General features: G+C 53.9%; 101 protein-coding genes, 1 tRNA gene and 6 pseudogenes (1 of these 108 running past the window's edge). 47 read left to right on the top strand and 61 right to left on the bottom strand.

The window, feature by feature from the left end:
• Positions 1–221 precede the first annotated feature (221 nt).
• The 7 genes and pseudogenes from betI (at position 222) to IAI47_RS08625 (ending at position 6,867) form a co-directional block, all read left to right on the top strand.
• A complete protein-coding gene (gene betI, locus IAI47_RS08655; RefSeq protein WP_008925333.1) occupies positions 222–815 on the top strand; it encodes a transcriptional regulator BetI in 594 nt (197 codons plus the stop codon).
• A gap of 14 nt (positions 816–829) precedes the next feature.
• On the top strand, positions 830–2,302 hold the full coding sequence (gene betB, locus IAI47_RS08650; RefSeq protein WP_003852666.1) for a betaine-aldehyde dehydrogenase: 1,473 nt from the start codon (positions 830–832) through the stop codon (positions 2,300–2,302).
• A gap of 23 nt (positions 2,303–2,325) precedes the next feature.
• Complete coding sequence (betA, locus tag IAI47_RS08645; protein ID WP_003852665.1) at positions 2,326–4,008, top strand: choline dehydrogenase; 1,683 nt, start codon at positions 2,326–2,328, stop codon at positions 4,006–4,008.
• 434 nt (positions 4,009–4,442) lie between these two features.
• Positions 4,443–4,793: pseudogene (gene mdtJ, locus IAI47_RS08640) on the top strand (multidrug/spermidine efflux SMR transporter subunit MdtJ).
• On the top strand, positions 4,780–5,109 hold the full coding sequence (mdtI, locus tag IAI47_RS08635; RefSeq protein ID WP_008925335.1) for a multidrug/spermidine efflux SMR transporter subunit MdtI: 330 nt from the start codon (positions 4,780–4,782) through the stop codon (positions 5,107–5,109). The pseudogene mdtJ and the gene mdtI overlap by 14 nt, the downstream one beginning before the upstream one ends.
• 199 nt (positions 5,110–5,308) lie before the next feature.
• Entirely contained in the window at positions 5,309–6,451 is a 1,143-nt protein-coding gene (locus IAI47_RS08630) for an acyltransferase (protein WP_008925336.1), read from the top strand.
• Between the two features lie 230 nt (positions 6,452–6,681).
• Positions 6,682–6,867 carry a hypothetical protein gene (locus IAI47_RS08625; protein ID WP_008925337.1) on the top strand — a complete coding sequence of 62 codons (186 nt, stop codon included), beginning with the start codon at positions 6,682–6,684 and terminating at the stop codon, positions 6,865–6,867.
• A 426-nt stretch (positions 6,868–7,293) separates the two neighbouring features.
• Here the strand turns inward: IAI47_RS08625 and adhP are convergent, their stop codons facing one another.
• On the bottom strand, positions 7,294–8,316 hold the full coding sequence (gene adhP, locus IAI47_RS08620; RefSeq protein ID WP_003852659.1) for an alcohol dehydrogenase AdhP: 1,023 nt from the start codon (positions 8,314–8,316) through the stop codon (positions 7,294–7,296).
• A 1,476-nt stretch (positions 8,317–9,792) separates the two neighbouring features.
• Here adhP and IAI47_RS08615 point away from each other — a divergent pair.
• Positions 9,793–10,143, top strand: a pseudogene (locus tag IAI47_RS08615) (phage baseplate assembly protein V); the annotation flags it as partial.
• A complete protein-coding gene (locus IAI47_RS08610; protein ID WP_008925340.1) occupies positions 10,126–10,521 on the top strand; it encodes a tail fiber assembly protein in 396 nt (131 codons plus the stop codon). The pseudogene IAI47_RS08615 and the gene IAI47_RS08610, both read left to right, overlap by 18 nt.
• Positions 10,522–10,574: 53 nt before the next feature.
• Here the strand turns inward: IAI47_RS08610 and IAI47_RS08605 are convergent, their stop codons facing one another.
• Complete coding sequence (locus IAI47_RS08605) at positions 10,575–11,015, bottom strand: hypothetical protein (protein WP_008925341.1); 441 nt, start codon at positions 11,013–11,015, stop codon at positions 10,575–10,577.
• 336 nt (positions 11,016–11,351) lie between these two features.
• Here IAI47_RS08605 and IAI47_RS22175 point away from each other — a divergent pair, with 336 nt between their 5' ends.
• From IAI47_RS22175 to IAI47_RS08580, 5 genes and pseudogenes are all read left to right on the top strand, one after another.
• Entirely contained in the window at positions 11,352–11,525 is a 174-nt protein-coding gene (locus IAI47_RS22175; protein ID WP_071778541.1) for a TraR/DksA C4-type zinc finger protein, read from the top strand.
• Entirely contained in the window at positions 11,525–13,753 is a 2,229-nt protein-coding gene (locus IAI47_RS08595; protein WP_008925342.1) for a replication endonuclease, read from the top strand. The genes IAI47_RS22175 and IAI47_RS08595 overlap by 1 nt, the downstream gene beginning before the upstream one ends.
• A gap of 109 nt (positions 13,754–13,862) precedes the next feature.
• On the top strand, positions 13,863–14,039 hold the full coding sequence (locus IAI47_RS08590; RefSeq protein WP_008925343.1) for a hypothetical protein: 177 nt from the start codon (positions 13,863–13,865) through the stop codon (positions 14,037–14,039).
• A gap of 405 nt (positions 14,040–14,444) precedes the next feature.
• Positions 14,445–14,903: pseudogene (locus tag IAI47_RS22170) on the top strand (STM2901 family protein).
• Complete coding sequence (locus IAI47_RS08580; protein WP_003854584.1) at positions 14,897–15,196, top strand: DUF1493 family protein; 300 nt, start codon at positions 14,897–14,899, stop codon at positions 15,194–15,196. Before IAI47_RS22170 ends, IAI47_RS08580 begins: the two are co-directional and overlap by 7 nt.
• Positions 15,197–15,226: 30 nt before the next feature.
• Here IAI47_RS08580 and IAI47_RS08575 read toward each other — a convergent pair.
• Positions 15,227–16,123: pseudogene (locus IAI47_RS08575) on the bottom strand (phage portal protein).
• Between IAI47_RS08575 and IAI47_RS08570 the strand changes: the two are divergent.
• From IAI47_RS08570 to IAI47_RS08555, 4 genes and pseudogenes are all read left to right on the top strand, one after another.
• Positions 16,115–16,561 (top strand): annotated as a pseudogene (locus tag IAI47_RS08570) (baseplate J/gp47 family protein); the annotation flags it as partial. The pseudogenes IAI47_RS08575 and IAI47_RS08570 overlap by 9 nt on opposite strands.
• Positions 16,554–17,162, top strand: a complete 609-nt coding sequence (locus tag IAI47_RS08565) for a phage tail protein I (protein ID WP_008925347.1) — start codon at positions 16,554–16,556, stop codon at positions 17,160–17,162. The pseudogene IAI47_RS08570 and the gene IAI47_RS08565, both read left to right, overlap by 8 nt.
• Complete coding sequence (locus IAI47_RS08560; protein WP_008925348.1) at positions 17,159–18,391, top strand: phage tail protein; 1,233 nt, start codon at positions 17,159–17,161, stop codon at positions 18,389–18,391. Before IAI47_RS08565 ends, IAI47_RS08560 begins: the two co-directional genes overlap by 4 nt.
• Positions 18,391–18,783, top strand: a complete 393-nt coding sequence (locus tag IAI47_RS08555) for a tail fiber assembly protein (protein ID WP_008925349.1) — start codon at positions 18,391–18,393, stop codon at positions 18,781–18,783. Before IAI47_RS08560 ends, IAI47_RS08555 begins: the two co-directional genes overlap by 1 nt.
• Positions 18,784–18,837: 54 nt before the next feature.
• On the opposite strand, the gene IAI47_RS08550 is transcribed toward IAI47_RS08555, so the two are convergent.
• The 5 genes from IAI47_RS08550 to copC all read right to left on the bottom strand — a co-directional run bounded on the left by IAI47_RS08550 (position 18,838) and on the right by copC (position 22,332).
• Positions 18,838–19,278, bottom strand: coding sequence for a hypothetical protein (locus IAI47_RS08550; RefSeq protein ID WP_003854558.1), 441 nt, complete (start codon positions 19,276–19,278; stop codon positions 18,838–18,840).
• A gap of 17 nt (positions 19,279–19,295) precedes the next feature.
• Positions 19,296–19,829, bottom strand: coding sequence for a hypothetical protein (locus tag IAI47_RS08545; protein WP_008925350.1), 534 nt, complete (start codon positions 19,827–19,829; stop codon positions 19,296–19,298).
• A gap of 869 nt (positions 19,830–20,698) precedes the next feature.
• Complete coding sequence (locus IAI47_RS08540) at positions 20,699–21,046, bottom strand: YebY family protein (RefSeq protein WP_003849240.1); 348 nt, start codon at positions 21,044–21,046, stop codon at positions 20,699–20,701.
• A 28-nt stretch (positions 21,047–21,074) separates the two neighbouring features.
• Positions 21,075–21,950: a copper homeostasis membrane protein CopD gene (copD, locus tag IAI47_RS08535; RefSeq protein WP_008925351.1), complete on the bottom strand. Its 876-nt coding sequence runs from the start codon at positions 21,948–21,950 to the stop codon at positions 21,075–21,077.
• Positions 21,951–21,954: 4 nt separating this feature from the next.
• Positions 21,955–22,332, bottom strand: a complete 378-nt coding sequence (gene copC / locus IAI47_RS08530) for a copper homeostasis periplasmic binding protein CopC (protein WP_008925352.1) — start codon at positions 22,330–22,332, stop codon at positions 21,955–21,957.
• Positions 22,333–22,483: 151 nt separating this feature from the next.
• Between copC and IAI47_RS08525 the strand changes: the two genes are divergently transcribed.
• Together IAI47_RS08525 and exoX are read left to right on the top strand one after the other, a co-directional pair.
• The gene (locus tag IAI47_RS08525) at positions 22,484–22,717 is read left to right on the top strand and encodes a DNA polymerase III subunit theta (RefSeq protein WP_008925353.1); all 234 of its coding nucleotides are present in this window, start codon (positions 22,484–22,486) and stop codon (positions 22,715–22,717) included.
• Positions 22,714–23,385, top strand: coding sequence for an exodeoxyribonuclease X (gene exoX / locus IAI47_RS08520; RefSeq protein WP_008925354.1), 672 nt, complete (start codon positions 22,714–22,716; stop codon positions 23,383–23,385). The genes IAI47_RS08525 and exoX overlap by 4 nt, the downstream gene beginning before the upstream one ends.
• Here exoX and IAI47_RS08515 read toward each other — a convergent pair.
• Both IAI47_RS08515 and IAI47_RS08510 read right to left on the bottom strand, forming a co-directional pair.
• Positions 23,379–25,442, bottom strand: coding sequence for a prolyl oligopeptidase family serine peptidase (locus tag IAI47_RS08515; RefSeq protein ID WP_008925355.1), 2,064 nt, complete (start codon positions 25,440–25,442; stop codon positions 23,379–23,381). The two genes, exoX and IAI47_RS08515, sit on opposite strands and share 7 nt — an antisense overlap.
• 125 nt (positions 25,443–25,567) lie before the next feature.
• A complete protein-coding gene (locus IAI47_RS08510) occupies positions 25,568–26,224 on the bottom strand; it encodes a tellurite resistance TerB family protein (protein WP_008925356.1) in 657 nt (218 codons plus the stop codon).
• Between the two features lie 164 nt (positions 26,225–26,388).
• On the opposite strand from IAI47_RS08510, the gene purT reads away from it, so the two are divergent.
• Positions 26,389–27,567: a formate-dependent phosphoribosylglycinamide formyltransferase gene (purT, locus tag IAI47_RS08505; protein WP_008925357.1), complete on the top strand. Its 1,179-nt coding sequence runs from the start codon at positions 26,389–26,391 to the stop codon at positions 27,565–27,567.
• A 34-nt stretch (positions 27,568–27,601) separates the two neighbouring features.
• Here the strand turns inward: purT and IAI47_RS08500 are convergent, their stop codons facing one another.
• Positions 27,602–28,240, bottom strand: coding sequence for a bifunctional 4-hydroxy-2-oxoglutarate aldolase/2-dehydro-3-deoxy-phosphogluconate aldolase (locus IAI47_RS08500; RefSeq protein WP_008925358.1), 639 nt, complete (start codon positions 28,238–28,240; stop codon positions 27,602–27,604).
• 214 nt (positions 28,241–28,454) lie between these two features.
• Positions 28,455–29,930: a glucose-6-phosphate dehydrogenase gene (gene zwf / locus IAI47_RS08495; protein ID WP_003849222.1), complete on the bottom strand. Its 1,476-nt coding sequence runs from the start codon at positions 29,928–29,930 to the stop codon at positions 28,455–28,457.
• A 363-nt stretch (positions 29,931–30,293) separates the two neighbouring features.
• Here zwf and IAI47_RS08490 point away from each other — a divergent pair, with 363 nt between their 5' ends.
• The 3 genes from IAI47_RS08490 to IAI47_RS08480 all read left to right on the top strand — a co-directional run bounded on the left by IAI47_RS08490 (position 30,294) and on the right by IAI47_RS08480 (position 34,039).
• The gene (locus IAI47_RS08490) at positions 30,294–31,172 is read left to right on the top strand and encodes a MurR/RpiR family transcriptional regulator (protein ID WP_008925359.1); all 879 of its coding nucleotides are present in this window, start codon (positions 30,294–30,296) and stop codon (positions 31,170–31,172) included.
• Positions 31,173–31,279: 107 nt separating this feature from the next.
• A complete protein-coding gene (gene pyk / locus IAI47_RS08485; protein WP_003849220.1) occupies positions 31,280–32,722 on the top strand; it encodes a pyruvate kinase in 1,443 nt (480 codons plus the stop codon).
• An 84-nt stretch (positions 32,723–32,806) separates the two neighbouring features.
• Positions 32,807–34,039, top strand: coding sequence for an MFS transporter (locus IAI47_RS08480; RefSeq protein WP_003849218.1), 1,233 nt, complete (start codon positions 32,807–32,809; stop codon positions 34,037–34,039).
• A gap of 125 nt (positions 34,040–34,164) precedes the next feature.
• On the opposite strand, the gene lpxM is transcribed toward IAI47_RS08480, so the two are convergent.
• From lpxM to znuA, 3 genes are all read right to left on the bottom strand, one after another.
• A complete protein-coding gene (gene lpxM, locus IAI47_RS08475; RefSeq protein WP_008925360.1) occupies positions 34,165–35,139 on the bottom strand; it encodes a lauroyl-Kdo(2)-lipid IV(A) myristoyltransferase in 975 nt (324 codons plus the stop codon).
• A 125-nt stretch (positions 35,140–35,264) separates the two neighbouring features.
• On the bottom strand, positions 35,265–36,596 hold the full coding sequence (mepM, locus tag IAI47_RS08470; RefSeq protein WP_008925361.1) for a murein DD-endopeptidase MepM: 1,332 nt from the start codon (positions 36,594–36,596) through the stop codon (positions 35,265–35,267).
• Between the two features lie 13 nt (positions 36,597–36,609).
• On the bottom strand, positions 36,610–37,557 hold the full coding sequence (gene znuA, locus IAI47_RS08465; RefSeq protein WP_003849214.1) for a zinc ABC transporter substrate-binding protein ZnuA: 948 nt from the start codon (positions 37,555–37,557) through the stop codon (positions 36,610–36,612).
• 77 nt (positions 37,558–37,634) lie between these two features.
• Between znuA and znuC the strand changes: the two genes are divergently transcribed.
• Together znuC and znuB are read left to right on the top strand one after the other, a co-directional pair.
• Entirely contained in the window at positions 37,635–38,390 is a 756-nt protein-coding gene (gene znuC / locus IAI47_RS08460; protein WP_003849212.1) for a zinc ABC transporter ATP-binding protein ZnuC, read from the top strand.
• Positions 38,387–39,172, top strand: a complete 786-nt coding sequence (znuB, locus tag IAI47_RS08455; protein WP_003849211.1) for a zinc ABC transporter permease subunit ZnuB — start codon at positions 38,387–38,389, stop codon at positions 39,170–39,172. Before znuC ends, znuB begins: the two co-directional genes overlap by 4 nt.
• Here znuB and ruvB read toward each other — a convergent pair whose 3' ends face one another.
• From ruvB to aspS, 6 genes are all read right to left on the bottom strand, one after another.
• Positions 39,173–40,177, bottom strand: a complete 1,005-nt coding sequence (gene ruvB / locus IAI47_RS08450; RefSeq protein ID WP_003849208.1) for a Holliday junction branch migration DNA helicase RuvB — start codon at positions 40,175–40,177, stop codon at positions 39,173–39,175. It abuts the gene before it with no gap.
• Positions 40,178–40,185: 8 nt separating this feature from the next.
• Positions 40,186–40,800, bottom strand: coding sequence for a Holliday junction branch migration protein RuvA (ruvA, locus tag IAI47_RS08445; RefSeq protein WP_003849207.1), 615 nt, complete (start codon positions 40,798–40,800; stop codon positions 40,186–40,188).
• Positions 40,801–40,896: 96 nt separating this feature from the next.
• Positions 40,897–41,424, bottom strand: a complete 528-nt coding sequence (ruvC, locus tag IAI47_RS08440) for a crossover junction endodeoxyribonuclease RuvC (RefSeq protein WP_003849205.1) — start codon at positions 41,422–41,424, stop codon at positions 40,897–40,899.
• Between the two features lie 34 nt (positions 41,425–41,458).
• Positions 41,459–42,202, bottom strand: a complete 744-nt coding sequence (locus IAI47_RS08435; RefSeq protein WP_003849201.1) for a YebC/PmpR family DNA-binding transcriptional regulator — start codon at positions 42,200–42,202, stop codon at positions 41,459–41,461.
• 285 nt (positions 42,203–42,487) lie between these two features.
• A complete protein-coding gene (nudB, locus tag IAI47_RS08430; RefSeq protein WP_003849197.1) occupies positions 42,488–42,919 on the bottom strand; it encodes a dihydroneopterin triphosphate diphosphatase in 432 nt (143 codons plus the stop codon).
• Complete coding sequence (gene aspS / locus IAI47_RS08425) at positions 42,919–44,697, bottom strand: aspartate--tRNA ligase (RefSeq protein WP_008925362.1); 1,779 nt, start codon at positions 44,695–44,697, stop codon at positions 42,919–42,921. The genes nudB and aspS overlap by 1 nt, the downstream gene beginning before the upstream one ends.
• Positions 44,698–44,908: 211 nt before the next feature.
• On the opposite strand from aspS, the gene IAI47_RS08420 reads away from it, so the two are divergent.
• The 4 genes from IAI47_RS08420 to cmoB all read left to right on the top strand — a co-directional run bounded on the left by IAI47_RS08420 (position 44,909) and on the right by cmoB (position 47,970).
• A complete protein-coding gene (locus IAI47_RS08420; protein ID WP_003849190.1) occupies positions 44,909–45,730 on the top strand; it encodes a DUF72 domain-containing protein in 822 nt (273 codons plus the stop codon).
• A 69-nt stretch (positions 45,731–45,799) separates the two neighbouring features.
• Positions 45,800–46,195, top strand: coding sequence for an MAPEG family protein (locus tag IAI47_RS08415; protein WP_003849188.1), 396 nt, complete (start codon positions 45,800–45,802; stop codon positions 46,193–46,195).
• An 81-nt stretch (positions 46,196–46,276) separates the two neighbouring features.
• A complete protein-coding gene (gene cmoA / locus IAI47_RS08410; protein WP_003849187.1) occupies positions 46,277–47,005 on the top strand; it encodes a carboxy-S-adenosyl-L-methionine synthase CmoA in 729 nt (242 codons plus the stop codon).
• Positions 47,002–47,970: a tRNA 5-methoxyuridine(34)/uridine 5-oxyacetic acid(34) synthase CmoB gene (gene cmoB / locus IAI47_RS08405; RefSeq protein ID WP_008925363.1), complete on the top strand. Its 969-nt coding sequence runs from the start codon at positions 47,002–47,004 to the stop codon at positions 47,968–47,970. The genes cmoA and cmoB overlap by 4 nt, the downstream gene beginning before the upstream one ends.
• Before the next feature lie 3 nt (positions 47,971–47,973).
• On the opposite strand, the pseudogene IAI47_RS08400 reads toward cmoB, so the two are convergent.
• Positions 47,974–48,598: pseudogene (locus IAI47_RS08400) on the bottom strand (LysE family translocator).
• Between the two features lie 138 nt (positions 48,599–48,736).
• On the opposite strand from IAI47_RS08400, the gene IAI47_RS08395 reads away from it, so the two are divergent.
• Positions 48,737–49,834: a glycerol dehydrogenase gene (locus tag IAI47_RS08395; RefSeq protein ID WP_008925365.1), complete on the top strand. Its 1,098-nt coding sequence runs from the start codon at positions 48,737–48,739 to the stop codon at positions 49,832–49,834.
• Between the two features lie 30 nt (positions 49,835–49,864).
• Here the strand turns inward: IAI47_RS08395 and IAI47_RS08390 are convergent, their stop codons facing one another.
• Both IAI47_RS08390 and cutC read right to left on the bottom strand, forming a co-directional pair.
• Complete coding sequence (locus IAI47_RS08390; RefSeq protein ID WP_008925366.1) at positions 49,865–50,710, bottom strand: hypothetical protein; 846 nt, start codon at positions 50,708–50,710, stop codon at positions 49,865–49,867.
• Positions 50,711–51,000: 290 nt separating this feature from the next.
• Complete coding sequence (gene cutC / locus IAI47_RS08385; RefSeq protein WP_003849180.1) at positions 51,001–51,753, bottom strand: copper homeostasis protein CutC; 753 nt, start codon at positions 51,751–51,753, stop codon at positions 51,001–51,003.
• A gap of 85 nt (positions 51,754–51,838) precedes the next feature.
• Between cutC and IAI47_RS08380 the strand changes: the two genes are divergently transcribed.
• The gene (locus IAI47_RS08380) at positions 51,839–52,984 is read left to right on the top strand and encodes a MalY/PatB family protein (RefSeq protein WP_003849179.1); all 1,146 of its coding nucleotides are present in this window, start codon (positions 51,839–51,841) and stop codon (positions 52,982–52,984) included.
• Here the strand turns inward: IAI47_RS08380 and IAI47_RS08375 are convergent.
• A complete protein-coding gene (locus IAI47_RS08375; protein ID WP_050540834.1) occupies positions 52,981–53,571 on the bottom strand; it encodes a VOC family protein in 591 nt (196 codons plus the stop codon). The two genes, IAI47_RS08380 and IAI47_RS08375, sit on opposite strands and share 4 nt — an antisense overlap.
• Positions 53,572–53,855: 284 nt before the next feature.
• On the opposite strand from IAI47_RS08375, the gene IAI47_RS22025 reads away from it, so the two are divergent.
• The 4 genes from IAI47_RS22025 to IAI47_RS08360 all read left to right on the top strand — a co-directional run bounded on the left by IAI47_RS22025 (position 53,856) and on the right by IAI47_RS08360 (position 58,121).
• Positions 53,856–53,978, top strand: a complete 123-nt coding sequence (locus tag IAI47_RS22025; RefSeq protein WP_003849175.1) for a hypothetical protein — start codon at positions 53,856–53,858, stop codon at positions 53,976–53,978.
• A 211-nt stretch (positions 53,979–54,189) separates the two neighbouring features.
• The gene (gene argS, locus IAI47_RS08370; protein WP_033743091.1) at positions 54,190–55,920 is read left to right on the top strand and encodes an arginine--tRNA ligase; all 1,731 of its coding nucleotides are present in this window, start codon (positions 54,190–54,192) and stop codon (positions 55,918–55,920) included.
• A gap of 90 nt (positions 55,921–56,010) precedes the next feature.
• The gene (locus tag IAI47_RS08365; protein WP_008925368.1) at positions 56,011–56,952 is read left to right on the top strand and encodes a LysR family transcriptional regulator; all 942 of its coding nucleotides are present in this window, start codon (positions 56,011–56,013) and stop codon (positions 56,950–56,952) included.
• 170 nt (positions 56,953–57,122) lie between these two features.
• Complete coding sequence (locus IAI47_RS08360; RefSeq protein WP_008925369.1) at positions 57,123–58,121, top strand: aldo/keto reductase; 999 nt, start codon at positions 57,123–57,125, stop codon at positions 58,119–58,121.
• Between the two features lie 140 nt (positions 58,122–58,261).
• Here IAI47_RS08360 and IAI47_RS08355 read toward each other — a convergent pair whose 3' ends face one another.
• The 18 genes from IAI47_RS08355 to otsB all read right to left on the bottom strand — a co-directional run bounded on the left by IAI47_RS08355 (position 58,262) and on the right by otsB (position 79,196).
• A complete protein-coding gene (locus tag IAI47_RS08355) occupies positions 58,262–58,654 on the bottom strand; it encodes a flagellar protein FlhE (RefSeq protein WP_008925370.1) in 393 nt (130 codons plus the stop codon).
• Positions 58,654–60,747 (bottom strand): flagellar biosynthesis protein FlhA, encoded by a 2,094-nt coding sequence (gene flhA, locus IAI47_RS08350; RefSeq protein ID WP_008925371.1) that lies wholly within the window; start codon positions 60,745–60,747, stop codon positions 58,654–58,656. Before flhA ends, IAI47_RS08355 begins: the two co-directional genes overlap by 1 nt.
• A complete protein-coding gene (flhB, locus tag IAI47_RS08345) occupies positions 60,740–61,888 on the bottom strand; it encodes a flagellar biosynthesis protein FlhB (protein ID WP_003849164.1) in 1,149 nt (382 codons plus the stop codon). Before flhB ends, flhA begins: the two co-directional genes overlap by 8 nt.
• A gap of 188 nt (positions 61,889–62,076) precedes the next feature.
• Positions 62,077–62,718 (bottom strand): protein phosphatase CheZ, encoded by a 642-nt coding sequence (gene cheZ / locus IAI47_RS08340; protein WP_008925372.1) that lies wholly within the window; start codon positions 62,716–62,718, stop codon positions 62,077–62,079.
• Between the two features lie 9 nt (positions 62,719–62,727).
• Positions 62,728–63,117 carry a chemotaxis response regulator CheY gene (gene cheY, locus IAI47_RS08335; protein ID WP_003849158.1) on the bottom strand — a complete coding sequence of 130 codons (390 nt, stop codon included), beginning with the start codon at positions 63,115–63,117 and terminating at the stop codon, positions 62,728–62,730.
• 39 nt (positions 63,118–63,156) lie between these two features.
• Entirely contained in the window at positions 63,157–64,206 is a 1,050-nt protein-coding gene (locus IAI47_RS08330; RefSeq protein WP_003849155.1) for a chemotaxis response regulator protein-glutamate methylesterase, read from the bottom strand.
• Positions 64,206–65,078, bottom strand: a complete 873-nt coding sequence (cheR, locus tag IAI47_RS08325) for a protein-glutamate O-methyltransferase CheR (protein WP_003849153.1) — start codon at positions 65,076–65,078, stop codon at positions 64,206–64,208. The genes IAI47_RS08330 and cheR overlap by 1 nt, the downstream gene beginning before the upstream one ends.
• 80 nt (positions 65,079–65,158) lie before the next feature.
• On the bottom strand, positions 65,159–66,835 hold the full coding sequence (locus IAI47_RS08320; protein ID WP_008925373.1) for a methyl-accepting chemotaxis protein: 1,677 nt from the start codon (positions 66,833–66,835) through the stop codon (positions 65,159–65,161).
• A 105-nt stretch (positions 66,836–66,940) separates the two neighbouring features.
• Complete coding sequence (locus tag IAI47_RS08315) at positions 66,941–68,503, bottom strand: methyl-accepting chemotaxis protein (RefSeq protein ID WP_008925374.1); 1,563 nt, start codon at positions 68,501–68,503, stop codon at positions 66,941–66,943.
• A gap of 193 nt (positions 68,504–68,696) precedes the next feature.
• Positions 68,697–70,370, bottom strand: coding sequence for a methyl-accepting chemotaxis protein (locus IAI47_RS08310; protein WP_008925375.1), 1,674 nt, complete (start codon positions 70,368–70,370; stop codon positions 68,697–68,699).
• A 160-nt stretch (positions 70,371–70,530) separates the two neighbouring features.
• Complete coding sequence (gene cheW, locus IAI47_RS08305) at positions 70,531–71,028, bottom strand: chemotaxis protein CheW (RefSeq protein WP_003849145.1); 498 nt, start codon at positions 71,026–71,028, stop codon at positions 70,531–70,533.
• Between the two features lie 23 nt (positions 71,029–71,051).
• Positions 71,052–73,034, bottom strand: a complete 1,983-nt coding sequence (cheA, locus tag IAI47_RS08300) for a chemotaxis protein CheA (protein WP_187961278.1) — start codon at positions 73,032–73,034, stop codon at positions 71,052–71,054.
• Positions 73,035–73,045: 11 nt separating this feature from the next.
• Complete coding sequence (motB, locus tag IAI47_RS08295) at positions 73,046–73,987, bottom strand: flagellar motor protein MotB (RefSeq protein WP_008925377.1); 942 nt, start codon at positions 73,985–73,987, stop codon at positions 73,046–73,048.
• On the bottom strand, positions 73,984–74,871 hold the full coding sequence (motA, locus tag IAI47_RS08290; protein ID WP_003849139.1) for a flagellar motor stator protein MotA: 888 nt from the start codon (positions 74,869–74,871) through the stop codon (positions 73,984–73,986). Before motA ends, motB begins: the two co-directional genes overlap by 4 nt.
• A 132-nt stretch (positions 74,872–75,003) precedes the next feature.
• Positions 75,004–75,582: a flagellar transcriptional regulator FlhC gene (gene flhC / locus IAI47_RS08285; protein ID WP_008925378.1), complete on the bottom strand. Its 579-nt coding sequence runs from the start codon at positions 75,580–75,582 to the stop codon at positions 75,004–75,006.
• Positions 75,579–75,932: a flagellar transcriptional regulator FlhD gene (flhD, locus tag IAI47_RS08280; RefSeq protein WP_003849135.1), complete on the bottom strand. Its 354-nt coding sequence runs from the start codon at positions 75,930–75,932 to the stop codon at positions 75,579–75,581. The genes flhC and flhD overlap by 4 nt, the downstream gene beginning before the upstream one ends.
• A 1,042-nt stretch (positions 75,933–76,974) precedes the next feature.
• Positions 76,975–78,411, bottom strand: coding sequence for an alpha,alpha-trehalose-phosphate synthase (gene otsA, locus IAI47_RS08275; protein ID WP_003849133.1), 1,437 nt, complete (start codon positions 78,409–78,411; stop codon positions 76,975–76,977).
• Positions 78,408–79,196: a trehalose-phosphatase gene (gene otsB / locus IAI47_RS08270; protein WP_003849131.1), complete on the bottom strand. Its 789-nt coding sequence runs from the start codon at positions 79,194–79,196 to the stop codon at positions 78,408–78,410. The genes otsA and otsB overlap by 4 nt, the downstream gene beginning before the upstream one ends.
• Positions 79,197–79,649: 453 nt before the next feature.
• On the opposite strand from otsB, the gene eptA reads away from it, so the two are divergent.
• The 6 genes from eptA to IAI47_RS08240 all read left to right on the top strand — a co-directional run bounded on the left by eptA (position 79,650) and on the right by IAI47_RS08240 (position 84,744).
• Positions 79,650–81,278 carry a phosphoethanolamine transferase EptA gene (gene eptA / locus IAI47_RS08265; RefSeq protein WP_008925379.1) on the top strand — a complete coding sequence of 543 codons (1,629 nt, stop codon included), beginning with the start codon at positions 79,650–79,652 and terminating at the stop codon, positions 81,276–81,278.
• Positions 81,278–81,958, top strand: coding sequence for a two-component system response regulator PmrA (pmrA, locus tag IAI47_RS08260; protein WP_008925380.1), 681 nt, complete (start codon positions 81,278–81,280; stop codon positions 81,956–81,958). The genes eptA and pmrA overlap by 1 nt, the downstream gene beginning before the upstream one ends.
• Positions 81,955–83,013, top strand: a complete 1,059-nt coding sequence (gene pmrB / locus IAI47_RS08255; RefSeq protein WP_008925381.1) for a two-component system sensor histidine kinase PmrB — start codon at positions 81,955–81,957, stop codon at positions 83,011–83,013. The genes pmrA and pmrB overlap by 4 nt, the downstream gene beginning before the upstream one ends.
• 307 nt (positions 83,014–83,320) lie before the next feature.
• Complete coding sequence (locus IAI47_RS08250) at positions 83,321–83,887, top strand: flavin reductase family protein (RefSeq protein ID WP_008925382.1); 567 nt, start codon at positions 83,321–83,323, stop codon at positions 83,885–83,887.
• A gap of 59 nt (positions 83,888–83,946) precedes the next feature.
• Positions 83,947–84,480: a peptide-methionine (S)-S-oxide reductase MsrA gene (msrA, locus tag IAI47_RS08245; RefSeq protein WP_003849120.1), complete on the top strand. Its 534-nt coding sequence runs from the start codon at positions 83,947–83,949 to the stop codon at positions 84,478–84,480.
• Positions 84,481–84,656: 176 nt separating this feature from the next.
• A tRNA-Ser gene (locus IAI47_RS08240) sits at positions 84,657–84,744 on the top strand.
• A 463-nt stretch (positions 84,745–85,207) separates the two neighbouring features.
• Here IAI47_RS08240 and IAI47_RS08235 read toward each other — a convergent pair.
• The 8 genes from IAI47_RS08235 to IAI47_RS08200 form a co-directional block, all read right to left on the bottom strand.
• On the bottom strand, positions 85,208–86,212 hold the full coding sequence (locus tag IAI47_RS08235; RefSeq protein WP_008925383.1) for a LacI family DNA-binding transcriptional regulator: 1,005 nt from the start codon (positions 86,210–86,212) through the stop codon (positions 85,208–85,210).
• Between the two features lie 93 nt (positions 86,213–86,305).
• Entirely contained in the window at positions 86,306–88,219 is a 1,914-nt protein-coding gene (locus IAI47_RS08230; protein ID WP_008925384.1) for a beta-glucoside-specific PTS transporter subunit IIABC, read from the bottom strand.
• A gap of 245 nt (positions 88,220–88,464) precedes the next feature.
• Positions 88,465–89,253, bottom strand: a complete 789-nt coding sequence (gene phoH / locus IAI47_RS08225; protein ID WP_003852284.1) for a phosphate starvation-inducible protein PhoH — start codon at positions 89,251–89,253, stop codon at positions 88,465–88,467.
• A 572-nt stretch (positions 89,254–89,825) separates the two neighbouring features.
• Positions 89,826–91,103: an iron uptake transporter deferrochelatase/peroxidase subunit gene (gene efeB / locus IAI47_RS08220; RefSeq protein WP_008925386.1), complete on the bottom strand. Its 1,278-nt coding sequence runs from the start codon at positions 91,101–91,103 to the stop codon at positions 89,826–89,828.
• 2 nt (positions 91,104–91,105) lie between these two features.
• Complete coding sequence (gene efeO, locus IAI47_RS08215; protein WP_003852286.1) at positions 91,106–92,221, bottom strand: iron uptake system protein EfeO; 1,116 nt, start codon at positions 92,219–92,221, stop codon at positions 91,106–91,108.
• A 55-nt stretch (positions 92,222–92,276) separates the two neighbouring features.
• Complete coding sequence (efeU, locus tag IAI47_RS08210) at positions 92,277–93,101, bottom strand: iron uptake transporter permease EfeU (RefSeq protein ID WP_008925387.1); 825 nt, start codon at positions 93,099–93,101, stop codon at positions 92,277–92,279.
• 190 nt (positions 93,102–93,291) lie between these two features.
• Complete coding sequence (putP, locus tag IAI47_RS08205) at positions 93,292–94,776, bottom strand: sodium/proline symporter PutP (RefSeq protein WP_008925388.1); 1,485 nt, start codon at positions 94,774–94,776, stop codon at positions 93,292–93,294.
• Between the two features lie 15 nt (positions 94,777–94,791).
• A complete protein-coding gene (locus tag IAI47_RS08200; protein ID WP_143756060.1) occupies positions 94,792–95,109 on the bottom strand; it encodes a hypothetical protein in 318 nt (105 codons plus the stop codon).
• A gap of 116 nt (positions 95,110–95,225) precedes the next feature.
• On the opposite strand from IAI47_RS08200, the gene putA reads away from it, so the two are divergent.
• On the top strand, positions 95,226–99,173 hold the full coding sequence (gene putA / locus IAI47_RS08195; RefSeq protein WP_008925389.1) for a trifunctional transcriptional regulator/proline dehydrogenase/L-glutamate gamma-semialdehyde dehydrogenase: 3,948 nt from the start codon (positions 95,226–95,228) through the stop codon (positions 99,171–99,173).
• Between the two features lie 1,771 nt (positions 99,174–100,944).
• On the opposite strand, the gene IAI47_RS08190 is transcribed toward putA, so the two are convergent.
• The 10 genes from IAI47_RS08190 to IAI47_RS08145 form a co-directional block, all read right to left on the bottom strand.
• A complete protein-coding gene (locus IAI47_RS08190; protein ID WP_187961268.1) occupies positions 100,945–102,021 on the bottom strand; it encodes an acyltransferase family protein in 1,077 nt (358 codons plus the stop codon).
• A gap of 461 nt (positions 102,022–102,482) precedes the next feature.
• Positions 102,483–103,235, bottom strand: coding sequence for an L-cystine ABC transporter ATP-binding protein TcyN (gene tcyN / locus IAI47_RS08185; RefSeq protein WP_003854542.1), 753 nt, complete (start codon positions 103,233–103,235; stop codon positions 102,483–102,485).
• Positions 103,232–103,900 (bottom strand): cystine ABC transporter permease, encoded by a 669-nt coding sequence (tcyL, locus tag IAI47_RS08180; RefSeq protein ID WP_003854540.1) that lies wholly within the window; start codon positions 103,898–103,900, stop codon positions 103,232–103,234. Before tcyL ends, tcyN begins: the two co-directional genes overlap by 4 nt.
• Positions 103,900–104,700, bottom strand: coding sequence for a cystine ABC transporter substrate-binding protein (tcyJ, locus tag IAI47_RS08175; RefSeq protein WP_033743520.1), 801 nt, complete (start codon positions 104,698–104,700; stop codon positions 103,900–103,902). The genes tcyL and tcyJ overlap by 1 nt, the downstream gene beginning before the upstream one ends.
• Positions 104,701–104,813: 113 nt before the next feature.
• Positions 104,814–105,800, bottom strand: coding sequence for a D-cysteine desulfhydrase (locus IAI47_RS08170; protein WP_008926850.1), 987 nt, complete (start codon positions 105,798–105,800; stop codon positions 104,814–104,816).
• Positions 105,801–106,017: 217 nt separating this feature from the next.
• On the bottom strand, positions 106,018–106,521 hold the full coding sequence (fliZ, locus tag IAI47_RS08165) for a flagella biosynthesis regulatory protein FliZ (RefSeq protein WP_008926851.1): 504 nt from the start codon (positions 106,519–106,521) through the stop codon (positions 106,018–106,020).
• Between the two features lie 50 nt (positions 106,522–106,571).
• Positions 106,572–107,294 carry an RNA polymerase sigma factor FliA gene (locus IAI47_RS08160; protein ID WP_003854529.1) on the bottom strand — a complete coding sequence of 241 codons (723 nt, stop codon included), beginning with the start codon at positions 107,292–107,294 and terminating at the stop codon, positions 106,572–106,574.
• A gap of 144 nt (positions 107,295–107,438) precedes the next feature.
• Positions 107,439–108,407: an HNH endonuclease signature motif containing protein gene (locus IAI47_RS08155; RefSeq protein WP_008926852.1), complete on the bottom strand. Its 969-nt coding sequence runs from the start codon at positions 108,405–108,407 to the stop codon at positions 107,439–107,441.
• Between the two features lie 227 nt (positions 108,408–108,634).
• Positions 108,635–109,408: a glycosyltransferase family 25 protein gene (locus IAI47_RS08150; protein WP_008926853.1), complete on the bottom strand. Its 774-nt coding sequence runs from the start codon at positions 109,406–109,408 to the stop codon at positions 108,635–108,637.
• A 270-nt stretch (positions 109,409–109,678) separates the two neighbouring features.
• Positions 109,679–111,400 carry a FliC/FljB family flagellin gene (locus IAI47_RS08145; protein ID WP_008926854.1) on the bottom strand — a complete coding sequence of 574 codons (1,722 nt, stop codon included), beginning with the start codon at positions 111,398–111,400 and terminating at the stop codon, positions 109,679–109,681.
• 337 nt (positions 111,401–111,737) lie between these two features.
• On the opposite strand from IAI47_RS08145, the gene fliD reads away from it, so the two are divergent.
• The 4 genes from fliD to amyA all read left to right on the top strand — a co-directional run.
• Positions 111,738–113,153, top strand: a complete 1,416-nt coding sequence (gene fliD / locus IAI47_RS08140) for a flagellar filament capping protein FliD (protein ID WP_008926855.1) — start codon at positions 111,738–111,740, stop codon at positions 113,151–113,153.
• A gap of 11 nt (positions 113,154–113,164) precedes the next feature.
• Positions 113,165–113,572 carry a flagellar export chaperone FliS gene (gene fliS, locus IAI47_RS08135; RefSeq protein ID WP_003854518.1) on the top strand — a complete coding sequence of 136 codons (408 nt, stop codon included), beginning with the start codon at positions 113,165–113,167 and terminating at the stop codon, positions 113,570–113,572.
• Positions 113,572–113,937 carry a flagella biosynthesis regulatory protein FliT gene (gene fliT / locus IAI47_RS08130; RefSeq protein WP_003854516.1) on the top strand — a complete coding sequence of 122 codons (366 nt, stop codon included), beginning with the start codon at positions 113,572–113,574 and terminating at the stop codon, positions 113,935–113,937. Before fliS ends, fliT begins: the two co-directional genes overlap by 1 nt.
• A 101-nt stretch (positions 113,938–114,038) precedes the next feature.
• Positions 114,039–115,343 carry the 5' portion of an alpha-amylase gene (gene amyA / locus IAI47_RS08125; RefSeq protein ID WP_008926856.1) on the top strand. The gene runs 177 nt beyond the window's last position, so 1,305 of the gene's 1,482 nt are visible here — the first part of the coding sequence; the start codon lies at positions 114,039–114,041; its stop codon lies off the right edge, out of view.

The following is a 115,343-nucleotide window of genomic DNA, read 5'->3' as shown; positions in this document are numbered from 1 at the left end:
AATGGATAAGTCTTGCCGTCCACGGTTTTCGGCCGTGCGGCCCTGTTTCTTTCTGTCATTTCCTGTTAATCGCTCAGGCAAGCCAGCCTATTTTAGCACTCATTGCCGTTTCGCTTTTGCTACATTTTGAGAACAGCATCCTAACAAAGTTTCTTTTTATATTGAACGTGCAATCAAAAAAAGTTTAAATAGGGGCTCGATTTGAGGGTGGAGCTGGAGCAATGCCAAAGGTAGGGATGCAGCCGATACGACGTCGGCAACTGATTGATGCGACCCTGAGCACGATTAATGAAGTAGGGATTAATGATGCCACTATCGCCCAGATCGCCCGTCGGGCGGGTGTGTCCACCGGCATCATCAGTCACTATTTCAAAGATAAGAACGGTTTGCTGGAAGCAACAATGCGTGATGTCACGCGCCAGCTCCGTGAGGCAGTACTGTCGCGGTTACAACCGCTTCGCGATGCACCGGCAGAAGAGCGCCTGCGTGCCATCGTTGACGGGAATTTTGATGAAACTCAGGTGCATACGGCAGTGATGAAAGCCTGGCTCGACTTCTGGTCGAGCAGCATGCATCAACCCCAGCTCAACCGCCTGGAGCGGGTCAGCAGCAGGCGACTCTACTCTACGCTGGTGGTCGAGTTCCGGCGTGAACTGCCACTGGAAAAGGCACGACTGGCCGCACATGGTCTGGCCGCCCTGATAGATGGTCTCTGGCTCCGCGCCGCGCTGAGTGGAAAGCCTTTCAGCCCGGTCATCGCCCGTACACTGACCACCCAATTCATCCGTCAGCAACTGGCTGGCGAGCACGAATAACGGAAGGAGAAAACATGTCCCGATTTACCGAGCAGAAACTCTACATTGATGGCGCTTATGTTGCCGCAGCGTCTGGCGAAACGTTCCAGACGATTAACCCGGTCAACGGCGAAGTGCTGGCAGAGGTTCATGCCGCCGGCCAGGAAGATGTCAATCGCGCCGTTGCTGCCGCCAGAAAAGGCCAGAAAGTCTGGGCCGCGATGACCGCCATGGAGCGTTCGCGCATCCTGCGTCGCGCTGTTGATATTCTGCGTGAGCGGAATGATGCGCTGGCTGAGCTGGAAATGCTCGACACCGGTAAGCCTTACAGCGAAACCTCAGCGGTCGATATCGTCACCGGTGCAGACGTGCTGGAGTATTACGCAGGGCTCGTTCCGGCGCTGGAAGGTCAGCAGATCCCCCTGCGTGAAACCTCTTTCGTCTATACACGCCGCGAACCGCTGGGCGTAGTCGCCGGTATCGGTGCCTGGAACTACCCGATTCAGATCGCCCTGTGGAAATCAGCCCCAGCGCTGGCTGCGGGTAACGCAATGATTTTCAAACCCAGCGAAGTGACGCCGCTTACTGCCCTGAAGCTGGCTGAAATCTACACCGAAGCAGGTGTGCCGGATGGCGTGTTTAACGTACTGCCGGGCATCGGTTCGGTCACCGGCCAGTTGCTCACTGAGCATCCTGGCATCGACAAAGTCTCCTTCACCGGCGGCGTTGTCAGCGGCAAAAAAGTAATGGCGAATGCAGCGGGTTCAACGCTGAAAGAAGTCACCATGGAACTGGGCGGTAAATCCCCGCTGATTATCTTTGATGATGCCGATCTCGATCTGGCCGCCGACATCGCCATGATGGCGAACTTCTACAGCTCCGGACAGGTCTGCACCAACGGCACCCGCGTCTTTATTCCTGCAAAACTGAAAGCGGCATTCGAAGCCAAAATCAGCGAACGCGTTGCCCGTATTCAGGCCGGCGATCTGCGTGATCCCGCCACCAACTTTGGCCCGCTGGTCAGCTTCAGCCATCGCGATAACGTGATGCGCTACATCGAATCGGGCATTGCTGAAGGCGCACGCCTGCTGTGCGGCGGTAAACGTCTGACCGGTGGTGATTTCGACCAGGGTGCCTGGGTTGCACCTACTGTGTTTACCGACTGCCGTGATGAGATGAAGATCGTCCGTGAAGAGATCTTCGGACCGGTCATGTCGATCCTGAGCTATGAAACCGAAGAAGAAGTGATTCGCCGTGCCAACGACACCGAATTTGGTCTGGCCGCCGGACTGGTGACGCAGGATCTTAATAAAGCGCACCGCGTGATTCATCAGATCGAAGCAGGAATCTGCTGGATTAATACCTGGGGCGAATCAGCCGCAGAGATGCCAGTGGGTGGCTATAAGCACTCCGGCATTGGCCGTGAGAATGGCCTGATGACACTGCAGAGCTACACCCAGGTGAAGTCCGTGCAGGTTGAGCTGACGCGTTTTCAGTCAGTCTTTTAATCACTTAACCTGAGGAACGACGAATGGAATATGATTACATTGTTATTGGCGCCGGATCCGCAGGAAACGTTCTGGCTACCCGCCTGACCGAAGAGAGCAACGTCAGCGTTCTGTTGCTCGAAGCGGGCGGCCCGGATTACCGTTTTGATTTTCGCACTCAGATGCCTGCTGCCCTCGCCTTCCCGCTGCAGGGAAAACGCTATAACTGGGCGTATGAGACTGAGCCAGAGCCGTACATGAACAATCGCCGCATGGAATGTGGTCGCGGAAAAGGCCTGGGCGGTTCATCACTGATTAACGGTATGTGTTACATCCGTGGTAACGCAATGGACCTCGATAACTGGGCCAGTGAACCAGGGCTGGAGAACTGGAGCTATCTGGACTGCCTGCCTTATTACCGTAAAGCGGAAACCCGTGATATCGGCCCGAACGATTTCCACGGTGGAGATGGCCCGGTATGCGTCGCCACGCCTAAAGCCGGCAATAACGTGCTGTTTGAAGCCATGATTGAGGCAGGCGTGCAGGCGGGTTATCCGCGCACTGATGACCTCAACGGCTATCAGCAGGAAGGTTTTGGTCCGATGGATCGTACCGTAACACCAAACGGTCGCCGTTCCAGCACCGCACGTGGCTATCTCGACATGGCCAAAGGCCGTGCAAACCTGAAGATCATTACTCATGCCACCACCGATCGCATTGTGTTCGATGGCAAACGCGCAGTCGGCGTGGAATATCTGCAGGGCGACAGCAACACCATTAATAAAGTGACCGCTCGCCGTGAAGTGCTGCTATGTGCCGGTGCTATTGCCTCGCCGCAGATCCTGCAGCGTTCTGGCGTGGGCTCACCGGAGCTGCTGAAGCAGTTCGATATTCCACTGGTTCACGATCTGCCGGGCGTGGGTGAAAACCTGCAGGACCATCTGGAGATGTATCTTCAGTATGAGTGTAAAGAGCCGGTTTCAATCTATCCGGCCCTTAAGTGGTGGAACCAGCCGAAAATCGGTGCAGAGTGGATGTTTAATGGCACCGGTATCGGCGCCAGTAACCAGTTTGAAGCGGGTGGTTTTATCCGTAGCCGCGAAGAGTTCAGCTGGCCGAACATTCAGTATCACTTCCTGCCGGTAGCGATTAATTACAACGGTTCTAACGCCGTTGATGCGCATGGCTTCCAGTGTCACGTCGGCTCGATGCGTTCGCCAAGCCGCGGTCATGTGCGCCTGAAGTCACGCGATCCGCGTCGTCATCCGGCCATTCTGTTTAACTACATGTCGCATGAGCAGGACTGGCATGAGTTCCGCGATGCTATCCGCATCACGCGCCAGATCATCAATCAGCCAGCGCTGGATAAGTATCGTGGACGTGAAATCAGTCCGGGCCTGGATTGCCAGACGGATGAACAGCTGGACGAATTCGTCCGTAATCACGGCGAAACCGCTTATCACCCGTGCGGTACCTGTAAGATGGGTAACGATCCAATGTCTGTCGTTGATGGCGAAGGTCGCGTGCATGGGCTGGAAGGATTACGCGTGGTGGATGCGTCGATTATGCCGTTGATCATCACCGGTAACCTGAATGCGACCACCATCATGATTGGCGAGAAGATTGCCGATAAGATCCGTGGACGCGACCCACTGCCACGCAGCACCGCTTCATACTATGTTGCTGGTGACGCCCCGGTTCGTACAGTCCCCCAGCGTGCTGAATAGTTAGTTACAGTGTCACTTATAAGGTGCCGGGCAGACTGTTGTCCGGCACTTTTTTTGCCCGATTTATCGCACTTATTATTACACGCCATCATTTTCTAAACTCGCCCCGGTAAACCCCTGAACCTTAACCGCAATCAAACCAGGCAGTATCTGCTGTTGATTTAATGATTTGCAGAATGCTGTAAACCCAGCATCTGTTTTACCGGAGACACTATTCGTCCACTGATGAGAAGCAACAATGTGGATGCGTTGTAAATTTTATGAGCAGAATGTTCATGTCCTGCCTCTTCCCCGCTTTCCCCTCTTGCTGGAATGCCGCCGATCAGCACTGGCGTAACGCCCTGTAGTTTCCTCACCACATCGATACTGTTTTGAGTCTGCCTGCACACTGTGCGTTATGGCAGGTCGTCATTTTTCGTTGCTGGAGAGTTCCCATGCGCGCCTGGGTTTTATTGTCACTCGCGATTATCACTGAAATTATTGGCACCCTTTTTATGAAATGGTCCAGCCTAAACGGCAGCCACTCAGGCTACCTGATGATGCTGGGCATGATTGCCTGTTCTTATATCCTGCTGAGCTTCGCCATAAAACGTATTGCTCTGGGCGTGGCTTACGCCCTGTGGGAAGGCGCTGGCATCCTGCTGATTACATTATTCAGCGTATAGCTGTTTGATGAAGTGTTGTCTGCGATGAAAGTCTGCGGACTGATGACGCTGGTCGCTGGAATTGTGTTGATCAAAACCGGCATGCACTCATCAGCGGAGGTTAATCATGGTCATCGCTGATTTCGTCCACGCAGCCTGGCTGGCGCTGGCTATCGTGCTGGAGATTGCCGCCAATATATTCCTTAAATATTCTGATGGGTTTAAAAGACCGCTGCACGGTCTGCTTTCACTCTGCTGTGTCCTGCTTGCGTTCAGCGCACTGGCTCAGGCGGTAAAAGGTATCGATCTGTCGATTGCCTATGCGGTCTGGGGTGGTTTTGGAATTATCGCGACTGTCACGACCGGCTGGGTATTGTTCGATCAACGGCTGAATCGTAAAGGCTGGGCTGGCCTGACCCTGCTGCTGGCCGGCATGATCCTGTCAAAGCTGGCATAACAGGCATTTTGATTCAGTTATTTTTGTTATGGGTGTGCCTTCGTACACCCTTAACTTTCCGTGCTCTCTTCTCCAGTTTCAGTTGATTTCCCCTTCCCGACCGCGTCGGAATCTTCTCACTTTTGTAAAGACCCGTTTACATATCTGTTGTCTTAAGGCTTAGTGAGCGCCAAAAGTCGGATAAAAACGAGGAAGAGTTATGTCTGCAACACGAGGTTGGTCCACGGAGCTGGAGGGGTTACGCGGCATCGCCTCTCTCTGGGTACTGGTTGGCCATATCAGCTTACTGATACATTGCCACATCACACTGATTTCATCGCCTGGCATCGGGGTCGATCTGTTTATTCTGTTATCGGGTTATCTGATGGCGAAAAACTATGTTGAACGTCAGCAGAAAGAGCCGTGGCAGAGCATGGAGACCATTAAAAAGTTCTGGATCCGTCGCTTCTTCCGTATCGCCCCGCTCTACTATCTGCTTTTAATCATCGCGCTGATTTATGGCCCGTGGTTTGGCGAGATGCGTGACACTATCGCCCATTTTTATTCCGGCACCGCCACTGAATCGTCGCGTTACACCGATCAGTCGCTGGCAAACATCCTCACTCACTTCAGCTTCCTGTTCGGCCTGCTGCCCGAATATGGTTTCAATACCGTGCTGCCTGACTGGAGCATCGGGCTGGAGATGCAGTTCTATGTGCTGTTTCCGTTCATTATGCTGGTGACGCTGCGCTTTGGTTATGCGGCCTCACTGATAGGCATTATGGCGCTCTGCTGCGCCGGACGGTATGTGCTGGCAGATTATTATGAGGCGTTTGAAATGCCTTCCATGATTCTGATAAAGCTAAATATGTTCCTGGCGGGCATGCTGCTGGCGGAAGCAATTCGCCGTAAATCCCTGCTCTATGTCGCCTTCGCGCTGCTCGGCCCGGTCGTCAGCGTGGCAATGGGAATGGGCGCGATCAAGCTGCAGGTGATAATGGAAGCGCTGATGATTGTCGGGATGGCAGCAATTCTGTGGCAATACCCTCAGGGCAGCCTGATGGCAACGCTGATTGCTCTGCCACGTAAGCTGCTGAACAACCGTCTCAGCACCTGGCTGGGTGACGTCTCGTTCTCGGTCTACCTGCTGCACCTGCTGATTGTGATCCCGATGATTGCGCTGCTGCTCACGCACACCGACATTGAGTTTAAGAGCGACATGATGCGCTTCCTGATCGTCTGTGTCTCAACCATCCCGCTAACCTATGCCCTGGCCTCTTTACTCTATAAGTATGTTGAGAAGCCCGGCATTCAGATGGGTAAACGCGTGCTGAAGCCGAAGCTGGCCGATCAGACCAGTTGAGTTTTTAACACCGGCCGTTCTTTTTTTAAAAGCCCCGGATGGGGCTTTTTTATTGCCGCTTACACAATCTATCTGCTCTGAACAGGTGTTTATCACATGCCGTCGCCAGCACGCCTGCTGAGGTGAACTAGACTTTGCTGGTCGAACTCCACACCACCCGCTAAATGTCTGGCAGAAAAACATACCATTGCCAAAACGCGGTATCAGGATTTAAAACGAGGATAAGCATTATGGAAAAGAAGAAGTGGTTTGTTTCTTACGTGATCAAACCAGAAGGTGAAAATCATGTCACGACTCACGCCTTTATTGAGGGTGACGATGTCGAGGAGGCGCTGGAAACCTTTATGTTCGAAACCAAAAAAAGTCTGTCGCTGGAAACCGAAGAGCTGATACTGCTGTCAGTGAGTCTGGTATAACGTCAATTCAACCTCGCCATCGCGGGGTTGTTTGCCCTGTGAGAGGGTCATTTTATTAATGCTTTCCCTGGTGTGGCACTCAGTTACTGATTGGGATAAGGCCAGGCATGATCCACGCCTGTTGATGACAGTAACCCTGTCAAAATCAGATATGCCAGTATCAGAACAAAGAGCACAATCGCTGTTATTTCAATCGATTTAAGTAAGTGATGCTTCGCCATAAATAACCCTCCTTCACGTGTGTGTAATAACCTTTCACCCCATAAACTATAATGTTACCGGTAAAGTTCAAGTCAAAATCACATCATGAAACATAAAGACTGGCTTATTAATGGTTAGAAGGATTGTGCTCTGAAGGGCTCAGAGAGATCTTAACGATATTAAAAAGCCCGCAGGATGCGGGCCTTTGCAGGAGTCAGATGAACTTTAATCAGCAGAGTGACCGGTGAAGTCGATTACCATCCTGCCACGGATTTTGCCCTGCACCATCTCATCAAAGATGTCATTGACCTCACCAATCTTCCTTTTGGTCACTTTAGGCACGACTTTCCCTTCTGCCGCAAACTGGAAGGCTTCTGCCAAATCGTTTCGCGTTCCGACCAGTGATCCCACCACCTGAATGCCATCAAGTACCAGACGGGGAATATTAAGACTCATCGCTTCCGGCGGCAGTCCGACAGCCACGACGCGCCCTCCTGCTCTCACCGCATCCACCGCCGAGTTAAAGGCCGCTTTAGCTACCGCCGTGACCACAGCAGCATGTGCTCCGCCGGTTTTCTCCTGAATAATGCGCGCTGCATCTTCGCTGGCCGAATTGACCACCAGATCGGCTCCCATCTCCTTCGCCAGTGCCAGCTGACCATCACTGACATCAACCGCAATCACTTTAGCGTTGAAGACATTTTTTGCATATTGCAGCGCGAGATTTCCCAGCCCGCCAAGACCATAAATGGCCAGCCATTGTCCCGGTTTAACTTCTGACACCTTAACCGCTTTATAGGTGGTGACACCGGCACAGGTGACGCTACTGGCAGCATAAGGATCAAGTCCATCAGGGACTTTGACCGAGTAATCTGCAACGACAATGCACTCTTCAGCCATGCCGCCATCGGCTGTGAAACCGGCATTGATGACCGATCTGCAGAGGGTTTCGTTACCGGAGTTACAGTATTCGCAGTGACCGCAGCCCTTGAAAAACCAGGCGACGCTGGCCCGATCGCCAGGCTTGAGTGACGTCACATCCGGTGCGACTTCCTCAACGATACCGATCCCTTCATGACCCAGGGTCACACCCGTTTTATCGCCGAAATCACCGTTCTTCACATGCAAATCGGTATGGCATACACCACAGCATTCCATCCTGAGCCGGGCTTCACCGGTTTTGAGAGGACGCAGCGTCTTCTCAACAACTTCAACCTTGTGTTCACTATTAGCAATTGCCGCTTTCATAAACGTTACTCCTTTTGATTGAATCTCAAGAATATGCCATACGGGAATGATGGCAAGATTACAGATTAGCTTTGGGTGCGGGACAGAAAGAGTTGTTGCTGCCTTTGTGAGTGAAGTCAGTTTTGAGGTGCGTTACTAAAGGGATTTTGCGTGTTAAAGCTTTGGAAATCATGAGTGACTTACTGGATGCGTGAAGCACGTTTATCGTGAAGAACCTTTTCAGACGGCGATTACCGGTTAAAAGGGGCGATAGCGCCCCTGTTCATCTAAATGCTTCGTATCAATTACTCAGCGGAGTCGCTCGGTTGCCAGCGGTGAATGCCACTGTCAGTTGCCGGTCCCCTGTGTTCAGTAGAATCATCCGAGGCTGGCGGTGGCCCCAGATGCTGGGCTGCACTATACGTCGCTGGCGGTGGCCCCAGATGCTGAGAAGCGTTATTTTCTGATGCGGCTGGTCCGGCATGATGGCTCCAGCCATTATCATTTTGCTGGTCCTGATAAGACGCATGGTGATGATGCCATTCAGATGATGGGCCGCGATGGTATCCTCCCTCTGCCATCACACAACCAGACATGGATGCACTCGCTAACGCTACGAGCGCACAAGGAATAACTTTTTTTAAGAACATAATAAACTCTGGTTAAAAATCACCGGGGCAGGTTACGACGTGGTTTTTATACGTTAAATAAACGTGGAGGACCGTTCGGGGAAGATGTTTAGATATATTGATTGAGATCAATTTTGAGGAGAAGCGTCCGGAAAGCCTCTGTTCTGCTGGCAGTAAAATGGGGGGTATCATGAGTATTAAGGGGACCCAAAGTAAGAATAACAGAGCAGTTATTAAGATGATTTACATATCAGAAAATAAGAAATAGCGCGAGCCTGATTCAATCATATCTCAGACAGGACTTAACCAGAGAAACCAGATTGTATAATCGCTAAATGGCAGCCAACCTCACTAAGGAGATCATTTTTTTCGTCACACTTCACACTTTAACGCTATCGATTAAATCAGGATCACGAAGATCTCTTAACAAACCTAATACCATCGATTGTATTTAATATACACATAAGAAACAACCATCACCCATATTATGCTAATAATCGCCGCATGTTCAGAAATAAATCGAATGAAAATATAAACTCCTGCAACAATCAAAACAGCAGAAATTAAATAGATAAATGATTGCATGAGCCATAAAAATACACGCTTCACTTATTCAACCTCTCATTTATAGCATCTGATTTTTATTCGTTGTAAACACTGCATCTACGTGAAATAGTGTCATGATCATTTTAATATCCAATAAGCATATAGAATGTCAGAAGAAACATCCAATCAGACTGGACGAGATGTTATAACGCGCATGGCGTAGCCATTTTCCTGCCGCAACGGGCTGGCTATGCGTAACTGATGTTAGCTTTAGCTTGTGGGGAAAATAAAATCTAAATCATGAATGAACAACCCGAAGACAGTCAGCGCCCGCGCGGGTAAAACCCGCTCCTGGAATGCGCCGTCAGTGGGTGAGCAGGTGCTTGAACTGTGCCTCGGTGGTGAACTTGATACCGGCTTTGTGCTGCCGGGAATTTTCTCTTATGACAATCCGGCTCCGTCTGCCTGGGCCGATGCGCTGGTCATTTCCTGACGATGCGGTGATCGAATACGAGCCGTAAACCGGCGCACTGACCGCAACCGGCATACAGACGGCAACCATCAAAGCGACGGTAAAATCCTGTTCGACTCGCCAGAAGTGGAATGCGCAACGCTGCTCAAAACTGCGCAGCTGGAAGTCAAAAAGGGCGGCACGATGAAAGCCAACATTAGCGTGCCGGACCATCGCGGTGAAACGGCTTACCCGATTTCAGGCGGCGCGCCGGTGAAAATCACGGTACTGGGCGACAATCCGGCGGACACCATAACGCATTCTCCGGCAACCGCGTTTGATAAGTGGGACGGCGAAAAGTGGGTAACCGACGGCGATGCGCAGCAGCAGTCACTGCTTGACGCAGCGGCCAGCGAAAAGTCAGCGGGCGTGAGTGAGGTCAACGGAATTACTCAGGCATGGCAGACGCAGCTGCTGCCCGGCATCATTACTGATGCGGATAAAGCCACGCTGACCACCTGGATGAAGTACGTGCAGGCGGTACAGGCTGCAGATATCACAAATGCGCCAGCTATCAGCTGGCCGAAAACGCCTGAATAGAAAATTCGTTTTACGCCCGTAGCTTTCTATTAAAATTTTCAATGGCAGAATGTTTAATTCTGCCATTGAATCATTTCATCAAGTCGATTCAGAATGTCGGGGAAATAGCTTTCATCAAGGCCAAAGCTGCCTTTAACCTGGACGCTGTCGGCATGTGGTTCCGGGCGAAGAATGAAATCAACAGTTACGCCATCAATACTTTTTTCATTGGTCAGTATCATGTCCAGTTGATGAATATCGCTCTGATAGTTAAACGACCTGATCTTTTGCTGATTAATAAGCGCCTGATGAAAAGCTGAGAATTCTTTTTTCAGCATTTTCAATTCTCCAACGGTGAACTCCGTTTTAAATGCCACTTTCAGGCCGCTTACCGAAAACTCCACCCAGGACTGTATCCAGTCCCAGTGATGGTTAACAGGATCGGCTTCGTTATCCACTACGCGTTCAAAGGGAGCGATTGCGAATGTAAACTCTTCATTCCTGATATCAAACATTGAAATTTCCTTGTCAGCTAATAAAAATATTTAAAATGAGATATTGTCCAGTCTGATTCCCTGACTATTACTTCAAATTTGTATTTCTGATGAACATATTCCCTTCGCTGCTTATCGTAGCGCAGTTTATAAATATCCGTTTCGTATCGGAACATTCCTTTTCCTTCACGAGGGTCTGGCATTCGCTTACCAAAACGAATAGCTCTTTCCTGAATCTGCAAAGGTACATACCGACTGGGTTCAAGCATATGTTTTGCTGCTGTTTCGGTCATTTTCAAATTGCGCGCATGCAGCCCGATTTTAAGCCGCCCTCGCAAAAGAGATATGGTCCCTTGACTGATTCTGGCTGTAACAGCCGCGCGCGCGCCTGCTATAAGCGCCTCATTTTGTGAAGACTGTGATACCCCAATTCCTGAAACGCGCCGCCGCGCATATCTGAGTGTAATTCGCTGCGTTTCCTGCCAGGAAATTGAGGAACATCGCAATAAACACCGGCAGGGCAATGTCTGATGCATGAGGAATTTGCTTACCCGTGGAATGCTCCACGGGAAGCCATCGCCAGCCCTTATCCCACCTATGAGGAAATGCACAGCCGCACTCAGATGATTGCGGCTTTAGTGCGTGCGCAGGAGCTACTTGAAAAGCAGCCGACTGTGATACAGCTCGACGTTAAACGCCGCGTTAGTGATCTTGAAAAGACACAGGGAACAGCCCGCGCCAATGCGTACTTAACAAAGACATTTGTTGAGCGCACATTGCCACGCGTTGAAACCGTTAATGCTCAATATCGTCTCGGCATGATGAAGGGGAGCACATTAAGTTTACTCGGCGGTAACGCAACTGAGCGCGACAATGCGGCTATAGCAGGTGGTCAGCTTTTCAATCTAATGCGCCGCTTTAACCGCCTGCCGGATATGGCTCGCGCCGACGTCGATTTGCTTGCTGGGGATGTAGCTAATTTCATTCTCGCCGAGCTGGTACAGGCACACGCGCAGGCCAGCGACGAGTCAGATTATAAATACACGCACCGCGTTTACATGACCGCCGCCGCCATCACCCGCGAGCTGAGCCAGACGCCGCCATTATGGGATAAAGTCACGTCCCGGCTGTTTGACCCGGAGGAAGTTACCCCGGCAATCATGCGTATGCAGACGGAAAAATGGTGGAAAGGCCGACTGCGCCGCGTGGCTGCATCATGGCGTGAACACCTTCAGATCGCCCTGGCTAACGTCAGCAAAAAGCATACCCCCTACGCCAGCAGCATGACCGTTTCAGAGTGGCGCGAGCAGAAGCGCCGCACCCGTGAGTTTCTGAAGGGAATGGAGCTGGAAGACGAAGAAGGCAACCGTATCAGCCTGATCGAGAAATACGACGGCAGTGTGGCCAATCCGGCGATTCGCCGCTGCGAGCTGATGACCCGCATTCGCGGCTTCGAAAACATCTGCAACGAGATGGGCTTTATCGGCGAGTTTTACACCCTCACCGCCCCGGCGCGCTATCACGCCACAATCAAAACCGGGCATCGTAACCGCAAATGGAACGGTGCCAGCCCGGCAGACACGCAACGTTATCTCTGCAGCGTCTGGCAGAAAATCCGCGCCAAGCTGCACCGCGAAGAAATCCGCATCTTCGGGATCCGCGTTGCTGAGCCTCATCATGATGCGACTCCGCACTGGCACATGCTCATGTTTATGCGTCCGGAGCAGGCTGAACGCGTGCGCGAGATTATGCGCGACTACGCCTGGCAGCAAGACGGCAGCGAGCTGACAACCGACAAAGCCCGTAAGGCCCGCTTTCACACCGAGGCTATCGACCCGGAGAAAGGCAGCGCGACGGGTTACGTTGCTAAATACATTTCCAAGAATATCGACGGCTACGCGCTAGACGGCGAGACGGACGCCGAAAGCGGCAAAGACCTTAAGGAAACTGCCTCGGCCGTTTCTGCCTGGGCGGCACGCTGGCACATCCGGCAATTTCAGTTTGTGGGCGGTGCGCCGGTCACGGTTTACCGCGAACTGCGCCGCACGGCAGACAGCGAAACCGCGCACGGCCTGAGCGTTGAGTTTGCGGCCGCGCATGACGCCGCCGACGCAGGAGACTGGGCCGGATACGTTAACGTGCAGGGTGGCCCATTTGTGCGCCGCGACGAGCTGGCTGTGCGCACCTGGTATCAGGCAAGCGAAGACATGAATGAGTACGGAGAGGAAACTGTGCGTATCAAGGGTGTTTACGCAACTGAAGTTGGCAACGATACGCCAATTTTAACCCGTCTGATGCAATGGAGGATTGTCCCGAAACGTGCCGTTGATTTGGATTTTGAATTTAAGGACGCGCCTGCGTCCTCTCGGAGTTCTGTCAATAACTGTACGGAGCCGACAGGCTCTGAAGCCGCTATCGATTTCACAAAACCTACTACTCGCGCCGAGCGTAGAAGGATTCTTAAGCGATTAAGAGAAAAGCCAGCGCAGGAGCAACCTGAGCCGGACAAATATCACTCTGAACGGAGTCATTGCGCAGAACGTGAGGCGTTGAAAAAGAGTTTCTTTGAGATCTCCAGGTTAACACTGTCCGACGGTGAAGCTGTGCGCATGATGAAAGGCCACACAATCAAGATTGGAGAGCTTTCTTACTGGAGCGGAACAAGCGGCTATCTGTTCCATAGACGTCGCATAAATGCCGCCCCATTAAAGCGCTTCAATGCACTAGCGAGAAAAAGAGGCATACAGTTGCCTGATTAATAAAACGGCAGTCGGACTAATCTGAGCCGCACGATTGTTTATGATTTTAGTTCATCATGATACTGTTTATACATACAGTGCATTTTGACTAAAAGGAGTTAATCATTTGATGAAAATAGATAATCTAAGTGAAACGGTTGCACGCATTCAGTTCATTGCTGACGTATCGCTGATCGCACATTGCAAAGAAGATGAATTAAAAATGGCACTGTCGATGATTAGCGACATGGCAGGGACAATCGACACAGCTATTTTCGAAGCCGCTATTTACTGCCAGGCAGAATGATTAATTGCCCCTTCCCTACCGTTCACTAGCCACCTTTAAGGTGGCTTTTTGCTTCTGCATCAAAGTGCATATGCTTGCATTAATCCGCATGATCCAAAGTGGATCGCTGAGCGTCTGTAAGACCAGAGCTGGCGCGCTCAGAGGTTGTACATGCAAATGCATGAAAAGCGATACATAAAGCGGGCAGGCGTGGCGGGGATAGCATTGCGCGCGAGGGGTACAAACATGCATGCGGAGGCTGCGCCAGGGGCACGGAGGCGCACGCAATGGTTTGATGAGGTTGAACTGGTGAAGAGGATTTGAGCCTCGCAAATCGGGCCTGAGAGCGGCAGATGAGGTATGGCACTGATCGGAATTAATATGATAAAGTTTTGACCAATACGGTTAACCATGTAAGGGAATAATATGGATACAACTGAGCAGTTAAACGGGACTTACTTCTATGGCGGGCTTACCAACCTTTCCCCGGCAGAGCTTTATTTCTGGATTATGATTGATGTGACCGCTGAGCATTTTAGCGGTGCAAAGGATATCATAGCCATAGCTGCAATTTACTCGGGACAGAATACGATTGACGTGTCAGGAAAGTTAAAGGGTGCCTAAAAAGGTACCTCTTATGCCTCGGTGTATTCTCGCAAGCTGTTGCGCGATTCCCGTCTCCCGTTCAGGTTGCCTACGTGGATACAAAACCCTAAAAAACCATTCCAAATTAAAATGTTGATGACCCATAAATTGGGTACTTTCGTCGGTCGCACAATACCGGTTTTAGGATGGGTAATTATGGCCGCTGATGTGGCGGAGATAGGCTGGAAAACTACGGTAAAATACAACCTTATTGCCCATAAGGACGACAGAATATGGTAAGTGAGGATATAGAGAAGGCAGTATTTGCGCTGGTTGAAGATTATAACGGCAGAAGCTTGTTTACATTAAAACGTTACAAGCTTGAGCTGGACACTGATCTGAACAACGACTTTCGCATGGATCCCATCGACGCTTATGAATTACTTGAGCGGTATGCTGACAGTTTTGGCATTGACCCCGGCACCATCTCTTTTAACGACTATTTCCCGGAAGATTTCACCGCACCGCATGATCCGCTTACTCTCCGTTTGTTGGTTGAGTCTGCACAGGCCGGGCGCTGGTTGGGTAAATAACTAACGCCTGCACAGGCAGGCGTTACATCTTCAGTTTGTTGCCGCTTCCAGCAAATAAGGGCGGAAGGCGATCACCTCTTCGCCCAGCCAGTTATTGATTTCCTTCAGACGTTCCTGCAGCGGTGTCAGTTTGTTACGCACAAACACCTATGCCGCTTTCACCGCATCACCGAATCCGCCGGAGTTGTCCGGGATAATCCCCATCATCTGCGGCGGCACGCGGTGTGCGCTTAGCAGGTCGTCGCGGCTGGCCTTCTTGATGTTAAAGAAATCGTCCTTCGTCGCTACCTCGCTGAGCGGCAGAATCTTGATCCCGTCCGGCTTACCGTTCGGCGCGTACATAAACAGGTTGCGGAAGTTGCCGATCCCTTTCGTGTCGCGCATAGCCTGGCGCATCCGGTCAACGTCGCTGCTGCTCTGCGCCGCGTCGGTCATATACAGGATGTAACCGGCGTGCGCGCCGTTCTGATAATACTTGCGGCGGAACAGCGTTGCCGCCTCATTCAGCCAGGCGGAGTTAAGCGCGCTGAGGTATTCCGGCAGGCCGTACAGCTCCTGATTGATATCCGGCTCCAGCAGATGAAACACGCTGCCGGCCGAAAATTCATGCGGCTCCTTCCAGTCATTCACAAACCAGTAAACGCCATCCTTCACGCCTCTGCGGGTGAATTTGGCCGGGGTGGTTTCAAGGCGCAGCGGCTTACCCAAGCCATTACGACGCAGCTCGGCAAAGGCGTTACCGAAGACCAGATAATCCAGCGCAAACTTGCTGAACTCCTGCTGACTCATCATTGGGTGCGGGATGAATGTTGATGCCAGAATGTTGCGCTTTACATAAATCGGCGAGCTGTGATGTACGGCCGCACGCAGGCTTTTCGCCAGGCCGTTAAAGCTGACCGGCGGCTCAAACCAGCGCCCGTTACCGATGCATCAGCCATCAGCCCGTCGCCCGCCGTTGTTACCGTGACTGTGCTCGCGCGTGAGGGCAACGGCGTGGCCGGTGATGATTTGCTGGCCGTGGTTAACGCTGCGCTCAATGACGAAGACGTGCGCCCGGTTGCTGACCGGGTGAGCGTGCAGTCAGCGAAGATTGTTAGTTACGAAATCGAGGCCGAGCTTTACCTCTATCCGGGGCCGGAAGCGGAGCCAATCCGTGCCGCTTCAGAGGCAAAACTCGCCGCCTTTGTCAGCGCACAAAAGCGTCTCGGCCGTGACATTCGCCTGTCTGCGCTGTATGCCGCCATGCACGTTGAGGGCGTGCAGCGCGTCAACCTTATCAAGCCTTCCGCTGACGTGGTGCTAGACAAAACCCAGGCCGCTTACTGCACAGGATACGCGCTGACCGTGGGAGGCTCGGATGAGTGATCGCCTGCTGCCGACCGGCTCGTCAGCGCTTGAGGTTGCTGCCGCCGAGGCTCTTGCAAGCCCCGGTACGATGAGCGTGCCGCTGCGCCAGTTATGGAATCCGCAAGCCTGCCCGGTTGAGCTTCTGCCCTATCTGGCGTGGGCGTGGTCAGTTGATCGCTGGGATTCAGCCTGGCCGGAATCAACAAAGCGCGCCGTGGTTGCCGCCTCGCAGTACGTGCATCGGCACAAGGGAACGATTGGCGCTATACGCCGCGTCGTTGAGCCTCTGGGCTATCTCATCAGAATCATTGAGTGGTGGAAAACCGGCGAAGCGCCTGGCACGTTCCGGCTGGATGTGGGCGTACTCGATACCGGCATTACTGAGGAAATGTATAACGAGCTTGAGCGCCTGATAGCCGATGCGAAGCCCTGCAGCCGTCACCTTATCGGCCTGTCTATCAATCTTGACGTGAACGGCGCGCTGCCGGTTGCCGTTGCCAGCTACAGCGGCGACGAGCTGACCGTTTATCCCTATACCCCTGAACTTATCAGCGTCGGCGGGCCGGGTTATTCCGGCGTGGCGGTGCATCTTATTGACCTGACGGAAGTGAGCGCATGACGACAAAATATTTTGCCCTGCTGACCAATCAGGGCGCGGCTAAGCTGGCGAACGCCGCCGCACTCGGCACGAAAGTAAACATCGCCTCGATGGGCGTCGGCGACGGTGGCGGCACACTGCCGACCCCTGATGCGGCACAGACAAAGCTCATTGGCGAGAAGCGACGCGCGCAGCTTAATTCGCTGACCGTTGACGCGGCAAACAGCAGCCAGATTATCGCAGAGCAGATTATCCCGGAAAGCGAGGGCGGTTTCTGGATCCGTGAAATCGGCCTGTATGACGCTGACGGCGTGCTGATTGCCGTTGCTAACTGCCCGGAGACTTACAAGCCTCAGCTGGCCGAAGGAAGCGGCCGGACGCAGACCGTGCGCATGATTTTAATCGTGAACAGCACAACCGCCGTCACGCTGAAAATTGATCCGTCAGTGGTGCTGGCAACGCGTAAGTATGTTGATGACGCTGTGATCGAGGTGAAAGCCTACGCTGACGAGATGATGGCAAAGCATCTCAAAAGCGCTAATCCGCATGGTCAGTACCCGTTAATTGAAAACGCATTAAAGGAAATGGCCGATGCCGGGCTGTTGCCTGACGTTCTGAAAAATCTTGGCATCAGCGATAAGTTTTCCGGCCGTTTTATCGGGTACCAGATTTTCACCACGCCCGGAGCAGTTAACTACAAACCCACGCCGGGAACGAAACGAATCAAGATTATCCTGACCGGAGGTGGTGGCCGGGGTTATGGTTATCTTGCCTGGGGATCGAGTTATGTTTCCCGTGGTGCGGGCGGGGGAGCAGGCGGAACGGTAATCGCTTGGCTGAACGTGGATGAGACAAAAAATTATCCTGGCGTAGTCGGTAGAGGCAGTAACGAAACCGACGGCGCGACTAGCAGTACCTTTAACGGTCAGCTGACAGCGGGCAATGGCTATAATACGACTTCCGGTGATGCCGGTGGCGTTGGCGGCTCGGCCATAGGCGGATTGTTAAATATACAGGGGGGTGATGGCAGCGACGCGCCCGGACTGATTACGGCCTCAAGCAACCCTTACCGGGGCGGCTCTGGTGACGGCGGCGTCAGTTACTGGGGCGGCGGTAGCCGTAGCGGGGAAAGCTCATCATCAGGCAAAAAAAATACCTATGGTGCAGGCGGCGGAGGTACAACGCGTACCGATCCCTTTATCGGAAGTTATGGATCTGACGGTATTATTTATATTGAGGAGTTCAGCTGATGAAAACCTACGCCCGGATTGAAGATAAGCGAGTTGCGGAAATTGTCTCTATGAGTGTCAAGCCAGAGAAACTCTATCATCCGTCACTGGAGTGGGTAGATATTACCGCATTGTCTGAACAGCCCGGCTGTAATTATCTCTACAGTGACGGCGTATTTACAGCGCCATTTGTGGATGCCAAAGATGCTGGCTTTCTGGCCAGCAGCCGTTTGTCGGCAGAAATGGACGAAGCTAATCGTACTATAACCCCTTTGCAGGATGCGGTTGATATCAGCATTGCAACTGACGAGGAACTAACGCGACTGGCTGCATGGAAAAGATACCGCGTTATGCTGAGTCGGACGGATATCACGACCGCGCCAGATATCAGCTGGCCAGATAAGCCTGAATAAAAAATTCATTTTACGCCCGAAGTTTTCAGTTAAAAATTCTCAATGGCAAAATGTTTAATTCTGCCATTGAATCATTTCATCAAGCCGCTTCAGAATGTCAGGAAAATAGCTTTCATTAAGGCTGAAGTCACCTTTAACCTGAACGCTGTCGGCGTGTGGTTCAGGGCGGATATCAAACTCCACTATAACACCTTCTTTACCCGTAACTTTTCTGATAACCATATTGAGCTGGCCACGTTCGCTGCGAAAATTAAAAGGTTTTAATTCACGCTGCGTGATAAGTGCCTGGTAATGTGCGAAAAACTCATCCTTTAAAATCTTTAGCTCGCCGATGGTAAATTCAGTTTGAAACTGCATTTTAAGGCCGCTAACAGAGAACTCAATCCAGGACTGGATCCAGTCCCATAGATGATCAACCGGGTCGGCCTCATCGTCTGAGATTCTTTCAAAGGGAGAAATTACAAATGTGAAATCTTCATTGCGCAAATCAAACATACAAGTTTTCCAGTCTGTCAATCCATGTATTTAAAATGCGTTATCGTCCAGTCTGACTCACGCACGACGACTTCAAGTGTGTATTCTTTATACTCATATTCCATTGTTTGCTGATTAAAGCGTAGTTTAAACAATCTGGTCTCATATCTGAACATACCTTCATCTTTGCGGGGATCTGCCATCCGCCTGCCATAGCGAATCGCTCTTTCCTGAATTTGCAGAGGGACATAGCGACTCGGTTCATACATATGTTTTGCAGCAGTCTCGGTCATTTTAAGGTTACGTGCATGCAGCCCGAGTTTAAGTCTGCTGCGCAGAAAGGATATAGTGGAGTGACTGAGCTTCGCATAAACAGCGGCACGTGCCCCTGATTCAAACAGCACCCGCCCTGTACCAAGGATACGAAAAATACCCAAGCCAAACAGGGCAATATCAGTGGGATCAATCAGGGGTGTTTCAAGCGGCGCTTCTTCCAGCCTGACAAAATGTCCCTGCACATCATAAATCTGCCATAAGCCCGGAGCCTGTACCACCGTGTAACCGATACACATTCCGCTGGCTTCATCTGTTACGGGCTTTGCATTTCGGGGCAAATGGCTGGGCCGAATCTCAAAAAAACGCCCTGAGGCAGTCTCGACTCAAATGTGTAGTAACGTCCGAATTCCTGTTTTGCTGCTGTTCCTGAAATCATTCTCAATCCCTCGTTCATGACAATGGCTGTTTTATAGTGCCACAAGAAGATAAAACAATCATTTTCTGATAGATGCCCATGATCCTGTTAACAGACGGCAACTGCGTGTGCCCCTTTCCCTGATGTCAGACCATGAGCACTCCCTCAAAACAGCATGCATCAAATGTCTGATTATCTTTATGGTGTCCGCATCGTCTGAATAAACGATGCCAGGCGCACAATTTCTACCACAATCGTAAAATGTTCTAAATCGTTCAGGATATTGATGCTGAAAATGCAACATAAGCGTACTTATTGCGACAGGGTATAAGCAGGCTGCGTAGTTATTTACTAAAGGATAGAAACGGCAGGTTCAGTAAACTCAATCCACTGGCGTTGATGGCGAAGAAAAATAGCGACAAAGTGGCGGCACAGAGTCCAGCAGAGTAGAACAGGAAGTAACAGGAGCGGGCTTAACTGATTGATTTCACGTTAAGTCATTGATACGAAGTGCCAACCAAAAAAAGACCGAATACGATTCCTATATTCGGTCCAGGGAAATGGCTCTCAAGGAGCCGTGCGCTAAAAGTTGGCATTTATGAAGGCGGTGTCGCCTTGCCATTTAAGATTAGAACAGCGCGGTGGAAATGCCAGCAAACGCGGGAATCAGGGCCATAAACTGGATCAGATTGTGATCGCAACGGCAAAATTTCGGAGAGTGGGCGCAGCGCGAGGCTGCACCCGAAAGGCCTATTTTCCGCACAGCGCCTGAGTGCGTTCGATAATCGGCTGCAGGCTCATCATCTGGCCCGGATGGGCTTTGTCTTCGGCCTGAATCACGCTGATCGGCTGGGCTTTCACCTGCTTGTTTTTAAACAGTGTGTCAGCGATGTCGTTCAGCGGGTATGTCATCAGCGTACTCGGATTGATGGCAAACATCGCACCATCTTTCTCGCAGGTCAGCATCACCTCTTCACGATTAAAGGGCCACTTATCTTTACCGATCTCAAAGCGGCTGACGGTAATGATTTGCGCCGCCAGCGCCTGGCCGCATACGGATAACAACAGGATTGCGGGAATCACTTTCTTCAGCAACATAACTACCCTTTTCTCTCTTAAACTACATTCAGGCTGGCGACAGCGTGGCAAATACGCTGACCAGCCCAACCACGCCGCATGCCAGCAGTAGTTCAAGCTGCGTCATGCGAATAAATTTTTGCTGCGCCCCGCTGCCCGCCAGGCGGAATCGCGGCACCAGCCAGTATCGATTAATCAGCGCCACCAGAACCATCAGAGCAACCAGCAGCACTTTGCACAGCAGCAATATAACGTAGCGTGAATCGTGCCACATCAGCGGCCAGCCCGCGATCATTACGCTGTTTATCACCCCGCTGAGCAGCGTTAACGCCACCGCCAGATGACCATAGCGTGAGAAACGCATCATAGTGCGAATCGCATCGGTGCGGCGATCAATCTGCCGTGCCTCGCGCATCAACAGCAACAGTGGAAGTAATCCACCTGCCCAGAACGTCGCCGCAATAAGATGCAGTGCATGGTTAATTTGCTGAAGAACGCCGGGCCAGCTATCGCGCATCGCAGCATGGCCTATCATCGCCATGCAGGCCAGTTGCATAACGCCAGCCAGCAGTAACACCTGCTGACGCAGGCGTCCGGTCATTAATAGCGCGCCAACGGCCAGCACGCCGAAAATGATTTCCCATAGCCACACCGCACCGAAGTGCGTGCTCAGCACCGCCAGCCAGATATCAATGTCGGTCAGGTTAGTGCTGGTGCCGCTCATTAACACATTCTGGCAGGCCAGCATCGCCACCGCACTGAGCAGCACCAGCCAGGCACTCCCCTTCACCAGCGGGTTCAACCGTAGCGCCAGCAGGGATCGATAGCGTTTGGGCGCCAGCAGCGCACTGTAACAGGCGCTGCCGGTCAGCAACATCACGGCAGTAAAATGCAGCGCGCGCAGCAGGATCCAGAGGGTTGTCACCGGGTTAGTTCACACTAAAGCGATAGCTTCCAGCGGTTTTATGGCCATCCACCGACAGCACATGCCAGTTGACCTGATAATTACCCGCTTTTAGCGGCTGCGGCAGGCCGACAATCAGGCGTTTTTTCTGGTCAGACTCAACACGGGCTTTGGCGGTCTCGACGGGCTTCTGTGCACTGTCCAGCAGCGTCACGCCACTGAACGCCGCTTCAATATCTTCACTGAAGTTCAGCGTCAGCGCATCGGGGGATGTCGTGACCTGCGCTTTAGCCGCCGGGAGAGAAGACTGGAGGTGTGCATGCGCCCCCGCCAGCGAGCTGAAGGCCATCATGCCCGCTGCCGTCACTGCTATAATCATGCGGGAAATAGTTTTTTTCTGCATAAGATCATCCTTTTAACCGCCGCCAGGGCGATAAACGTGGCAAAAGGATACGCTGCTGGTTTTACACTGTCGAGGCCAGCGATGCGATCCTTTATCCTTGATTCAGACCGACGAAAACATTACTTTTGCCGGCTATCGTCAGGAGATAATTATGAGCCGTAACCTTGCATTGCTGTCCCAGGAAGAGAAAGACAAGATAAATGTCGATTTGGCGGCCGCAGGCGTGGCGTTTAAAGAGCGCTATAACATGCCGGTCGTCGCCGAGATGGTGGCGCAGGAGCAGCCTGAAGCGCTGCGTGACTGGTTTCGTCAGCGTCTGATGCAATACCGTCAGGCATCACTCAGCCTGTCGCGCCTTCCTTATGAACCGAAGATGAAGCAATGATGTTCCGCGTTATTGATACCGAAACCTGCGGCCTGCAGGGCGGCGTAGTTGAAGTTGCGTCCGTGGATGTGGTCGACGGTAGAATTGTGAATCCAATGAGCGATTTGACCCTACCGGACCGCCCGATCAGCCGTCAGGCGATGGCTGTACATCGCATCACCGAAGCAATGGTCGCCGGTAAACCCACGATTGAAGAAGCGATTCCACGCTATTACGGCAGCGCTTTTTATGTCGCGCACAACGCCAGTTTTGATCGGCGGATGCTGCCTGAAATGTACGGCGAATGGATCTGCACCATGCAGCTGGCGCGCCAGCTCTGGCCGGGCATTAAATATGGCAACCAGGCGTTACGTCATTCGCTGAAGCTGGATGTCACGCCACCCGCTGAACTTCATGCGCACCGCGCACTGTATGACTGCTATGTCACGGCGGCGCTGCTGATCCGTATCATGGAGACCTCCGGCTGGAGTGCCTCCGAAATGATTGTGCGTTCGCAACCGGCGGCCCAGCGCGACGACATTCTGCCATTCGGCAAATATCGCGGCCAGGCGATTGCCGTAATTGCCAGAAAAGATCCTGGCTACCTGAAGTGGGTACTCAATAATGTCAGTGATTTGCGCCCGCCATTGCGGCAGGCGCTGAATAAATACCTCTCTGAATCTCAGTAATCCTGGGCTGGCGGCAAGGTACCCTGCGCCAGTCCGAGCAGGAAAGTGTACTCCATCGCGATCCCTTCGTAGGCTTTGTAGCGTCCGGACTTGCCGCCGTGACCGGCATCCATGTCGGTGCAGAGCAGCAGAAGATTATTGTCGGTTTTCATCGACCTTAGCTTCGCCACCCACTTGGCCGGTTCCCAGTACTGCACCTGTGAGTCGTGCAGGCCAGTCGTGACCAGCAGATGGGGATAATCCTTCGCCTCGATATTGTCATAGGGGCTGTACTGGCGGATATAACGGTAATATTCAGGATCATTGGGGTTGCCCCACTCGTCATACTCACCGGTAGTCAGCGGGATCGATTCATCCAGCATCGTGGTAACCACATCCACAAATGGCACCTGAGCCACCACGCCGTGGAACCGTTCTGGTGCCAGGTTAATCACCCCGCCCATCAACAGCCCGCCTGCGCTACCGCCCATGGCATAAAGCCGCTCCGGGTGGCCGATGCCGCGTGCCACCAGCGCATCCGTCACCTCAATAAAATCAGTAAAGCTGTTCATTTTGTTCAGCAGACGACCACCGTCATACCATTGCTGTCCCAGCTCACCGCCACCGCGTACCTGAATCAGGGCATAGACAAAGCCGCGATCCAGCAGGCTCAGACGGCTGACGCTGAAATCGGCATCCATGCTGCTGCCATAAGCGCCGTAGCCATAGACCAGCATCGGGTTCTGACCGGGCTGATAATGCTTGCGGTGATAAACCAGCGAGACCGGCACTTCGGTGCCATCGCTGACTTTGATCCAGTGGTGCTCGCTTTTGTAATCTTCCGCGTTAAAGCCTTTCACCGCGCTCTGTTTCAGAATGCGACGTTCACCCGTATCCATATCCAGTTCAAACAGCGTGGTCGGCGTGGTCATGGACGAGTAGCCATAACGCAGTTTGCTAGTGCGGGGCGTGGGATTATAAGCAAGCCACGTCACATAGGTCGGATCGTCAAAGGCGATGCCGCTGGTCTCGCCGCTGGCCCAGTTGATCTGACGCAGACTGGTTAAGCCGCGCTGACGCTCTTCCACTACCAGCCAGTCGCGGAACAGCTGAAAATCTTCCATCACCACCTGTTCCCGCGCAGGAATCAGCGTTTCCCAGCGTGACTCATCCAGATAGCGACTGCGGTAGAGCCCGAAGTTTTTCCCGTCACGGTTTGATCGAATGAAAAACTGATGATCGTAATGATCGATGCTGTATTCGTGATCGCGACGGCGGGGCAAAAACACATGCGGCTGCGCATCAGGGAAGTTCGCATCGATTAACTGGATTTCGCTGGTGTTAGTGCTGTAGAGCGCAATCATGATGAACTGCTTGGAGGTGCTCTTGTGCACGCTGAGATGATAGGTGTCATCGCGTTCTTCATAGACCAGCTTATCATCGGACTGCGGCGAACCGAGTTCGTGTCGCCAGACCTGATAAGAGAGCAGCGTCTGCGGGTGCTTGCGCACATAGTAAAGGGTGCGTGAGTCATTGCCCCAGGCGAAGCTGGATGAGGCGTTGCTCAGTACTTCGGGATACCAGCTGCCACTTTCCAGGTTACGGAACCGGATGCCATATTGCCGCCGCGACAGGAAATCTTCCGCCAGCGCCATGACCCGGTTATCCGGGCTGATATGCAGCGCGCCCATGGTGTAGAAATCGCTGTGCGAGGCGCGCTGATTGGCATCCAGCAGCAGGCTCCACTCGCCCGATTCATCGCTTGCTGCGGGCTGACGGTAGTAGGCCGGGTATTCGTTACCGCTCTGATAACGACTCTGATAGCGGTAGCCGTTTTTGACATAAGGCACGGAGTGATCTTCCGGCGGCAGCCGATCGATAATCTCTTTTAACACCCGGTCCTGCAGCGGTTGCTGCGACGACATGATTTTTTTGCCGTAATTATTTTCGGCTCGGAGGTAATCAAGAACCTCGCTGTTTTCGCGTTTGTCGTCGCGCAGCCAGTAATAATTATCAACGCGGGTCTCGCCATGCAGCGTCATCTCGTGGGGTATTTTTTTTGCGATGGGTGCTTTCATCCATCCGTCTCCATCAACGTAATGATCTGTAAGCGTAACACTTCAGCAGCGGGAAGCCAGACATAGGGTGAGAAGCTGCCGCCAGCGGAACATCTTCAGTGACCCGCTGGCGGAGAATCGAAGGTTTAACTGGCAGGCAGACGGGCTTTTTCGGCCTCGAGGTCCTGTTGAATGCCATCACGAACATCCTGAGGAATTTTCAGGGCGTCGCCCAGGGCGGAGAGATAGCTGCGCTCCATAAAGTGGTCGACGTCGATAGCGGCACAACTCAGGAAATAAAGCTCCAGCGCCTCCTCTTCATTTTTCACATCAGCCGACAGCCACTGCGGATCCAGTGGGCGATTCATCGCTTTCTGAATCAGTTGCTCTGCATCCTGACCATAACCGGATTGATGAATGTTCTGCTCAATCGCGGCTCGCTCCTGATCGTCGATATGCCCGTCACTTTTAGCAGCAAACACCAGCGCAGTGACCAGACGCTCAGCGCGCAGGTCCACGGGCGTCTGTGCCACACCAAAGTCAGGCTCATTCTGATGCGCTTCGCTAACCCGCTGCTTGTATTTGTTCCACAGTACCGCGCCTGCTGCCGCACCCCCTCCCACAATCAGGGCTTTGCCGCCATATTTGGTCAGCAGTTTGCGCGACGACTTACTGGAGATCAGCATCGCAGCCAGACCGCCCAGCGCGCCGGGTGCCAGCATGTCACTTAAGCCACCGCCCTGTTTGCTCTCACCGTTCTTCTTTGTCAGCACCGACTGAATCTGTTGCAACCAGTTATTCATCGTTCACTCCTTTCAGGATGTCAGCCGTTATCCTGACCAAAAGGATGTCAGGAAACGTCAGAGCGGGAAAAGTACGGCAAAAAGCGATGCCGGCGGCACGGAAGATGAGAACGCAAACGTTTTCGTTTATACTTGCGCGCGAATTTGACTGCTTAGGTGAATGTATGACGACTCTCGGAACAGCGCTGCGTCCGGCGGCGACGCGTGTAATGCTATTGGGTTCAGGTGAACTGGGTAAAGAGGTGGCGCTGGAGTGTCAGCGTCTGGGGGTGGAAGTGATCGCGGTTGATCGTTACGCCGATGCCCCGGCGATGCATGTCGCCCATCGCAGCCATGTGATTAACATGCTGGATGGCGCAGCCCTGGCTGCGCTGATAGCGGAAGAGCAGCCGGATTTTGTGGTACCGGAAATTGAAGCCATCGCCACGGATACCCTGGTTGAACTGGAGCAGCAAGGCCAGCGCGTGGTTCCGACTGCCCGTGCCGCACGCCTCACGATGAATCGCGAAGGCATTCGTCGCCTGGCGGCTGAAGAGTTGTCACTGCCAACTTCCCGTTATCGCTTTGCCGACAGCAAGGCGCGCTTCGACGAAGCCGCTGCAGAGATTGGCTTTCCCTGCATTGTGAAGCCGGTGATGAGTTCATCGGGTAAAGGCCAGAGCTTTATCCGCGACGCCAGCCAGCTTGATAAAGCCTGGGACTACGCACAACAGGGCGGTCGCGCCGGAGCCGGTCGCGTCATTGTTGAAGGCGTCGTCAACTTCGATTTTGAGATCACCCTGCTCACTATCAGTGCCGTCGATGGCATTCACTTCTGTGCACCGATTGGTCATCGTCAGGAAGATGGCGATTACCGTGAATCATGGCAGCCGCAGCAGATGAGTGAGCTGGCGCTGCAGCGGGCACAGGATGTTGCCGCAGAGGTCGTTAAGGCGCTTGGCGGCTATGGTCTGTTTGGCGTTGAGCTGTTTGTCTGCGGAGATGAGGTGGTGTTCAGTGAAGTATCACCGCGCCCACACGACACCGGCATGGTGACGCTGATCTCGCAGGATCTGTCTGAGTTTGCGCTGCACGTGCGGGCGTTTCTGGGTCTGCCTGTTGGCGGGATTCGTCAGTATGGTCCCTCTGCTTCCGCCGTTATCCTGCCGCAACTGACCAGCCAGAACGTACAGTTTGTGAATGTCGAAGCAGCACTGGGGGCAGGGCTGCAACTGCGACTGTTCGGCAAGCCGGAGATCAGCGGTCAGCGTCGTCTTGGTGTGGCGCTCGCCAGCGGTGATAGCACCGAACAGGCGATTGCGCGTGCGGTTGCCAGCGCAGCCGCGGTCACGGTTCAGGGTTGACGTTATGCGGTGAGCAAATGCTCACCGCCATTACTTACTTCGCGCCTTCCACAGCTTCGCGTGCCAGGCGGGTAATGCGATCCCAGTCGCCCGCTTCCAGCGCATCGTTAGGCACAAGCCATGAACCCCCGATGCAGAGCACGCTTTTCAGCGCCAGATAGTCACGATAGTTGGCCGGAGAGATACCGCCGGTCGGACAGAAACGCACCTGCGGGAAAGGTCCGCCAATCGCCTGCAGCGCTTTAACGCCACCATTCGCTTCTGCCGGGAAGAACTTAAACTCGCGCAGACCGTAGTCCATACCCGTCATTAACTCAGAAACGGTGCTGATACCCGGAATCAACGGAACCGGCCCGTCAACCGCCGCTTTCAACAGCGATTCGGTGACGCCGGGGCTGATAACAAACTGCGCACCGGCATCGGTCACTTCCTGTAACTGCTGCGGGTTAATTACGGTTCCCGCACCAACGATCGCATCCGGCACTTCTTTGATCATCGCCCGTAAGGCATCCATCGCCACCGGTGTGCGCAGCGTCACTTCCAGCACTCTGACACCGCCCGCCACCAGTGCTTTCGCCATCGGCACCGCGTGTTCGAGTTTGTTCACCACGATGACCGGCACCACAGGTCCGGTGGTCAGAATCTGTTCAGCACTCGTTTTCCAGTTTTTCATCAGTTCCCCTTGCTTGATAACACCGGGATTATGACCCGGTCATGGAGCATCGGCTCCTGCCCTGTAAATTGCGTCACTACCATACATGATTCGCTTCCTGAGCGTCTATCACCCTGCGACCATTTTGAAACAGCAGTTCAATTTTATCTGCATGCTCTGGCCCGGTTTAACGGCGAAAAAAAAGCCCGCGTTGCGGGCTTTATCATCACTTTAGTTATTCAAATTCGTTCCACGACCGGCCATCGCGGGTGATCATCGCGACCGAAGCCACCGGACCCCAGGTGCCCGCCTGATACGGTTTGGAGGAATCGCCATCCGCAGCCCATGCTTCGATAATAGAATCGACATAGGTCCATGCGGCTTCCACTTCATCACGGCGCACAAACAGCGCCTGGATACCGCGCATGCTCTCCAGCAGAAGACGCTCATAAGCATCAGCAAGGTGCGACTGGTTAAATGTCTCGGAGTAACTCAGATCGAGCTTGGTGGTCTGCAGTTTGTGCTTGTGATCGAGGCCTGGCACTTTATTCAGGATCTCAATATCCACGCCTTCGTCTGGCTGCAGACGAATCGTCAGCTTGTTCTGTGGCAGTTCTGAGTAGGAATCCTTAAACAGGTTCATCTCAGGGTTTTTGAAGTAAACCACAACTTCAGAGCACTTGGTCGGTAAGCGCTTACCGGTACGCAGGTAGAACGGCACGCCTGCCCAGCGCCAGTTATCGATATCGACACGAATCGCCACGAACGTCTCTGTTGCGCTCGTTTTATTGGCGCCCTCTTCTTCCAGGTAGCCCGGCACTTTTTTGCCCTGCACAAAGCCAGCGGTGTACTGACCGCGCACGGTTTTCTCACGTACGTTGGTCTGATCGATGCGGCGCAGCGAGCGCAGCACTTTCACTTTTTCGTCACGGATGCTGTCGGCGCTGAGATCGGACGGCGGCGACATCGCAATCATGGTCAGAATCTGCAACAAATGGTTCTGGATCATGTCGCGCATCTGGCCCGCTTTATCGAAGTAACCCCAGCGGCCTTCAATGCCCACTTCTTCGGCCACGGTGATCTGCACATGGTCGATGGTGCGGTTATCCCAGTTGTTCACGAAGATGGAGTTAGCAAAGCGCAACGCCAGCAGGTTAAGCACGGTCTCTTTGCCGAGATAGTGGTCAATACGGAACACCTGGCTCTCTTCAAAGTATTCGCCAACGCTGTCGTTGATCTCCTGAGAGGTTTCCAGTGAGGTGCCCAGTGGCTTCTCCATTACCACGCGCGCCGGTTTGGCATTCAGCTTCGCCGTGCCCAGGCCCTGACAGATCGCGCCAAAGGTGCTGGGTGGCATCGCAAAATAGTTGATGGTGGTGCGGTTTTTCTGATCCAGCATCTTGCCCAGTTTCGGGAAGTGCGTGGTGTCATTAACATCGAGGTTGCAGAAGTCGAGACGGTTGCTGAGTTTATCCCACAGCGCTTCGTCAATCTTCTCCTTCATGAAGGTTTCCAGCGCTTCACGTACCACTTTGGTGTATTCCGCTTTATCCCACTCAGCACGGCCGACACCAATAATGCGGGTTTCTTCATGGATCTGACCCGCTTTCTCTAACTGGTACAGTGAAGGCAACAGTTTACGGCGTGCAAGATCGCCTTTGGCACCGAAAATCACCAGATCGCATGCCTGGGCTATTTGTGTTACCGCCATTTTCCTCTCCTCGTTGCAGGATAATCCGGTGGTGATGCATCTTCTGCCACCGGGTCCAGGTTATTATTTTCTTTCAGCACAATGTACTTTTTTCCCTGCGCCAGGTAAACCGACTCGCCGGGTCAACCGCATTAACTCTGTACCGGATGTGCTAAGCACGTGTGATGACACGTGCGGATTGCCGTTTTTTTCTGTTTCTGTTGGTGTCAGGAAAATCTGGCACCGGTCAAAGTATCCCAAAAAAAAGAGCAATCAACTTGTCAGCCGTTGCGCTTGCCAGGTGCTGGCGCGATATAGTCTCTGTTAATCGGCTCCTGCGACAGTGATAATTGAAATGATAAAAGTGATTATGGTCATCAGCTTATGAATATGCTGGAAAAAATTGAGGCGCAGTATGCAGCGCTGAGCAAAGCGGAAATGAAAGTCGCCCGGCAGATTCTGGCTGAACCGCAGGCGGCGATGCACTCCAGCATCGCAACACTCGCCGGCATTGCCGGCGTCAGTGAACCCACCGTGAACCGCTTTTGCCACCGACTGGGTACACGGGGCTTTCCCGACTTTAAACTGCATTTGGCGCAGAGCCTGGTGAAGGGCAGCAACTGGGTCAGCCGGGGCGTTGAAGACGACGACACAGCAGAGAACTACAGCCACAAAATCTTCGACTCAGCGCTTGCAGGACTGCAGCGGGTGCGCGATCAGCTGAACAGCGCGCATCTGCAACAGGCGGTAACCCTGCTCGCGCAGGCCGATAAACTCGCCTTTTTCGGGCTCGGTGCGTCCGCTGTAGTGGCGCATGACGCTTTCACCAAATTTCTGCGTTTTAATCTGCCGGTCATCTGGTCGGACGATATTGTGATCCAGCGCATGAGTTGCATAAATAGTCGAGCCGGTGACGTATTTGTTCTTATTTCGCATACTGGACGCACAAAAAATATGGTAGAACTGGCTCGCCTGGCCCGTGTAAACGGTTCCACCGTTATTGCCATCACCTCTCCCGATTCACCCCTTGCTCATGAAGCAGCGATAGCTTTAGTGCTTGATGTACCGGAAGATACTGATGTCTATTTGCCGATGGTGTCGCGCCTGGCGCAGTTGACCGTGATTGATGTGCTGGCGACTGGTTTTACTCTGGAACGGGGTGCGCCCTTCCGGGAAAACCTGAAACGCGTGAAAGAGGCGTTGAAAGCGTCGCGTTACGAAAAGAACACCCTTCGGGAAAAGGATGATCAGCAAAAAAATTAACATCACATTTACAATGTGAGTCGTATCACAACCCATCGATCATATAGAATAGATAACCTTGCTGTGTCCACTGTCCATGACACGCTTAAATGTTTACGGAGTCCTCGATGTCAAGACGTCTCAGAAGAACCAAAATCGTTACAACCCTCGGCCCGGCTACCGATCGTGATAATAACCTGGAAAAAATCATCGCTGCCGGCGCGAACGTTGTACGACTCAACTTCTCTCACGGCACGCCAGAAGACCACCAGCTGCGTGCTGATAAAGTGCGCGAAATCGCGGCAAAACTGGGTCGCCATGTGGCTATCCTCGGTGACCTTCAGGGCCCAAAAATTCGCGTTTCAACCTTCAAAGAAGGCAAAGTTTTCCTGAATATCGGCGACCGTTTCCTGCTGGATGCCAATCTGGGTAAAGGCGAAGGCGATAAAGAGCGTGTCGGAATCGACTACAAAGGCCTGCCTGCAGATGTGGTGCCAGGCGATATTCTGCTGCTGGATGATGGTCGCGTGCAGCTGAAAGTGCTGGAAGTTCAGGAGATGAAAGTGTTCACCGAAGTTACTGTCGGTGGCCCACTGTCGAACAACAAAGGCATTAACAAGCTGGGCGGCGGCCTGTCGGCTGAAGCGCTGACCGAAAAAGATAAAGCGGATATCATCACCGCCGCTAAAATCCGTGTTGATTACCTGGCTGTCTCCTTCCCCCGCTGTGGTGAAGATATGAACCTGGCACGTCGCCTGGCGCGTGAAGCCGGTTGTGACGCCAAACTGGTGGCTAAAGTGGAACGTGCCGAAGCGGTTGCCAGCCAGGAAGCGATGGATGACATCATTCTGGCCTCTGACGTGGTGATGGTTGCGCGTGGCGACCTGGGCGTTGAGATTGGCGATCCGGAACTGGTCGGCATTCAGAAAGCGTTAATTCGCCGTGCCCGCCAGCTTAACCGCACTATCATTACCGCGACCCAGATGATGGAGTCGATGATCACTAACCCGATGCCGACCCGTGCAGAAGTTATGGACGTGGCAAACGCCGTCCTGGATGGTACCGATGCCGTGATGCTGTCTGCGGAAACCGCCGCAGGTCAGTATCCGGCTGAAACCGTTTCAGCGATGGCGAAGGTCTGCCTGGGTGCAGAGAAGATTCCAAGCGTTAACGTCTCCAAACACCGTCTGGATGTGCAGTTCGACAACGTCGAAGAAGCGATCGCTATGTCTTCTATGTATGCTGCGAACCATCTGCAGGGCGTGACCGCCATCATCACCATGACCGAGTCTGGCCGTACGCCGCTGATGACCTCGCGTATCACTTCAGGCCTGCCGATTTTTGCGATGTCGCGCCATGAACGCACCCTGAACCTTACCGCACTCTATCGCGGTGTCACGCCGGTGTTCTTCGACAGCAACAACGACGGCGTCGCTGCTGCACACGACGCGGTTAACCTGCTGCGTGATAAAGGCTTCCTGGTCTCCGGCGATCTGGTCATCGTGACGCAGGGTGATGTGATGGGCGCCACCGGCACCACCAACACCACCCGTGTGCTTCGCGTGGATTAATTGAGTCTGGGTTGACATTGTCGGTGTAGAATCAATGACGCGACTGCCAGGCAGTCGCGTTTTCTTTTCTGACAAGGAGGCAAGATGCCCCGTTTCCAGCCTATCAGCCAGCTTACCGGCCGAATTTTACTTTTTCCTCTGGCGTTAGTGCTATTCGAGTTTGCTACCTATATTGCTCACGACATGATCCAGCCTGGTATGCTGATCGTCACCAGTGAGTTCTCTGTTGGCCCTGAGTGGGTCTCTACTTCGCTAACCGCCTACCTGATTGGTGGTGTAGTGCTGCAATGGCTGCTGGGTCCGCTCTCTGATAAGTTTGGCCGGCGACCGGTGATGCTGTCTGGCATCCTGTTTTTTGCTGTCGCCTGCATGCTGACGCACTGGGTCAGCTCGATTGAGGAATTTGTCAGCCTGCGCTTCATTCAGGGCATCAGCCTCTGCTTTATCGGTGCAGTTGGCTATGCCGCGATCCAGGAAGCCTTTGATGAGGCGCTGGCGGTGCGGATGATGGCGCTGATGGCTAACGTAGCGTTACTGGCTCCGCTGGCAGGCCCACTGGCTGGTGCCGCCTGGCTCACTGTTGGCAGCTGGCGCAGCATGTTCTGGCTGTTTGCCGCCTGCAGCCTGGTCGCTTTTGTGGTGCTGTGGCGTGTGATGCCCGAAACTGCAGGCGACCGCAGTCATTCTATCGCCCTGCCCAATCTGGCGCGCAACTATGGCCGGTTAATGAAAGACCGTCTGGTGGTGTCTGGCTCTTTTGCGATCGGGCTGGTGTTTATTCCAATCCTCACCTGGGTTGCCCTTTCGCCGGTGATCCTGATGCATGATGAAGGTCTGTCACGCATGCAGTACGCCCTGCTGCAGCTGCCGGTGTTTCTGGCGATGATCGCCGGTAACCTGACGCTGAGTAAGCTGGCGGGACGGGTGCCGATTGAACAGCCGGTGAAGTTCGCCGCCTGGCCCATTCTGATTGGCCTGAGTCTTGCGCTGGCCGCAAGCCTGCTCAACAGTCATAGTTATCTGCTGATTACCGCCGGCCTGAGTCTCTACGCTTTTGGTGCCGGAATGGTAAATGCCGGGCTGTATCGCCTGACGCTTTACGCCAGTAATGAAGGTAAAGGTAGCGTAGCCGCGATGCTGGGTATGATCAGTATTCTGACGCTGGCGGTGGGAATTGAACTGGCGAAAAGTGGCTATTTCAGTGGCGGCACGCTGTGGTTCTGTCTGATTAACTTTATCAGCGGCGTGCTGTGGTTTGGGCTGGTTATTCTGTTTATGCGTGAGCGTAAACGCCGCAGCCGGCTCGAGGCGTTATAACAAGCTGCGCTGTCGTTTTTCTCAGACGGCGACCCTGGCCAAAGCGATGGAGCATAGGCCTAGTGCAAAGCATGCTCCGTAGCGCAAACTTCATGATCAAAAAAGGCCGCGAGAGCGGCCTTTTTCTATTTGCGCGGATAAAGCTCTTTGCGCGAATAAGGTTCGATGTCACCCTCTTTGCGGGTTTTCAGCAGCTTGAGGATCCAGGTGTACTGCTCGGGATGCGGACGGACAAACACTTCCACCTCTTCATTCATCCGGCGCGCCAGCTGACGATCATCTGCTTCCAGCAGGTCATCCATCGGTGGACGCACATAAATCTCAAGCTTGTGCGTGTCGCTGTTATAAACCGGGAACAGTGGCACCACGCGGGCACGACACACCTTCATCAGTCGACCGACTGCAGGCAATGTTGCTTTGTACGTGGCAAAGAAATCGACGAACTCGCTGTGCTCCGGGCCATGATCCTGATCGGGCAGATAGTAGCCCCAGTACCCCTGCCGAATCGAACTGATAAACGGCTTAATCCCGTCATTGCGGGCATGCAACCGGCCTCCATAACGGCGACGTGCCGTATTCCAGGCATAATCCATCAGCGGGTCGCTCTGATTATGGAACATCGCCGCCATCTTCTGCCCTTCTGACGCCAGCAACATCGCGGGGATATCCACCGCCCAGCCGTGTGGCACCAGGAAAATCACATTCTGCTGGTCAGCCATCATCTGATCGATAATGTCACGGCCGTGCCACTCAACACGCTCACGGATACTCGCCGGATCGCGCAGCACCAGCTCGGTCATCATTGCCATTGCCTGCGGTGCGGTCGCAAACATCTCATCGACCAGCGTTGCCCGCTGCGCTTCACTCAGTTCCGGCAGACAATAATAGAGGTTAATCAGTGCACGGCGACGTGCACCCTTTGCCAGCTTACCGGCAAAACGGCCTAAACGGCCCAGCAGCGGATCGCGCACTTTCGGCGGTAAATAAGCCAGACCCGCCAGCGCACCAATTGCCAGCCAGCTGCCCCAGTACTTAGGTTTGAGAAAAGAACGTTCAAAAACGGGAATAAATTCAGTGTTATTTTTTTTACGGGTTTCCATGCACTCGCCTCAAGCAATGACCGGCTTATGATAGTGACGACCTGAAAATTTGCAATCATCCTGCGCCAGATAGCAAAAAACCGACGGAGATGCCGTCGGTTTTTGTGCGATTTGACGAAATTCGCTTACTTCAGACCCAGCTGAGGCAACCAGGCTTTCACCTGCGCCATATAATCACTGCGATCTTTGCCAGTCAGACCTTCCATGCGCGGCAGTTTCGCCGTTAATGGGTTAACCGCCTGATTGTTGATCCAGATTTCGAAATGCAGATGCGGGCCGGTAGAGCGTCCGGTATTACCTGACAGCCCGATACGGTCGCCACGCTTCACTTTCTCACCGGGTTTCACCAGCACTTTCTTCATGTGCATATAGCGGGTCATATACTGACGGCCATGACGGATAGCTACATAGTTACCCGCAGCGCCGCCGTTCTTCGCCACGACAACCTCACCATCCCCGACTGCCAGCACGGGCGTACCGATTGGCAGCGCAAAGTCGACGCCTTTATGCGGCGCAATGCGACCGGTCACCGGATTAAGACGACGCGGATTAAAGTTCGATGAGACACGATACTGCTTAACCGTCGGGAAACGCATAAAGCCGCGCGCCAGACCGGAGCCGTTGCGATCGTAGAACTTGCCATCTTCAGCGCGGAAGGCGTAATAGTCTTTCCCGCCGCTACGCAGGCGCACACCCAGCAACTGGCTCTGTGCACTCTTACCCTCCAGCATTTCGCGTGACATCAGAACGCTGAACTGGTCTCCCGCACGCAGTTTGCGGAAGTCCATCTGCCACTGCATCGCTTTAATGACGGCGCTGGCTTCGGCACTGCTCAATCCCGCCCGCATGGCGCTGGCGGCAAAACTGCCGCGCACTTCACCCTGCATTACGCTGTTGCGCCATTCACCCTTCTGCATCTCCGCTTCCATCTTAAAGCCACCCGATGGGGTGCGCTCATAGGTGCGGGTTTCGCGGCGGGAAATTTCCCAGCTCAGGGTTTTCAGGCCGCCATCATCATCCAGCGTCCAGCTCAGTTGCTGACCCACCTGCAGATTACGCAGATCCCGGTCGCTTACCACCAGCGCGTTAATGTCGCTGATGTCGATGCCATACTGATTCAGTGCGCTGCTCAGGGTATCGCCGGATGAGACGGTGTAGTCGTGAACCCCAGCCATTTCCGGCGCGTCGGTGTCCACATCGTCCGCTGGCAGCTCTTCGTCCGGTTCCGGTGTGCTTTGATCGATCGGCTCACTGGCTTCCGGCAACAGCGTGCGGAGGGTGTTCTTATCCAGCTCAATGTTTTTAACGATGGGCGTCACATCATCCGTGGGATGATAAACGTAAGGCCGCCAGACAGCGACGGCCAGAGTGACGACAGTTAACGATCCCAGCATTACGCGGTGGGGGCGCGGCAAATTATTAAATGCGAGGGCGACAGAGCGGGCTATCTGCTGCACTTTTACCTATTCCTCATGCTCCATTCAGGCAGCTTTCATACTGGCTCGACAGTTGTGAGAGGAATTTCACATAGCTGTCTTTGGCTAAGCTGATGTCTGTGCCCAGAGGATCGAGTGTGCCTTTACGCACCTGCGTTCCACGGGAGACAGCATCGATGACTGCTGGCCTGAATTGTGGCTCAGCAAAGACGCAGACCGCCTTTTGCTCAACCAACTGTGTTCGTATCTGGTGTAAACGCTGAGCGCCCGGTTGAATTTCAGGATTGACGGTAAAGTGCCCGGTGGGCGAAAGACCGTAGTGCTTTTCAAAGTACGTGTAAGCGTCGTGAAAAACGAAATATCCTTTATTTTTAACCGGAGCAAGTTGTGCGCTAACGCGTTTGTCCGTGTCCGCCAAAGCTACCTCAAACTGCTGGAGGTTGGCGTCAAGTTTGGCTTTATCTTGCGGCATAAGTTCCAATAATTTTCCATGGATTGCAACCGCGGTTTTGCGCGCAATCTCTGGCGACAACCACAGGTGCATATTAAACTCGCCGTGATGATGGTGATGAGCATCTGCGTCCTGATCTTCGGATTTTTCCGCTGCATGTTCCTCTTCATCTTCACCACCGCTAATCAATAACGGTTTTACCCCGTCGATGTTCACCATGGCGAGGTTTTTTTGGGCTGGAAGTTCGGCTGCAGATTTCGCCATAAAGGCTTCCATTTCAGGCCCGACCCAGACAACTAAGTCCGCGTTTTTTAAGCGTTTTGCATCAGAAGGTCGCAGGGAGTAATCGTGTTCAGATGCCCCGTCTGGCAGCAGCACTTCTACCGGCGTGACGCCATCGGCGATGGCCGCAGCGATAAAACCTACCGGTTTGAGTGAAGCCACGACATTTGCCTGGGCAGGAAGGGTTAATAAAGCTGAAACAGTTAAAGCCCCTAAGGCGAAAATTGCGCCCTTTTTATTGTGTAACATATTGCGTCATTCCATCGTGACCATGAGGTGGAATGTGATATTATAACATTCGAAATTCTGTGCAACCTGTAAATACTATGACCCCACTTGTCACACTCGATAACGTTTCGATAAAGTTTAACCAGCGCAATGTGCTGTCTGGCGTCAGCCTGACCCTGCAGCCTGGTCGCATCCTCACTCTGCTGGGTCCCAACGGTGCCGGTAAATCAACACTGGTGCGTGTGGTGCTTGGCCTGCTTGCCCCGACGTCCGGTTCCGTTCAGCGTGATCCCGGCCTGCGTATTGGTTATGTCCCTCAGAAGCTGCACATCGATCCTACTCTGCCGGTAACAGTAGAGCGTTTTATGCGCCTGACGCGTGGCAGTAAAAACGCGGAGATTCTGCCGGCCCTGAAACGGGTGCAGGCGGGCCACCTGCTTCATTCGCCGCTGCAAAAACTGTCGGGTGGGGAAACTCAGCGTGTGCTGCTGGCCCGCGCGCTGCTGAATCAGCCTCAGCTGCTGGTGCTTGATGAGCCAACGCAGGGTGTGGATGTGAACGGTCAGGTTGCGCTGTATGACCTTATTAATCAGTTACGCGTGGAACTGAACTGCGCCGTGATGATGGTCTCCCACGATCTGCATCTGGTCATGGCAAAAACTGACGAAGTGCTGTGCCTTAACCACCACATCTGCTGTTCCGGTACCCCGGAAGCGGTCTCGCAACATCCGGAATTCATCGCGATGTTTGGCCCGCGTGGCGCAGAAGAGCTGGCGATTTACCGTCATCATCATAATCACCGTCACGACCTTCAGGGACGTATCGTTTTACGCAAAGGACAGGGTTCATCATGATTGAGTTGCTATTACCGGGCTGGATAGGCGGTGTGATGTTAGCGCTGGCTGCCGGTCCGCTGGGTTCGTTTGTGGTCTGGCGCAAGATGTCCTATTTCGGCGATACCCTGGCGCACGCCTCTCTGCTCGGGGTGGCATTTGGCCTGCTGTTAAATGTGAATCCTTACTATGCGGTGATTCTGGTCACTGTCTGCCTGGCGCTAGGCCTGGTCTGGCTGGAGCGTCGTCCGCATCTGGCTATTGATACCCTGCTGGGCATTATGGCGCACAGTGCGCTGTCGCTGGGTCTGGTGGTGGTCAGCCTGATGAAGAACGTGCGCGTCGATCTGATGGCGTATCTGTTTGGCGACCTGCTGGCGGTCACACCCGACGATCTCTGGATGATGGGTGGCGGCGTGGTGATCGTGCTGCTGGTGATGGCGTGGCAGTGGCGGTCGTTGCTGTCGATGACCATCAGCCCGGAGCTGGCGCAGGTCGATGGCGTCAATATCCAGCGTACCCGGTTGGTTCTGATGCTGGTCACGGCGCTGACAATTGGGGTAGCGATGAAGTTTGTCGGTGCGCTGATCATCACCTCACTGCTGATTATCCCGGCGGCGACCGCACGCCGTTTCGTGCGCTCACCGGAAGGCATGGCGGGCGTCGCGGTGGTCATCGGTGTGATTGCCGTCACCGGCGGTCTGACCTTCTCCGCGTTCTACGACACGCCTGCCGGGCCGTCGGTTGTGCTCTGCGCTGCCATCCTGTTTATCTTCAGCATGGTACGCAAACCGGCCATGTAGTTACTCTTCGCGCGTCATACCGAAGTGACGATAAGCATGCTGCGTGGCCATCCGGCCACGTGGTGTGCGCTGAATGAAGCCCTGCTGAATCAGGAAGGGTTCAATCACATCTTCAATGGTTTCCCGCTCTTCACCAATGGCAGCAGCCAGGTTGTCCAGCCCCACCGGCCCACCCATAAATTTGTCGATGATCGCCAGCAGCAGTTTACGGTCCATATAATCGAACCCTTCGCTGTCAACGTTAAGCATATCCAGCGCGCTGCAGGAGACTTCACCGCTGAGATCACCGTTTGCCCGCACTTCTGCGAAGTCACGAACGCGACGCAGCAGGCGGTTGGCGATACGCGGTGTGCCGCGTGCGCGACGGGCGATCTCTAATGCCCCTTCATCACTCAGCGCCAGGCCCAGACAGGCGGCACTGCGACCCACGATATGCTGCAGATCTTTAACCTGATAGAACTCCAGACGCTGCACAATGCCAAAACGGTCGCGCAGCGGCGAGGTCAGCGAGCCAGCACGCGTGGTGGCACCAATCAGCGTAAACGGCGGCAGATCGAGTTTGATTGAACGCGCAGCCGGGCCTTCACCAATCATGATATCCAGCTGATAATCTTCCATCGCCGGGTAGAGTATCTCTTCCACTACTGGTGAGAGGCGATGGATTTCATCGATAAACAGGACGTCATGGGGCTCAAGGTTGGTCAGCATCGCCGCCAGATCGCCCGCCTTCTCCAGCACCGGACCGGATGTGGTGCGCAGATTGACGCCCATCTCATTGGCCACGATGTTGGCCAGAGTGGTTTTACCCAGCCCTGGTGGACCGAAGATCAACAGATGATCGAGCGCATCGCCGCGCAGTTGCGCTGCCTTGATGAATATTTCCATCTGCTCACGCACCTGCGGCTGACCGACATATTCGGTCAGCATCTTCGGGCGAATCGCGCGGTCAATAACCTCTTCTTCGCTGATACTGGCAGCGGAGATCAGGCGGTCGGCTTCTATCATGACTTACCTCAAATGGCGGCGCGTAGCGCTTCGCGGATCAGGGTTTCGCAATCCGCATCCGGTCGACCGACTTTACTGATCATACGGCTCGCTTCCTGCGGTTTATAACCCAGTGAAACCAGCGCTGCAACCGCTTCGGATTCCGCATCATTGGTTTCCGGCTCGGCGCTCGGCGTGGTGAGCGTAAACGCAGAATCGCCGCCAAACAGGTCGCCGTGCATCCCTTTGAAGCGGTCCTTCATCTCGACCACCAGTCGCTCAGCCGTCTTCTTGCCCACACCGGGCAGTTTAACGAGTGATGCGATCTCTTCTTTCTCGACGGCAGTCACAAACTGCTGCGCCGACATGCCGGAGAGGATCGCCAGCGCCAGCTTGGGCCCGACGCCATTCACTTTAATCAGTTCGCGAAACAGCGCGCGCTCCTGCTTGCTGTTAAAACCAAACAGCAACTGCGCATCTTCACGCACCACAAAATGGGTAAAAATCACCGCTTCGTGCTGAAGTTCAGGCAACTCATAAAAACAGGTCATGGGCATGTAAATTTCATAGCCGACGCCGTGTGCCTCAAGCAGCACCAGTGGCGGCTGCTTTTCCAGAATATTGCCCCGTAAACGACCTATCACCTGAATGCTTCCTTAACTAAAGAATGTGGCGGATTTTATAACATAAAAAAGGCTGGATGAATATCCAGCCTGAGAGTGAGACCTGAGCGATAAGCGCTAACCTGAGCGCAATCGTCCGCGCGTCAGCACCAGCTTGCTGTCACTCATGCGCGCCGCGTTTTGGGCCACGTGACAATGAGTGATGGCTATCGCCAGGGCATCGGCGGCATCCGCCTGCGGGTTTGCGGGCAGCTTCAGCAGGGTTCGCACCATGTGCTGCACCTGACTTTTCTCGGCGCTGCCGATGCCAACCACGGTCTGTTTCACCTGACGGGCGGCATACTCAAACACCGGCAGATCGTGGTTAACCGCGGCAACAATGGCGGCACCGCGCGCCTGGCCGAGCTTCAGCGCCGAGTCGGCATTCTTCGCCATAAACACCTGTTCAATGGCGAAGAAATCGGGTGAAAACTGCGTGATGATTTCGCAGACGCCCGCATAAATAAGCTTCAGACGGGCGGGCAACTCGGTGGTATTGGTGCGGATACAGCCGCTGCCCAGATAGGTGAGCTGGCGGCCAGTCTGACGAATAACACCATAACCGGTGATGCGTGAGCCGGGATCAATTCCCAGGATAATCGACATTACGCCTCTCCGGTTAACAGGGCGGCAGACGCCATTACAGCGTTTCCGCCACCTCGTCGGAGATCTCACCGTTGTGATAAACCTCCTGCACATCGTCGCAATCTTCCAGCATGTCGATCAGACGCAGCAGTTTTGGTGCGGTTTCCGCATCCATTTCGGCTTTGGTCGTCGGGATCATCGCCACTTCTGCGGTATCCGCTTTCAGACCAAGTGCTTCCAGTGCATCACGCACCGTGCCCATCTCTTCCCATGCGGTGAAAACATCAATCGCGCCGTCGTCATAGGTGACAACGTCTTCGCCGCCCGCTTCCAGGGCCGCTTCCATTACCGCATCTTCATCCTGACCTGGCGCAAAAGAGATCACGCCTTTCTTGTTGAACAGGTAAGCCACGGATCCGTCAGTACCCAGGTTGCCACCGGTTTTGGTAAAGGCGTGACGCACTTCACCCACGGTACGGTTACGATTGTCACTGAGGCATTCAATCATGATGGCTGAACCGCCTGGACCATAACCTTCATAAATGATGGTTTCCATGTTGGCGTTGTCATCGCCGCCCACACCGCGCGCGATAGCGCGATCCATGGTGTCGCGGGTCATGTTGTTCGCCAGCGCTTTATCCATCGCGGCACGCAGACGCGGGTTTGAGCCCGGATCACCACCGCCCAGCTTGGCCGCTGTCACCAGTTCACGAATGATTTTGGTGAAGATTTTGCCGCGCTTAGCATCCTGCGCCGCCTTACGGTGTTTGGTGTTTGCCCACTTACTGTGTCCTGCCATTTTAACGTTTCTCCGATCTTTTACAGGGTGCAGGCTATCCTGGCTGCGAGCCTGTTTACCGTCGGTGCTTACACCGTTTTTAAAAACCCGTGTACCCGCTTTGGGCGAGCATCGCGCATGATCATCACGTACAACAGTATGCTGATGACTTCACGCGGGTGGTAAACAACGTCGCAGCGTAGATGATGCCTGGCTGTTCAATATATTGGTGAAGTCCTGTTAAAACTCACCAGATTCATAAAATTTAATCTATCCGCCGCCGGAATACCGGGCGATGGCGAGCATTCAGATAAATTCTTCAATTGCCTGGCGGTTACTCCATGATCGGGTTAATGCTGCAGCGTCAGCAGGTGCCAGCCAGCGAAACGCCAGATGCTCCGTGAGCGTCACATCGCGCTCTTCCGGCAGTTGCAGGCGAAACCAGTGCTCGTGATTATGGGTGACATCAGGCGCATAGCGATGGCGGAAATGGGGAAAGATTTCAAAGTCGATTTGACGATGACAATCCTCCACCTCCAGCTGCTCAGTCAGCACGTCAATGCCGACCTCCTCATTCACTTCACGACACGCGGTCGCCAGCGGTGACTCCCCCGTTTCCAGGCTGCCGGTAACCGACTGCCAGAATGAGGGATCGTCACGCCGCTGCAGCATCAACACCCGGCCAGTATCGCGCGCCGAAATAACCACCAGCACTGAAACCGGGTGTTTATAGCCCATTATTTAATCTCAGGCTTTTCTTTTTTAATGACCTGAATGCCCAGTTCCAGCAGAGAAGCCGGGTTCGCTTCGCTTGGCGCTTCGGTCATCATGCAGGCTGCCGCCGTGGTTTTCGGGAACGCAATAACGTCACGAATGTTGTCGGTGCCGGTCAGCAGCATGGTCAGGCGATCCAGACCAAACGCCAGGCCCGCATGCGGTGGTGTACCGAATTTAAGCGCATCCAGCAGGAAGCCAAACTTCTCGCGCTGCTCGTGCTCTTCAATACCCAGAATGCTGAACACCGTCTGCTGCATTTTGCCGTTGTGGATACGCACTGAACCGCCACCCACTTCATAACCGTTGATCACCATGTCGTAGGCATTCGCCACGGCACGGGTTGGATCCGCAGCCAGCTCTTCTGCGCTCATCTCTTTCGGCGCAGTGAACGGGTGGTGCATCGCAGCCAGACCGCCTTCCTCGTCCTCTTCGAACATCGGGAAGTCGATCACCCACAGCGGTGCCCAGGCTTTTTCATCGGTGATGTTCAGCTCGCGACCCACTTTCAGGCGCAGCGCACCCAGTGCATCCGCAACCACTTTGGCGCGATCGGCGCCAAAGAAGATGATGTCGCCATCCTGTGCGCCGGTGCGGCTCAGAATGCCTTCAACGATTTCTGCATTCAGGAACTTGGCAACCGGACTCTGCACGCCCTCCAGGCCGTCCGCGCGGACGTTGACTTTCATCCACGCCAGGCCTTTCGCGCCGTAAATTTCTACGAACTTGCCATATTCATCAATCTGCTTACGGCTCAGCTGCGCACCGGTTGGCACACGCAGTGCCGCAACACGGCCTTTTTCGTCGTTAGCCGGGCCAGAGAAGACCTGGAACTCCACATTTTTCAGCAGGTCACCCACGTCCACCAGCTCCATCGGGTTACGCAGATCCGGCTTATCAGAACCGTAACGATGCATCGCTTCCGCAAAGGTCATCTGCGGGAACTCGCCGAGATCAACGCCCTGCACGTCCTGCCACAGATTGCGGATTAAACGCTCCATAATTTCACGCACCTGCGGCGCGGTCATAAAGGAGGTTTCAACGTCGATCTGGGTAAATTCGGGCTGACGATCGGCACGTAAATCTTCATCGCGGAAGCATTTAACGATCTGATAGTAGCGGTCAAAACCTGACATCATCAGCAGCTGTTTGAACAGCTGCGGTGACTGCGGCAGCGCGTAGAACTTGCCTTTATGAACCCGGCTTGGCACCAGATAGTCACGCGCGCCTTCTGGCGTCGCTTTGGTCAGCATCGGGGTTTCGATATCCAGGAACCCTTCGTCATCCATAAAGCGGCGGACAAAGCTGGTGATTTTTGCGCGGGTTTTCAGACGCGTCACCATCTCAGGACGACGCAGATCCAGATAGCGGTATTTCAGGCGAGCTTCTTCGCTGTTGGTCTGATTAGAGTCCAGCGGCAGTGGCTCAGAGCGGTTGATGATGGTCAGCGCCTGGGCAAACACTTCGACTTCGCCGGTCGCCATGTCGCTGTTTTTATTCTTCTCATCACGCGCACGCACGGTGCCGGTGATCTGGATGCAGAATTCGTTACGCAGTTCAGAAGCCAGCTTAAATGCGTCCTGACGATCGGGATCGAAAAACACCTGCACGATGCCTTCACGGTCGCGCATGTCGATAAAAATCAAACTGCCCAGATCGCGACGGCGATTTACCCAGCCGCAAAGCGTGACTTGCTGACCTACATGAGACAGATTGAGCTGTCCGCAATATTCTGTACGCATAACACTATCCTTTTAACTTCGCCGCTGCAGCTGACAGCATCCGGCCGCGTTACCTGTTGCGATGCTGTCGCAAAAATGGCGGTCATTATAATGGAAAAAGCCAGGCAGGATAAGCAGATCCACGCCAAAGCACCGATTTCCTGTGTGCATTTGCCCACCTGACCGAACATAGAAGATAATGGGGCATCTTAACCCATCGCCAGGAGCGCGCGTGACACTTCGTATTGGCCTGCCCCAGTGGGGGCATTCACACTGGAAACGCTGGGGTATCACGAGCCTGGCGGACTATGCCCGATACTTCCATTGTGTAGAGGGAAACACCACGCTTTATGCGCTGCCTGATACCGAAACGGTGATGCGCTGGCGCGATATGACGCATGATGCGTTTCGCTTCTGCTTTAAGTTTCCCAACACCATCAGCCATCAGGCGGCGCTACAGCACAGTGACGACCTGCTGACCGATTTCCTGCGCCTGATGGAGCCGCTGGCCGATCGCATCGGTCAGTACTGGCTGCAGCTGCCTGCCAGCTTCTCTCCGGCGCAGATCGCCGATCTGTGGCGCTTTCTGGATAGTTTGCCGCGTCGTTTTCACTACGGCGTCGAAGTCCGCCATCCCGCTTTCTTTGCCAAAGGTGACGCAGAGCGGGCGCTGAATCGCGGATTGCTTGAGCGCGGCATCAATCGCGTCATGCTGGACAGCCGCCCGGTTCACGCCTCCACCTCGCAAAGCCCGGCAGCGCTGGTGGCCCGTGCTCAGAAGCCTAAAGTGCCGCCTCATGCCTTACGAACCGGCTCGCAGCCAATGGTCCGTTTTATCGGCAGCGACAGTGTGGAAGAGACCGTGCCGCTGTTTCAGATCTGGCGTGACAAGCTCTCGCAATGGCAGCAACAGGGCGACGCCATGTTGTTTCTGCATACGCCCGATATGGGTCAGGTGTTTCCGCTGGTGCAGGCGCTATGGCCGCAGCTGCAGCAGATCGATCCGGCTATTGGCAATGGACCCGACTGGCCGCAACAGACATCACTGTTTTGATCACTGCACAGGACAGCGTGCTGTACGCTGGATAGAATAGCTACTTTACGGATGGATACCGGAGTGACAATGATTAGCGCGTTATACGTCGTACTGGGTGCATTGCTGGTAATGAAATTTACAATGGACGTGGTGCGTTACCGCCGTTTCTATCGCGTGGCGTATGGCGATGGCGGCTATCACGACCTGAAAATGGCGATTCGCATTCACGGCAATGCCATCGAAACTATCCCGCTGGCGCTGTTGCTGCTGGTGATGATGGAGATGAATGGCGCCGATATCTGGATGGTGCATCTCACTGGCCTGCTCTTTTTCATCAGCCGGTTACTCCATGCCTGGGGTTTACGCAGCAGCGCCATGGCTGGCCGTAAATATGGCATGCTGCTGACGCTGTTTTCCCTGTGCGGCATGGTCATTTTTAATCTTATTTATCTGCCGTGGGAACTGGTGCTGACACTCCATTAAGTCGCCCTGGGTTAAGGGGTGCAGGCCGCCCCACTTTCTGCGAGAATAGCGCCCTTTCCGTCGTCTCTTCGGATTTTCGATATGTCTGACCGCGATCAACTCTTCTCAGCGCCCATTGCAAAACTGGGCGACTGGACTTTTGACGAGCGCGTAGCTGAAGTCTTTCCAGACATGATTCAGCGCTCGGTGCCGGGCTACTCCAACATCATTTCGATGATTGGCATGCTGGCAGAACGTTTTGTTACGCCCGACAGCACGGTTTATGACCTGGGCTGCTCGCTGGGCGCCGCCACCCTCTCGGTGCGCCGCAATATTCATGTCCCGGGTTGCCAGATCATCGCAGTGGATAACTCCCCGGCGATGGTGGAGCGTTGCCGTCGTCATCTGGATGCGTTTCGCGCTGATACGCCGGTGACGGTGCTGGAAGCGGATATCCGTGATATTGACATAGAAAACGCCTCGCTGGTGGTGCTTAACTTTACGCTGCAGTTTCTGGAGCCACCCGCACGTCTGGCTCTGCTGGAAAAAATCTGGCAGGGACTTAAACCCGGTGGCGCGCTGGTGCTGTCGGAGAAATTCAGTTTTGAAGATGCCGAAGTCGGTGAACTGTTGTTCAACATGCACCATGACTTCAAGCGCGCCAACGGCTACAGCGAACTGGAAATCAGCCAGAAACGTAGCATGCTGGAAAATGTGATGCTGACTGACAGCGTCGAAGCCCATAAAGCCCGCCTGAAACAGGCCGGTTTCTCGCACGCCGAACTCTGGTTCCAGTGCTTTAATTTTGGATCTCTGGTGGCGTTGAAATGATCGACTTTGGCCGTTTTTATCAGCAAATTGCCGTAGGTCCACTGGCGAAGTGGCTGGAAGTTTTACCGGCGCAAATTAGCGAGTGGCAGCGTGAAAACCTGCATGGCCACTTCCGTGACTGGTACAAATCGCTGGAGTATCTGCCGCTGCTGGAGCCGCAAAAGCTCGACCTGCTGCATAGCGTCACCGCCGACCGCGATGACATCAGCGATCGTCATCGTCAGGGCATTGAGAAATTACTGCGTAACCTGATGCCATGGCGCAAAGGGCCCTATTTCCTCTATGGCACCCATATCAACACTGAGTGGCGTTCTGACTGGAAATGGGAGCGTGTCCTGCCGCATATATCCTCGCTGGCGGGCCGGACGGTGCTGGATGTTGGCTGTGGCAGCGGTTATCACATGTGGCGGATGATTGGTGCGGGTGCGCATCTGGTGGTCGGCATTGATCCGATGCAGCTCTTCCTGGTGCAGTTTGAAGCCGTGCGTAAGCTGCTGAACGATGATCGCCGGGCGCACATGCTGCCGCTGGGTATTGAACAGTTACCGGCGTTACAGGCGTTTGATACCGTGTTTTCGATGGGTGTGCTCTACCATCGCCGTTCCCCGCTGGATCACCTGTTACAGCTGAAAAATCAGCTGGTGAGCGGCGGTGAACTGGTGCTGGAGACGCTGGTCATTGAGGGCGATCTGAATCAGGTGCTGGTGCCCGGTGAGCGCTATGCGCAGATGCGCAACGTCTTCTTTATCCCCTCCGCCGAGGCGCTGAAAAGCTGGCTGGAGAAAAGCGGCTTTGTCGATGTACGGATTGTCGATTTCGCCCTGACCACCACCGAAGAACAACGTCGGACAGACTGGATGACCAGCGAGTCGCTGGCGGAATTCCTCGATCCCGATGATCCGAGCAAAACGGTTGAGGGCTATCCGGCTCCGCTGCGCGCCGTGCTGGTCGCCACCAAACCTTAAATCTCAGCGGCGAGACAACGCCAGTTTCGCCGCAAATCCAATAAACACGCAGCCGGTCAGGCGATCCATCACCTTTAATACCCGCGGTTTTTGCAGATGACCCGCAAAATAGTGACTGCCGCCGATTAACACGGCATTCCATATCAGCCCCAGCAGCATATGTGCCAGCGCCATCAGTGTGCACCAGAGCGCCACTGACGCCCCGGCCGGAATAAACTGTGGCAGAAAGGTGACGTAAAACACGCCCACTTTTGGATTCAGCAGATTCCCCATCAACCCCCGACTGAAGCAGGCCAGATAACCCTGCGACCTGGCAGGCTGTTCGTCCACGATGAGCGGTTGCTGACGCGGTTTAAGCAGTAGCCTGATACCGAGCCAGAGCAGCCAGGCCGCCCCCATCCACTTCAGCAGATTGTATGCAATTTCAGACGCCAGCAATAGCGCACCCAGCCCCAGGCCTACCGCCACTCCCCAGATTCAGACAGCCCAGCGTCACGCCGAGCGCGGTGGCGCAGGCGCGCTGCCAGCCCTGCGCGATAGCGGTTCGCAGCACCAGTGCGGTGTCAAATCCGGGTGTGAGCGTCAGAATGGTTATCGCAAGCAGAAATGAAAAGAGCATCGCGCTCATCATGATTTCTCCGTTATCTCCATGAGTGTTCACGCAGCTTAACAGCTCCGGTGACCACAATCCTTTATCAACTGCCACTCTTCCCGAATTGTGCCAGACTGGATCAGGTTGATTCATTCATATCAGGGAGTTTTGATTATGAGTAAATTTATTTTTTCCTCACCCCGTAAATATGTACAGGGCGCAGGAGTGCTGGACGAGCTGGGAACGTATCTGACTGAACTGGGCGATCAGGCTTTTCTGGTGGCTGACAACACGGTCTGGACGTTGATTGGCGAACGGACGCAACACGCCCTGCATTCCGCTGGCGTGACATTCAGCTGGCAGCAATTTAATGGCGAAGCCTCCAGTAATGAGATTTCCCGACTCAGTGCGCTCGCAAAAAGTCAGGGCTGTAATGTGATTGTCGGCCTGGGCGGGGGCAAAACGCTGGATACGGTTAAAGCGGTGGCGGATGAACTTAAACTGCCGGTGGCTATCGTGCCAACCATTGCGTCCACCGATGCGCCCTGTAGCGCCCTGTCGGTCATCTATTCTGACAGCGGTGTATTCGAGAGCTATCGCTTTTACAGCAAAAATCCAGATTTGGTGCTCGTGGACACGGCAGTCTGCGCCAGTGCGCCAGCACGGCTATTTGCATCAGGCATTGCAGATGGACTGGCGACCTGGGTTGAAGCGCAGGCCGTGGCACGTTCGCATGCGAAATCAATGGTTAACGGTGATCCGACACTTGCCGGACTGGCCATTGCCCGAGCCTGTGAAGAAACGCTTCTTACATGGGGTTACAGCGCCTATGTTGCCGTTTCCGAAAAACGGGTAACGCCAGCGGTGGAAGCGGTCGTTGAGGCCAATACGCTGCTCTCGGGACTGGGGTTTGAGAACGGTGGTCTGGCAGCCGCTCACGCGATTCATAATGGTTTTACCGCCATCGATGGCGATATCCACCATCTGACTCATGGCGAGAAAGTTGCCTATGGCACGCTGACGCAGATGGTGCTTGAGAAGCGTACGGATGAGGATATTGCGCGCTATATACGCTTTTATCGCTCAATCAATATGCCAACCACACTCCGGGAGCTGCATCTGGAAAATGAAAGCTGGGAGAATCTGGTGAAAGTGGGGGCGCTGGCAAACAGTGAGGGAGATACGCTGAAAAACCTCAACCCACACCTGTCACCCGAAGATATCGCAAATGCTCTGCTGGCACTGGATGCCTTTAGTCAGACAGTAAAATAGGTCAGGAGCGGGCGATCACCCGATCGCCTGTTACTCTTCTGCCGCAGGCTGGTTCCAGTACTCATATTTGTAGGCCGAACTGAGGTGGCGCTCGATAGTGCCACGCGTAAAGATCTCGGTCTCATGCAGATAGCTGAGTGTACAGTTGCCGACCTCATCCCATGACTGGCACTCATCAACCGACCGGATGGTGCTGAGCGGTGTGGTTTCGGTGACGTTAAGTCGTACTTCACGCCATTGAGGATCATAGGTGTATTCGTCGGTGCCTCTTGCAGATGTGGTGCGCGTGACCAGACCTTTTGGGTTCCAGTGATAGTGAAATTCACCGTTGGTCAGCGGATCGCTGCCGCGCGCCACGCTCTTCTCCAGCCGTAGCTGGGTATCATAGCGATAGGTGATGTCGGTAAAGCCGCTTTTCCCCATGCTGGTAAATCTATCAGAGGCGCTGGTAATCGTGCCATGCCGGCCTTTCTGCCAGTTAATCGTTCCCTGTCGATTATCCACGACGACTTCCTTACCTTCTTTCAGCACTTTGACCAGATAGGCGTATTCCGCCACCCAGCCGCCCTGCACTCTGGCGATATGTTGCTCCATGCTGAGAATCACATTACGTTCGCTTTTATCGTAGCTGACGTCGGCGACGGTCAGATCGCCGCAGGCGTCAAACTGCCCCAGCACCCGCTTTTGCGAGTTCACATCTTTGCCAAACTCGCCCGCAATCACCTGCTTCACAGCGCCTTTCGCGTTTCCCCCCAGCAGAATAAGGTTATTGCTGTTTGCAACGGCCGCATTATTCGGGCTGCAGGCGCTGGCCGCTGCGCTTTCAGTCCAGGCAGTCAGCATCAGGCTTAAAACAAGAATCTGATTGCGTTTCATAGGGTAATTTCCAGGCGACGTTGCTTTCAGTGTAAACGCTGTGGTGATAAACAGCGCCAATCTTTGACGATTCCGGCCTGCAGTGCTTTAAAAGATGAGAGAGGTGAAAAGGCACAAACGTCAGATATCATCTCCCCCTCACATCATGACAATGCCAGAGAACCCCGGAATAAGGTCACTGCACTTGAGAGGGCTTCAGACAAAAAGAACCCCAGCAAGAATACTGGGGTTTGGTACTTGCAAACACCACGTCAATAATCGGCGTGCTGCGCGGCAAAATCTGTTGTGATTCAGGCGACCCGAACGGTGCTCATCTGCATCACACTTTTCATCGCCTCAACGACATCGCCGTCTACACAGTAGCGGCTGAACTCATCGCTTTCGGCTTCAGAACACATGGAGACCCCCGCTTTGCGGTAGCGCATCGGCGACACCATCAGGCGACTGGCCGAGCTGTGAACTTCATCAATCCCCATGTCGAGAAACTTTTGCAGGTTGCTGAGACGAACCCCGGCACCCGCCATAATAATAGGACCGGTGCTGGCCTCATTTAGTTCCCTGAGGAGTGCAATTCCGTTTTCAGCACTGTGTTGCTGACCGGATGTCAGAATGCGCGCCACCCCCAAATCTGTTAATTCTTCCAGCGCTCGCTTAGGGCTGTGGCACAGATCGAAGGCGCGATGGAACGTCACTGACAGGCCGTCACACAGCGCCATAATCTGCCGCATCTGACCATGATGGATATGCGCGTCCTCATCAAGCATCCCAATGACCAGCCCCGGAAAACCCAGTTCGCGTATCAACGCCACATCCGATTTCATCGCTTCAAACTCGCGCGCGGTATAACAAAAGTCACCACCCCGTGGCCGGACAATAGGATGAACCGGGATTGAAACCTCGCGCCGGGCGGCATTCAGCATCCCTGCCGATGGGGTCAGACCACCCTCACGCGGTGCGGCACAAAGTTCAACCCGATCGGCGCCCGCCTGTTGTGCGGTCACGGCGCAATCCACGCCATAGCAGCAAATTTCCAGTGTGGTCATTCTCTTCTCCTTTACATGACTCTGGTTCAAGGCAGATTCATCAGTTAGTCTGGCTGCTGATATGAGTTTACCGGGAAAGTTAACTATGGCATTCAATTTCGACCAACGGATAGACCGTCGTCACAGCGATAGCCTTAAATGGAACAAATATGCGGACCAGGACATTCTGCCGTTGTGGGTGGCAGATACCGATTTCCGATCGCCTGACTGCGTCATCGATGCGATCAAAACCCGCGCCGGGCATGGCATTTTCGGCTATGGCGATACGCCGGTAGCGTTTCTCGACAGCGCAGTTGCGTGGCTCGCCTCACGCTATCAGTGGCACGTCAATCCGGAATGGATTGTGGTTTTACCCGGCGTGGTGAGTGGACTGAATCTCGCCGTGCGTGCCTTCACTGCGTCGGACGAGCTGACGATTTCTCCCACGCCGATCTACCCACCGTTTCGCGGGGCGGCAAAACTGGCAGAGCGAGGTCAGATCAATGTGCCTGTCACGTTGCAACAGGGGCGCTGGCTGCTGGATCTGGATGCAGCCGAAGAACAGACTGGGGGTAAAGAACGGCTGTTAATGCTGTGTAACCCGCAGAACCCGGGCGGCACGGTCTATCGCCAGGACGAACTGCAGGCGCAGCTGGAATTCGCCCGGAAACACAATCTGATTGTCTGTTCCGACGAGATCCACAGCGATTTGCTACTGGAACCGGGCGTGCAGCACATTCCGTTTGCTTCGCTAAGTGAGGATGCGGCCCAGCGAAGTGTCACGCTGATGTCGCCCTCCAAGAGTTTCAATATCGCCGGTCTGGGTGCGTCCATCGCCATCATACCGAATGCTGAACTGCGCGCGCGCTTTAACCGGGTGCGACGCGGCATTGTGCCGGATGTAGATATTCTGGCCATCACCGCAGCAGCAGCAGCCTGGCGCGAAGGTGAGCCCTGGCTGAAGGCACAGAATGCTTACCTGCGCAGTAACCGGGACTGGCTGGTATCACAGGTCAATAAAATGCCGGGTCTGTCAGTTGCCACGCCGGAAGCAACCTACCTGGCCTGGATTGATGCCAGCGCGCTGGGTGTGGCCAGTCCTGCCCTCTATTTTGAGAAGCACGGACTGGGCTTAACCGCCGGACGTGAGTTCGGCAACGACCAGTTTGTCCGGCTCAATTTCGGCTGTACCCGAGCGCTACTGGACGAGGCGGTTGCCCGACTGAAACGCGCCGTGGCTGCCCGCATTTAGTGCTGCTCACTGGCGACAATTTCCTCCAGTCGCCACGGATGAAACTTGATGGTTGTCTGCCCGTCCGTCACCGCCAGGGTCGGATTAGGCAGACGCTCATTCTCGCCCTGCGGTGAGCTGGTTTTAAAGGAAATGCCGGGCTGCGTCAGTGCCTCATCAGACAATAATGCCATCGCGCGCATGCCCAGCGTTCGATGATCGCCACGTAACACCACTTCAATGTGCTCCCAGCCTTCATGGCGATAACGCTTCTCACCCGGCCACGGCAGCTCAACCACATCGATCTCTCTGCCCGCCACAACCAGTGGATCATGTAGTTTAAACAGGCAAATCTGCCGTCCGTTAATCATCGTCGCGGAAAACTGCGTACCCATCTGCTGCAGGCCTTGCTGCCAGCGGATCGCCGTCGTGTCCTGATGACAACGCACCGAAATATGGTCCACTTCAAGATCGTTAAGGCGCAAACCAAGTTGCTGCGCAAAACTTTGCAACGATTTTTCAAAACGCCTTAAATCTGTCTTTAAATCGTCCAATTCTGCCGGAAAAGATCGCTCTGACACCGTAAATCCTCTCAATTTGTTTAGCATTTATAAACAGTCTGGTTTATGGAGCGCCGCGTGCCTGACGTCACATAATGATAAGATTCATCTTATTTGGACTGAAATTTAACGCAAAACCTCATAATAACATCTTTCATTTCGGATTTATCTCCTGTTTAGGGCCATAAGTTCCTTGATGAAAGTGAGTTAAATATATGATTATAATCAACTTCTTTAATACAATAAGATAAGTCTCAATTGACTGATAAACAATTGCAGCATTCTCTGCCTTCCTATAAATTTGACCTAACACAAACAAAAGGAATGGCTATATGTCTATGCTCATCGTTGTCGCTGTACTGATCGCACTGATGGGATTCGCAATTGCGCGCCACTGGAAGGTGCTTGAAGATAAAAGCGTAAAGAACCCACGTCGTCATCTGCGACGTCGTTAACGCCTCCGGGAAACATCTTCTTCAGCTCTGTTTCCCCGCTTCATCCAACTGCTGACGCCCATCCACATTTCACGTATACTTTTCCCCTCATTTTTTTCCATTTTGTCTGCCCCATCCGTTTCTGCCCCGCCGTAACGCGATGTGCTCAGGCAAGATGATGACAGCCCGGTTTAGCAGTCCAGGGCGTTGTTCAGCTTATGAAGGTAACTCGGTGAATATTCAGGCACTTCTTTCCGCAAAAGTCAGTCAGGCAATGGTTTTAGCCGGCGCACCCGCCGATTGCGAACCACAGGTTCGTCAGTCTGCACGGGTTCAGTTTGGAGACTATCAGGCCAACGGCATTATGGCCGTGGCGAAAAAGCTGGGACAGGCACCGCGACAATTAGCGGAAGCGGTGATTCAGCACCTCGACCTGACCGGCATCGCCAGCAAGGTTGAAATTGCCGGGCCGGGTTTCATTAATATTTTCCTTGACCACAACTGGCTGGCAACACACGCCCGTCAGGCACTTAGCCTGCCGCGTCTTGGCGTGCAGCTGGCTGAGCCGCAGACCATCGTGGTCGACTATTCCGCCCCTAATGTTGCAAAAGAGATGCACGTCGGTCACGTCCGCTCCACCATCATTGGTGATGCGGCGGTGCGTACGCTGGAGTTTCTCGGCCATAACGTTATCCGCGCTAACCACGTTGGCGACTGGGGTACGCAGTTCGGCATGTTGATCGCGTTCCTTGAAAAGCAGCAGAATGAAGATCACGCAGAGATGGCGCTGGCCGACCTCGAAGGCTTCTACCGTGAAGCAAAACGCACTTATGATGAAGATCCTGAGTTTGCCGAGCGTGCACGCAGCTATGTCGTGAAACTTCAGGGTGGCGATGAATATTGCCGCCAGATGTGGAAGAAGCTGGTCGACATCACCATGAGTCAGAACCAGAAAATCTACGACCGCATGAACGTGACGCTGACGCGCAACGATGTCATGGGTGAAAGTCTTTATAACGACATGCTGCCCGGCATTGTTTCCGACCTGAAACAGAAAGGCTTAGCGGTCGAGAGCGAAGGCGCAACCGTGGTGTTCCTGGATGAATTCCAGAACAAAGAGGGTGAGCCGATGGGCGTCATCATCCAGAAAAAGGATGGTGGCTACCTCTACACCACCACGGACATCGCCTGTGCGAAATATCGTTATGAAACGCTGAAAGCCAATCGCGTACTCTATTACATCGATTCACGTCAGCATCAGCATCTGGTGCAGGCATGGACGATTGTCCGTAAAGCGGGTTATGTGCCGGAGTCTGTGCCGCTGGAGCACCATGCATTCGGCATGATGCTGGGCAAAGATGGACGACCATTTAAAACACGTAGCGGCGGTACTATTAAACTCTCTGATCTGCTGGATGAAGCCTATCAGCGTGCCTACTCGCTGGTGCGTGAGAAGAACCCGGAGATGAGCGAAGCGGAAGTGAAAACCCTGGCGGAAGTGGTGGGGATCAGTGCTGTCAAATATGCTGATCTGTCAAAAAGCCGCACCACCGACTACATCTTCGACTGGGATAACATGCTGGCGTTTGAAGGCAATACCGCGCCTTACATGCAGTATGCCTATACCCGTGTGCTTTCCGTGTTCCGTAAAGCGGGCATTAATGCCGATTCGCTGGATGCAGAGATTGTGATCAGTGAAGAGCGCGAAGCACAGCTGGCCACGCGTTTGCTACAGTTCGAAGAGGTCATTACTCAGGTCGCTCGCGACGGCACGCCACATGTGATGTGTGCCTATCTCTACGATCTGGCCGGTCTGTTCTCCGGCTTCTACGAGCACTGCCCGATTCTCAGCGCAGAATCAGACGCAACGCGCCTGAGCCGTCTGCAGCTGGCCGCGCTGACGGCGAAGACGCTGAAGCAGGGTCTGGATACTCTGGGTATCGACACCGTCGAGCGCATGTAACCTGTAAAACGGAGAGGGATTTCCCTCTCCGTTGCTGTTCTCAGTTATCCGCTCTGAACGCCCCCCAAATTTCCGCAGCAGGATGGTGTTATGTCTGTCGCCGCGCACCTTATCAGCAGTCATCTTCCCACCATAAAGCAATTGCAGTGCTTTCTGGCTGTTGCGCACGAGCTTAATTTTCGCCGGGCCGCAGAACGCCTCAGCATGACGCAGCCGCCGCTCACCCGTCAGGTTCAAAGCCTGGAAGATCTGCTCGGTCAGCCGCTGTTCAGCCGTACGACTCATGAGGTGATGCTCACCGATGCTGGCCGTGCGCTGGTTGCAAAAGCAGAATCGATTCTTACCGCGCTGAATAGCCTAAAGCAGCCTGCTGCCGTGCGACCACGTATCGGACTGACCCGCACGCTCAACTTTGAATTAATGGCACCGCTTAACCGGCAGCTCGCCAGTTTCCATGCCAGCGATGAAATGGAGATGCCCAGCCTGACCTCCGCTCAACTGCTGCAAAGCCTGGCCAAAAACAGCCTGGATTTAATTCTCACTGGCGAAAAAGGTCCTGAAGCGGAAACTCTGGTTAAGTACACCTGGGTTTACCGTGAACCGCTGCTGCTCGCTATGCCGTCAACGCACCCTGCCAGTCTGGCAGGAGAAAAGGTCTCACTGGACGCGCTGTCTGACCTGCCGCTGTTCTGGTTTGCGCGCAGTGCCAATCCGCAGTTTTACGATAAATGCGAACGCTACTTTGCGACGCTCAGCGTCACGCTAAAACGAATAAGAGAGCCGGATGATTCCCTGCTGATGCTGTCGCACATCGCCAGAGGCAAAGGATTCGCCCTGATGCCGCAGTCAAAATGTACCTTTAACCAGGCAGGACTCTGTTATCGCCCGCTGACTGAAAGCGCGGCGCGGCAATTGACGATTGATGTTTATGCGGCCATTCGCGCCAATGAAAAAAATGCGGCAGTGCTGAATGCGCTGAGCGTGCTTTCACAGTCAGCCTATCACGACGCTCACCCGCATTCATCAGACTGAGTCGCCGCCCTCTTACGCTGCGCTGCCTGTGGCTGATGATGCGCGGTTCCGCCCGCTCCTGTGTTGTCCCCGGCCTTACCTTTCCTGATACCTTTTTTGCATGACGAAAAGAGCAATTCATTGCTTTCACCCGGGGTGAAACAATCGCCTTTCACTCACGAGGAGAAACAATGAAAAAGAGAACCTTAAGTCAGGGCCTGGATGTCAGCGCCATAGGCTATGGCGCGATGGGGCTGAGCGAATTTTACGGTCACTCCGACGACCGCCAGTCTCTCCAGCTGCTTATCCAGCTGCGCGACCTGGATATCACCTTCATTGATACCGCCGATCTTTACGGACGTGGCCACAATGAGCAGCTGATCGGTGAGTTTCTTGCCGGGATGAGCAAGGCTGAACGCCTGATGTTCACCGTCGCCACCAAATGTGGTATTGAGCGTCCGGCAGATGAGGCTTATGCCCGTACCATTAACAATCAGCCGGACTACATTACCCACAGCTGCCATGCCTCCCTGAAACGATTGGGCGTCGAGCGTATCGATCTCTTTTATCTGCATCGTATCAGCCCGGCAACACCGATTGAGGAGAGCATGCAGTGTCTGAGCCGTCTGGTGAAAGAGGGGAAAATTGCCCGGATTGGATTGTGTGAAGCGTCGGCTGCCACTCTGAATCGGGCGCACGCCATCCATCCGCTGGCCGCGCTGCAGACGGAATATTCTCTGTGGACGCGTGACATTGAAGAAGAAATCCTGCCAGCGGTGAAACAGCTCGGTATCGGTCTGGTGCCCTATTCCCCGCTGGGCAGAGGTTTTCTGACCGGTAAATACCGCCAGAACAGTGATTTTGCCGGGGATGATTTCCGCAAAAATAACGCGCGTTTCCAGCAGGAGAATATCGATCACAACCTGCAGCTTGTAAACGCGATTACGCCACTGGCGGAGAAATATCACGCCACCACCGGGCAGATTGCGCTGGCCTGGCTCCTGGCCCAGTACGAAAGAATTGTGCCGATACCGGGCACCAGGCAGATCGCTTATCTTAATGAAAATGCGCAGGCCGCGGATATTCAGCTGGAAGAGAACGATATCCTGTTGCTGAATGCACTTCACCGGCAAATAGAAGTTAAAGGGGGGCGTTACTCGGAAGAGGGAATGAAAGGCGTTAATGCCTGAATTCTGACCTTTGCGTCGGTGCCTGATGTATCGATTGATAGTCAGTGCGTTAATTGTTGCTCTGTAAACGACGCAACAGCCGATGCACATATCTGGTGTGCATCGGCGTGTCCCGCGCAGGAATCAACGTTGCTGATTCATTATTCGTAATTGACCATCACTTCACTGCTGACCACCCGTAATCCGGGTGGAAGCGCCCCGCTGCCAGCAAAACCAAACACCATGTGCAATGTCTCACCGGCATTCAGATGCGCCAGACCGCGCGTGGTGCCGCTGGCACCTTCAAGCGACGTGCAACGCTGTTCACCGCACAGCCGCACTTCCAGGCCAGAGGGCGCCGGCCTGCTCAGCTCATAGCGCCAGTTAATGATGCTGACTTCCCCACCGACGTCAGCGGGTGGCGTCAGCGGCTGCGCCCGTTGCCAGCTGCCACGGTTCGCTAGTAGCGGTCCGTTAGCCGTGGCACTCCAGGCCCCTCCAGCCGCCTGAGCCATCAGCGGCATCATTAGCAATGCCATGATCAGTCTGCGCATTATTTGCCTCCAATGGTGGCAGTCATACGGATCTGACGGTTATCACTCAGCTCCAGGTTTGAGAGCACCACCAGCTGTGGCAGATTGCGGCGCAGGAATCGCGCCAGCAGCGCACGCAGCGGATGATTGACCAGCAGCACCGGCGGTGCCCCCAGCATCTCCTGGCGCTGCAATGCGGCCTGTGCCTGACTCAACAGCCGGTCGGCCAGACCCGGCTCCAGTCCGCCACCACCCTGCAACGCCTGCAACAGCAGACGTTCCAGCGTTGAATCCAGCCCGATAACCTGCACTTCGTCATTACCCGGGAACCACTGTTGCGTAATCGCACGGCCCAGCGCCACACGGACCACGCTGGTCAGCTCCTGGGGATCGCTCTGCACCGGCGCGTGTTCCGCCAGCGTTTCGATGATGGTGCGCATATCGCGAATCGACACCCGCTCCACCAGCAGGTTCTGCAGCACCTTGTGCAGCGTGGTGAGTGAAATCACGCCTGGCACCAGATCTTCAGTCAGCTTCGGCATCTCCTGGGTTACGCGATCCAGTAGCTGCTGCGCTTCCTGACGGCCAAACAGTTCGCTGGCGAACTGGCCGATCAGATGGTTGAGATGGGTTGCCACGACGGTACTGGCCTCGACGACTGTAAAGCCCTGAATCTGCGCCTGCTCTTTGAGTGCGCTATCAATCCAGACCGCTGCCAGACCAAAGGCGGGATCGACGGTCGCTTCACCAGGCAGACTTCCGGCAGCCGTGCCAGGGTTTATCGCCATCCAGCGGCCAGGATAGGCATCACCGCTCCCAATCTCTACCCCTTTCATCAGGATGCGATAGCGCGCAGGCGGCAGCTCCATGTTGTCACGGATATGCACCACCGGCGGCAGGAAACCGACATCCTGAGCAACCTTCTTACGAATACTGCGGATACGTCCCAGCAGCTCACCGTTTTGCTGATGATCGACCATCGGAATCAGGCGGTAGCCCACTTCCATGCCCAGGGTATCTTCCAGCTGCACATCGGTCCAGGACGCTTCGGTGGCGGCAGGCGTGTCTGCCGGTTTGTTGCTGATGCTGCCTGCAACGTCCACTTTCTTCTTCGGCTGTGCTTCGCGACCACGCAACCACCAGGCCAGACCCAGTAAGGCGGCGGTGAACAGCAGGAATACGAAATTAGGCATGCCAGGCACCAGACCCAGTAAGCCAATCACCCCGGCGCTGAGCATCAGTACGCGGGGATCTTTGAACAGCTGAGTGACCATCTGCTCACCGACATCCTGATCGGTGGCAACGCGCGTCACGATAACACCCGCAGCAGTGGAGATAACCAGCGCCGGGATCTGCGCAACCAGTCCATCACCAATGGTCAGCAGCGTATAGGTTTCTGCGGCATGACCCGCATCCATACCGTGCTGCACCACGCCCACCAGCAGGCCGCCGATGACGTTGATGACCATGATCATGATACCGGCGATGGCATCACCACGAACGAACTTACTCGCACCGTCCATCGAACCGTAGAAGTCGGCTTCCTGGGTCACTTCTGCACGGCGGCGTTTGGCATCATCTTCACCGATCAGACCGGCGTTGAGGTCGGCATCGATTGCCATCTGCTTACCGGGCATTCCGTCCAGCACAAAGCGCGCACCCACTTCCGCGATACGACCGGCACCCTTGGTGATAACCATAAAGTTGATGATCACGAGGATGATAAACACCACGATACCGATGGCGAAGTTACCGCCCACCAGGAAGTGACCGAACGCTTCAACCACCTGTCCGGCGGCAGCGGCACCAGTGTGCCCTTCCATCAGGATGATACGGGTTGACGCAACGTTCAGCGCCAGACGCAGCAATGTTGAGAAGAGCAGAATGGTCGGGAACGCCGCAAATTCCAGGGTCCGCTGGGTGAACATCGCCACCAGCAGGATCATGATCGACAGCGCAATGTTAAAGGTGAACAGCAGATCGAGGATAAACGGCGGCAATGGCAGAACCATCATCGACAGGATCATCAGGATCAGTACCGGCCCGGCCAGTACCTGCCACTGCATATCTTTAAAGCCCGGTAAACGTAGCTTTACGGCCAGGTTATTAGCCATCGTTTTTGCTCTCTCCTGCAAAGTCCATCTCTGCCGGAACCGGCAGGTCTTTTGGTTTGGTTGGAATCAGGCCGCCTTCGCGCTTCCAGCGACGCGACTGCCAGACCCACGCCAGCACCTCGGCCACGGCAGCATAGAGCGCGCCAGGGATGTGCTGACCAATTTCGGTATGACGATATAACGCACGCGCCAGCGGCGGTGCTTCCAGAACCGGGATGCGGTGTTCAGCAGCCAGTTCACGAATTCTCAGCGCGATCTCGCCGGCCCCTTTCGCCACAACTTTTGGCGCACTCATCTTTTTCTCGTTGTACTGCAGGGCGACGGAGTAGTGCGTCGGGTTGGTAACGATGACATCGGCTTTCGGCACATCTGCCATCATTCTGCGTCGCGCAGCGGCGCGCATCTGCTGACGGATGCGTCCTTTAACATGTGGGTCGCCTTCCTGCTGCTTATGCTCGTCGCGAATCTCCTGCATCGACATCTTCAGCTTTTTAAAGTGGCTGTAGAGCTGCCAGAAAACGTCATAGCCCACCATCGGTATCAGCCCCAGCATCACCAGCGAGCAGCAGACCGCAATCATCTCCATGCCGTGGATGAGCGCGGTCACCGGTGCTTCACTGATCAGTCGCAGCATCTCGGGCCAGTGACTCCAGATGTACCACCAGCCCACTGCGCCAACCAGGATAGTCTTGAGGATACCTTTAAACAGTTCGGTCCAGGCCTGAGCGGCGAACATTCGCTTAAAGCCGGCAATCGGGTTCATCTTTTTCGGATCAAACTTGATCGATTTACCGCTGAAAACGATACCGCCCAGCAGCATAGGGGCGGCAATCGCCACCAGCACCAGACCGCCCATTAACGGCAGCAGCGCCATCAGTGCCTGCGTGATTAGGCTGCCAATGTGGCTGACGATAATTTTGTCATCTCTGACCATGCCGTGGTCAAAACGAAGTCCGGTGGCGACCATCGCCGCCAGCCGGTGCGCCATCATGTTGCCGCCCATCCACAGGATCATGATGCCGGCCAGCAGCATCAGTACGGATGTCAGTTCGCGCGAACGCGGAATCTGGCCCTCTTCACGCGCTTTCTCAAGCCGGTGGGCCGTGGGCGATTCTGTTTTGTCCTCGTCGCTATCAGACACGACAAACCTCGGTTGGCAGGAATTCTGAGCATAGGATGCCAAATCTGGCTTAAGTCAAAGCGGAGATAAGATGGGAAAAACAGGCGTTCTTTCGGGGATGGATCTGACAATGCAGAACGGGGCCACCGGACGGTGACCCTGTTTATTATAATATTCAGCTGTTTCGCCCGCACGCGGGCGAACGACGCTTAAAACCCTAAGCTGTCCAGCAGGTCATCAACCTGATCCTGGTTCGCCACCACGCCTGGTGCATCAGCGTGAATCTGCGGTCCGTTCAGCAGGCTGGTGCCTTCCTGACGCTTTTCAGCACTGACTTCTGGCATGTTTTCCAGCAGCACCATTAACAGCTGGCGCTCAATTTCCTGAATCACATCCATCATACGCTTGATCACCTGACCGGTAAGGTCCTGGAAATCCTGCGCCATCATGATTTCAAGCAACTGCTTGTTGGTAAAGGCGGTATGCTCTGGCACGGCGGTGAGGAATGCGCGCGTATCCGTCACCAACTCCCGCGCATCACCCAGTTCAACTGGGTTCTCAAACCACTCATCCCAACGTCCTTTCAGCTGGGTTGCCCCGGCTTCCATTTTATCCTGATGAGGTTGTGCTGCTTCAACACAGTTCAACGCACGGTCAGCGGCCTGCGCCGTCATCTGCACAACATAATCCAGACGATCGCGGGCATCAGGAATGGCTTCAGCCGCATCGGCAATGGCTTTATCCAGCCCCAGCTCGCGCAGACTGTCGCGCAGCATGCGCGTCAGAGAGCCAATACGTGAAATGATGTCGTGTGCCGCGGCATCCTCAGTTGGTTTCGGAAAGTCGCTCATCACATCCCCTTACATGCCCAGTTTTTCGAAAATTTTACCCAGCTTTTCTTCCAGGGTTGCCGCAGTGAAAGGTTTCACTACATATCCGCTGGCACCCGCCTGGGCGGCGGCGATAATGTTCTCTTTCTTGGCTTCCGCAGTGACCATCAACACCGGCAGCGTACTCATTGCCGCGTCAGCACGAATGGTCTGCAGCAGCTGCAGGCCATCCATGTTTGGCATGTTCCAGTCGGAAATCACGAAGTCGAAACCACCCGCTTTCAGTTTGCCGAGGGCATCCACACCATCTTCCGCTTCTTCTACGTTATTGAAGCCAAGCTCTTTCAGCAGGTTACGCACAATACGACGCATCGTATTGAAGTCGTCTACTACCAAAAAGCGCATGTTTTTATCTGCCATATCTACTCCTGAGTTGTCTCGCCCGGCGGGACGGGCCTGTTAAATACGCAATGCCTGTCCGGCGCTAATTTTCGCCAGCATGTGCTGGCTGATGTTGCTTAAATCTACGACTTCGCTCACGCCGCCCGTGGCAATAGCCTCACGCGGCATGCCAAATACCACACAGCTGGCTTCGTTCTGGGCGATGGTCCAGGCGCCTGCCCGGTGCATTTCCAGCATCCCGGCCGCACCATCGTTGCCCATTCCGGTGAGGATGACCCCCACCGCATTTCGTCCGGCGTTAATCGCCACCGATTTGAACAGCACATCCACAGAGGGTTTGTGCCGGTTTACCGGGGGTCCTTCATTCAGTTTCACCACATAGTTGGCACCACTTCGGCCCAGCTCCATGTGCATTGCGCCTGGGGCGATATAGGCGTGGCCTGGCAAAATACGTTCACCATCTTCGGCTTCTTTTACCGTGATCTGACACAGCTTGTTCAGACGCTCGGCAAAGGAGCGGGTAAACCCTGGCGGCATATGCTGGGTAATCAGCAGTGCCGGGCTGGTTGCCGGTAAGGGCTGCAGCACATGGCGAATCGCCTCCGTTCCGCCGGTTGAGGAGCCAATCGCAATCAGCTTCTCACTACTCAGCAGCGGACCCGCTTTCAGTGTCGCCGGCACCGGCATCGCTGTGCGGTTATGCAGGCGCGCACGGGAAGCCGCACGAATTTTGTCGCCAATCATCTGGCTGTACGCCAGCATCCCTTCACGGATGCCGAGCTGCGGCTTGGTCACGAAATCCACCGCGCCCAGCTCCAGCGCCCTCAGCGTAATTTCGGAGCCTTTTCCGGTCAGCGATGAAACCATCACCACCGGCATTGGCCGTAACCGCATCAGTTTTTCAAGGAAATCGAGGCCATCCATGCGCGGCATTTCCACATCCAGTGTCAGCACCTGCGGATTGAACTGCTTGATCAAATCGCGGGCGACCAGCGGATCGGGCGCCGTAGCGACCATCTCCATATCCGGATGGCTGTTGATGATCTCTGTCATCAACTGCCGCATCAGCGCAGAGTCATCTACGCACATCACGGTGATTTTGCTCATCATCTTTCCTTCGTCAGTCCATAGACGGTTTGCCCACGCAGCCAGAACTCTTTACTGATCTGACTGAAGTTTTCTGAGTGTCCGGCGAACAGGATGCCGCCCGGTTTTAGCAGTGGGACAAACCGACGCAGAATCTTCTCCTGCGTCTCTTTATCGAAATAGATCATCACATTGCGACAGAAAATAGCGTCGAACTGACCCGGCAGCGCCCAGTCATTCGCCAGCAGGTTAAGCTGCGCGTAAGTGACCATATTGGTCAGCTCGGGACGCGCCCGCACCATACCGGCATGCGGACCGGTTCCGCGCAGGAAGAAACGCTGCATTTGCGCCGGTGACAGCGTGCGCAGCTCTTCCTGGCGGTAAACCCCTGCCACCGCCTTTTCCAGTACCTGAGTATCGATATCGCTGGCATGAACCTGGAACTTGCCAGGTCCTGTGCCCAGCGTTTCCGCCAGCGTCATGGCGATCGAATAAGGCTCTTCACCCGTTGACGCTGCGGTACTCCAGACGCTGAAGTTGCCCTGTCGCTTACGTGCATGCTCCGCCAGAATCGGGAAGTGATGCGCTTCGCGGAAGAACGCGGTCAGGTTGGTCGTCAGCGCATTGATAAAAGCCTGCCACTCGGCACTGTTTGGATCGGACTCCAGCAGCGCCAGGTAGCGACCAAAATCGTCGATATTCAGCGTACGCAGACGACGAACCAGACGGTTGTAAACCATCTCACGCTTGTGGTCGGCCAATACGATGCCGGCACGCTGATAGATCAGCTGGCTGATACGGCGAAAATGCGTATCGGAGAGCGGCAAACGCTGCACCATTTGCGACAGCAGCGTTGTCGTCTCATTTTGATCTAAAATCGTCGATTTTTTCATCTCTGCACCTGGCCCGAACTTAATACATTAACTGTCTGCTGCGATGCCCGGCGCTGTAACAGCGACCGGACCACGGGCGTTTAAAAGGTTTCCCAGTTGTCGTCGCTGCGTGACGCAGACGAACGACCAACGGCTAACGGTGCATCTAACTGGAGAGTTTTCATCGCCGTTGTCTTGTTAACGGCCTGAGCGACAAATTCTTTACCAATATTGAACACTGACACCGCTTGTTTTAAGTGACTTGCCTGATCTTCGAGCGCTGCAGCGGCGGCGGCTGACTCTTCAACCAGTGAGGCGTTCTGCTGTGTAACGCGATCCATCTCGGTCACCGCAAGGCCCACCTGGTCAATGCCACGGCTCTGCTCGTCTGACGCGGAGGCGATCTCACCCATGATGTCAGTGACGCGGGTAACCGCGCTGACGATGTTGCTCATGGTGTCACCGGCACTCTCTACCAGCACTGAGCCGGTATTAACGCGGCTAACGGAATCTTCAATCAGCCCTTTAATCTCTTTGGCGGCCTGGGCGCTACGCTGTGCCAGGCTGCGGACTTCACCCGCCACTACCGCAAAACCGCGACCCTGTTCTCCGGCACGCGCGGCTTCAACCGCGGCATTCAGCGCCAGGATGTTGGTCTGGAAAGCGATGCCATCAATCACGCTGGTGATATCGGCAATCTTCTTAGAGCTGCCCGCAATCTCTTTCATCGTGGTGACCACACCATCCACCACTTTGCCGCCCTGCTGCGCGGTTTCTGAGGCAGTCAGCGCCAGCTTCGACGCCTGACGGGCGTTTTCAGCATTCTGTTTCACGGTTGCGGTCAGCTGCTCCATGCTGGCGGCAGTCTGCTCCAGCGAGGCGGCCTGCTGTTCCGTTCGCGAAGAGAGATCGTTATTGCCGATAGAAATTTCGCTGGCACCGGTATAGATGGCGTCGGAGCCATCACGGACAGTGCGAACGGTACGCACCAGCTCCTGCTGCATGTGCTGCAGTGAAGTCAGCAATTCGCCGATTTCATTTCGTACGTTAATCTCCACCGGCTGGGTCAGGTCACCACGTGCAATGTGCTGGATGTGCTCAATGCTCTGACGCAATGGACGGATCAGCGCTGAACGCATCACGTTCCACACCAGAACAATCATCAGCAATGTCACGGCCAGCGTGGCAATAACAATGGTGATAGAGCGGCTGTAAGCCTGCTGGTTTGTTTTTACACCCTCCTGTGCCAGCTCTTTGTTGTGCTCAAGCCAGGCGGTGTAATCTTTCTGGAATTTGTCCTGGAAACTCTGCGTAGGCTGATCGACAAAACCTTTGAAGTTACCGGTCGTGAAGAAGACCATCAGTTCTGCCAGGGCATCGTGATAGGCCTTATAGTTCGCCTGTAACGTCAGGACGTTTTCAGCTGTTTTGCCCTTTTCTGACAGGTTATCGTTGAAAATCTGATAGCTGGCTTCGGCCTGTTTCAGTTCCTCGCCCGCCAGGGCGACCAGATCTTTCACGCTGGCTCCCGACCCCGACATCTGTGCATCCTGCAAAAAACGGATACCGGCGCGGTTAAGGGTGTTGCGCGCCTGAACAAGCGAAACCCATGAGGTGCCCATCGCCTGTTGCAACGTATTCAGACGCTGGTTATAAGCAAAATTCTCTTTATCTGAGCTGACAGTTTTGAAAAACATTCCGCCGGAAAAAATCTGCAGCAGCGCAAACAGCGCCAGCACACACAGCAGGCCGGAAACGACTCGTACACGACTAAACATACACACCTCATTGGTTGGCGATTCGTGTTTATTTATCGGCGGAGTCAGGGGGAACTTTATGCATGGCAGCAGCTTAAAGCCGCTGCCATGGTGAAAAGCAGGAAATCAGGCGCGGGAAATTTTGAATACGGAGACTGCCTGGGTCAGAACGCTGGCTTGCTGCTCCAAAGCGGCGGCGGCGGCGGCAGACTCTTCCACCAGAGAAGCATTCTGCTGCGTCACGCGATCCATTTCAGTGACGGCCACGCCGACCTGTTCAATACCGCGGCTCTGTTCATCAGACGCTGAGGCGATTTCGCCCATGATGTCGGTAACGCGGGTCACGGCACCCACAATCTCATTCATGGTACTGCCGGCGCTCTCAACCTGCAGTGACCCATCGTTAACGCGAGAGACGGAGTCTTCAATCAGGCCTTTGATCTCTTTTGCGGCCTGGGCGCTGCGCTGTGCCAGGCTGCGCACTTCACCCGCCACCACTGCAAAACCACGCCCCTGCTCACCGGCCCGCGCGGCTTCAACGGCGGCATTCAGCGCCAGGATATTAGTCTGGAAGGCGATACCGTCAATCACACTGATGATGTCAGCAATTTTCTTCGAGCTGTCCGCAATCTCTTTCATCGTGGTGACCACGCCATTAACCACTTTTCCGCCCTGCTGTGCGGTTTCGGAGGCGGTCAGCGCCAGTTGCGACGCCTGACGGGCGTTGTCCGCATTCTGCTTCACCGTGGCGGTCAACTGCTCCATGCTGGCGGCAGTTTGTTCCAGTGAGGCGGCCTGCTCTTCGGTTCGTGACGACAGGTCGTTGTTACCGGCGGCGATTTCGCTGGCACCGGTAAAGATGGCATCTGAGCCATCACGGACATTACCCACGGTCATCACCAGAGACTGTTGCATCTCATGGATGCCTGCGGCCAGCTGGCTCATCTCATTGCGTCCCTCAACCACAATAGGCTGAGTCAAATCACCGGAGGCGATAGCACGAATCTGTGCCAGAAGCTGTTGCAGGGGCTGAATCAGCACCTGACGCAGGCCAAACCAGCAGATAATAATCACCGCCAGTACCGCAACGCCAATGATGGCCAGCAGCCACATCATCTGGGTGTACGCGTTGTGGTTCTGCTCCATGCCCTTGTCGGAAAGTGCAGTCTGCAGCGCACGCCATTTATTGTAACTCTCCTGCATCGCCACCTGCTTCTGTTCGATGTTCTGTTTGAACATCCCTTCCAGGTCACGTGCCTGCAGACTTTTTACCATCGCTTTCAGGCCGTTTTCATAACTGGCGTAATCAGCTTCAAGCTTGTCCCCCAGCGTCTCGTCAAGACCGGCTGTGGTAGGCAGATGGTAATAGATTTTGAAGTGACGATCGGCCTCTGCTAACTGGTTATTGGCTTTGGAAATAAGTTCATCAAGCTGACCGCCGTTCATCTGCGATGCCATGCTGGTCTGTAACCGAAGCATGCCGCGGTTCAGCGTGGTACGGCTGTTGTTTAAAGAAATATAAGCATCTGTCATCTCAGTAACATTACGATTAGAGACCTGAGACAGCGCGAAGGAAGCTTTGTCTTTATTAAGTGCTGACCAAAAAAGGCTGCCAGAGACTAACTGGAGCGCGCCAAAGATAACCAGTACTGCGATTAAACTGGTTACCACTTTTATTTTTTTTAACATCTTGTTCCCCTGCAGGTTGATTAAGGTGCAGCGGCTATATCGGCGACCCTTCAGGATTAATTAACGCTTTTTGGTGCTTTCAGGAGAGAAGTGGCTTTTGTAATTATTTTTATCAGCATGAGCTGCTGAGTTTGGCTTTAAGCAGAGGAATAACGGGGAGGGTTGCGCATCCCTCAGGATGCGCAACGGGACATCAGAAGGTTTCCCAGTGGGTATCACTGACGGGGGCCGTCAGGGCTTTGCGGGGGATCTGCGCAACCGTGGCTGGCGCGGCAATCGGCAGATGCTTTGTCAGTGTCTGCTGCACGGTGCCGCGTGTAATGTTGAACACAGACACGGCCTGGCTTAACCGGCTGGCCTGGTCTTCCAGCGAGGCTGCCGCCGCAGCGGATTCCTCCACCAGCGAGGCGTTCTGCTGGGTCACGCGATCCATCTCGGTAACCGCCTGACCGACCTGATCGATGCCGCGACTCTGCTCGTCCGACGCCGAGGCAATTTCCCCCATGATGTCGGTGACACGTGTGACTGCACTGACAATATCGCTCATGGTTTCGCCCGCGGTGCCAACCAGCTGCGAACCGACGTTGACCCGGCTCACGGAGTCATCGATCAATCCTTTGATCTCTTTTGCCGCCTGGGCGCTGCGCTGCGCCAGACTGCGCACTTCACCCGCCACCACAGCAAAACCGCGACCCTGTTCTCCGGCACGCGCCGCTTCAACGGCCGCATTAAGCGCCAGAATATTGGTCTGGAACGCAATCCCGTCAATCACGCTGGTGATATCGGCAATTTTCTTCGAACTGCCGGCGATTTCGCTCATGGTTTTCACCACGCCAGCCACAACATTCCCGCCTTTCTCTGCGGTTTCGGAGGCGCTGAGTGCCAGCTGTGACGCCTGGCGGGCGTTTTCAGCATTCTGTTTTACCGTGGCGGTGAGCTGCTCCATGCTGGCTGCCGTCTGCTCAAGTGAGGCCGCCTGTTGTTCCGTGCGGGCGGAGAGATCATTATTCCCGGCAGAGATCTCGCTGGCGCCGGTGAAAATCGCATCCGATCCTTCACGTACATTGGTTACGGTGCGCACCAGCGACTGCTGCATATCATGCAGGCTGGCCGCGAGCTGGGTCATTTCATTGCGCCCTTCCACCACGATAGGCTGGGTTAAATCGCCCCGGGCAATATGCTGAATGTGATGAATGCTGCTGTTCAGTGGCGCCATCACGATTTTGCGCAGGCCAAACCAGCACAGCACGATCACCGCCACCACGGCAGCCATAATGGTAGCGAGGATCCACATCATATGGCTATAAGCACTGCTGTTCTCTGCCACGCCCAGTGTAGTCAGCCGACTCTGGTCGGCTCGCCACTCGCGGTACAACGTCAGAAAGGCACTCTGGCTCGGTGCAACCGGGGCTTTGCCCGCCGCGACCATATCATTGACCTGCAGCGCGCTCTGCAGGCTGTTAAGCGCGGCCGCATAGTCGCCGTATCGCTGATCAAGCTGGTCGTTAAGTTGTTGATCCTGTCCTGGCGTATCTGGCGTTTCTTTGAACGTCTTATAGAAGCCCTCTGCCTCCTGCTGGAAGCGCTGACTGTCTGTAAACAGCGTGGCAACATCTGCTGTTTTGCCTTCCAGTTTACTGGTGGCGAGACGGAGCTGAATGCGTGTCAGTAATACACGGCTCTGGTTAAGGCTCATATAGGCATCATTTAGCGCCTGCGTATTTTGCATCGCCAGCTGAGAAACAGCGAAACTTTGCTTATCGTGACTTAATGCGGAGTAAAAGACGGAACCGGAGAAGGCCTGTAACAGCCCAAACACCAGTAATACCAGCAACAGACTGGTGACAACACGGATTTTCGTTAACATGCGTAACCCTGAAAAAAGGAGGTAATCAAAAAAGTGACGCAGGGATTATCGGCAGGTGATGGCGGGAAATTAGGGGGAGTCGCTTTATTCTTTGATTTTAAAAGGCTTGTTCACGATGCAACTATCACGGGCCAGTGTTAACCAGCCCGTGATAACCCGATTACGCGCTACGCAGATTATCAACCAGCGCCATCTCGTCGCTGCTCAGCAGCTTTTCGATGTCGACCAGAATCAGCATGCGATCGCCCAGCGCACCCAGACCGGTCATGTACTCGGTCGACATGGTCACCGCAAACTCCGGTGAAGGTCGGATCTGGTCCTGAGTCAGCGACAGCACGTCAGAAACGCCGTCAACCACAATACCAACCACACGATTTTCCAGATTCAGCACGATAACCACAGTGTTTTCATTGTACTCAACATCGGGCTGCGCAAACTTCACGCGCAGATCGATAATGGGCACGATGACACCGCGCAGGTTAGTCACTCCGCGGATAAAATCAGGGGTATTCGCAATACGTGTTACCTGATCGTAACCGCGAATTTCCTGAACTTTGAGGATATCGATGCCGTATTCTTCGTCGCCCAGCGTGAAGACCAGAAACTCCTGACCCACAGTTTCGCCAGCAATTTTTGTCACGGTTGCCATTCCATTCATGTTATTTACCCTTTCGTTATCAATCAGGCGGCAGCGCCAGCCACACGTTTTTCACGGTTAAGTGATTGCAGTGCTGAAACATCGACAATCAGCGCTACGCTACCATCGCCAAGAATGGTGGCAGCGGAGATGCCCGGCACTTTGCGATAGTTACTTTCCAGGTTCTTCACCACCACCTGATGTTGACCAATCAGCTGATCGACCAGCAGCGCATAGCGTTTGCCCGCGCTTTGCAGGATCACCACGATGCCCTGAGTGGCTTCGGTTTTAGCATCCTGCACATCAAAGACGCTCCACAACTCAACCAGTGGCAGATATTCACCACGGACTTCCAGTACGCACTCGCCACCGGCCATCGGTTTGAGATCTTCGGCACGCGGTTGCAGCGACTCCATCACCGCATTCAGCGGCAGAATAAAGACTTCATTGGCGACGCGAACGGACATGCCATCAAGGATGGCCAGCGTCAGCGGCAGCAGAATACGAATGGTCGTGCCTTTGCCCTGCTTCGAGGCGATTTCAACGTGACCGCCCATCTCCTGAATATTTCGTTTCACCACGTCCATACCGACGCCGCGTCCTGAAACATCCGTCACCTGCTCCGCTGTAGAGAAGCCTGGTGCGAAAATCAGCATGCCGACCTCTTCGTCGCTCATGTTCTCATGAACGGGCAGGCCTGATGACAGCGCTTTTGCAAGAATACGTTCACGGTTCAGACCGGCACCATCATCAGAGACTTCGATGCAGATATTGCCACCCTGATGTTCCGCTGAAAGCGTCAGGTTACCGGTTGCCACTTTACCGGCGACAAGGCGTTTCTCTGGCGTTTCGATACCGTGGTCAAGACTGTTACGCACCAGGTGTGTTAATGGATCAATGATGCGTTCAATCAGGCTCTTATCGAGTTCGGTTGAACTGCCCAGCAATGTCAGTTCGACCTCTTTGCCAAGTTTGCTTGCCAGGTCACGCACCAGACGCGGGAAGCGGCTGAAGACATATTCCATTGGCATCATACGAATCGACATCACCGATTCCTGCAGATCACGGGCGTTACGCTCCAGCTGACCCATGCTGTTCAGCAGGTCGCCGTGCGCCACCGGATCGAGTTCGCCGGAACGCTGGGCGAGCATTGACTGGGTAATCACCAGTTCGCCCACCAGGTTGATCAGCTGATCGACTTTCTCCACGGCTACGCGGATGCTGGTGGATTCGCTTGATTTAGCCGGCGCCGCAGCGCGCTTAGTTTCACGCTTCGCCGCTGCCACAGGCAGTTCGGTGACGGTCGCGGTGTGAACCTCTTCCACCACAGGTGCGGCGGGGGCCGCGACGGCAACCGGTGCAGCAACCGCGTCATCAGCGGCCGGGAAGCGAATTTGCGCTTCGTCAATGACGAAACAGAGCACCGCCACGATGTCATCTTTACCGACGCCATCAATGCAGACGTCCAGCATGTTGCTGCCCTTCTGCACATTGGTCAGCGTGCCCAGATTACTCATCTCTTCCAGCATCAAATCGACCTCTTTCTCTTTGAGATCGATCAGCTGTACACGCAGGCCGCTGGTGCTGGCGGGCTCTGCGCTGACAGTGGCAACACTGGCCGGTGCTTCAACCGGCAGACCTTTGGCCTCTAACGCCAGCTGGCGCAGCGCTTCACAGATATATTTGAAGCTCTCCGCGTTAGGCTCCTGCGCGGTTTTATAAGCATCGAGCTGTTCCTGCATAATATCTTTGGTTTCCAAAAACAGGTTGATGATGTCGGTGCTGAGCTGCATCTCGCCGCGACGAGCACCATCCAGAATGTTTTCCAGGATATGAGTCGTTTCCTGCAATACCGTAAAACCAAAGGTTCCGGCCCCACCCTTTATGGAGTGAGCGGCACGGAAGATGGCGTTAAGCTGTTCCGAATCTGGCTCCTGTGGGTCCAGACCCAACAGGTGTTGTTCCATATCCGCTAATAGCTCATCGGCTTCATCAAAAAACGTCTGGTAAAAATCGCTGATGTCCATACTCACGGGAATCACCTCGGCTGTGAGGGGGCTGCTGTATTCACCGCGCTGCCTGGTGTTGCAGGTGCGGTAATCTGTTCAATCGCCGCCGGATCGCTGATCTGGACGGCATCACTTTCTGCGTTCTCTTTTTCAATTGCCGCTTCGGTGTCGTGGTTCAACACCAGCAGGCTAATGCGGCGGTTCACTGCATCATTCCCGCCACGATTTTTCAGGCTCATGGTGTCGGCCATGCCTAACACCCGTAAAATCTTGCCACTGTCCAGACCGCCAATAACCAGTTCACGGCGTGAGGCGTTCGCACGGTCAGCCGACAGTTCCCAGTTGCTGTAGCCTTTATCACCGCTGGCATACTGAAAATCGTCGGTATGTCCGGCCAGGCTGATGCGGTTCGGAATGTCATTAAGGATGGGCGCTATTGCACGCAGGATATCGCGCATATAAGGCTCCACCTCGGCCCGACCGGTTTTAAACATCGGGCGATTCTGACTGTCGATAATCTGAATACGCAGCCCCTCTTCCACCATGTTGATGATCAGATGCGGGCGCAGCGTTTTAAGGCGCGGATCCGCTTCGATCAGCTGGTCGAGCTTTTCACGTAAACGGTTGAGACGAATCTCATCCAGCTTGCGTTTCTGGGCATCCATATCGACAACTTTATTAACTTCGCCAATCTTTTTGGTCGGATCGTCACCGCCGCCAGGGATTGGACTGGTACTGTCGCTGCTGCGTTGACCACCGGTAATCGCAATTTTAAGGGGTGTTTTAAAGTAGTCTGCAATCTGCACCAGCTCCTGCGGGTTGGCGATAGAGAGCAGCCACATCACCATAAAAAAGGCCATCATCGCCGTCATAAAGTCGGCGTAGGCAATCTTCCACGATCCGTGGCTGCCTTCATGGCCTTTATGTTTGCGCTTTTTGATCAGCACAATTGGGCGATTGCCGTGTTTCATGAAGCCTCGTCTGACGTCTGTTTAGCCGGGTTCTTGGCGTTACGCACGTGCTCTTCCAGTTCGCTGAACGATGGGCGCTCGGCGGAATAAAGCGTCTTGCGACCAAACTCCACCGCGATTTGCGGCGCATAACCATTCAGGCTCGACAGCAATGTCACTTTAATGCACTGCATCATCTTGGTGGTTTCCGCACACTTCTGGCGCAATACTGACGACAGCGGGGAGACAAACCCGTACGCCAGCAAAATGCCAAGGAAAGTCCCCACCATCGCATGCGCTACCAGCGCACCCAGCTCAGCGGCCGGACGGTCAGCAGAAGCCAGTGCGTGAACCACGCCCATTACTGCTGCGACGATACCGAATGCAGGAAGACCATCACCTACTGCAGCAATACTTTGCGCTGGTACGTCACACTCATGTTCGTAGGTCTCTATCTCTTCATCCATCAACGCTTCGATTTCAAAGGCGTTCATGTTGCCGCTCACCATCAGACGTAAATAGTCAGTGATAAAATCGACTAACTGTTTATCGGCAAGAATACGAGGATAATTAGCAAAAATTTCACTCTGGCTCGGATCTTCAATATCCCGTTCCAGCGACAGCATCCCCTGCTGGCGCGACTTCGCCATCAGGCGATAAAGCAGCGCCATTAAATCCATGTAAACGGCTTTATTGTATTTGGAGCCGCGAAATAATTTAGGCAGCGCTTTCAGCGTTTTTTTAATCGACTTGCCATTGTTGCCGACTAAAAAAGCACCCGCACCGGCACCGCCGATCATTAATAATTCAGCAGGCTGATAAAGCGCGCCCAGATGGCCACCTACCAGCGCATATCCGCCCAACACGGAGCCTAAAACAATCAGGTAACCTATAATTATCAGCACAAAAAATCCTTACGTCCGTAACGTGTTGGTGGAAGTTAAGCCAGAGAGCTGCAGGTGCTATTCCTGAACCGCAAGCAAAAAAAAAGCAGCGGTATTAACCGCTGCTGGATGGCTTCCACAATGCGAACAAATTTAAACGGCGTGTTTAACCTGTTCATCCAGCAGTTGTGGAAACATATCGGCAGGTTCTGCAGAAAGTTTACGTCTTTTTACGGCACGTGATGGCGGCTGGCACAGGCTGCAGGTAAAGCTGCCAACCGGCTGATGCGCATGGTTAATAAAGCTGCCGCTGCAGCTCTTACAATCCGCCAGTTCCAGCATACCGCTATCAACAAATCGGACCAGGGTCCAGGCACGAGTCAGCGCCAACAGAGGGCCCTCGTCCGATTGAGGACACTGTTCAAGATACAGGCGGTAAGCTTTAATCACGGCATCTACGCCGCTGCACAGGCCAGTTTTCAGTAAAAACTTCCAGGCATTACAGAACATCGAAGCATGGATGTTCTGCTCCCACGTCATAAACCAGTCCGTGGAGAACGGCAGCATGCCTTTCGGTGGCGGACTGCCACGTAATTCTTTATAGAGCTTGATCAGACGACCACGACTGAGCTGGGTTTCACTCTCTAACATCTGTAAGCGTGCACCCAGTGTGATCAACTCCATTGCGAGCTGAATATCACGTGCTTCCTGAACAATACTTTTCTCACTCATGACATTGCTCTCTTTTTAGCTGGCGCATCATCTTTAGACGCATTACGCAGTAAACGGCTGGATAATAAAATTCCTGTATGGATTTGTTGTAAATCATCCACGCGAGATTCCTGCGTCAGCCGACTAATGCTGCTGCTGTCGGTAAAACGAAACTGACAAACCAGTTGATTGGTTTCTGCCATTTTTACCATTTCAGGCAATGTTAATTCAGATAATGCGTTCGCCATTTTTTCGTCAATGCCGAGGCGAAACATCGCTGAGGCTTTATCCTGGTTAATTAAGCGCTGTGCCAGCAGTAAATAAGACAAGTTGAGATCGTAAATATGTTTCAGTACTTCAGAGGTGCCCATTATTTTTCCATCCTGAGAGATGCGACGTAACTGTATCGCAGAGAAAACTCTGCGGTTCGAGCTGCTGTTTGTTAAATCAAAAGATGGCAAAAAAAACTTCACATATAATTAATGTCACCGTTTTCGCCTTCTGTTTTTTGTGGGTTTCAGACCCACCGAAGGTCGAAAATCCATGCCATTCTATTTTCGAGTTCTGGACATCTTCCGTGACATCTTCTTACGTTTTTTAGGACTAATCCGAAAACAAGGCAAATCTATATCGTCTGATTTCGACATACAACGACAGTGACGCGTAATTTTAGATAAAGTGTGACGCAGGTCACACTTTTAAGGCAAATTTCTTCAGCAACCCTTTACGATCTCTTACCGACTGGTCATTTTTCGCTCAAAAAAGAGCAATTTTAAGTCCAATTGGTCCTGAGAAAGGTTTAATAGGGGGTAAAATCATCGCTATTCGACGCTTTGAGCAGTCAGGAATGAATATGGGGTGTTAATCGTTTTAACACCCTATTTAGAACCAGCCAAACACGCGTTATCAGAAGATTGTGCTGGCAGGCGATGCGCGTAATTGCTGTTAAATTAGTTACTTAACGGGAGTATCGCAGCAGGTAAGTAATGAAACCGTTAAGGTTTATACGGCAGTACGCGAATTTTCTGACAACGGGTGTTAACAGTTGCAGAGATGTGTCCGGGCTGAGATATCCGATGTAACAAGGGGTTACATAAGAATGTCGAATGAATTAACGAGGAGTTATAGGTTGGCACTAACACTATCGGCAGCCTGCCGGAAAACTTGAGTAAAGAAGGTAAATAAAGCGGCAGGGGCCGTGCTGAAGGGGTTTGGGACATGGTGGGCGTTGCAGGAATTGCGGAGATTGCAGGAATCGCGCCACTCTGCGTACTCTCGGCAGGCACTATCGCATGCTTACCACATAGGGTCCATAACAGATGCGGAGCGGCTTTTCTGTGAGCGGTACCAAAAAAAAGCAGCGAAACCCTGACTCAGGTATCACTGCTTTTATCATCTTAACCTGGACTCAGATCAAGCCAGTTTTGGGAAGGTTGCAACCTTGTTGGCCGTGTTATGGTCAACGCTACGTGGGTCGATGCGTTCCAGGTCTTTCAGGAAGCTTTCACGCCATGCGGTAATATCATTCTTACGCAATACCGCCATCATGTCGTTGTAGCGTGAAATCCTTTCGGTACGCGGCATGGTAATCGCCTTGTCCAGTGCGGCGGCCACTTCATCACGGTCATAAGGATTGACTATCAGCGCTGAGGTCAGCTCATTTGCTGCCCCGGCAAAGCGCGACAGCACCAGTACGCCTGGATCGTCCGGGTCCTGCGCAGCAACATACTCTTTGGCCACCAGGTTCATCCCATCACGCAGCGGCGTCACCAGACCGACATCGGTGAGGCGGAAGATCTTCATCAGCAGGCGACGGTCGAAATGCTGGTTAAGATAGTAGAGCGGGGTCCAGCCCAGCGTTCCGTACTTACCGTTGATGCGCCCTGCTTCGGTCTCCAGCTGATGACGGATATCCTGGTACGCCTGCACATCGCCACGCGAAGTTGGGGCGATCTGCGAATAGCGGATCTTGCCGCGATGCTCCGGGAAGTTTTCCAGCAGCGCTTCATAAGCCAGGAAACGCTCCGGAAGACCTTTGGAATAGTCGAGACGTTCGCAGGCAATGATGTTGCGCGCATCGCCAAGCTCTTTCTTCATGGCAGCCATTTTCGGCGGCAGCGGTCCTTCGGCCATCTCTTTAATGCTGTCTGGCTCAATCCCGATCGGATACACCTCCGTCATAAAGGTGTTGCCAAAGGCACGATGCTTTTTGTCGCCCTTATTCTGTAACTGCGTGAGCTGGCTGACGCTGTCAAGGAATGCCACCCGATCGGATTCGGTCTGGAAGCCCAGCAGGTCATACTCACACAGCATTTCCAGCAGCTCTTTGTGTGGTGGCAGCGCGTTAAAGATTTCAGGCGTCGGGAACGGAATATGCAGGAAGAAACCGATGCGGTTATTGATGCCTGCGCGACGCAGTGCGGCGGCAAACGGTAAAAAGTGATAATCGTGGATCCAGACAATATCATCAGGCTTGATCAGCGGTTTTAAACGCTGCGCCACCGAATCATTGACGTCGCAATACCCTTCCCACGCTTCACGCTGGAACTGCACCAGGTCGAGGCGATAATGGAAGGCAGGCCAGATCACTGTATTGGAGAACTGACAATAATAGAGATCGTAATCGTTTTGGCTCAGCGGGAACGAGGCATATTCGATACCTTCATGTTCCTGAACCTTGACGTCCTCTACCTCCTCGCCAGTGAACTCGCTGATTTCACCGTTCCAGCCAAACCACATTCCACCGGTGCTTTTCAGAGCATCGAGAATGCCTACGGCCAGGCCGCCAGCACTGGTTTTAGACCCATCTGGCATGGCGACACGGTTAGAAACAACCACTAAACGACTCATAACCTAAACTCCTTACCGACGTTGTCTTGCTCTAATAGTAATAATGTTTTTTCCAGCCAGCCGTAAACCGCATCGACATCACTTAGCCGATAATCGGCCTGGCTGAACCCTTCGCCGACTTTGACAGAAACGCCCTGTCGTTCGTTGACGGCCAGAAAGCCCTTCTCATCAGTGAGATCGTCGCCAATAAAGACCGGCGTACGTCCGGCAAAAGGGGACTGCTGCATAAAGTCGCCTATTGCGGCGCCTTTATCGATACCTGCTGGTTTGATTTCTACCACACATTTTCCCGGCTGAAGCGCCAGTCCCGGGAAACGCTTTACTGACTGTTCGGCCAGTCGCATGACATCCTGCTCATGCTGCATCGCCTGACGATAATGAAGCGCAAAGGCCATGCCTTTGATCTCCAGTTGAGTGCCTGGCCACGCGGCCATGGCCGCCTGCAGTTCGGTTCTGAGCGGTTGCTCAACCTCAGCGGGCAGGCTGATGCGATGCAGATTACCCTCGGCATCACGGCGTTCAGCACCATGCACACCCGCGGCCGGGCCGTGCAGAGGCGCGGCCAGCGCATCAAGTTGTTCTATGGGTCTGCCAGAAACCAGCGCAAGTGCACCCTGTGAGAGTGCAGACAGTCGCTGCAGTTGCGCAATGACCTGCTCAGGAATAAATACCGCTTCGGGACGGGACTGTATCGCTGCCAGCGTGCCGTCGACATCAAAAAAGAAGGCGTATTGCCCGCTGCTTAATGTCGGGTACCTGGCATGGGTATCTGCCGCTTGAGTCACGTTACTTCTCCTGAAAATCGAATTTTAATAAAACATTGAGTTAAAACAAGAATGTCCTGACGCAGTCAGGTCAGCAAGCGGGAAATTCTGATAAAACGGTGATTGAGGGATAAAACGCGGTGATTGAATAGGTCACACTCCTCAAACTTGCAAGCGCATTGCTGACAATACTGGCTAACTGAGAACATCTTCACATTAAGTGTAGTCATTAACAGGGGTTATGCCAGAAATATGCAGTTTTCATGCCAGCCGCTGCGGTTAAGACAGCATAACAGCGCACTGCACATCTGTTTTTTTTAGCTTTACGGGCCTTCGCCGATCCACTGTTCGCTGCGGCCGTTGTTGTATCGCTGCCTCACCAGCCAGCCAGATTCAAACCTTAAGTTTCTTAAGGTATTCCTAATATTGAAAGTGCATTCTCGTGACACTTTTATTACTTTGGTTCCTGCTCACATGGCGTTAACCCTTAAAAGGCCGCTAATCAGCCGCCTTACGTTGTTGATTCTGGCTGCGGTTTACATCGCGATTTTCCTTAATATTGCCTATTACCGTCAGGTGCTGACGATAATGCCGCTGAACGACCTGCATACCACGCTGGTGTTTTTATCAATGCCGCTGGTCGCCTTTAGCGTCATTAATATCGTGATTACACTGGCCTCGTTTATCTGGCTGGATCGCCTGCTGGCCGTGCTGTTTATTCTGCTCTCCGCGTCGGCACAATATTTTATTCAGACCTATAACATCGTGGTCGATCGCTCGATGATCACCAACATGATGGACACCACGGCTTCGGAATCTTTTGCGCTGATCACGCCAAAGCTGCTCGTGACCCTGCTTAGCTCAGGGGTGCTGATGGCGTTGCTGGTGTTCTGGCCGCGAATCAAAAAGCAGCGGTGGCGCGGCGTGCTGGCGCGACTGCTCAGCGTGCTGCTCTCAGCCGCACTGATCGTGCTGGTCGCCCTGCTCTTCTATAAAGATTACGCCTCGCTATTTCGCAACAACCGCGAGCTGGTTAAAGCGCTTAGTCCTTCTAACAGCATTGCGGCGACGCTCTCCTGGTATAAACACGAGCAGCTGCAGAACGCGCCGCTGATTCGTATCGGTGAAGATGCCCACCTGCAGCCCAGCCGCAGCAGCGGCAAGCCGAATCTGACGATTCTGGTGCTGGGTGAAACCTCACGCGCGCAAAACTTCTCGCTGGGCGGTTATGGCCGTCTGACCAATCCCTTACTGGCGAAAGATGATGTGATCTATTTCCCGCACACCACCTCGTGCGGCACCGCTACGGCGGTTTCCGTGCCCTGCATGTTCTCTAATATGCCGCGCGCACATTATGATGATGTGCTGGCCGCGCACCAGGAAGGATTGCTCGATGTCATTCAGCGTGCCGGGATCAGCGTGTTGTGGAATGAGAACGATGGCGGCTGTAAAGGTGCCTGCGATCGTGTTCCACATCAGGATATGACCAGCCTGAACCTGCCTGGCATGTGCATTGAGGGTGAGTGTTATGACGACGTGCTGTTCCACGGTCTGGATGAATACATCAGTCAGTTAAAAGGCAATGCGGTGATCGTGCTGCACACCATTGGCAGTCATGGTCCGACTTACAGCCATCGCTATCCGCCGCAGTTCCGTCAGTTTGAACCGACCTGTGATACCAATCAGATACAGGACTGTTCGCAGCAACAGCTGATCAATACTTATGACAATACGCTGGTCAATGTGGATCATATTGTCGATAAAGCCATTAATGTACTGCGTGCGCATCAGGATCGCTTCACCACCAGCCTGGTCTATCTGTCAGACCATGGCGAATCGCTGGGTGAAAATGGGGCTTACCTGCATGGCCTGCCCTATGCTATTGCACCGGACACCCAGAAACATGTGCCGCTTCTGATCTGGCTTTCCGATGATTATCAGAAACGCTATGCCGTTAATCGCGGTTGCCTGAATAAACTGGCGGCGACAGACGAATTTTCACAGGATAATCTGTTTTCAACCATGCTGGGATTAACCGGCACCGCGACTCACGAATATGTGCCAGCGGATGATATTTTGACGTCGTGTCGGAGCCAACCTTAATGAAGATACTGATTGTTGAAGATGATGCTCTGCTGTTGCAGGGTCTGATACTGGCGCTGGAAGGTGAAGGCTATGTCTGTGATGGCGTGACGCGCGTGCGGGACGCTGAAGCGCACTTCGCCAGCGGCCTCTATAGTCTGGTGGTGCTGGACCTTGGCCTGCCGGACGAAGATGGCCTGCATTTTCTGATACGACTGCGTCGCCAGAAGAAGATGACACCCGTGCTGATTCTGACCGCGCGCGACACCATCAACGAGCGGATTGCCGGACTCGACGCGGGTGCTGACGACTATCTGATTAAACCGTTTTCGCTGGATGAGCTGCTGGCGCGTATCCGCGCATTGATCCGCCGCCATGTTAATCAGGGCGACAGTCATGTCAGAGTGGGTGCGCTGGCACTGGATATGACCCATCGCCAGATTATGCTTAATGACGTGCTGCTGGATCTGACACCTAAAGAGTTTGCGATTCTGTCACGGCTGATGCTCAAGGCTGGAAATCCGGTGCACCGTGAAATTCTCTACCAGGATATTTACAACTGGGAGACCGAGCCTTCTACTAATACGCTGGAAGTACATATCCATAATCTGCGTGACAAAATTGGTAAAAGCGCGATTCGCACCGTGCGTGGCTTCGGTTATGCGCTGGTAACGCAGGATGGCGTTCGTGAGGCAACATGATAAGAGGTTTCGATCACCGTAGTATGCGCTTTCGCCTCATTCTGGCTATCGGCCTGATTCTGCTGGTCTTTCAGATCATCAGCGTGATCTGGTTATGGCATGAGAGTAAAGAGCAGATTCAGTTTCTGGTGGAAGCGCAGTTGCAGAAACGTAACATGGACAGTCACGTTAAACGTGAAATTCATGAAGCGGTAGCCAGCCTGGCGGTGCCTAGTCTGGTCATGATTACTCTGACGCTGTTGCTTTGCTATCAGGCGGTAAAATGGATTACCCGGCCGCTTTATCAGTTACAGCGTGAACTGGAGAGTCGCAGCGAAGAAAATCTCGAGCCTGTCGCCTGTTACAGTCAGGTCCATGAGATCGATGCCGTGACCCAGGCGATCAATCAGCTGGTCGCGCGTCTGAACAGCAGCCTCGAGCGCGAGCGGCTGTTCACTGCTGATGTGGCGCATGAGTTGCGTACGCCGCTGGCGGGATTACGTCTGCATCTGGAATTAATTGAGCGTAATAGCGATGTCAAAGTTCAGCCGCTGGTGCAGCGCCTGGATCAAATGACACACAGCGTGTCGCAGTTGCTGAATCTGGCGCGTGCCGGGCAGTCGTTTACCTCTGGTACCTATCAGAACGTCGGGCTGATCGAAGATGTGATCCTGCCGATGGAGGCGGAGCTGAGTATCATGCTGGAGGCGCATCAGCAGACGCTGTTGCTTGATTTGCCGCAGGAGCAGTTTGTGCGCGGTGATGCCACGCTGCTGAAGATGTTGTTGCGTAATCTGGTAGAGAATGCTCATCGCTACAGCCCTGATAACAGCACGATCAGTGTGCAGCTGCTCTCTGCTCCCGACCTGATGTTGGTGGTGGAAGATGAGGGACCCGGTATCGATGAGAGTAAAAGTGGCGAGCTGAGTAAGGCATTTATCCGCATGGACAGTCGTTACGGCGGTATCGGACTTGGGCTGAGCATTGTCAGCCGTATCGTCCAGCTACACCGGTTTCAGTTTTTCCTGGGGAATCGTCGCGACCGAAGCGGGTGTCGGGCCGTCGTTAAATTTTAAGCAGTAAACCAGGCTGACAGGAAAAGAACAACGGTGGCTGCGGCAATCAGCAATGCAGCATATTCACTCATCGGATGTGAAGCAGTAACAGGAAGAGAGACAGGTACAGTTTTCATAATATTATCCTCACTTAGAGCGGGCAGTATCGCGACTGCATATTAAGGAAACCTTAAGGTCGCGATACTGCAGTAAAATGTCACCGCTCTTCCCTCCGCTATCAACCTCGCATTTCTGACCATTGAGGCTCCTGCTCTATGCGCCGGGTGCTCTACACTTAATGGCACCCTTACGCTAAAGGAGTTATGTCATGAGCCAACGCATGCACAAATATGCTTTCCCGGTCAGTAAAGCCCGTAAATATCTTGAACCCGGGCCGGTGCTGCTGCTCAGTTCACAGTACAAAGATCACCATGACATCATGACACTTGGCTGGCACACGGTGATGGAGTTCTCGCCCTCCCTGGTCGGCTGCGTGATTGTCGGCATGAATCACAGCCATGAGCTGATTCGGAATAGCGGTCAATGCGTGCTGAATATCCCTTCGGCCTCACTGATTGATGAAGTTGTAGGGATTGGCAACAGCCACGGAGACCAGCTGGATAAGTTCGAGGCTTTTGGCCTCACGCCTGAACCGGCTCAGGTCGTGGGCGCGCCGATGATTGCCGAATGCTTTGCCAGCTTTGAGTGTCAGCTCTATGACGATTCGATGGTCGCTAACTACAACCTGTTTATTTTTGAGATCGTGAAAGCCCATGTTGCTGAGCAGCCGGAATATCCCACGACTCTGCACTATACCGGCGAGGGCCGGTTCAGCGTGATGAGCGAGAAAATAGTGGACAGGAGCAGAGATTTTAAACCGGAGATGCTGATCTAGTTGAAAGCGGTCTGTCGCGCCCCCATTCACTTCTTTCGACCTGACAGGAGTAAATTATTATGGCTATCGAATATGCAGTTATCGCCGGCGGCTGTTTCTGGTGTACCGAAGCGGTGTTTAAAGATGTGATCGGCGTAGAGTCGGTTGAAAGTGGCTATACCGGTGGTGCCCGTCCTAATCCGACTTATGAGCAGGTCTGCAGTGGTGCAACCGGTCATGCAGAAGCCATCCGCATTGGCTTTGACCCGGAGAAAGTGACCTACGGCGATCTTCTGGATATCAGCTTTGTGACGCATGATCCGACCCAGCTTAACCGTCAGGGCAATGATATCGGCACCCAGTATCGCTCGGCGATCTTCCCGGCCAACGCAGAACAGGAAGCAGAAGCGCGCGCCGCCATTGCCCGTGCTCAGGCTGACCATGATGTGCCGGTGGTAACCACCATTGAGCCGCTGAAAGAGTGGTACCCTGCCGAGGCCTATCATCAGGATTACTGGGAAGGCGCGGGCCAGCGCAACGGCTACTGCATGGCGGTAATCCCACCGAAGCTGCAGAAACTGCGCAAAAGTTTCGCGAATCGGGTGAAGAGCTGATTTAGCCTTTAACGAAGCAAAATATGCGACATAAATCCCCGGTTTTATGTCGCAGTAAATCGATTCGTTCAGAGCTTAAGCGAATAGATCAAAAGAGAAAAATAGTGCTTGACCCTTTTCAGCCGACTCCCTATAGTACCGCCCCGTTGACCCAGCGCGGTCGGCGAAGTAAATGTGGTGAGGTGTCCGAGTGGCTGAAGGAGCACGCCTGGAAAGTGTGTATACGGCAACGTATCGGGGGTTCGAATCCCCCTCTCACCGCCACATTCTGAAGAAGAGCCTGAACGTTTGTTCAGGCTTTTTTTTTGCATATTGCACTGAGAGAGGGGTATGAGAACCCCCGCCGGGGTTCGACAACGGGCCATGCCCGCTGGACAGCGGAGCCTGCGACGCTGCCCGAAGTGTGAGCGCAGCGAATCAATCCCCCTCTCACCGCCACATTCTGAAGAAGAGCCTGAACGTTTGTTCAGGCTTTTTTTTGCATATTGCACTGAGAGAGGGGTATGAGAACCCCCGCCGGGGTTCGACAACGGGCCATGCCCGCTGGACAGCGGAGCCTGCGACGCTGCCCGAAGGGTGAGCGCAGCGAATCAATCCTCCTCTCACCGCCACATTCTGAAGAAGAGCCTGAATGACGGTTATTGTGAGAGCCGCACACCTTTAAATGCACAGTCACAGCCTTAAATTAACGCATGGCAGACACAAGTCCTGGCGCCTGCCACCAGCATCACACCGCCACAGCCTGCGGCGCCACTGAATCCCGGCTTACCAGCGTTCCCTGATGAGAAGACGGGACGCTCTCATCGGGATGCAATAAAATCTTAATCGCATCCTGTATCATTTCATCAATAGGCACACGAACAGTCGTTAGAGAGGGTGTGTAATACTTTCCAATCACTGAGTCATCAAACCCGGCAAGTGAAATATCGCCAGGTATAGTTTTACCCGCGTCCTGAAACGCTTTTGCCACACCAATGGCCATGTCGTCATTGGCCGCCAGCACGCAGGTGAACGGAATATTGCGCGCTAATAGCTGGAGTCCGGCGTCGTATCCACTCTCCGTGCTCCAGCTACCCTGCACCACTAATTGCGGATCCGGCTCGATCCCCGCGTTCAGTAGTGCATTACGATAGCCCTGTAAACGACGCTCACCTGTCGGTGAATCATTGCATCCCGATATAAACGCAATCCGGGTATGCCCATGCGCCAACAGATGCGCCATCATCTCTTCACTACTGCGCTGATGGTCGGTGAACACACAGTGGCGTCGATTTCTGATGAGTTCACGATTAATGACCACTATCGGCGTCTGAATTTTATCGACAATATCATCCAGCTCACTGACTGAAAGATACTTGGGGTAAAGCATAATCGCTTCGCAACGGAGCTCAATAAGTAAGTCAATCGCATTGCGCTCGTCCTGAGCACTGTGTTTACCGTCCGCGAGCACCAGCTGACGGTTTTGTTTCTCGCTGAGCGTTGCCGCCTGATAAACCAGGCTTGAAAAAAACGGCCCGTTGTACAATCCGTTAGTGATAACCAGCCCAATCGAATGCGTTTTATTAGTAGAAAGGTTTCGTGCCAGCAGATTAGGTCGATAACCCGTATCAGCTACAGCCTGCATAATTCTGGCTTTCACCTCTTCGCGCACAAAAACCTTGCCACTTAACGCACGCGATACGGTGGCTTTTGATACACCAGCCACCCTGGCGATGTCCTGTATTGTGACCATTAAGGAACCTCAATCATTGGATGGCTTAAACCACCCAGGCTGAACCAGGCTGTAAAGTGAGATACACATTAATCGTATCGACTAAAACCTGGGTCATTTAACCTGTGCGCGCCCAGCCCCCTCTCTTTGTGTCATAGACATCAGCGGCATCCCTGGCCCGATGGGACCCTGAGACTGATATTCTGTTAAAATAAAGTCTTCGCTATTCACCACCAGGACGGGTGTTGTCAGGTCATAGCCTTCACGTTCAATGCAGTCTTTGTCGAATTCAAGAAGTGGCGTACCTGCTTTAACCACATCCCCCTCTTTTACCAACGGTCGGAAATATTGCCCCTGCAACTCGACCGTATTTAATCCAACATGGATCAGCAATTCGGCGCCATTATCACACAATAACCCGATGGCATGATGGGAAGCGATCAAGGATTCCACCCTCGCATTACAGGGTGCCACCACTTTTCCCGCGGCCGGCTTAATGGCGATACCGTCACCCATCACCTTACCGGCAAAGACCTCATCAGTAACACTTTCCAGCGCGAGGACCTCTCCTTTTAACGGGCTAAGAATATCAATCGCCTGACCACTCGCCGCTGTGGATGTTGCCTGCGGGGTGGATGCCAGAGGCGCAGACTCTTCTTCATCGATGGGATCGTCGAAGCCTACAAACTGCACCATCAAAATAGTCAGCACTATTGTCGTACCCGCACCTGCAAGCTCACCAATAAACGACATCGGCGCATCAGGACTGATGGCATTAACCAGCGTAAACAGACCCGGCAGTGCAGCATACGCGTAGTAAAGGCTACCGAACAGGCTGGCAACAACGGCACCAATTGCCCCGCCAATACAGCCACAGATAAAGGGTTTTTTAAAGCGCAATGTCACGCCATAAATCGCCGGCTCAGTGATGCCAAAAATAGCGGTGACGCCGGCAGAGAGCGAAGTTGCTTTTAACTGCGCGTTGCGGGTTTTCAGAAAGACACCTAACACTGCCGCCATCTGACCGATAACCGCGATAGTCTGATAAGCCTGGAAGGAGTCATGACCCTGCGTATCGAAGTTCGCCATAATGACGGGCGTAATACCCCAATGAACGCCAAAAATAACGATTATCTGCCAGATGCCTCCAATTACCGCGGCGGCCAGCATGGGCGCAGCATGGAACAATGCGTTATAGCCATTTGCTACCGCCAAAGCCGCCCATGTGGTAATCGGACCAATAACGATCAGAGTCAGCGGCACAATCACCACAAAGCAGATTAATGGGGTAAAAAGCGGACTGATGACCTCTGGTAACCACCTGACTACACGATGTTCAAGCCAGGAGAGTGCCCAAACCAGAAACAAGGGAGGTAAAACTGAAGAGGTATAAACTGTTTCAGAAAGCGGGAAGAAAAGGAAATTGATGCTTTCTCCCCCGGCAATGCGCGCTGCCAGCGAAGTCCAGTCCGGACTAATTAACGCACAACAACACAGGACAGCAATAAACGGGTTACATTTAAAATGCCGTGCGGCCGTAATCGCGATAAATACGGGCAAAAAAGCAAACGGCGTCCAGGACATGAAGTTGAGTACAGCAAATGTACCGGTTGTTTTAATATCAACATTAATCAAACCCAGAACAATCAGCAGTCCCTGAAGGATACCTGCCGCTGCAAGAATATAAACAATAGGCGCAAATACCGCCGACATCGTGGCAATGACCGCATCCAGTTTGCGTGTTTTTCCCAGCTGTTTCGGTGTTCCTGTCTCTTTAACCAGGCCGGACATTGCATTAAACACATCGGCGACATGGGTACCGATCACAACCTGAAACTGCCCGCCACTCTCAACTACGGCAATGACACCTGACAGACGTTGCACGTTACGCTTCGCCTCAGCGGGCGTTTTAACAAGCACCAGCCTTAAACGCGTGGCGCAGCGGGTAAAACTTTGGATATTCTCTTGCCCACCAACTTCATGAAGAATATCGCTTGCTAACTTATTGTAATCCCTGATGCCTGTCATATTTTTTCCCTTTCATTGTCACTGACTACACCGTCTGAAAAAGTGAAAATATTTGCATGGCAATCTGGAAACCTGCCATGCAACCGGTTTCACGGTATCCTGCGAGATATTTCATGCAACCGGTTTCATGGGAAAATGAGAGTGAAATCACTTATTAGATGAGAATGAATTCTGTTGAGGGATTGCCTGAAAAGAAAACCCGGCCGAAGCCGGGTTTGGGCGCTACACTTCTACTCAATCAAACGCTAGCTATACGCGTGCAGGGTGCGCTGACACAGCGCAGAACGCACACAATCCTCTTTGCCAAAGCGCACAATGCCAACCATCTCGTCCTCTTCAAAACGCGCCAGCGCGTCCGCGAGACCGGAAGGCACCCCAGCGGGCAAGTCGCACTGGGTAATATCGCCGTTAACAATGACTGTGACGTTTTCGCCCAGTCGGGTCAGGAACATTTTCATCTGCGCGGCGGTCACGTTCTGCGCCTCATCCAGAATCACCACAGCATTTTCAAAGGTGCGGCCTCGCATGTAGGCGAAAGGCGCAATCTCTACCTTGGCAATTTCCGGACGCAGACAATATTGCATAAATGATGCGCCAAGACGTTTAACCAGAATGTCATAAACCGGGCGGAAATAAGGGGCGAATTTCTCAGAAATATCACCGGGCAGGAAACCCAGATCCTCATCAGCCTGTAGTACCGGGCGCGTAACGATAATCCTGTCGATATCCTTATTAATCAGGGCCTCAGCTGCTTTCGCAGCACTGATCCAGGTTTTACCGCATCCGGCTTCACCGGTTGCGAAGATCAGCTGTTTCGTTCCTATGGCATTAAGATAGTGCGCCTGAGCTTCATTACGGGCCTCAATCGGTAACCGGTCACGCGTATCACGCGCCATGCCAATTGCATCCAGTCCGCTCATATGCACCAGCGAAGTGACCGACTCTTCTTCGCGCTGACGATGACTTCGAGAGTCACTGCGAAGCACTCTTCTTGCTTCACGACGCGCTTTGATCACTGCTTTCTGTCTTCCCATAGTGGCACCTTTCAGTTGGTTTCATTTCCCGCGCGAGGTCGTTGACCCGTTGCGATTACGTGAACGCTTTAGAGGTTTCAGTTGGCTTCCTTTAGAGCCATGACAGGACAGGATAATGGGTATGCAGCAACACAATGACGTGGCTGAACACCGGATAAAACAGGATGCGATAAGACAAAAGAAATGGTTGAAGGAAGGGAGAAATAACGAGGCAGAATTGCCCTCGCGGTCAGGCGCAATTTATTTAGTGACAGTGACTTTCCATTAAAGACTCGACCCATTCGCGAACTCCAGTGTGATACATCAACACATACGATTACGCCTGTTTAATAAATTGCACCATTTTGTTGGGCCTTTGCAACAGTAATTTTACCTGCTGGCAAAGGAATTGCTAATCGCGGGTAAGTATTTCTTTTAAGGCAAAATGTAAAATCTCTACATTTCAGTCAATTACCATATTTTATAAACACCCGGCACCCGGTAAATCTCAGTAAAAACTTAGCCAATAATACCTGAAAGTGGTAAACCGCGGGCGGCATGAGACAGGCCCGCCCGCGTTGTTCAAAAATTAATCAAGTCTCCAGTAGCGACTGTCCTAAATAATGGCTGGCGTCGGCAACTCCGGGTAAAGCGAAAAAGTAACCACCGCCAAAAGGACGGATATATTCTTCCAGCGCTTCACCGTTGAGACGCTGCTGCACCGTGAGAAAACCACGCTCCAGATCGTGCTGGTAGCAGACGAACAATAATCCCATCTCAAGCTGCCCGGATGCAGAGATACCCGCAGAGTAGCTGTAGCCACGTCGCAGCATCAGGCTACTGGCGGTCTCAGGTGTGCGGGGGTTCGCAAGACGAATGTGCGCATCCAGTGCAATGACCTCACCATCCGGATCACGCGCGTAATCCGGCACGTCATGTTCATGCTGCATGCCCAGTGGCGCGCCGCTCAGCTTCTCGCGACCAAAGATAGTCTGCTGCTCACCCAGTGGGGTGCGGTCCCACATTTCAACGTGAAAGCGAATAAGTCGTACTGCCTGATAGCTGCCATTGCGCGCCCAGACAGGCTCATCCTGATCGGCGGTCACCCACAGCAACTGGTTCATAAGAGCAGGATTGTGCGTATCCGGGTTGGCGGTGCCATCTTTAAAACCCAGCAGATTGATCGGCGTCTCCTGCCCCTGACTGCGTGCCGCGTGGTCCGAGATAAAACCTTCGCGTCGCCAGCGTACACCCAGCAGGTCAGGCGTATGCTTGATGATGTCACGCAGAGCATGAATCACCGTATCCTGCGTGTTAGCACAAATCTGCAGCAGCAGATCGCCATGACACTGACTGGCATCAAGCGAATCATTGGGGAAGCGCGTCATCGGCTGCAATTTTTTCGGCTTGTGAGGCGCTAAACCGAAGCGTTCATCAAACAGCGAATGGCCGACCGACACAGTAATTGTCAGATTATCAGGCGCGATAGTCGCCCCAAGAATGCCGGAATCCATTGGCGGCAGTTGCGGATTAGTCACCGCAGGTGCCGGCCCTCCCGTGGTGAGAAAGGCGATACGCTGGGTCAGTAGCTGGAACAGACGCTTCAGCTCCGCTTTATCACTACTGAGCAGATCAAATGCCACCAGCATCATCGATGCCTGCTGGGGCGTCGTGATGCCCGCCTGATGTGGACCGTAAAACGGCTGCCTCTGCTGTCGCGCCTGCGGCGTTACCGTACCCGGCGAAAAGCTGTCCGCAGCAGCGGCGTGGAACGGACAACCGCCGCCGATCGCCGCCGCGCCGCCCAGCAGACCCAAACCTTTCAGTAAACGACGACGCGCAGGCTGCGCGTCATCTTCCTTACGACTCATGATTAATCCAGACCCAAAGTGCCACGAAGTAACGAAAGATCTTCCGCCAGCGCGGTGATCGGTCCTTTCAGCGCGTTACGGTCGGCGCTGGTCAGTTTCTCATAGGATTCAAAACCGGTTTTGGTGCGGTACTTGCTCAGGATTGCATCGACTTTTTTGAAGTTAGCGTCAACCTTAGCCTGCAACTGCGGGTTCGCTTTGCTCACCATCGGGCGTAGCAGCTCAACAATTTTCTGCGCGCCATCAATGTTGGCCTGGAAGTCCCACAGGTCGGTACGACTGTAGCGATCTTCCTCACCGGAGATTTTGCTGGAGGCCACTTCTTCAATCAGACCGGCCGCGCCGCCAACCACTTTAGCTGGCGGGAAGGCCAGTTCGCTGATGCGCACCTGCAAATCTTTCACATCTTTATTCAGCTTATCCGCGTAGTCCGCCATGCCTTTGGTGCTGTTATCCGCAAACAGGGCTTTTTCCAGACGGTGGAAACCGGTGAACTTAGGATCGGCTGCCTTCTTCTCGTAGTCATCTTCACGGGCATCAATGCTGCCGTCGAGATCGGAGAAAAGCTCAGCAATCGGCTCAATGCGCTCATAATACTGACGGGTCGGCGCAAACAGCGTTTTGGCTTTTTCCACATCACCCGCTTTAACAGCGTCAGTAAACGCCTGGGTGTTACTGACCAGCTGATTCACCTGATCCGTCACATACGCTTTATAGGCGGTGATCGGGCCTTCTAACTGCATACGCGCGGACGTGGTGCTTTTCGCCGTGCCCTCGCCCGCCTCAACAATCAGCTTGCCTTTAGGATTGCTCAGCAGACCACAGGTCATCTCATATTCGCCTGCTTCCAGATTGGCGGTCAGCTTCTGACTGAAGCCTGGCGCGATGTTCTCACGCTCTTCAACCACCAGCACGCCTTTGAGGATTTCCCACTCCAGCGCTTTCTGGCTGTTGTTTTTGATCAGGAACTGAGTCTTGCCGGCCTTGACCGTTAAGCTCATCGGCTCACACTGCTTGTCGTTGACGCTAACGGTAACCTGAGGAACCGCGGCCGCGGCCGAAGCGGAGATCGCCAGCAGAGGAAGCAGCAGTGCCTTGCGGCGGAAACGCATTGTCATCTCGATATTCCCTGTTAAGTTGCCGGCGCGGCGGGCGCGCCTGTTAAATGTCTGATTACACCGTGGCCGACGCAGCAGGACGCGCAGGCATAAAGAACAAAATTAGCGCGGGGATCAGGTAGACGAAGTAAACGGTCACTTCACTCACGCTTGGGGCCTCCTGATATCCCAGAATCCCTTCCAGCAGGGTGCCGAACAGCGAATGGGTCGATAAAGTACTACTGAGGTCGAACGCCACATCCTGAAAGCGATTCCAGAGGCCCGCTTCGTGGAACGCACGAATTGCCCCCGCCGCCAGGCCCGCCGCAACAAATAAAATGAACACGCTGGTCCAGCGGAAAAAGTGCGCCATATTCAGGCGGATACCGCCCCAGTAGAGCAGCATGCCCAGCACCACCGCCGTTGCCAGCCCCAGCACCGCGCCAATCGGCGGCGCATAACCGACATCCTGAGTAAAGGCGGCCAGCAGGAAGAAGACAGACTCCAGCCCTTCACGTGCCACGGCCAGAAATACCATCAGCACCAGCGCCAGACCGCCACGGCCGGAGCGGTGCAGCGCCTGATCGACCGCCTGCTCAAGCTCGACCCGGATATTGCGTGCCACTTTGCGCATCCAGAAAACCATTGAGGTGAGGATGACGACCGCAATCAGCGCCACAATACCTTCAAACAGCTCCTGCTCTTTTTGCGGGAATTCACCGGTGGTGGCATTGATGAACAGACCCAGGCCCAGACAGAGTGCAGCGGCGATAAACACGCCCGCCCACATCGCCGGGAACCATTGGGTGCGCTGGGTGCGTTTGAGATAGCTGGCTATCAGGCTGACTATCAGCGCGGCTTCAAGCCCTTCACGCAGCATGATGAGAAAAGGAACAAACATCGCCAACCTCTTGAATGTTAAGCAGCGTCAATAAAGAGTAAAATCAGGTAAAGTCTAAACGATACCGATTATCATTATCGCTGCGAAAAAAACAAGTTACTGGCGGAGATAATTTCATCTTTAGGTGATTTATCTTTGTAACAAAAAAGCCCGCCCCTTTCGGGACGGGCCTTGAGGATTAACGCTTCGCTTATTTGGTCTGGAATTCTGCTTCTGCAGCGACAAAGCGCTGTTGCGCTTCTGCTGAAGGTTCACGTCCCATCAGGCTGAAGACCACGATCGCAATGCTGGCAAAGATGAAGCCAGGGATGATTTCATACAGTCCCAGCCAGCCATACTGTTTCCACACCAGCACGGTCAGCGCACCGATAATCATACCCGCCAGCGCACCGTTGCGGTTCATGCGCTTCCAGCAGACGCCAAACAGCACGACCGGACCAAACGCAGCACCGAAGCCCGCCCAGGCGTAGCTCACCAGGCCCAGCACGCGGTTTTCCGGATTAGACGCCAGTGCAATGGCAATCAGTGCCACCAGCAGCACCATCAGACGCCCTACCCACACCAGCTCTTTCTGGCTGGCATTTTTACGCAGAAAACCTTTGTAGAGATCTTCAGTCAGGGCACTGGAGCAGACCAGCAGCTGACAGCTCAGCGTTGACATCACGGCGGCCAGAATCGCTGACAGCAGAATTCCCGCAATCCATGGGTTGAACAGAATACGCGCCAGCTCAATAAAGACGCGCTCAGCATTATCATTAACGCCCGTTGCCAGCGTCGGGTTGTTCTGGAAGTAGGCGATACCAAAGAAGCCCACCGCCACAGCGCCCGCCAGACAGAGCACCATCCACGTCATACCGATGCGACGTGCGGTACGGATTGAGCGATGAGAATCTGCCGCCATAAAACGCGCCAGGATATGAGGCTGCCCGAAGTAGCCCAGACCCCAGCCAAGCAGCGAGATGACCGCCACGAAGTTCAGCCCCTTGAGCATGTCGAGGTTTTCCAGGCTTTTCGCTTCAATCACTGCCATGGAATCAGACCAGCCGCCGACCGCGATAATCACAAACACCGGCGTCAGGATGAGCGCAAAAATCATCAGGCTCGCCTGAACGGTATCGGTCCAGCTTACCGCCAGGAACCCACCCACCAGCGTATAGAGGATCGTCGCTGCTGCACCCGCCCACAGGGCAGTCTCGTAGCCCATACCAAAGGTGCTTTCAAACAGACGCGCACCGGCCACCACGCCCGAGGCGCAATAGATAGTAAAGAACACCAGGATCACAAGAGCAGAAATGACACGCAGGATTTTACTGTGGTCTTCAAAGCGGCTGGTGAAGAAGTCCGGCAACGTCAGCGCGTTGTCATGATGCTCGGTCTGGACCCGCAGGCGACCTGCCACGATTTTCCAGTTCAGCCAGGCACCGATGGTCAGGCCAATTGCAATCCAGCTTTCAGAGATACCGGAGATGAAAATGGCACCGGGTAATCCCATCAGCAGCCAGCCGCTCATATCGGAGGCACCGGCAGAGAGTGCCGTGACCACGCTACCCAGGCTGCGGCCACCGAGGATGTAATCATCGAAGTTTTTGGTTGAGCGCCAGGCTATAAAACCAATCAACACCATCCCAAGAATATAAATCACAAAGGTCACCAGCATTGGTGTACTTACACTCATCTGTCTCTCCACTTATTATTTGATATCCCAGAGAAATCGCCAGCTACCCGCCAGCCGGAACGGGGCAAAGCGGGCCGATTTTTTCGTCAGGGCGTCAGTCATTTCCCAGCGGCGCGGTATCCTGCCGGAAAGGCGTGGCGCGCACAATGGATTTAACACAGGCGTTACAGTGATTTCACTAACCGTTTGTGAAAACGTGCTGATAGGTTGCACTCGCTCACAGTTATCCGGTTGCACCACGGAATTACCCGCCATAAAACCGCTTTTTATCAGGGTTGCCAACCTGGCCAGGATCTTGCAGCAATATCCATGCCGCTTTGAGAAATTTAACAATCGGCCTCATTTAAAGGGTGTTAACTGGCTCACATTTAACACGGTTGCACAAAGTTGCAACTTAAGTGATAGTGCAGCCAACGCCGTACCGAACCACTACAAGGAGCTCTGGAGTCATGGCTACAACCACCATGGGTGTAAAACTGGATGACGCAACACGTGAGCGCATCAAACTGGCTGCACAGCGGATTGATCGCACGCCACACTGGCTGATTAAACAGGCGATCTTTAACTACCTGGGCCAGCTTGAAAGCGGCGACGCCGTGCCGGAGATCCCGCTTTCTGCCCTGGCGGTCGCGGAGTCCGATGACACCCAGCCAGAGGAGTCGCACCAGCCGTTCCTTGACTTCGCAGAGCAGATTTTACCTCAGTCAGTGACCCGTTCAGCGGTGACCGCCGCCTGGCGTCGTCCGGAGACTGATGCAGTACCCATGATGCTGGAGCAGGCCCGCTTGCCGGCAGCGCTGGCAGAGAAAACCCATCAGTTGGCTTATCAGCTCGCCGACAAGCTGCGGCACCAGAAAGGGGCAACCGGACGCGCTGGCATGGTGCAAAGTCTGCTGCAGGAGTTCTCTCTCTCCTCACATGAAGGCGTAGCGCTGATGTGCCTGGCTGAAGCGCTGCTGCGTATTCCTGACAAGCCCACGCGCGATGCGCTGATTCGCGACAAAATCAGCAATGGCAACTGGCAGTCACATCTGGGACGCAGCTCCTCAATGTTTGTCAATGCAGCGACCTGGGGCCTGCTGTTTACCGGCCGCCTGGTTTCGACCCACAATGAGTCGAACCTCTCCAGCTCGCTTAACCGCATTATTGGTAAGGGTGGCGAGCCACTGATCCGCAAAGGCGTGGATATGGCGATGCGTCTGATGGGTGAGCAGTTCGTTACCGGTGAAACCATTGCCGAAGCGCTGGCTAACGCCCGCAAGCTGGAAGAGAAAGGTTTCCGCTACTCTTACGATATGCTGGGCGAAGCGGCACTTACTGCAGGCGATGCCAAAGCCTATCTGCTCTCTTATCAGCAGGCGATCCATGCCATTGGTAAAGCGTCGAATGGACGTGGCATTTATGAAGGACCCGGCATCTCCATCAAGCTCTCCGCATTGCATCCCCGCTACAGCCGCGCGCAGTATGAGCGTGTGATGGAAGAGCTCTACCCTATTCTGAAATCACTGACGCTGCTGGCCCGCTCTTATGACATCGGCATCAATATCGACGCAGAAGAAGCCGATCGGCTGGAACTGTCACTCGATATGCTGGAAAAACTCTGTTTCGAGCCAGAGCTGGAAGGCTGGAACGGCATCGGGTTTGTGATTCAGGCCTACATGAAACGCTGTCCGTTTGTCATTGATGAGCTGATTGATCTGGCACAGCGCAGCCGCCGTCGCCTGATGATCCGTCTGGTGAAAGGCGCGTACTGGGACAGCGAAATCAAGCGCGCCCAGATGGAAGGCCTGGAGGGCTACCCGGTTTATACCCGCAAGGTTTACACCGATATCTCTTACATGGCCTGTGCCCGCAAACTGCTGGCGGTGCCAAGCCTGATCTATCCGCAGTTCGCGACGCACAACGCGCACACTCTGGCGGCAATTTATCAACTGGCGGGCAATAACTACTATCCGGGCCAGTATGAGTTCCAGTGCCTGCACGGCATGGGCGAACCACTGTATGAGCAGGTGGTCGGCAAAGTGGCGGACGGCAAGCTTAATCGTCCCTGCCGTATCTATGCGCCGGTGGGCACCCATGAAACCCTGCTGGCCTATCTGGTTCGTCGCCTGTTAGAAAACGGGGCCAACACCTCCTTTGTTAACCGTATTGCTGATACTTCGCTGCCGATCGATGAGCTGGTAGCCGATCCGGTGACTGCCGTCGAGAAACTGGGTGCCAGCGAAGGCGCCATTGGCCTGCCACATCCGAAGATCCCTCTGCCGCGCGAACTGTATGGCGATAACCGCGTTAACTCTACGGGTCTGGATATGGCCAACGAACATCGTCTTGCCTCACTGTCCAGCGCCCTGCTGAGCAGCGCCGCACAGCCCTGTCTGGCCGAGCCGATTATTGAGGGTGAAGCGGGTGCTGGCGAGTTGCGCGATATCCTTAACCCGGCCGCACCGGGCGACCGTGTTGGTCAGGTTCGCGAAGCTACTGAGCAGGAGGTCTCTGTGGCACTGGATGCCGCCGTGAACAGCGGACCGATCTGGTTTGCCACGCCACCGCAGGAGCGTGCTGCGATTCTGGAACGCGCTGCACAGCAGATGGAAGGCCAGATGCAACAGCTGATTGGTATCCTGGTGCGTGAAGCGGGCAAGACTTATAACAACGCTATCGCGGAAGTCCGTGAAGCCGTTGATTTCCTCTATTACTACGCCGGTATGGTGCGGGACGATTTCGACAACGAAACGCATCGTCCACTTGGCCCGGTGGTCTGTATCAGTCCGTGGAACTTCCCGCTGGCGATTTTCACGGGTCAGATTGCAGCTGCACTGGCAGCTGGCAACAGCGTGCTGGCAAAACCGGCTGAGCAAACCCCACTGATTGCCGCGCAGGCAGTTCAGATCCTGCTGGATGCGGGTGTGCCGCCAGGCGTGCTGCAACTGCTGCCAGGCCAGGGCGAAACGGTCGGTGCACAGTTGACCGGAGACGATCGGATTCGCGGCGTGATGTTTACCGGCTCGACTGCCGTGGCAACCCTGCTGCAGCGCAATCTTGCCGGTCGCCTTGATCAACATGGTCGTCCGGTGCCGCTCATTGCGGAAACCGGCGGGATGAATGCGATGATCGTCGACTCTTCCGCGCTGACTGAGCAGGTGGTGATCGATATCGTCGCCTCGGCCTTCGACAGTGCCGGACAGCGCTGCTCTGCCCTGCGTCTGCTCTGTATTCAGGAAGATGTCGCCGACCATACGCTGAAGATGCTGCGTGGCGCGATGGCGGAGTGCCGCATGGGCAACCCGGAACGCTTCTCAACCGATATCGGTCCGGTGATTGATGCCGAAGCCAAAGCCAATATCGACCGTCATATTCAGGCGATGCGTAACAAGGGCTTCACGGTGTATCAGGCGGTGCAGGATAACCCGCAGGACAGCAAAGAGTGGAATAGCGGCACCTTTGTGAAACCGACGCTGATTGAGCTGAATCAGGTTAGCGATCTGGATAAAGAGATTTTTGGGCCGGTGCTGCACGTCGTGCGCTTTACCCGCAACAACCTGCCGCAGCTGGTTAATCAGATCAACGCCTCCGGCTATGGCCTGACGCTGGGCGTGCATACGCGCATCGACGAAACCATCGCGCAGGTGACGGCGAACGCCCGGGTCGGGAACCTTTACGTTAACCGCAACATGGTCGGCGCCGTGGTCGGCGTTCAGCCGTTTGGCGGTGAAGGCTTATCCGGAACCGGTCCGAAAGCGGGTGGCCCACTCTATCTTTATCGCTTGCTGGCCCATCGCCCGGATAGCGCACTGCGTCTGACCTTTGATCGTCAGGATGCCGAGCGCCCGGCGGACAGCACGCTCCGTCACTCTTTGCTGGCACCGCATCAGGCACTCAGCAACTGGGCTAAAGATAAGCCTGAGCTGGCTAAACTCTGCCAGCACTATGGCGAGCTGGCCCAGGCGGGCGTGGTCCGCCTGTTGCCTGGCCCGACCGGCGAACGTAACACTTTCTCGCTGTTGCCGCGTGACCAGGTGATCTGTCTGGCTGACAACGAGCAGGATGCGTTAGTCCAGCTGGCTGCGGTCACCAGCGTGGGCAGTAAAGCGCTGTGGGCAGATGATGAGCTGCATCGCACCCTGCGGGCGGCACTGCCTGACGCCGTGAAAGCGCGTATCACGCTGGCGCGTGACCCATTAGCGTCGGAGTTTGATGCGGTGATCTATCACGGCGATGCCGATCAGCTGCGCACCCTGTGCGAACAGATTGCGGCGCGTGACGGCGCGATTGTCTCGGTACAGGGCTTTGCCCGCGGCGAGACCAATCTGCTGCTGGAACGTCTGTTAATTGAGCGTTCGCTGAGTGTGAATACTGCCGCGGCGGGCGGTAATGCGAGTCTGATGACGATTGGGTAGCGCTGAAGCTTAAGGGGGGTTCGCTGCGCGAAGGGGCTTGGGTGCACACAGGTGCTGGGGGGTTCGCTGCGCGAAGGGGCTTGGGTGCACACAGGTGCTGGGGGGTTCGCTGCGCGAACGAGCTATGAGAAGGTTTCGTTCGCCTGGTGAGCTGGCCAGTTTCAGTTACGCCTCTGCAGGCGACCAACAAGGGGGCGCCAGTCGCCGCGCCCCCTTGACCCCGGGCTCCGGCCTGCTTCACCGCCGCTTCGCGGTCCCTTCGCTTCTTCCGGATTTCTTACGGACCGGCGGGACGCGCCATCCCTGGCGCGAACCCGCCTCTTCGCGGCATCCCTGCCGCTCGTCCTGAAATCCCTCATCCGCTCAGCGGCTCTGACGGCCTCCCTTCCCCGCTTTTATCTCTTCTTTTTGTGTTGGGTACGTCGTCGCTGTAAGTCCGGAGGATTATCTGTGTCTCTCTGCCGGGCAGGAAGAATGGCCTTCCACCCTATCTACTTTTTATCTCTTCTTTTTGTGTTGGGTACGTCGTCCCTGTAAGTCCGGAGGGTTATCTGCGGCTCTCTGGCGGGCAGGAAGAGTGGCCTTTCACACCATCCTCTGTTGGCTCTTCTTTTTAATGTTGATGCATTGCCGCTGATAGCTTTCAAAATTAGCTTTGGCTTTCAAATTACCAGACAACGCTACGTCCGATAAAAACCAGGATATTAAAGGCGGGGGTTTACCTGAGGCATCCGAAGCGCTGAGGAGCAACCGGAGGCAAGGATGAGCCGACAGGACGTCGGCGAAAGGACGGAACGCGCCAGGGAGGGCGCGTCCGGACGGTCCGCGGGCCGCAGGGCGTGACGAAGGTACCCCGCAACGCGGGGCGCGCAGGCTGCCGGACGCCGGGATTGTTAAGGGGCGGGCGTACGCCCCTTAACGCGTCCGCCTGCACGGACAAACTGAAACACCCCACCGCCTGGCGGGCGTAACCCGCTCAGTGTCAGCCCGCTGCAAAGCGAAACCAGCCAGCCCCTTCCCCCCACTTTCAGCGGCCTTAATCCCCGAACCGGGCAAAAATCCCACCGGCAGGGGTTTACCAGAGGCATCCGAAGCGCTGAGGAACAACCGGAGGCAAGGATGAGCCGACAGGACGTCGGCGAAAGGACGGAACGCACCAGGGATGGCGCGTCCGGACGGTCCGCAGGCCGAAGGGCGTGACGAAGGCACCCCGCAACGCGGGGCGCGAAGGCTGCCGGACGCCGGGATTGTTAAGGGGCGGGCGTTCGCCCCTTAACGCGTCCGCCTGCACGGGCAACCTGAAACTCCCCACCGCCTGGCGGGCGTAACCCGCTCAGTGTCAGCCCGCTGCAAAGCGAAACCAGCCAGCCCCTTCCCCCCCACTTTCAGCGGCCTTAATCCCCGAACCGGGCAAAAATCCCACCGGCAGGGGTTTACCAGAGGCATCCGAAGCGCTGAGGAATAACCGGAGGCAAGGAGGAGCCGACAGGACGTCGGCGAAAGGACGGAACGCGCCACGGATGGCGCGTCCGTACGGTCCGCAGGCCGAAGGGCGTGACGATGGCACCCCGCAACGCGGGGCGCGAAGGCTGCCGGACGCCGGGATTGTTAAGGGGCGGGCGTTCGCCCCTTAACGCGTCCGCCTGCACGGGCAACCTGAAACTCCCCACCGCCTGGCGGGCGTAACCCGCTCAGTGTCAGCCCGCTGCAAAGCGTACCCTGCCCGCTTCCGGGTGGAAGCTACCGCGCAGCCCGCTGCAAGGCGCAAACCTCACCCCCTCCCATGCGCCCGCTTAACCAGTGTCGGAAATACAAACAGCGACTGCCCCACGCCGCGGTTGGTCAGCGACCAGATTGCCACCGAGCAGAGCGAACACAGACCGACTATCGCCACCGGATAGAAGCAAGCCCAGAGAAACGAAAACCACGCCTGCTCAAACAGATGATGACGCTGCGCGAACAGAATCGCAGACATACCAAAGAACTCGATGAAGATACGATGGATAACGTAAATCTGCAGTGTATTGCGGCCAACCCAGTTGAGATAGCGCATGCTGAAATGCTGATTCAGCCAGCGGCACGCGGCAATACTGAACAACACAGCCAGTACGCACAGGAACAGACTCTTATCCAGACCGAAAATCACATGAATCCCCGCGACCGCTGCCAGTAGCGCCCAGGGCATCAGATTCTCGCGCCGCCACTCACTCAGGCGCAGCATGGTCTGACTCCAGAACGCACCTAACAGGAAGAACAGGAAATATTGGGCCAGACTCTGGGGACCCCAGAACGGAATCACTTTTTCCACCGCCAGATAATTCAGCAGGATCGCCACCAATACCAGGGCCAGCTTATATTGACGAAAAACTTTGGCACAGAGGAAATAGAGCCCCAGCCCATACAAATACCATGATGTACTCATGGCCATAAAGGTCAGTTTCAGGAACTCGAATAGTGAACCCGCATAGGCAGCATTGAGATTCTGGGAAATGCGCTGGCCGGTAATTTCAGTAGAGATGCCTATGATGGACCACCACTGAATAAAGCCCCATAGAATATAGAGATAAAAGAGATTGGTGATACAACTGGTAAACACCTGTTTCCAGGGCCGGTTAATAATGCCATTCGTCGCCAGCAATCCTGAAACAAAGAAAAAGGCAGGCATACGCAGCGGCGACAATACCGTATTAAACTGTATCCATATTTCGGCAGGAATCCATCCGGCAGTGAGATATTTCATGGTTCCTTCAAAGCCGGGTAAAACCGTGTGGTACAGGACCACCAGCAATATGCAGGCGCCCTTAAGGGTATCTACCCATAATATCTGATCTGACTTCGTCTGGCTCATTAATAACTCCTGCTGTGTAGGTCAGAATGCTGGAATGTAAAAGCGAGGAAAGCAGCTTTGCTTTTATGGTTATCCAGCGATTATTCGCCAATGAGCTGAAGTTGAATGTAGCGAAACTCTTAAAAGCCGCAGAGTGGCCCTGCTGCTACAGTTATTTACCTGACTGAACGTTTCCTTACACTTATTAATTGGCGAAGCGATACGCTTATTACCGCCACCTCACTCAAAGAAAACGATAATATTCCCTGATGATCGCTAAAATACAAATAAGAGAAAGTGGCATCAGTAAAAGCCATTTAATATCCGATGAAAAGAAAAGATTTGTCAGATGTGCCAAAAGGTTTAACGGCTAAATAAATAGTTATGATATTGCGCCGCACACTCAGGAAAAAGCAGTCCATTGCTGCGTTAAAACAGGCGTACGGGAGGGATAAAACTGCCTTCCGGAGAAGGCAGTGGAATTACTGATTAAGGAATTTATCGAGGAACTGACGGGTTCGCGGCTGCTGAGGGTTACTGAACAACGCTTTCGCGTCGCCCTGCTCGACAATACGTCCCTGGTCCATAAAAATGGCGCGGTCCGCAACGTCGCGGGCAAAACTCATCTCATGCGTGACGATAACCATGGTACGTTTCTCCTCGGCCAGGGCACGAATGGTGCTGAGCACTTCGCCTACCAGCTCCGGGTCCAGCGCGGAGGTCGGCTCGTCGAACAGAATGACTTCCGGCCGCATCGCCAGTGCACGCGCAATTGCCACGCGCTGCTGCTGTCCTCCTGACAGACGGCGCGGATAGCTCTCCTCCTTACCATTCAGCCCGACCTTCTCCAGCAGAGTGCGGGCACGGGCTATTGCATCCGCTTTCGGCTCGCCTTTAACGATGACCGGCCCTTCAATAATGTTCTCCATCACCGAACGGTGCGGAAACAGATTGAAATTCTGGAAGACAAAGCCGACCTGCTGACGCAAACGACGCACCTGCTCTTTCTGCTTGCTCTGCGCCAGCGCGGCATCCACAGTAATCTCCCCAACACGAATCGTGCCGCTATCCGGCACTTCCAGCAGATTAATACTGCGCAGCAGCGTGGTTTTACCTGAGCCGCTGGGACCGATAATCGCCACCACTTCACCAGCGGCAACATCAAGGTCGATGTCGTGGAGCACCGTCTGGCCGTTAAACGATTTCACCAGCTTTCTGACTTCAATGGCGCTCATTTCGACTCCGAATCCTGACGATTAACATGCTGTTCCAGCCGGTTCTGCAACGCAGACAACACCGTTGCCATCACCCAGTAGATTAGCGAGGCCGCCAGATACATGGTGAAGACTTCCAGTGTGCGTGAGGTGATCAACTGCGCCTGACGGAACAGTTCCGGCACCTGAATGGTCGCTGCCAGCGAGGTATCTTTCACCAGACTGATAAAGCTGTTGCCCAGCGGTGGCAACGCGGTGCGCGCTGCCTGCGGCAGAATGACCCGGCGCAGCGTTTGCCAGCGCGTCATGCCGATACTGGCCGCCGCTTCCCACTGACCGCGTTCAATCGATGAAATCGCGCCGCGCAGTGACTCTGAGGCGTAAGCGGCGGTATTCAGGGAAAGACCAATCATCGCAGAGGGGATCGGATCCAGTTCAATGCCAAACTGCGGCAGGCCGTAATAGATCATAAAAAGCTGGGCGATTAACGGCGTGCCACGGAAAATCGAGACATAGATCCGCGCCAGCCAGCGAACCGGCCAGAAGCGTGACAGACGCATCAGCGCCAGAATAAAGCCCAGCAGCAGACCAAAGAACATCCCGCCGATGCTGAGCTGCAGCGTAAACAGCGCGCCCTTTAATAAAAAAGGTGCTGAATCCAGCACCAGTTGAAGACTTTCCTGCATTATTTCGTCACATCCGCGCCAAACCATTTCTGAGACAGCTTGCTCAGCGAGCCATCTTTCTGCATATCAGCAATAGCCTGGTTGACCGCTTTCAGCAGATCGTCGTTACCTTTACGCATCGCCACGCCCGATTCCTGACGGGAGAACGCATCGCCCGCGACGGCCATGGTGTCACCGGTTTTCTTCACCAGATCCAGCGCGGCCAGACGGTCAACCAGAATCGCATTCAGACGGCCAGAACGCAGATCCTGATATTTGGTCGGGTCATCATCATAGGTACGGATGTCCACGCCCTTCACATTCTCGCGCAGCCACTGCTCGTAGTTAGTGCCCAGACCTACGCCCACTTTCTTACCGGCCAGATCAGCCGGTTTGGTGATGGTGCTGGCGTTGGCTTTCATGGTCAGTGCCTGAATACCGGAGACTGTGTATGGCGTAGAGAAGTCATACTTCTTCTTGCGCTCATCAGAGATAGTGACCTGATTGATCACCACATCTATGCGCTTCGCGTCGAGTGACGCCAGCATGCCATCCCACTTGGTGGGTTTAAGGCTCGCTTTGACGCCCATGTGCTGCGCCAGCTGTTCCGCGAATTCCACTTCAAAGCCAGTCAGCTTGCCCTTTTCATCCTGAAAGCTGAATGGCGGATAAGTGCCTTCCAGTCCCACCAGCAGCGTGCCGCGCTCTTTAATTTTGTTCAGCAGGTTTTCCGCTGCAAAGGTTTTAACGTTGACGCCTGCAATCAGCGCCACAGCCATAACGCCCATCACCATCTGACGACCTGCACGAGAAAAGGACATATTCACCCCATTATTGACAGTATTGTGTGTGTGTTCTTATAAGGGCAGCACCGCGTATCGCTGCCTGTTCAAAATGATAACGCACGGAGTATAAACTGTTTTATTCGCTTGTCTCAGACTGAAGGATGATAAGCAAATAACGCCGGTGCCCCGCCCGTATGAATAAACAGCAACGGACCTTCACGGCGGAAACGATTCTGGCTGATGCCATCCAGCAGTCCGGCCATCGCCTTGCCGGTATAAACCGGATCCAGCAGGATCCCTTCCAGCTGCGCCAGCAGTTTTACCGCCGCCATACCTTCATCATTCGGCTCGCCGTAGCGTGGCGCAAAATAGTCATCCCACAGGGTGATAGATGCCTTAACCTGTACTTCCAGCTTCTCTGCCAGCGACTGACGCAGCCGCTCAACCAGCGGCAGCTGCGCGTCAACCTGACGTGAAACGGTGACGCCCACCAGCTCGGTTTCCGGCAGCAGATGCTCCAGTCCTACCGCCAGTCCGGCATGGGTGCCAGCACTACCGGAAGCAACGATCACGGCGGCGAAATCAACCACGCCTTCGCTCTGATGCGCGATCTCCTGTGCACACTCCACATAGCCTAGTGCACCCAGCGCATTTGAGCCGCCGACCGGCACGATGTAAGGACGAAAGCCCTGCGCTTCCAGCCGGGTTGCCTCTTCAGCCAGCTGTTCGGTGGGATTGTGCAGCGCATCCACCATGATCACTTCAGCATCCATCAGATCCAGTAACAGACGGTTGCCGTTGCTCAGGTAGTTTTCAGCGTGTGTACCGATCGGGTTTTCCAGCAGCGCTACGCACTTCAGGCCAAGCCGGGCAGCGACTGCCGCCGTCTGACGCACATGGTTGGACTGAATAGCGCCCGCAGTCAGTAACACATCGGCACCTTCACGCAGGGCATCGGCCGCCAGAAATTCCAGCTTGCGCAGCTTGTTGCCACCCATCGCGACAGGCGTGAAGTCATCGCGTTTGATGAAAATATCGCGCCCCAGATAATCAGAAAGCCGTGGCAGATGTTCTAACGGCGTCGGTGCGCCCAGCAGTTCAAGACGAGGAAATTGGTGTAACAAATGCAAAGACAATGCGGCCTCCGTTTGGGCACGGGAATTATCCTTACAGTGTTGCAGAAGATGCGAAAAGGATCACCCTGATTCAGGTGTCAGCAGATGCGGTGTGACGGAAGTGCAGGGAAAAAACCAGGAGGAAGAAGCGCCGTGCTCCCCCGCCCCTTTTTCCCGACTGGCGGGAAAAGAGGATTGTGCCACAGGCACGCGGGGGAACAATCGGTGCAGATCAGGCTTACGCCTGCTGCCAGCCTAAGAACTGATCGTACTTGCGCAGCGCAATGCGGTAATTGTTATTACCGGCATCGGGCAAATCGCTTTCCAGACACTGATGCCAGCTATTTCCTTTAAGCTTTTCGGCCGGGAAATTTTTGGCTTTCAGCATCTCATCCAGTCGACGGAGACGCACCACATACTCACGAATCGTGCTCGGGCTCATCTCTGTCTGTTCAAACAGATACTGTTTAAACGCCATAATGTCGAAGTAATTAGGATGGGTATTGCAAAAAATATCACTACAAAAACGACAAAGCGCGGTCAGCTCGGGCTGAAGTTTCAGCCACAGCTGTTCATCAATCATCTGGTCCATCCGAGCGATGGCCTCTTTATTGATGATCTGGCCACGAAAAACGAGCGCCATTCGATCTAATACCTTGCCACAGTGTGAACAATTGCTCTGGCTGTGTTTATAGTCTTTAAGATAACGACTTAACGGTCTGGCTTTGGTCTTGGCTCCCATTACTGAGTCCCCGGTTTCTTATAATTTTGAATCGCCAGGAACTGATACTGCTAGCGCGCTCCCGCAAGTCGGGCCCGCAGGCGTTTAATCGCCTGACTGTGCAGCTGGCTGACACGGGATTCACCCACATCAAGCACCGCACCAATCTCTTTCAGGTTCAGTTCTTCCTGGTAGTACAGTGTCAGCACCATCTTTTCACGATCGGGTAACGCTTCGATCGCTTCAATGACGCGCTCACGCAGACTCCCTTCAAGCAACTGGTGAAGTGGATTGGCTTCTTCATGGCCTTCCGTCACCAGCTCCGCGCTGTCGCCGTGCTCTTCCCGATACTCGTCGTAGGAGAAAAGTTGACTGTTGTTGGTGTCCAGCAGGATCTGCCGGTACTCCTCCATTGAAACGTTCAGCTGCTGCGCGACTTCCTGCTCGGAAGCAGAACGCCCCAGCGACTGTTCAACTCTGTGCATTGCGCCAGCCACCTCACGTGCGTTACGACGCACGCTGCGTGGTGCCCAGTCCCGACTGCGAAGCTCATCGAGCATTGCGCCACGAATACGCTGCACGGCGTAGGTGGTAAAGGCTGTACCCTGAAGCGCGTCGTAGCGCTCTACGGCATTTAACAGCCCTATCCCACCTGCCTGCAGCAAGTCGTCAAGCTCAACACTTGCCGGCAGGCGAACCTGCAGACGCAACGCTTCATGACGCACCAGCGGCACGTAGCGCTGCCAGAGCGAATGCTTGTCCATCACGCCTTCGGCGGTATAGAAATCGTTCACGTTGACTACCCTGCGTTAATGAAGTTATCGGCATGATTATGCAATTCTGTAGCGTTTTCGATTGACTGAATAGGCGGGGTAAAACGAGGCTATTTGATTTTTGTTAAGTCAGGGTGCAGATCGTTCTGCACCCATCAGTGAAAATTAACGACGGTCGCGCAGCCGTTGCCGTGTGGCGGGCGGCACGACGGCCCACAGGCTGCAGACGCGGCCATTCAGCTCCTGATACCAGGGCGCGATGTGCTGTCGCGCCTCCTCTCCCGGATGCACCTGAATCTCCCCCGATTCACCATCAATGCTAATCAGTCGGTTAATAAACAACCGCTGCAAATCACTGCGTAAAAACAGGCCGTTATCGATGCTGTTATCGGCAAGAATACCGTCATCCCCTTCCTGTGTGTCGATATGGCAGGCCTCCACCCACGGCCACTTATGCCGTTCGGTCAGCTCGGTTCCGGTCATCACACAGGCGCCGTAGCGGGCTTTGACACCCGCGCTGAATTCCGCCTGACTGGTGCGCTGCAGCACCCGTGCTTTGACGCGACGCCCAACTTCTGTGCCCGGCATGACCGCGGCAGGGACTTTGTGCTGCGGCGTACTCAGCACCACGATGAACTGAATACGCTGCGACTGCGGAAAACAGGGATCGGCCTGTGGACTGAAGAGCTGCCAGTAAGCGTCATCATCATCCTGATGCATCAGCACCAGTTTGTAGCCGCGGCTGTTCAGCAGATTTTGTGCTGTGGCGGATTGCGGATCGATCATCGCGAAAACCTGGCTACTGCCCATCACCTTCCATAGGTTGTCGCGCTTCTCGTTATCGCTGCGACGGAAATAGAGGAAAGAGAGATTCTGCTTCAGGTAGTGCTCAAAACGGCGCAGATAGTTTTTGCGTTCGTTGTCATGGGAAATGAACAACAAGTCCTCCAGCGGACTGTTACTCTCTTCCTGCGCGAACACCGCACGGATTTTCAGCGTGCGCAGGCCAGTAGACGGACTGAGCAAAGCGCGGGCTGTCAGCTCTTTATCATCCGGGTATTGCAAAGCATAACGCCGGGCGATCTCTTCAAACGTCAGCCGCTCACCCGGTAAAAGGTCATAATTGAAGCGCATAGACACTCCACAAAGTGAAAATCATTAATGATGTTGTTCTGTAGAGAGTTATCGGCAGGCGCGGGGGGAACTGTAACGGGGTTGGGTAGGATGCGTCGGCTTTGAATATGCTCAGCATCGCTTTTTTTAGATTCCTATTCTGAATACAGCCACGTCAGGCTATCAGCGCACTGATGGAGACAACTTTTTTCTGGTTATTCCACCGTGCACAAAATTCGCCGCTGGTTTTATGACCGCTTAACAGCGGCTTTAACATCAACGATTTCATGTAATAGCGGTAGCATGGCGCGACGGTAGCGATGGCGGAGTTTTGCACGAAGTGGACGCTTCGCCATAAGTTTGGACCAGAGTTCACGTTTTAGCCGGTTATGATTTTCAAAATCATCAATCTGCTGAATGGTCGTCTGTTGTGCTACTTCGTGCAACAGTACTGGCGCAGGATGCACAGCCAGTAACCGGAATGCCCCATATTCTTCAAACACGCACCATTTATCCGCGGCTATCCAGACCGGATAAAGCAGAGTCAGCAACCGCTTTGCCGCTTCAAAATTAACGACATAAGCATGTGAGGTCGTAGCACTGTAAACGGGATAGATTCGGGCACTTTCGGTCACAGTTGCGATTGGTTTATTTACATATTTATTAACGCTTGATAACAGCACCAGAGTGGGTTTAGCAGCACTCAGCTGCAGTGCCGGACTGGCTAGTACCGGTGGCAACGCCTCAGTTAATAACGCATCATCTTCCAGAATTAGCGCCTGTGGAATTTTCTCATCTACCATTTTTCTATAAATATTAATATGGCTTAATGCGCACCCAATTTCACCGGCTTTAAACGCATAGTTTACGGGTTGTGTATGTAGCGCTATCTCTTCATTGCTCAGTTGTTTGCCATTTACAGCCTGAATAAATTCGTAGCTGATGCCCGCATTTTGACACTGGGCAGCGATAGTGGCACGGCGTTTGGTTGAAGAATCGAGATTGATAATAAAAGCTTTCATTTGAGGGCAAGCCTGACTTAGGTAACCATTTATTTCAAAGGCCTAATCATAGCGTTTCCAGGATGCGGGTTGGAAGCATAAAGCATTAATCAGGCATTGTTTGTATAAATAAAAACCATCTATTGAGTGTGATCAGCCTGCCGGATTTGAAAAGGTTTATTAAATCAAGAGCACTGCCTGATGAGACATCAAAATGATGTGGCCGCAGCGCGTAAATGCCAGGCAAAAAAAACCCCGCCGAAGCGGGGTTTTGTATCGGGCTTAGAGCGATTAGCCCTGCAGCAGAGACAGAACCTGCTGTGGAACCTGGTTCGCTTTCGCCAGCACGGAGTTACCCGCCTGCTGTACGATCTGCGCTTTAGACATGTTTGACACTTCGGTCGCGTAGTCAGCATCCTGAATACGAGACTGTGCAGCAGTCAGGTTAGTCGTGGTGTTGTTCAGGTTAGTTACCGCTGAGTTCAGACGGTTCTGAATCGCACCCAGTGAAGAACGGAACTTGTCGATGCTGCTGATAGCGGCATCCAGCGCTTTCAGTGGGTCAGCAGTGGTTGCTGATTTAGTTGCTGCATCAGTGGTAAATTTAGCATCAGCGGTTACGTAAACTGCTTTACCTGAGCCATTGGTCACAGAACCGTCGGTTTGCAGGAACAGGTTGGTCGTATTATTTGTTGTTAAACTTCCATCGTCTTTAGTGAAAGCAGCGACCATGGCAGTACCATTGCCCTGCGTTACATTTCCACTGGTATCGACACTGATATGTGAAGCAGCATTACCAGTACCAATATCAAAGCCAGTTGTTTTGGTCGCTGACTTAAGGGCATCAGCACTGATACGGGCGTTAGTGATTGTGATCGCACCAGATGAAGTTGCATCAACACCACCAGCTAAGGCGATGGTTGTATTATTAGCAGTTGTAATTGTTACCGGGACTGCAGCGGTAGCAAAGTTTTTAGTTAAAGCATCAAGCGTTGCTGGTTTTACAGTACCGGCACTGTTTTGTGTCAGGTTACCAGTACTATCGATAAACATTGCTGAGCCATCTTTAGCAGCAATTTTGCCATCGCTTGATAAGACGACATCGACAGAAGTACCGCCAATACTAACATTGAGGTTTGCAGTGTCACCTGCTTTTGGTGTCAGGAAAGACTGGACCTGAGCCGCGTTACTGTTACCAGATGCTGCCGTAGTAGCAGCAATGCTTGCACCGAATGTAAAATCGCCGGTCGCTTTCTGATAAGTATAGTTTGTCGCAGTAGGGGTACCAAATCCGTTGTTAATGGTAGCCCTAACGTTAGTACCATCAGCCAGGCTTGCAAGTACATCAGCTGAAGAAGAGGCTTTCAGACCAGCACTTACAGTATAGGTAGAAACACCGTTTGCATCTGGAGTAGGCTGAGCACCAATTTGAGCAGCAACTAAATTAGCTTTGGTCGCTGCAGTGTTAGCAACTGAACCACTGCCATTTACGTTGAAGCCAGTCAGACCCAGGGTCTTGCTGTCAATCTGCTTCAGGTCGATAGAGATGGTTTCGCCATCGTTTGCACCGACCTGGATTTTCATGGTGCCATCTTTAGCCAGCACGTTCACGCCGTTAAAGGTGGTCTGACCTGATACGCGGTCAATCTCATCCAGGCGGGATTTGATTTCGTCCTGGATGGAGTCCTGGTCAGACTGGCTGTTGGTGCCGTTCTGAGACTGTACGGTCAGCTCACGAACACGCTGCAAGTTGTTGTTGATTTCTGACAGCGCGCCTTCAGTGGTCTGCGCAGCAGAGATACCGTCGTTGGCGTTACGAGCAGCCTGAGTCAGACCTTTGATGTTTGACTGAAAACGGTTAGCGATAGCCTGGCCTGCAGCGTCATCTTTCGCGCTGTTAATACGCAGACCTGATGACAGACGCTCCATTGAAGAAGAGAGAGCAGACTGGTTTTTGTTGATATTGTTCTGAGTGATCAGCGAGAGGCTGTTGGTATTAATGACTTGGGCCATGATAAATTTTCCTGTTAATCAAGTCTTTCGGTTTAGGTGTGGGCTTCAACCCGCCGGCTTCAGCGCCGTCAAAGTTGTTATCGTCTGCCGTTAAACAACCTTTAGAATTTTTTTAGTACCAGGCGAATTTTTCTGCTTCAGCCTGTCACGTTTTAAGTTATCGCCACCCATCCCGACTTCTTTAGACTTAATGCATTAATTTTCTAGTCGCAGAATTACCCTTCTCTATAGTGCTTATTTACCTCATTACACTAAGGCAAATAACCTTAAACTTTCTTTATTCAAGGCCGATAACTCAGGTAATCAATTTCCCTGTCGACCTTATAAAGGAAGTAACATGGCCAGTATCAGTAATCTCGGTGTGGGCTCCGGCCTGCCACTCGCTACCATGCTTGACAGCTTACAATCTGCTGAAAAATCTGCACTCACACCCATTTCAACGCAGCAGTCGGCTTACACCGCCAAACTCAGCGCTTATGCCTCGCTGAAAAGCTCACTGACGATGTTTCAGACTGCCAACACCAGTCTGAGCAGTGCAGACCTGTTTACCGCCACGACAGCGTCAAGCAGCTCCTCGGCGTTTACTGCCACCACGTCTGGCAGCACCGTGGCCGGTAAATATGCGATTAATGTCACGCAACTGGCGCAGGCGCAGGTCCTGACGTCAGGGGTTCAGAGCAGCAACAGCGACGCGCTGGGTGACAGTTCGGTAGCCAGCCGCAGTATTGCGATTACTTTAAAAGATGGCACCAGCAAAAGTGTGACGCTTTCCAGCGATCAGACCTCGTTGACCGGAATGCGGGACGCTATCAATGGCGCGAATGCTGGCATTACCGCCACTATTATCAAAGTGTCGGATGGGAGCTTCCGCCTCTCCATGAGTGCCAATAAAACGGGCAGCAACAATGCGGTAGCAAACATCACCGTCACTGGCGATAGCAAGCTGCAGGGAATTGTAGGTTTTGATTCAACTGCCAGCAGCAACGTGATGACAGAAAGCGTTAAAGCACAGAATGCGCAGCTCACAGTCAACAATGTGGCGATTGAGAACAGCAGCAACCAGATCAGCGATGCGCTGGAAGGGATTACTTTAAATCTTGCCACGACAACTGTCGGCGATCAGACGCTGACGATCACGAAAGATAACTCAAAAGCTTCCAGTGCCATCACCAATTGGGTTAATGCCTATAACACGTTGCTGGATAAGTTTAATACCCTAACCAAATATACCAAGGTCGAGACTAACAGCGGTTCTCAGGACACCAGTAATGGCGCCCTGCTGGGTGACAGTACACTGCGCACAATTGAAACTCAGCTGAAAAGCATGCTGACCAACGCACAAAGTTCGTCTGCCTATAAATCGCTGGGACAGATTGGCATCACCACCGATCCTTCGACGGGTTCACTGAAACTGGATGCCACAAAGGTTAGCGCTGCGCTGGATAAAGATGCTGCAGGCGTGAAAGAGATGATCGTGGGCGACGGTAAGACCACAGGTATTACCACCAAAATTGGGACCAACCTCACGAATTGGTTATCTTCAAAAGGTATCGTTCAGTCCGCCACCGATGGCGTCAGTAAGACACTGAACAACTTAACGGCCCTTTATAACGCCACCAGCGATCGTATTGATGCAGATATAGCCCGTTATAAAACGCAGTTTACCCAGCTGGATCTGGCCATCAGCAAACTTAATTCGACCAGTACGTATCTGACGCAGCAGTTTGACACATCCGATTCGTCTAAAAAATAACAGGAGTGACCATGTACACCGCTACAGGCACCAAAGCCTATGCAAAAATTGGCGTCGAAAGCGCCGTGATGAGCGCCAGCCAGCAGCAGCTGGTCGCGATGCTGTTCGACGGCGCACTGAGCGCAATAATCCGCGCACGTCTGTTTATGCAGGATGGCAATATTGCAGGCAAAGGAAGCTCGATCTCCAAAGCGATCAATATTATCGAAGCGGGCCTGAAAGAGAGCCTGGCTGAAAGCCGTGGTGATGAACTGGCAGATAACCTTCGGAATCTCTACGACTATATGACCCGTCGCCTGGTGCATGCCAACATGCATAATGATGTTGCAGCGGTCGAAGAGGTCGAAGGCCTGCTGCGCAATATCGCTGACGCGTGGAAAGAAGTGGTTCAACCTAACCCTGTTCAGGACGCCGTTTAATGACAACTGCACCGCATCTGCTTGCCGTTTACCAACAGTTACTCGATCTCAGCCACGGAATGCTGCGTCATGCAGCACAGGGCGAATGGGATGAATTGATCAGCAGGGAGATGGAGTATGTCAGTGCGGTGGAGAACTTAGCCCAATCGACAGAAGCGGTGTCGCCTTCATCGCAGACGCAGGAGCAGTTACGCCCGGTGCTGCGCCATATTCTGGATAACGAAAATGAAGTGAAACGCCTGCTGCAGGCGCGAATGGATGAGCTGGCCTCGCTGGTCGGTCAGAACACCCGTCAGAAATCGGTCATGTCTGCCTACAGTAGTCAGGGCGGCCTAGTCATGGTGCCGCGCGAAACGCTCTCCTGATCCCCTTCTCTGCCACGCCGCCAGATTTATTTCTCTGCGCGGCGTCTCTTTTCTGCCGCTTACTCCATACTTGATTCTCATCATCCCCTGGAGTGTGGTACATGCAAAACCCAACGTTATTACAGTTTTTCCATTGGTATTACCCGGATGGCAGCAAACTGTGGCCTGAGGTCGCCGAGCGTGCAGCCTGGCTCAGCGAAATTGGAATCAGTATGGTGTGGTTACCACCCTGCTACAAAGGGGGTTCAGGCGGCTATTCAGTCGGTTACGACAGTTACGATTTGTTCGACCTGGGGGAATTTGATCAAAAAGGCGGTGTTGCCACCAAATATGGCGACAAAACGCAATTACTGGCGGCAGCAGAAGCCCTGCGCAGCCACAACGTTGGGGTACTGCTGGATGTGGTGCTGAACCACAAAATGGGTGCTGATGAGAAAGAGGCGATCAGTGTTAACCGCGTCAACCCGGATAACCGTGATGAAATCTACGAAGAGGTTGTCGAGTGCGAAGCCTGGACGAAATTCACCTTTCCGGCCCGTGCCGGGGAATATTCTAAGTTTGTCTGGGATCACAAGTGCTTTAGCGGTGTAGACCACATTGAGAATCCGGACGAAAACGGCGTGTTTAAAATCATCAATGACTATACCGCCGAAGGCTGGAACGATCAGGTCGATAACGAACTGGGTAACTTCGACTATCTGATGGGTGCCAACATCGATTTCCGTAACAATGCGGTCCGGGAAGAGCTGAAATACTGGGCGCGCTGGGTGATGGAACAGGTCCCCTGCACTGGCTTTCGTCTGGACGCGGTCAAACATATTCCGGCCTGGTTCTACAAAGAGTGGATCGAGCATATTCAGGAGGTTGCTGAAGAGCCGATGTTTATCGTCGCGGAATACTGGTCATTTGAAACCGAGAAACTGCAGGAGTATGTGCATCAGGTTGAAGGCAAAACCATGCTGTTTGATGCCCCACTGCATATGAACTTCCATCAGGCTTCCACCGCGGGCAGTGCCTATGACATGAGCCAGATTTTTGCTAATTCGCTGGTCGTGGCTGATCCCTGGCATGCCGTGACGATCGTCGCCAACCACGACACCCAGCCGTTGCAGTCTCTGGAAGCGCCGGTTGAAGCCTGGTTTAAGCCTCTGGCTTATGCGCTAATCCTGCTGCGTGAACAAGGTGTGCCCACCATTTTTTATCCTGATCTGTTCGGGGCAACCTACGAAGATGAAGGCGGCGACGGTGAAACGCACAAAATAGAGATGCCGGTGATCCCTGAACTGGAAGGGTTAATCCGGGCGCGTCAGCAATATGGCTGGGGCGTACAGACCGACTATTTTGATCATCCTAACTGCGTGGCATTCAGCCGCAGCGGCACCGAAACGCAGCCAGGCTGTGTGGTG

It is taken from the genome of Pantoea sp. MT58 (assembly GCF_014495885.1).
GTDB classification, from domain to species: Bacteria; Pseudomonadota; Gammaproteobacteria; order Enterobacterales; family Enterobacteriaceae; genus Pantoea; species Pantoea eucalypti.
The sequence above is the reverse complement of the archived record's forward strand: the minus strand, read 5'-3'. Positions and strand labels throughout refer to the sequence as shown.

What these genes read in the sequence shown, in the direction of transcription:
- IAI47_RS08490 (WP_008925359.1), top strand. Translation starts at nt 30,294, where the DNA reads ATGAATATGCTGGAAAAAATTGAGGCGCAGTATGCAGCGCTGAGCAAA.
- IAI47_RS08390 (WP_008925366.1), bottom strand. Translation starts at nt 50,710, where the DNA reads ATGAAACGCAATCAGATTCTTGTTTTAAGCCTGATGCTGACTGCCTGG.
- IAI47_RS08235 (WP_008925383.1), bottom strand. Translation starts at nt 86,212, where the DNA reads ATGGTCACAATACAGGACATCGCCAGGGTGGCTGGTGTATCAAAAGCC.
- cheY (WP_003849158.1), bottom strand. Translation starts at nt 63,117, where the DNA reads ATGGCAGATAAAAACATGCGCTTTTTGGTAGTAGACGACTTCAATACG.
- betA (WP_003852665.1), top strand. Translation starts at nt 2,326, where the DNA reads ATGGAATATGATTACATTGTTATTGGCGCCGGATCCGCAGGAAACGTT.
- phoH (WP_003852284.1), bottom strand. Translation starts at nt 89,253, where the DNA reads ATGGGAAGACAGAAAGCAGTGATCAAAGCGCGTCGTGAAGCAAGAAGA.
- tcyL (WP_003854540.1), bottom strand. Translation starts at nt 103,900, where the DNA reads ATGCAGGAAAGTCTTCAACTGGTGCTGGATTCAGCACCTTTTTTATTA.
- IAI47_RS08315 (WP_008925374.1), bottom strand. Translation starts at nt 68,503, where the DNA reads ATGTTAAAAAAAATAAAAGTGGTAACCAGTTTAATCGCAGTACTGGTT.
- IAI47_RS08365 (WP_008925368.1), top strand. Translation starts at nt 56,011, where the DNA reads ATGTCTGTCGCCGCGCACCTTATCAGCAGTCATCTTCCCACCATAAAG.
- msrA (WP_003849120.1), top strand. Translation starts at nt 83,947, where the DNA reads ATGGCTATCGAATATGCAGTTATCGCCGGCGGCTGTTTCTGGTGTACC.
- cheR (WP_003849153.1), bottom strand. Translation starts at nt 65,078, where the DNA reads ATGAAAAAATCGACGATTTTAGATCAAAATGAGACGACAACGCTGCTG.
- IAI47_RS08320 (WP_008925373.1), bottom strand. Translation starts at nt 66,835, where the DNA reads ATGTTTAGTCGTGTACGAGTCGTTTCCGGCCTGCTGTGTGTGCTGGCG.
- IAI47_RS08395 (WP_008925365.1), top strand. Translation starts at nt 48,737, where the DNA reads ATGAGTAAATTTATTTTTTCCTCACCCCGTAAATATGTACAGGGCGCA.
- motB (WP_008925377.1), bottom strand. Translation starts at nt 73,987, where the DNA reads ATGAAACACGGCAATCGCCCAATTGTGCTGATCAAAAAGCGCAAACAT.
- betB (WP_003852666.1), top strand. Translation starts at nt 830, where the DNA reads ATGTCCCGATTTACCGAGCAGAAACTCTACATTGATGGCGCTTATGTT.
- otsA (WP_003849133.1), bottom strand. Translation starts at nt 78,411, where the DNA reads ATGAGTCGTTTAGTGGTTGTTTCTAACCGTGTCGCCATGCCAGATGGG.
- IAI47_RS08355 (WP_008925370.1), bottom strand. Translation starts at nt 58,654, where the DNA reads ATGCGCAGACTGATCATGGCATTGCTAATGATGCCGCTGATGGCTCAG.
- IAI47_RS08415 (WP_003849188.1), top strand. Translation starts at nt 45,800, where the DNA reads ATGATTAGCGCGTTATACGTCGTACTGGGTGCATTGCTGGTAATGAAA.
- betI (WP_008925333.1), top strand. Translation starts at nt 222, where the DNA reads ATGCCAAAGGTAGGGATGCAGCCGATACGACGTCGGCAACTGATTGAT.
- tcyN (WP_003854542.1), bottom strand. Translation starts at nt 103,235, where the DNA reads ATGAGCGCCATTGAAGTCAGAAAGCTGGTGAAATCGTTTAACGGCCAG.
- IAI47_RS08190 (WP_187961268.1), bottom strand. Translation starts at nt 102,021, where the DNA reads ATGAGCCAGACGAAGTCAGATCAGATATTATGGGTAGATACCCTTAAG.
- flhD (WP_003849135.1), bottom strand. Translation starts at nt 75,932, where the DNA reads ATGGGCACCTCTGAAGTACTGAAACATATTTACGATCTCAACTTGTCT.
- IAI47_RS08435 (WP_003849201.1), bottom strand. Translation starts at nt 42,202, where the DNA reads ATGGCAGGACACAGTAAGTGGGCAAACACCAAACACCGTAAGGCGGCG.
- fliT (WP_003854516.1), top strand. Translation starts at nt 113,572, where the DNA reads ATGACAACTGCACCGCATCTGCTTGCCGTTTACCAACAGTTACTCGAT.
- IAI47_RS08625 (WP_008925337.1), top strand. Translation starts at nt 6,682, where the DNA reads ATGGAAAAGAAGAAGTGGTTTGTTTCTTACGTGATCAAACCAGAAGGT.
- IAI47_RS22025 (WP_003849175.1), top strand. Translation starts at nt 53,856, where the DNA reads ATGTCTATGCTCATCGTTGTCGCTGTACTGATCGCACTGATGGGATTC.
- IAI47_RS08605 (WP_008925341.1), bottom strand. Translation starts at nt 11,015, where the DNA reads ATGTTTGATATCAGGAATGAAGAGTTTACATTCGCAATCGCTCCCTTT.
- aspS (WP_008925362.1), bottom strand. Translation starts at nt 44,697, where the DNA reads ATGCGTACAGAATATTGCGGACAGCTCAATCTGTCTCATGTAGGTCAG.
- efeB (WP_008925386.1), bottom strand. Translation starts at nt 91,103, where the DNA reads ATGAGTCGTAAGGAAGATGACGCGCAGCCTGCGCGTCGTCGTTTACTG.
- efeO (WP_003852286.1), bottom strand. Translation starts at nt 92,221, where the DNA reads ATGACAATGCGTTTCCGCCGCAAGGCACTGCTGCTTCCTCTGCTGGCG.
- flhA (WP_008925371.1), bottom strand. Translation starts at nt 60,747, where the DNA reads ATGGCTAATAACCTGGCCGTAAAGCTACGTTTACCGGGCTTTAAAGAT.
- adhP (WP_003852659.1), bottom strand. Translation starts at nt 8,316, where the DNA reads ATGAAAGCGGCAATTGCTAATAGTGAACACAAGGTTGAAGTTGTTGAG.
- ruvB (WP_003849208.1), bottom strand. Translation starts at nt 40,177, where the DNA reads ATGATAGAAGCCGACCGCCTGATCTCCGCTGCCAGTATCAGCGAAGAA.
- IAI47_RS08560 (WP_008925348.1), top strand. Translation starts at nt 17,159, where the DNA reads ATGACGACAAAATATTTTGCCCTGCTGACCAATCAGGGCGCGGCTAAG.
- IAI47_RS08330 (WP_003849155.1), bottom strand. Translation starts at nt 64,206, where the DNA reads ATGAGCAAAATCACCGTGATGTGCGTAGATGACTCTGCGCTGATGCGG.
- znuB (WP_003849211.1), top strand. Translation starts at nt 38,387, where the DNA reads ATGATTGAGTTGCTATTACCGGGCTGGATAGGCGGTGTGATGTTAGCG.
- fliZ (WP_008926851.1), bottom strand. Translation starts at nt 106,521, where the DNA reads ATGGGAGCCAAGACCAAAGCCAGACCGTTAAGTCGTTATCTTAAAGAC.
- pmrA (WP_008925380.1), top strand. Translation starts at nt 81,278, where the DNA reads ATGAAGATACTGATTGTTGAAGATGATGCTCTGCTGTTGCAGGGTCTG.
- pyk (WP_003849220.1), top strand. Translation starts at nt 31,280, where the DNA reads ATGTCAAGACGTCTCAGAAGAACCAAAATCGTTACAACCCTCGGCCCG.
- cheA (WP_187961278.1), bottom strand. Translation starts at nt 73,034, where the DNA reads ATGGACATCAGCGATTTTTACCAGACGTTTTTTGATGAAGCCGATGAG.
- znuC (WP_003849212.1), top strand. Translation starts at nt 37,635, where the DNA reads ATGACCCCACTTGTCACACTCGATAACGTTTCGATAAAGTTTAACCAG.
- IAI47_RS08515 (WP_008925355.1), bottom strand. Translation starts at nt 25,442, where the DNA reads ATGAAAGCACCCATCGCAAAAAAAATACCCCACGAGATGACGCTGCAT.
- IAI47_RS08580 (WP_003854584.1), top strand. Translation starts at nt 14,897, where the DNA reads ATGGTAAGTGAGGATATAGAGAAGGCAGTATTTGCGCTGGTTGAAGAT.
- IAI47_RS08555 (WP_008925349.1), top strand. Translation starts at nt 18,391, where the DNA reads ATGAAAACCTACGCCCGGATTGAAGATAAGCGAGTTGCGGAAATTGTC.
- IAI47_RS08550 (WP_003854558.1), bottom strand. Translation starts at nt 19,278, where the DNA reads ATGTTTGATTTGCGCAATGAAGATTTCACATTTGTAATTTCTCCCTTT.
- IAI47_RS08375 (WP_050540834.1), bottom strand. Translation starts at nt 53,571, where the DNA reads ATGCTAAACAAATTGAGAGGATTTACGGTGTCAGAGCGATCTTTTCCG.
- pmrB (WP_008925381.1), top strand. Translation starts at nt 81,955, where the DNA reads ATGATAAGAGGTTTCGATCACCGTAGTATGCGCTTTCGCCTCATTCTG.
- ruvC (WP_003849205.1), bottom strand. Translation starts at nt 41,424, where the DNA reads ATGTCGATTATCCTGGGAATTGATCCCGGCTCACGCATCACCGGTTAT.
- purT (WP_008925357.1), top strand. Translation starts at nt 26,389, where the DNA reads ATGACGACTCTCGGAACAGCGCTGCGTCCGGCGGCGACGCGTGTAATG.
- IAI47_RS08150 (WP_008926853.1), bottom strand. Translation starts at nt 109,408, where the DNA reads ATGAAAGCTTTTATTATCAATCTCGATTCTTCAACCAAACGCCGTGCC.
- IAI47_RS08545 (WP_008925350.1), bottom strand. Translation starts at nt 19,829, where the DNA reads ATGTGTATCGGTTACACGGTGGTACAGGCTCCGGGCTTATGGCAGATT.
- IAI47_RS08250 (WP_008925382.1), top strand. Translation starts at nt 83,321, where the DNA reads ATGAGCCAACGCATGCACAAATATGCTTTCCCGGTCAGTAAAGCCCGT.
- cheZ (WP_008925372.1), bottom strand. Translation starts at nt 62,718, where the DNA reads ATGAGCGACTTTCCGAAACCAACTGAGGATGCCGCGGCACACGACATC.
- IAI47_RS08145 (WP_008926854.1), bottom strand. Translation starts at nt 111,400, where the DNA reads ATGGCCCAAGTCATTAATACCAACAGCCTCTCGCTGATCACTCAGAAC.
- IAI47_RS08610 (WP_008925340.1), top strand. Translation starts at nt 10,126, where the DNA reads ATGAAAGCCAACATTAGCGTGCCGGACCATCGCGGTGAAACGGCTTAC.
- IAI47_RS08500 (WP_008925358.1), bottom strand. Translation starts at nt 28,240, where the DNA reads ATGAAAAACTGGAAAACGAGTGCTGAACAGATTCTGACCACCGGACCT.
- IAI47_RS08565 (WP_008925347.1), top strand. Translation starts at nt 16,554, where the DNA reads ATGAGTGATCGCCTGCTGCCGACCGGCTCGTCAGCGCTTGAGGTTGCT.
- flhC (WP_008925378.1), bottom strand. Translation starts at nt 75,582, where the DNA reads ATGAGTGAGAAAAGTATTGTTCAGGAAGCACGTGATATTCAGCTCGCA.
- IAI47_RS08155 (WP_008926852.1), bottom strand. Translation starts at nt 108,407, where the DNA reads ATGCGCTTCAATTATGACCTTTTACCGGGTGAGCGGCTGACGTTTGAA.
- IAI47_RS08510 (WP_008925356.1), bottom strand. Translation starts at nt 26,224, where the DNA reads ATGAATAACTGGTTGCAACAGATTCAGTCGGTGCTGACAAAGAAGAAC.
- IAI47_RS08310 (WP_008925375.1), bottom strand. Translation starts at nt 70,370, where the DNA reads ATGTTAACGAAAATCCGTGTTGTCACCAGTCTGTTGCTGGTATTACTG.
- fliD (WP_008926855.1), top strand. Translation starts at nt 111,738, where the DNA reads ATGGCCAGTATCAGTAATCTCGGTGTGGGCTCCGGCCTGCCACTCGCT.
- IAI47_RS08540 (WP_003849240.1), bottom strand. Translation starts at nt 21,046, where the DNA reads ATGTTGCTGAAGAAAGTGATTCCCGCAATCCTGTTGTTATCCGTATGC.
- zwf (WP_003849222.1), bottom strand. Translation starts at nt 29,930, where the DNA reads ATGGCGGTAACACAAATAGCCCAGGCATGCGATCTGGTGATTTTCGGT.
- mdtI (WP_008925335.1), top strand. Translation starts at nt 4,780, where the DNA reads ATGGTCATCGCTGATTTCGTCCACGCAGCCTGGCTGGCGCTGGCTATC.
- copC (WP_008925352.1), bottom strand. Translation starts at nt 22,332, where the DNA reads ATGCAGAAAAAAACTATTTCCCGCATGATTATAGCAGTGACGGCAGCG.
- fliS (WP_003854518.1), top strand. Translation starts at nt 113,165, where the DNA reads ATGTACACCGCTACAGGCACCAAAGCCTATGCAAAAATTGGCGTCGAA.
- IAI47_RS08230 (WP_008925384.1), bottom strand. Translation starts at nt 88,219, where the DNA reads ATGACAGGCATCAGGGATTACAATAAGTTAGCAAGCGATATTCTTCAT.
- IAI47_RS08630 (WP_008925336.1), top strand. Translation starts at nt 5,309, where the DNA reads ATGTCTGCAACACGAGGTTGGTCCACGGAGCTGGAGGGGTTACGCGGC.
- nudB (WP_003849197.1), bottom strand. Translation starts at nt 42,919, where the DNA reads ATGGGCTATAAACACCCGGTTTCAGTGCTGGTGGTTATTTCGGCGCGC.
- IAI47_RS08380 (WP_003849179.1), top strand. Translation starts at nt 51,839, where the DNA reads ATGGCATTCAATTTCGACCAACGGATAGACCGTCGTCACAGCGATAGC.
- efeU (WP_008925387.1), bottom strand. Translation starts at nt 93,101, where the DNA reads ATGTTTGTTCCTTTTCTCATCATGCTGCGTGAAGGGCTTGAAGCCGCG.
- cmoB (WP_008925363.1), top strand. Translation starts at nt 47,002, where the DNA reads ATGATCGACTTTGGCCGTTTTTATCAGCAAATTGCCGTAGGTCCACTG.
- IAI47_RS08360 (WP_008925369.1), top strand. Translation starts at nt 57,123, where the DNA reads ATGAAAAAGAGAACCTTAAGTCAGGGCCTGGATGTCAGCGCCATAGGC.
- eptA (WP_008925379.1), top strand. Translation starts at nt 79,650, where the DNA reads ATGGCGTTAACCCTTAAAAGGCCGCTAATCAGCCGCCTTACGTTGTTG.
- exoX (WP_008925354.1), top strand. Translation starts at nt 22,714, where the DNA reads ATGATGTTCCGCGTTATTGATACCGAAACCTGCGGCCTGCAGGGCGGC.
- IAI47_RS08480 (WP_003849218.1), top strand. Translation starts at nt 32,807, where the DNA reads ATGCCCCGTTTCCAGCCTATCAGCCAGCTTACCGGCCGAATTTTACTT.
- cheW (WP_003849145.1), bottom strand. Translation starts at nt 71,028, where the DNA reads ATGAATGGAATGGCAACCGTGACAAAAATTGCTGGCGAAACTGTGGGT.
- cutC (WP_003849180.1), bottom strand. Translation starts at nt 51,753, where the DNA reads ATGACCACACTGGAAATTTGCTGCTATGGCGTGGATTGCGCCGTGACC.
- IAI47_RS08525 (WP_008925353.1), top strand. Translation starts at nt 22,484, where the DNA reads ATGAGCCGTAACCTTGCATTGCTGTCCCAGGAAGAGAAAGACAAGATA.
- cmoA (WP_003849187.1), top strand. Translation starts at nt 46,277, where the DNA reads ATGTCTGACCGCGATCAACTCTTCTCAGCGCCCATTGCAAAACTGGGC.
- tcyJ (WP_033743520.1), bottom strand. Translation starts at nt 104,700, where the DNA reads ATGTCCTTTTCTCGTGCAGGTCGTCAGATGGTGATGGGCGTTATGGCT.
- znuA (WP_003849214.1), bottom strand. Translation starts at nt 37,557, where the DNA reads ATGTTACACAATAAAAAGGGCGCAATTTTCGCCTTAGGGGCTTTAACT.
- IAI47_RS08595 (WP_008925342.1), top strand. Translation starts at nt 11,525, where the DNA reads ATGCATGAGGAATTTGCTTACCCGTGGAATGCTCCACGGGAAGCCATC.
- putA (WP_008925389.1), top strand. Translation starts at nt 95,226, where the DNA reads ATGGCTACAACCACCATGGGTGTAAAACTGGATGACGCAACACGTGAG.
- putP (WP_008925388.1), bottom strand. Translation starts at nt 94,776, where the DNA reads ATGAGTGTAAGTACACCAATGCTGGTGACCTTTGTGATTTATATTCTT.
- lpxM (WP_008925360.1), bottom strand. Translation starts at nt 35,139, where the DNA reads ATGGAAACCCGTAAAAAAAATAACACTGAATTTATTCCCGTTTTTGAA.
- IAI47_RS08590 (WP_008925343.1), top strand. Translation starts at nt 13,863, where the DNA reads ATGAAAATAGATAATCTAAGTGAAACGGTTGCACGCATTCAGTTCATT.